Raw genomic sequence first — 112,717 nt, 5'->3', positions numbered from 1 at the left:
CTCGTGGTGGAGGTGCTGCGGTCGGGGACGCTCGCGCAGGGCCCGATGGTCGCCCGCTTCGAGGACGCCTTAGCCCGCGCCGCCGGCACCGCGCACGCGGTCGCCGTGAACAGCGGATCCGCCGCGCTCACCGCCACGCTGCGGGCGCTCGGGCTGGGCCCCGGCGACGAGGTGATCACCTCGCCGTTCACCTTCGTCGCGACGCTCAACGCGATCCTGGCGACGGGCGCGACGGTCCGGTTCGCCGACATCACCCGCGAGGACTTCGCCGTCGACCCGGACGCGGTCGCGGCCGAGATCACCCCGGACACCCGGGCGATCCTCCCGGTGCACCTCTACGGCCAGACCGCCGACCTGGGCAAGCTCGCCCCGCTCGCCGAGGAGCACGAGCTGTACCTGGTGGAGGACGCCGCGCAGGCGGTCGGGGCGACCTTCGCCGGACGGCCGGCCGGATCGTTCGGCGTGGGCTGTTTCTCGTTGTACGCCACCAAGAACGTGACCACCGGCGAGGGCGGCGTCATCACCACCGACGACGCCGAGCTGGCCGACCGCCTGCGCGTGCTGCGCAACCAGGGCATGCGGACGCGCTACTCCTACGAGGTGCCCGGGCACAACTACCGGATGTCCGAGCTGCACGCCGCCGTCGGCATCCCGCAACTGGACAAACTGGACGAACTGATCGCGGCCCGGCGGCGCAACGCGCGGCAGCTGTCCGTCGGCCTCGCCGGGACGCCCGGGCTGGCGGTGCCCGCCGAGCTGCCCGGCCGTGAGCACGTGTGGCACCAGTACAGCGTGCTGATCGGCCCGCACGCGATGCTCGCCCGCGACGAGCTGGTCGCCGAGTTGGCCGCGCGCGGCATCGGGACCGGCGTGTACTACCCGAAGCTGGTCTTCGACCACGACTGCTTCCGGGAGCACCCGCAGATCCCGGCGGTGTCCCGGCAGGACTTCCCGGTGGCGCTGAAGGTCACCGAGGAAGTCCTGTCGCTGCCCGTGCACCCCGGGCTGTCCGAGGCCGACGTGGACACCATCGTGCGCGAGGTGCGAGAGGCGCTCGGCGCGTGAGATACCGCGTCGCGCTGGTCGGCACCGGCAACATGGGGTCGCTGCACGCGCGTGTGCTGTCCCGCCACGACCGCGTCGACCTGGTCCGGGTGGTCGAGCCGCGCGCCGCGGCCGGGCCGACCGGCGCCGAGCGGTACGGCACCGCCTGGACCCCCGAGCTGGGTTCGCTGTCCGATGTGGACGCCGTGGTGCTGGCGTCGGCCACCGAGACGCACCACGAGCTGGCGCTGGAGATCCTGGGCCAGGGCAAGCCGCTGCTGGTGGAGAAGCCGGTCGCGAACAGCCTCGCCGCGACCGAGGAGGTCATCGCGCTGTCGGTCGCCAGGGGCGTGCCGCTGATGTGCGGGTTCGTCGAGCGGTTCAACCCCGCCGTGCTGACCGCGCGGGCGCTGGCGACCCGGCCGGTGCACCTGATGGCCCGCAGGCACGGGCCGTACGCGCCGCGCGTCCGCACCGGGGTGGCGTGGGACCTGCTCGTGCACGACGTCGACATCGCCATCCAGTTCTTCGGCGCGGAACCGGAGCGGATCACGTCCGGCACCGGGTACTTCCACCCCGAGTCCGCCGACGGCGCGGAGGACGCGGTGGAAGCGGTGTTGTCCTTCCCGGCCGGGTTGGCGACGGTGTCCGCGTCCCGCGTCGGGCAACGGAAGGTGCGGTCGCTGGTGATTTCCGAACTCGACCGGCTCATCGAACTCGACCTGCTGCGCCGGGACGTCACCCTGTACCGGCACGTGTCGCACGACGCGGTCACCCCGGACGGGCTCGGCTACCGGCAGCAGGCCGTGATCGAGATCCCCGAGCTGGTCTCGGCCGCGGAACCGCTGGCCGCGCAGCTGGACCACTTCCTGGCCCTGCTCGACGGCCGGGTGGACGTGGACGCCGAACGCGCCTCGATCCGGCCCGCGCACCGCGTGGTCGCGACGGTGCTGGAGCAAGCTTCAGCCCCGGACAGCCGGCTCCTCCACAGTGGACAGCAGTAGCAGGCCGAGCACCGGCAGCGCGATCAGCGGCAGGAGCGCGGTCCGCAGCGACGTGGCGTCCGCCAGGCTGCCCAGGACCGGGCTGGCGAGCCCGCCGACGCTGACCGTGAGGCCGAGCGTGATGCCGCTCGCGGTGCCCATCCGGCTCGGCAGGTAGTCCTGGCCCAGCGTGACGTGCAGCGAGAACGGCACGTACAGCCCGGCGGACGTGCCCGCGACGAACAGGTACAGCAGCGGCCCCGGCACGAGCACCACCCCGGCCACCGACAACGTGGTGAGCGCGTAGGACCACCGCACGACGGGGATCCGGCCGAAGCACGCGGCCAGTCGCCCGCCGGCCACCGTGCCGATCGCGCCGCCGACGTAGAGCACGAACAACGCGACCGTGCCCGCCAGGCTGCCGCCGCCGGTGCGTTGCTGCGCGTACAGCGAGACGAACGTGCTCAGTCCGATGAAGACGATCGAGCGGCACACGATGGCGCCGGACAGCTTCGCGAAGGACGCCCAGTCGTTCCGGCCGGTCCCCTCGCGCGCCTGCGCCGTGGTACCGGAGATCCGGCGGAGGGCGGCCGCGCACAACACGGCTCCCGCGGCCGCGGGCAGGGCCAGCAGCGGCGACCACGCCAGCCCACTCGTCGCCACGACGGCCGCGACGAGCAGGGGCGCGGTCGCGAAGCCGACGTTGCCGCCGAGGGAGAACCAGCCCATCGCGGTGTGGCTGCCCCGGCTCGCGATCCGGGCCACGCGGGCGGCTTCCGGGTGGTAGGCGGCGACCCCGATCCCGGAAACGGCCACGGCCGCCACGGTGAGCGCGTAGGAACCGCCGACCCCGGCGAACGCGAGGCCGAGCCCGCTGGTGAGGGCGCTGACCGGAAGCAGCCACGGCATGGACCAGCGGTCGGCGAGCGCGCCGAACAGCGGTTGCACGACCGAGGACAGCAGGGACGCGGCCAGCACGATGCCGGAGACGGCGGCGTAGGTGTAGGCGCGCTCGGCGACGAAGAACGGCACGAGCGCGGCCACCGCGCCCTGGTAGACGTCGACGCACGCGTGCCCGACCGCGAGCAGGGGGATCGTTCGCACCGGCCCATGGTCGCGGCGGCGAGGGCTGGCGCGCTTCCGTTAATCTGCCAGATGATGCCGCAAACCCGCCACCTACCGCACGCGCCCACCCGGACCCAGGTCCTGGCGGCGGGCGAGCGCATCGACGCGCACCGCCACGACGACCACCAGATCGTCTACGCGCGCTCCGGCGTCCTCGCGGTCACCACGGACGCGGGCACCTGGTTCGCGCCCGGCACGCGGGCGATCTGGGTGCCGGCCGGCCGCGTCCACGCCCACCTCGCCACCGGCCGCACCGATCTGCACCTGCTCGGCCTGCCCGCGGACACCAACCCGCTCGGCCTGGACGAGCCGGCGGTCCTCACCGTGAACCCGCTGCTGCGCGAGCTGATCCTGGCCGCCACCCGCTCCCCCGGCGACGGTTCCGCTGAGGGCCGGCGGCTGCGGGCGGTGCTGCTGGACCAGCTGCGGGCGGCACCGCGGGAGCCGGCCCAGCTGCCGACGCCGTCGGACCCGCGGCTGGTGGCGGTGTGCGAGCTGCTGCACGCCGACTGCGCGGACCAGCGCACGCTGGCGCAGCTCGGCGCCGCCACCGGCGCGAGCGAACGCACCCTCAGCCGCCTGTTCGCCGGCGAGCTGGGCATGTCGTTCACCAGGTGGCGCACCCAGCTGCGGCTCTACCACGCACTACGCCTGCTGGCCGAGGACGTCCCGGTGACGACGGTCGCGCACCGTTGCGGCTGGTCGTCGGCGAGCGCGTTCATCGACGTGTTCCGCCGCGCCTACGGCCACACGCCGGGGCGCACCGCCGCTGACGCCTCAGTCGATGCAGAACTCGTTGCCCTCGACGTCCAGCATCGGGATGCACGACTCGTTGAACTCGTCGGCGAGCAGCACCTGCACGCAGGTCGCGCCGAGCGCTTCCAGCCGCTCGCGCTCGGCCTGGAGCGCGGCGAGGCGCTCCTCGCCCACCAGGCCCGTGCCGACGCGCACGTCGAGGTGCACCCGGTTCTTGACGACCTTGCCTTCGGGAACGCGCTGGAAGAACAGCCGCGGCCCCACCCCGGTGGGGTCGACGCAGGCGAACGCCGCGCCCTGGCGGTCCGGCGGCAGGGAGCGATCGAACTCCTCCCAGGAGGCGAACCCCTTCGGCGGCGGCGGGATGACGTAACCCAGCACCTCACACCAGAAGCGGGCGACGCGCTCGGGCTCCGCGCAGTCGAAGGTGACCTGGAACTGTTTGACCGACGCCATGCGCTCACCCTAGCCGCGGCTCACTCGACCGGGCGATACCCCTCCCGCGCGGCCCGCACCCGGGCGGCTTCCGCCTCGATGAACTCCTCGTCGTAGCGCTGGAAGATCCGCGCCGGGTTGCCGGCCACCAGGCAGCGGTCCGGGACGTCCTTGGCGACCAGCGACATCGGTTGCACCGTGACGAAATCGCCGATCGTGACGCCCGGCATGACCACCACCATGCTGCCGATGAAGCAGCCCTTGCCGATCCGCACCGGTTTGCGTTCGATCAGGTCGCTGCCCGGCCGGTTGTCCAGCATCATGTTCGCCAGCCAGCTGGAGTGCGTGAACACCAGCGTGCCCACCCCGATGCTGGTGTGCTCGCCGATCGTCAGGCCACCGCTGGCGTCCAGCGCCGCGCCCTCGCCGATCCAGCAGTGTTCGCCGATCTCCAGCCGCTCCGGGTCGATGATCTTCGCGCGCTCCCGGATGCGCGTGGTGTCCGGCAGGCCGAACAGGCGGGCGCGTTCGGAGTCGTTCAGGTACTGCCCGACGACCTCGGTCAGGATCCGCGGCCGCAACCGGTTGCTGCGCTCGTCGTCGAAGAACATCACCGGCCCGCCATCTTCGCCAGCACCCGCAGGTGCTCGGCCGCGACCACGTCGAGCGCGAAGTTGTTGCGCACCAGCGCCTGCTGCCGGGCGGCCAGTGCCCGGCGCTTGCCCGGCTTGTCCAGCAGCTCGATCACGTTCGCCGCGACCGCCTCGGCGTCGTCGGGTTCGACGAGCAGGACGTTCCACCCGTTGCGCAGTTCGACGCCCGGGTAGTTGTCCTCGCCGACGGACGCGATCGTCGCGGTGCCGGCCGCCATCGCCTCCAGCGACGCCGTGCCGCAGCCGCCGTTGAGGTCGTGCGCCACGAGGTCCGCCGCCGCCAGGTAGGACGGCACGTCGTCTTTGGGCACCGCGCCGGTGACCACGAACGCGTCCGCGACGCCGAGTTCCCTGGCGCGCTTGAGGAACGCGTCGTGGTAGACCCGGCCGACCACCAGCACCCTGACGTCCGGGTGCCGCGCCAGGATCGCCGGCATCGCCTCGACCAGCGGCAGCCGGTTCCGCAGCGGGATGACGTGCCCGAGCGACACGATCAGCGGCCCGTCGACGCCGTGCTCGGCGCGGATGTCCTTCCGTGGCGCGGAATCCAGGTGCTCGGTGTCCACGGGGATCGGGAAGAACTCCGGATCGGTCACGCCGTACCGCCGCGCGCAGTAGTCCAGGCCCAGCTTGTCCAGGATGACGAACCGCGGCGCGATCCGGTTCAGGTTCGGCCGCACGAGTGCGGCGTCCAGCAGCCGGAACAGCCGGTCGTACCGGCGCCGTTCGCTGACCAGGAGCGTGTGGATGGTCAGCAGCGACGGCAGCCCCCGCCGCCGCGCGTACCGCCCGGCCAGCCAGGTGAGGTCGAAGAACTGGCCGTGCAGGTGCAGCGCGTCCGGACGGAACTCGTCCAGCAGGCGCCGCAACCGCCGCCGGGTCCGCAGGTGCGGTGTCACGAAGCTGAGGTCGAAGTCGATCGACCACCCGAGCCGCGGCATCCGCACCGCGGGCAGCCGCACGACGCGGTAGCCGTCACGCTCCTCGGTCTCCGGCGCGTCGGCGTAGGCCGCGGTGATCGCCAGCACCTCGTGCCCCTCGGCCGCGTACCGCTGGGCCAGCGACGCCGCCATGTGCGCGCTGCCGCCGACCCGGGGCGGGAAGAAGTTGTTGACCACGGCGATCCGCAGCGGCCGGTGCGCGCCCGGCCCGGCGACGGGCGCGCTCACCGGTAGCTCTCGACGAGGTCGCGCATGCCCTGCTCGACGGAGATCTCCGGCGTCCAGCCGAGCACCTCGCGGGCGCGGGTGATGTCCGCGGCCCGGCGCGAGACCAGCACGTCGCGGGGGTTGAACTCGGGCTCGACGTCCACCCCGACGGCGTCGATGAGGATCTTCGCCAGCGCCGCGATCGAGGTGTCGATGCCGGTGCCGATGTTGACCGGCAGGTTCGCCGTCACCGACTCCAGCGCCAGCACCACGGCCCGCGCGAGGTCGCTGACGTGCACGAAGTCCATCGACTGCGCGCCCCGGCCGTCGATCACCGGCGGCTTGCCCGCCCGCAGCCGCTGGATGAAGTGGTTGATCACCGACGTGTAGTACGCCTCGATCCGCTGCCCCGGCCCGTAGACGTTGAAGAACCGCAACGCGATCCAGGACAAGCCCTTCTGCCGCTGGTAGAACCGCAGCAGGTCCTCCCCCGCGCGCTTGCTGATGCAGTACGGCGTGAGCGGGTCGAGCCGGTCGTCCTCGTGCATCGGCAGCTTCTCCGGCTCGCCGTACACCGAGGCCGACGACGCGAACACGACCCGGTCCACGCCCTCGTCCGCGGCGGCGGCGAACACGTTGTGGTTGCCGGTCATGTTGATGTCGATCGACTCGTGCGGGTCGGCGATGGACTTGTTGATCGACACCGTGGCGAAGTGGATGACGTGCGTGCACCCGCGCATCGCCTCGCGCACCGCGCCGCCGTAGCGGACGTCGGCCTCGACCAGTTCGACGCCGCCACCCGCCACGAACCCGGACACGCGGTCGCGGTCGCCGCGGGTCATGTTGTCGAAGATCCGCACCTCGTAGCCGCGCTCGCGCAGCAGCGGGACGGTGTGCGCGGCGATGAACCCGGCACCCCCGGTGAGCAGGACTCGCACTACAGCTCTCCTACGACTTCTCGGACGGATTCGATGACCCGCGCGACCTGCTCGTCGGTCAGATCGGCGTGCATGGGGAGAGCCAGGTGGCGGCGGAACAACTCCGCCGACACCGGGCACGGCTCCTGCGGCCCGTACACCGGCTGCAGGTGCGAGGCGTAGGTGCCGAACGTGCACTGGATGCCGCGGGCGCGCAGCTTCGCAATGGCTTCGTCGCGGCCGCGGTCGAGCCGCAGCAGGTACGCCTGCCACGGGTGCTCGCGGCCGGGCAGTTCCGCCGGCGTGGAGACGCCGGGCAGGCCGGCGAAGGCGTCCGAGTACCGCTTGGCGACCGCGCGCCGCGCCGCCAGCAGTCGCGGCAACCGGTCCAGCTGCACACGCAGGATCGCGGCCTGGACGTCGGAGAGCCGGAAGTTCCAGCCCAGCTCGTCGAACTCCGGCACCGCGAGCGCCCCTTCGCGGGAGAGTGCGGGCGCGATGCCGTAGGTGTGCAGCTTGCGGGCGTGCTCGATCAGGTCCGCGCGGTCGGAGACCAGCGCGCCGCCCTCACCGGCGGTGATGCCCTTGCGGCCGTGGAAGGAGAACGCGGTCAGGTCGGCCAGGCTGCCCGCCGGGCGGCCGCGGTGGGTGGCGCCTGCCGCGCAGGCGGCGTCGGCGAACAGCCACAGCCCGTGCCGGTCGGCGATCGCCCGGTACTCGTCGTACTCGCCGGGCTGGCCGGCCACGTCCACCGGGATGATCCCGACCGTGCGGTGCGTGACGAGGGCTTCGACGGCGGCGGGGTCGGCCGCGAACGAGTCGGGCCGGACGTCGGCGAACACCGGGGTCGCGCCCGCCTGCACGACGGCGTGGCCGGTGGCCGGGAAGGTGTAGTCGCCGACGATCACCTCGTCGCCGGGCCGGACGCCGAGCACGCGCAGCCCGAGGAACAGGGCGGCGCCGCAGCTGCTGGTCGCCAGGGCGTGGGCGGTGCCGGTGGCGGCGGCGAGGCGCTCCTCGAACCGGCGGCAGGCGGGGCCGGCGCCGGCGAGCCAGCCCGACGCGAACACCTCGGCCACCGCGGCGAGCTCCTCCTCGCCGACCGTGGGACGGCCGAGCGGAACGGGTTCGGGCATCGGGCTCCTTCTCGTCGAGCGCGCAGTCTAAGCACGAGGCCCGTCACTCGATCGGGCGAACGCCCTGGTTGACGGCGTATACGCTGGGCGCGTGGTGAACCGGGTTGTCGTCGTCGGCGGCGGAATCATCGGCCTCGCGACCGCGTGGGAGCTGACCCGCCGCGGGTCCGCGGTGACCGTGCTGGAGAAGGAAGACCGGTGGGCCGCCCACCAGACCGGGCACAACTCCAACGTCGTGCACGCCGGGTTGTACTACCGGCCGGGCTCGGCGAAGGCGCGGATGTCCGTGGCGGGCAACCGGTCCATTGTGGAATTCGCCCGGGAGCACGGGGTGCCGGTCGAGGTGTGCGGCAAGCTCGTGGTGGCGACCAGCGACGCCGAACTGCCCGCGCTGGGCGTGCTCGCGCAGCGGGCCGAGGCCAACGGCGTGCCGGCGAAGCTGATCAGCGCGGCGGAGGCGCGCGAGTACGAGCCCGAGGTCTCCTGCGTGCGGGCGCTGCGGGTGGAGTCGACGGCGATCATCGACTTCCCGCGGGTGTGCACCGCGCTGGTCCGGCTGCTCACCGAGCACGGCGCCGACCTGCGGCTGGGCACGGCGGCCCGCGGCATCCGGCCGGGTTCGGCGGCGAACGTGGAGGTCGCCACCGGGGACGAGGTGCTGCGCGCGGACGCGCTGGTCAATTGCGCGGGCCTGCAGTCCGACCGGGTCGCGGAGCTGGCCGGGCTGCGCCCGAGCGCGCGGATCGTCCCGTTCCGCGGCGAGTACTACGAGCTGACGCCGCAGCGGCGGCACCTGGTGCGCGGGCTGATCTACCCGGTGCCCGACCCCGCGCTGCCGTTCCTGGGCGTGCACCTGACGCGGATGCTCGACGGCAGCGTGCACGCCGGGCCGAACGCGGTGCTGGCGCTGCGGCGGGAGGGCTACCGGTGGCGCGACGTGTCGCCGTCGGACCTCGCCGACGTGGCCCGTTTCCCCGGCTCGTGGCGGCTGGCGCGGAAGTGGGCGTACCCGACCGGGCTGGAGGAGGTGCGGCGGTCGCTGTCGAAGCGCCGGTTCGCGGCCAGCCTCGCGCGGCTGGTCCCGGCGGTCGGCCCGGACGACATCGTCCGCCACGGCTCCGGCGTGCGGGCCCAGGCGCTGCGCCCGGACGGCTCACTGGTGGACGACTTCCTCATCGAGACCGCGCCGCACCAGGTGCACGTGCTGAACGCCCCGTCCCCGGCGGCGACGAGCGCACTGGAGATCGCGAAGTACGTGGCCGACCAGGTCGGTTGAGCAGCCCCTGCCAGGATGATCGGATGACCGACAGACCTGGCGCCACGCGGCGCACCAGAGGCATCCCGTGGTGGGTGTTCGTCCTCTCGCTCGTGCTCGCCGCCGGCGCCGGCGTCGGGATCGGCGCGCTCCTGTGGGCGGGCGACTCGCCCGCGGACCGGATGGCCAAGGAGGCGCACGACCGCTGCGTCCACGAGATCACCGTGAACTTCACCGGGCGGAACCCGGACCCGGCGATGACGGCGGCCGCGGACCGGCTGCGCGGCGACGCCCGGTTCGCGAGCGTCCGCACCCGGACCCAGCAGGAGACGTGGGCGGAGTTCCAGCGGACCTTCGCCGACCGGCCGGACCTGCTGGACAAGGCCCGGCCGGAGGCGCTGCCCGCGTCCCTGATCCTGATGACGCGCGCGGACACCACCGCCGAGCAGGTGGCCCCGGCGGTTCGGCAGCAGTTCCCGGACGCCGAGGTCCTGGCGACCGGCTCCTGCGCGCCCTAGCGCTGCGGCAGGTGCTTGGCGACCACCGGCGCCGCGCGCTCGGCCACCACGCAGGACTTGGTCTCGTCGCCCAGGTTCTGGCCCGTGATCACCACGAACTCCGTCTCGCCGAGCTTCACGGCCAGGTTGCACAGCCAGTCGCCCATGATCGAGGAGTAGTGCTGCCAGGTGATGCCGCCCAGCTGCTTCTCGCCGACCGGCTGCGCGGCGAAGTACTCCTCCATCGTCTGGTCGGTGCCGTAGTAGGCCTGCAGCGAGTCGTCGAGGCCCGCGTCCGGGTCCAGCGACCGCCAGTCGCAGCCCGGCGGCACCCGTTGCCTGGGCTGCGCGGGGATCGGGGTGCCCGGACCGAGCCCCAGCTCGGCGGCCTCGTCGGTGGTCAGCAGCGTGCACGGGTCGGTCGAGCTGGCCGGCGCCACCGTGATCCGCCCGGGAGCCGGCTGCGGTGTCCCGCTGACCGTGGTCGTGCACGCACCGGCCAGGCCGGCCGCGGCCACCACCGCGGCGATCCGCCACCTCACTGAAAGCCTCCCCTGCGCAGGTTTAACCGCTCGGTAACTCGCGGCGTCATCGGTTTTCCCACGCCGAACCTAGCCTGGCCACCGCTGCCGGGAGAGGGGAACGCCGCGATGACAGCCGATCCGTTCGAGATCACCCTGCCGGTCCAGACCGGGATCGGTGTGGTCGCGCCGTTCGACTTCGCCCTCGACCGCGAGCTGTGGCGCTGGGTGCCCGACCACGCGTGCCTGCACACCACGCGCCTGCCCTACCTGCCCGAGCCGGTGACCGTGCAGCTCGCCGAGGCGCTGGCCAACCCGCACGGCGTCCGCCGCGCCACCACCGACCTGCTCGTCCCGGAACCCGAGGTCGTCGCCTACTCGTGCACGTCCGGCAGCTTCGTCGGTGGCGCCGCGGGTGAGGCCGCGCTGGTCGCAGCGATGCTCGACGCCGGCGCGCCGCGCGCGATCACCACCTCCGGCGCGATGGTGAGCGCGCTGGAGACGCTGGGCGCGCGCCGGGTCGCCGTCGTCACGCCCTACGTGGACGCGGTGACGGACCGGCTGGTGTCGTTCCTCGCCGAGTACGGGATCACCACCACCGCGAGCGTCGGGCTCGGCATGCTCGGCGAGATCTGGAAGACGACCTACACCCACGTGCTCGCCGCGGTCGCCGAACTGGACACCACCGGCGCCGACGCGTTGTTCGTGAGCTGCACGAACGTGCCCACCTACGACGTGATCGAGCCGCTGCGGCAGCGCCTGGGCATCCCCGTGCTGACCGCGAACCAGGTGACCATGTGGTCGGCTCTGCGTGCCGCCGGCGTGCCCGTCGGGTGGGACCTGGGGGCGCCGGCCCGGCTGCCGACCGGGTAGGGCGAAACCCGCTGGTCGGGCTCGTTACGCTGGAGCGCATCCGTACCGGCTCGTACCTGGAGTACTGATGCACGACCCCCGCCAGCTGCTCGACCCCGAGGTGGACGCGGCCGCCAAGCTGCGCCGCCGCGGGTATGTGCTCGACACCGACCACCTGGGCAAGCTGGTGAGCAGGCGGTCCTCCGTCATCAGCGAGGGCGACCAGGCGCGGGCCGAGTCGAAGAAGGCCGCGGCCGAGGTCGGCGCCGCCGCCAAGCGCGGTGAGGACGTCACCGAGCTGCGCGAGCGCGCCCGCGAGCTGAAGAACCGGATCACCCGGCTCGAGGAGGAGCAGCGGGAGGTCGAGGCGGAGCTGCACGAGTTCCTGCTCGGCATCCCGAACATCCCGCTCGACGAGATCCCGGACGGCGCGACCGAGGAATTCGCCGAAGAGGTGCGCCGCGTCGGCACGCCACCGGAGTTCGACTTCGCGCCGCTGGACCACGTGGACCTCGGCGAGCGCGCCGGCATCCTCGACCTGGGCCGCGCGACCAAGCTGTCCGGCCCGCGGTTCGCGGTGTTCAAGGGCGCCGGATCGCGTCTGCAGCGCGCGCTGGCGCAGTTCTTCCTCGACGTGCACACCGGCGAGCACGGCTACACCGAGTTCAGCCTGCCCGCGCTGGTCACCCGGCAGACGATGACCGGCACCGGTCAGCTGCCGAAGTTCGAGGAGGACCTGTTCCGCACCGGCGTGGCCGACCGGGAGCTGTTCCTCATCCCGACCGCCGAGGTGCCGCTGGTCAACCTGCACGCGGGCGAGATCCTGCAGCTGGAGGACCTGCCGCTGCGCTACACCGCGCACACCCCGTGCTTCCGCTCGGAGGCCGGCTCGTACGGCAAGGACACCCGCGGGCTGATCCGGCAGCACGAGTTCTCGAAGGTCGAGCTGGTGCAGTTCGTCGAGGAGGAGCGTTCGCGCGAGGCGCTGGACGAGATCCTGTCGCACGCCGAGGCGCCGCTGCGGAAGCTCGGCCTGCCGTACCGGGTGATCAAGCTCGCGGCCGGGGACACCGGGTTCTCCGCGCAGATCACCTTCGACGTCGAGGTGTGGCTGCCCAGCCAGGGCACCTACCGGGAGATTTCGAGCGCGTCGGACACCGGCACGTTCCAGGCCCGGCGGGCGAACATCCGCGGCAAGGGCAAGGACGGCAAGCGGGCGCAGATCGCGACGCTGAACGCGTCCGGGCTGCCGATCGGGCGGACGCTGGTGGCGGTGGTGGAGAACAACCAGCAGGCCGACGGCTCGATCCGGATCCCCGAGGCGCTGGTGCCCTACACCGGGTTCGCGGTCATCAACCCGGACGGCAGCACGGCCTAGAGCAGCCGCGCCGTCTCGTCGCGGAGGCGGCGGGCCAGGTCGAGGGCGACCAGCGGAGGAACTCGGCCTGGCCGCGCGATCGGTCACCCCGGCGGGGCATCGGGCCCTCGCGGCCGGAACCGCCGCCGGGAACGAAATCCTGTCCAGGATCCGCGGTCGCCTCGATCCGGATGACCTGTCCACACTGGACGCTCTACTGCAGGTCGTCGAAGTGGCGGCCACCGACGTGCGGGGGACCCTCACGTGAGTGATCCCCGATGGTGTCAGTTTCGCACCCCCACCGAGCCGTCTACACCCATGACGGCTCGACAACGGGGAAGGAGCAAGCCATGACTGGCACCATGCGACCGGAAGAGCTCATGGAAAACGCGGTGGTGGACTCGCACGGCCGCAAGATCGGGAAGGTCGGCACGGTCTACGTCGCCGACGACACGCAGGAACCGGAGTGGGTCACTGTCCGCACCGGGATGTTCGGGCACAAGGAGAGCTTCGTGCCGCTCCAGGGCGCCACGATGGACCGGGACGGCCTGCACGTGCGCGTCACCAAGGAAAAGGTGTCCGAGGCGCCGCAGACCGACGGTGACCGGCACCTGTCCGAACAGGAATCCGCCGAGCTGTACCGCTTCTACGACATGCCGGCGCCGCGCGGCAGCCAGGAGAACCGCGGCGGCCGCACCCGGCCGCAGCCGGGCAAGCGCGGCACGGCGGGTGAGTCGATGACCCGCTCGGAGGAGCGGCTCAACGTCGGCACCGAGCGCGTCGAGACCGGCCGGGTCCGGCTGCGCAAGTACACCGTCACCGAGGAGCAGCAGGTCAAGGTGCCGGTGACGCACGAGGAGGTCCGGCTGGAACGCGAGCCGATCACCGACGGCGACCGCACCGGCGCGCGCATCGCCGACGAGGAGCAGGAGATCACCCTGCACGAGGAGCGGCCGAAGGTCGAGAAGGAGACCGTGCCGGTGGAGAAGGTGCGGCTGGCCAAGGAAACCGTGCGTGACGAGGAGACCGTGTCCGGCCAGGTGCGCAAGGAGCGCATCGAGATGGAGGACGACACCAAGCGGCGCAAGAACCGCTGACCCGGGCTGGGTTCCCCGGTGCCGCGCATCCCGTGCGCGGCACCGGGGCTTCCGCTACGGGAACGCGCGCGAGCCGAGCTGTTCACCGGGGTTGACCTCGCGGCGCTGAACCCCGTGCCGGTCAGCCCCGCACGAACCGGGCGATGATGCGGCCCAGCTCCTCGCCCTGGTCCTCCTGCAGGAAGTGGCCCGCGTTCTCCAGCGTCCGGTGGTCCTGACCGGCCGCGCCCTTCAGCTCGCGTTGCAGGACCGCGGCCGCCGGGCCGGTGATGGGGTCGCTGTCCCCGAACGCGCACAGGACCGGGGTGTCCAGTTCGGACAGCACGGACCAGGCGCGGCGGTTCGCCTCGCTCGCCGGGTCGTCCGGTGTGGTCGGGACCAGTCCGGGCATCGCCCGCGGGCCGGCCTTGTACATCTCGTTGGGGAAGGGCGCGTCGTAGGCGGCGCGTTCCGCGTCGCTCAGCTTGGTGCGGCAGCCGGACTGCACGAACCGGCCGATGTCGAGCACCGGCGCCTTCTGCACGGCGTTGCGGAAGGCGAGCCACTCGTCCGGCATCGCCTGGTCGCCGGTCGGCAGGAGCGTGTTGGCCGCGACCACGCGCGCGAACCGGTCCGGGTTCTCGGCGACGACCCGCAGCCCGATCAGGCCGCCCCAGTCCTGGCCGACCAGCGTGACGTTCCGCAGGTCGAGGGCGTCGAACGCGAACGAGCGGATCCACTCGACGTGCCGCGCGTAGGTGTGGTCGGCGACGTCGACCGGTTTGTCGGAGCGGCCGAAGCCGATCAGGTCGGGCGCGATCGCCCTGATCCCGGCCTCGGCCAGGATCGGCAGCACCTTGCGGTAGAGGAACGACCAGCTCGGCTCGCCGTGCAGGAGCAGCACGACGGGACCGTCGAACGGGCCGGCCTCCACGTAGGAGATCCGGACGATGCCGTCCTGCTCGTTCTCCAGGTCGCAGTACAGCGGTGGGTAGTCGAAGTCGGGGAGGTCGGTGAACCGGTCTTCGGGAGTCCTCAGCAGGCGCACACCACCCACCCTAGGGGCTTCGCGTCAGCTGATCGAGACCGCGACGACGAGACCCAGCGCCAGGTGCGCGGCCGCGACCACGATGCTGGCCGGCGCGAACACCTCGCTCTGGATGGTCCCCTTCACGTCGATCCGGGTCGACCACTCCAGCAGCCGCACCGCCAGGACCTGCACCACGATCCCGAGCAGGCCGTAGACCAGCGAGGTGATCAGGCCCTCGGTGAGGTCGCTGGCCGAGTTGAAGATCGCGATCACCACGATGAACGCCATCGACAGCATCCCGGACGCCGTGACGATCACCGCGTTCGGCAGGCCGCGGCGCACCAGGTCGGACAGCTTGCCGGGGGTCGTCCAGTCGATCGCGTAGAACCCGACCAGCATCAGCAGCAGCCCGATGACGCCGTACAGCAGGATCGCACCGATCCCGCGCACGAGATCGGAACCGAACGTCTCGGCCAGCGCGAGGGTGTGGGTCACGGGGTCTCCCAGTCAGATGGTGTGGCAGTCAGATGGTGTGGATGCTCGGGTGGTTTATCACGATTGCGGGATGCGGTGTGGGACGAACGCGGCACCGTCGTCGGTGACCAGGCCGGCCGTCTCCCGGATGCCCAGGCCGGCCGAGGTGTCGCCGACCACCCACGCGCCCAGCGCCGGGCGGAACCCGTCGAACTCGGGCAGCGGGTCGAACGCCTGGTAGACGTAGCCCTCGGCGCCGTAGACGCCGCCGGTCTCGGTCTCGTAGCCGGGCGCCACGATCTGCACGTTCGCGCCCTCGCGGCCCAGCTTGGGCTTGCGCACGTACTCGGTGAGGATGCCGGGCTGGTCGACGAACGCGGGCAGCAGGTTCGGGTGACCCGGGTAGTTCTCCCACAGGATCGCCAGCAGCGTCTTGTTGGAGAGCAGCATCTTCCACAGCGGCTCGATCCACAGGGTCCGCGGCAGCGACTCGGCGGCGAAGCGGCCGAACTCCTCGTCCACCACCCACTCCCACGGGTACAGCTTGACCACGGTGTTCATCGGCGCCTCTTCGAGGTCGACGAACCGCTTGAGCACCGGGTCCCAGCCGATCTCCTCGATCGCCAGCCCGACGGTGTCCAGGCCGGCCTCGGCCGCGGTCTCCTGCAGGTAGGAGGTGGTGATGTGGTCCTCGCCGGTGGGGTCGGCGCTGGACCAGGTGAAGTACAGCTCGTTGCTGGGCAGCTGGCCGCGGATCTCCTGCCAGCGCTCGACGAGCCGCTCGTGCACCGAGTTCCACTGGTCGTCGTCCGGGAAGACCTCGGTCTTCCAGTGCCACTGCAGCACCGACGCCTCCAGCAGGGACGTCGGCGTGTCGGCGTTGTACTCCAGCAGCTTCGCCGGGCCGCGGCCGTCGTAGCGCAGGTCGAAGCGGCCGTAGACGTGCGGGTCGCGGCGCTTCCACGACTCCGCGATGTGCGGCCACACCCACTCCGGGATGCCGAACTCGCGGTAGCGCTCGGTCAGCACGACGTTGTCGACGGCTTCCAGGCACATCGAGTGCAGCAGCTCGACGTCGGCTTCCAGGCTGAGCACCTCGTCCATCTCCAGGACGTAGTGCACCGACTCGTCCCAGTACGGCCGGTCCAGCCCGGAGCCGTAGCGGGCCGGGGTGCCGAACACGAGCCCCTGTTCTTCGACGATGCGCTGCCAGTCCCGCCGCGGCTCGGCGGTCCCCCTCCGCACCCTAGGACCCCCCGCTCTTGCCGTCGCCGCCGCTGCTCTTGCTGCTGATGCCGAAGCCGCCGCGCTGCACGGTCTTGCCCGACTGGGTCTTGACCGTGGTGTTGCCGGACGGCGCCGTGTAGGTGCCGCCGCGCACGGGCTGGCCGACCGTGCCGGAGCCGCCGTAGTTGTAGCGGTACTGGCTGTACCCACCGCCGGGCAGCGGGATGAACCAGAACCCGCCGACCGGGTTGTAGTACCCGCCGTGGGTGCGGATGTAGTCGTCGTCGCAGTACTCGTCGGGCTGGACCGTGCCGTTGCCGTCGGTGCAGACCGCGCTCACCTCGTCACTGGTGCCCGCGATGTACCAGGTCGCGACGACGGCGACCAGGCCGACGGTGACGCCGCTGCCGATCAGCACCTTGCGGCGGGTGGCGGCCTTCTGCTCCGCCTGGGCGCGCGCCTGTTCGGCGGCGGCCTCCTGGCGGGCCTGTTCCTCCAGCGCCTGCCGCCGGGCGCGTTGCTCGGCCAGCGTCGGCTCGCGCCGTTTGGCCGACGACGGGTCCTGGAACCGCATCGAGCCACGCGGTGGCTGTTCTTCCGGGGGCCGCTGGCCGCCCGCACCGTCTTCTGTCATCGCGCTCACCCTAACCACCCGAGGGGTGTCTCGTCCTGCGGACGCAGGCATTATGGGACGCGATGCTCGGAGATGGAGTGGAAAAGACCACGCTGCGCACCCGCTTGGTGATGGCGGGTGTGTTTCTGGGCGCCATCCTGGCGTTGTCGCTGAGCGTCGCGTTCTCGTGGGGAGGCGCCGTCAGCGGCGGCGGCGAGGTCGAGGAGTCCCCCGAGGCGAAGGCCGCGTTCGCCGCGCCGCCCGGCAGCTGCGTCACCTGGACGATGCCGGACGTGTCGGACATCCACATCGTGCCGTGCACCCAGCCGCACCTGTACGAGGTGACCGGCGTGGTGAACATCGGCGACAAGTACCCGCCGAACGCGCCGGCGCCGACCGTCGACCAGTGGCGGGACATCGCGCTGGAGCGCTGCACCGCGGGTGTGGAGACCTACCTGAACGAGGAGCTGGACCCGTTCGGCCGGTTCACGGTCAGCGCGCTGCGGCCGGGCAACGACGAATGGGCGGACGGTGACCGCGAGATGCGCTGCGTGCTGCAGTGGGCCGCGCCCGGCGGCAAGCTGGAGCCGATCGTCGGCAACGCGGCCGGCCAGTCGCAGTCGGCGGTGTGGGAACCGGGCACGTGCCTCGCGCTGGTGGACAAGACGGTCGGCAACCCGATCGACTGCGCGCAGCCGCACTCCTACGAGATCGTCGCCACGCTGGACCTGAAGACGAAGTTCCCGAACGGCTACCCGTCGCAGAACGACCAGAAGATCTGGCTGGACACCGAGTGCAACAAGGCGGTCCAGGACTACGCGGGCCAGGTCGACCTCGCCGCGCAGAAGCTGATCCTCACCTGGGACATCCGGGAGCAGGAGAGCTGGGACGCCGGGTCGACCCTGGTGAACTGCAAGGTCGGCGCCAAGCTGGCGGACAACAGCGGCCTCGCGCCGGTCACGGGCAGCATCCGCAAGGCGGCCCCGCCCGCCGCGCCCCCGTCGAGCCCGGGCAGGTAGCCGCGTGCCGGTGGAGATGTCGAAGGCCCGGTTCGAGGAACTGGTCGCCGACGCGCTGGACGAGGTGCCGGAGGAACTGGCCGGCGCGATGGACAACGTGGTCGTGCTGGTGGAGGACCACAACGACGAGGCGCCGGACATCCTCGGCCTCTACCACGGCGTGGCGCTGACCGAGCGGACCAGCGACTACGGCGGCGTGCTGCCCGACCGGATCTCGATCTACCGGACGCCGATCCTGGCCATGTGCGACTCGGAGGAACAGGTGGTGGAGGAGGTGCTGATCACGGTGGTGCACGAAATCGCACACCACTTCGGCATCGACGACAGCCGCCTGCACGAACTCGGCTGGGGCTAACGCCCCCTCGGCAGAGGTGACCCAACAGGGTGGGCCTCGCTCGCGTTCTCCCCGTCGCATGGCTGCCACCGAGCGCCGAAAACAGGCCCTGTCCAGGGCGCGCAGCGTTCACTTCACCCTGGACAGGGCCTGTTTTCGGTGCTTCCCTGCGGCCGGGCCACGGGGAGAACGCGAGCCCAGGCCCACCCGCACCCAGCGCAACAGGCAAAACCAAGCCGACACCCCCGGCGACCCGGCCCCTCCTCCCCAGAGCTTGCCCGCCGGCGAGGCTCTTTTTCTTTCACCCTCCGGTAAGCACCCCCCAGATCAGCTCGACTGATCGCCACCCTCCGTGGCAGCATTCGGAAGCACAGGGCAATCGAAGCGCCACCGAGGGTGATCATGAAGGACAGATGCCGGACCGACGGCTGAGCTGGCTCCTGGCGGCCAACGCGGTGGGCAACCTCGCCGACGGGATCGGCAAGGTCGCCTTTCCGCTGCTGGCCGCGACCCTCACGCGCGACCCCGTGCAGATCGGCGCGTTGTCCGCGACCCAGTTCCTGCCGTGGCTGCTCTTCGGCGTGTTCGCGGGCACCCTCGCCGACCGCGTGGACCGCAAGCGCGCCGTGCTGCTCGCCAACGTCGCGCGTGCGGTGGTCGTCGGGCTGACCGCTCTGCTCGTGCACACCGGGTCGCTGTCGATCTGGCTCGTCTACGTCGCCGCGTTGCTGCTGGGCGCGGCCGAGACCGTGGCGGAGAGCGCCGGCAACGCGATGATCCCGGCGCTGGCCCGGCCGGACCAGCTGGAGAGCGCGAACAGCAAGTTCCAGGCCGCCGAGATCCTCGGCCAGACCTTCCTGGGCGGCCCCGTCGGCAGCCTCACCTTCGCGGTGTTCGCCGCGTTCCCGTTCCTGCTGAACTCCGCCGGTTTCGCGATCGCCGCGGCGCTGCTCATCGGCCTGGCCGGCAGTTACCGGCCGAAGGCGCCGGCGGAACCGACCCGGCTGCGCACCGACCTGGTCGACGGGTTCAAGTGGCTGATCCACCACCCGCTGCTGTGCCGGCTGGTGATCATCGCCGGCCTGATCAGCTTCACCAGCGAGCTGGCCCAGGCCCAGCTCGTCCTGTACGCGCTGGAGGATCTCGGGCTGAGCGAGGCCGCGTTCGGGCTGTTCACGTTCGTCGGCGGCATCGGCGGGCTGATCGGTGCCGCGGTCGCGCCACGGCTCGTGCGGCGCGCCGGGCGGCGGCCGGTGCTGGTGGCCGGCATCTTCACCGCCGGCGTCGGGTTCGGCGCGATGGGCCTGGTCTCCCAGCCGGTCGCCTCCGCGGCCCTGTTCGGCCTGTTCGCGGCGGCCGTCGTGGCGGTGAACGTGGTGCTGGCGACCGCCCGCCACACCCTGGTGCCCAGCGAGCTGCTCGGCCGGGTCCTCGGCGTGTGGCGGACGGTCGTGTGGGGCGCGATCCCGCTAGGCGCGTTGGCCGGCGGCGCGCTGACGCACCTGCTGGGCAGCGCGAGCGCCACCTTCGCGGTGTCCGGCGGCGCCCAGATCGTGCTGGCCGCCCTCGCCGCGCTGATGCTGTGGCGGTTTTCGATGGACCACGAGCCGGTCAGCTCTTCCTGAGCAGGAACCGCTGCACCTTGCCGCTCGGGGTCTTCGGCAGCTCGTCCACGAAGTGCACCTGACGCGGGTAGGCGTGCGCGGCGAACTTCGTCTTCACCAGCTGCTGCAGCTCCGCCACCAGCGCCTCGCCCGGCTCGGCACCCGGCCGGAGCACGACGAACGCCGCCAGCACCTCGCCGCGCAGCTCGTCCGGCAGGCCGACCACCGCCGCTTCGGCGACGGCGTCGTGCTGCAGCAGCACGCTCTCCACCTCGAACGGCCCGATCCGGTACCCGGCCATGAGGATGACGTCGTCGTCCCGCGAGGCGAAGGTGAAGTAGCCGTCCGGGGACTTCGTGGCGACGTCGCCGGTCAGGTACCAGCGGCCGTCGGCGGAGAACCGCTCCGCCGTGCGGTCCGGCGCGTCGCGGTAGCCGGTGAACCACATCAGCGGGCTGCCCGCCAGGTCGACGGCCACCCGCCCCTGCTCGCCGGGCGGCGCGACCTCGTCGGCGTCGGGGCGCAGCACCTCGGCCAGCGAGCCGGGCAGCGCGCGGCCCATCGACCCGGGCCGCAGCTCGCCCCGGATGTCCGGGTGCCATCCGTTCGCGATCACCATGCCCAGCTCGGTCTGGCCGTAGTGGTCCAGGATCGGCACCCCGAACACCTTTTCGGCCCATTCGATGACGTCCGGGTTGAGCGGCTCGCCCGCCGACGAGCAGTGCCGCAGCCGCAACCCGTCCGGCACCGGCACGTCCGCGTTGCGCAGCGCCCGGTAGACCGTCGGGCCCGCGGTGAAGTTCGTGACGCCGAACCGCTCCAGCACCGCATAGGTCAGCTCCGGGGAGAACCCGGCGTGCAGCAACAGGCTGCGCTGCCCGAGCGCGAGCGGGCCGATGACGGCGTAGTAGAGCCCGTAGGCCCAGCCCGGGTCGGCGGCGTTCCAGAACACGTCCTCGGGCCGGTGGTCCAGGCCGTACTCCTGGTACATGCGGAACGCGGCGATCGCCCGCGCCGGGATCGGCACGCCCTTCGGCGCACCGGTCGTGCCGGACGTGTACAGCTCGACGATCGTCCCGTCGCCGCCCACGGCCACCGGCTCCGGCTGCGGTTCAGCGCGCAGCAGGTCCGCGAAGGCCAGGTCGTCGCCGCTCGCCTCACCGGTGACGATCACCCGCCGCTCACCGGGGACCTGGTCGAGCTTGGCGCGCTGCGACGGGTCGGCGACGACCACCTTCACGCCGCCGACGCGGGTTTCGATCGCGGGCGGCGCGAACGCGGTGAACAGCGGCACCTGCACCGCGCCGAGCCGCCAGATCCCGAGCACGGCGACGACGAACTCGGCCGACTTCGCCATCAGCGTCGCCACCCGGTCGCCGCGGCCGACACCCAGCCCGGCCAGCGCCGCGGCGAAGCGCGCGGAGGCGTCCCGCAGCTCGCCGAACGTGACGTCGCGGCTGGTCAGGTCGGGTTCGATGACCGTGCAGGCCACGTCGCCGGCCGGGTGGTCGTCACACAGCAGCCGCGCCACGCAGGCATCCGGGCGGTCGTAAGGGGACGTCGGTGTCATGGTCCCGATGGTCGTCGCCGCGCCCGGCGCGTGCCACCCCCGGATGGGGATCGCTCCGCATCTGGTGCCCGGTGCCCGTTCGGTGCTGGAATGTCCTATGCGGATCAGCGATGCCGAAGAGCCGCTGGCGGCCCGGCGCCGCCTGGTGCTGGCGGGTGTCGCCGGGTTCGTGGTCGGGGCGGGCATGATCGGCGTGCTGTGGGCGTCCACCACGGCGGTGAGCGGCCCGACCGCGGACGCGAAGGCCGCGTGCGCCGCGCTGTCCAGGGCCCAGCCGCTGCCGGAGGGCCGCGTGGGCCGGGGCACGCTCGAACCGGGCGTGCTGCAGCACATCATGGCGGCCGACGCGCTCGCGTCCGCGGCCGCGGAGGTCAGCTCGACCTACGACGACCTCGCCGACCACATCGACGGCGTCCGGCGGATGGCGCTGAGCCTCAACTTCGCCGACCCGAACGGCCGGCGGCACCTGGCGCAGGCCCGCGAAATCTGCGACACGATCTAGCTACTCGCCGCCACTGCCCTTCTGGATGGTCCGGACGGTGAGCTGGTCGCCGGGGATCTTGTCGCTCGCGCAGCCCGTGGTGGGCAGCTCGACGAACATCGACGCCGTCTCCTGCGGCGGGTAGATCCGCAGGCCGCGCACCGGCTGCGGCTGGCAGGTCACCGTGTCGTAGTTCTGCACGTTGACGAACCCGATCTCGGCGTAGGCGGTGTCGCCCTTGTTCAGCGTGAACGCGCCGCCCTTCTCGCCCTGCCGGACCGCCGCGGGGCCCACCTGGTGCCCGTCCTCCCCGGCGACGTACGAGACGCCCGGGAAGCCCTGGATCACGCACGGGTGGTCACTCACATTGGTGAAGATCAGCGGCCGGTAGACGGTGCCGGCGCCGGCGTCGCCGTGCCCGAGGGTCAGCTTGAGGTCGCTGGACTTGCACAGCGTCTCGCCGGTCTTGGTGCTGGTCGCCGCGTCCGGTTCGGCCGTCGTGGCGGACGTGGACGGGCTGCTCGAGGTGGTGGTCTCGGACGTCGTCGGCGCGGCCGGCTCGGGCTGCGCGTTCTCCGTTCCCGCGGTCCCGCAGCCGGCCAGCGCGGCCGCCAGCGCCGCCGTCGCCACACCCAGTCCGATGCGCGGTGAACTGATTCGAACCACGATCTTTCCCCTCCCTGTGCCGATCGGAGCACTACCCGGGAGACGTGTGGTCCACACGCCTGGTTGCGCCGCGTCACGCGATTTTCCGACCATCCGCCGCAACATGCGGTGAAACTACAACAAGGCGCCCTCGACGACCGGTCGAAACGTCCCCTACATGGGCAAACCGACCCAGTTCAGGCACTGCCAGCCACCGTCGGCGGCGGCCTCCAGCTCGATGATGCCGGTGTTCGGGATCAGGCCCTGATCGGCCAGCTCGGACCGCACATTCGGGGCCAGCCACTCGGCGCCGAGCCGGATCAGCCCGCCGTGCGAGACCAGCACCACGACACCGTCCGATCGGGTGAAGTCGTGACGCTGCGCGAGACCGGCGATCGCACCGGCGAACCGGTCCCGGGCCTGCTCCCCGGTCTCCCCACCGGGCATCGGGACGTGCAGCTCGCCGCGGGTCCAGTGGCTCACCACGGTCAGGTACTGCTCGATGGCCGCCCGGTCGCTGCGGCCCTCCAGGTCGCCGACCACGATCTCGTGCACGCCCTCGACCCGCTCCACCGCCATCCCCAGCGCCTGCGCGAGCGGGACGGCCGTCTGCTGCGCACGGGTGGCGTGCGAGGCGTAGACGCCCTCCACCGGCTCGGTCGCGAGCTTCTCGGCCAGCTGCCGCGCCTGCTCGTGGCCCAGCTCGGTGAGCGGCGGGCCGGGCAGCGCGGTGTCCAGCTTCTTGGCGACGTTGGCCGCGGTCTGCCCGTGCCGCACCAGGTACAGCTTCATGCCTGCTCCCCTCTCTGCACCGCGGCGACCCAGCCGGCGGCGTCGGTGAAATCCTCGTTGCGGGCGGCCGGTTCGACGGTGGCCCGCACGCCGTCGGCGCGGGCGAACGAGCCGAGGAACCGGACGTCGCGGCAGCGGCGGCGCAGCGCGGCGAGCGCGTCGGCGATGCGCGGCTCGGCCACGTGGCCCTCGAAGTCGATGAAGAACCGGTACTCGCCGAAGTTCTGCTTGTTCGGCCGGGCGTCCAGGCGGGTCAGGTTGATGCCGCGGGTCGCGAGTTCGGTGAGCAGCTCGGCGAGCGCGCCGGTGCGGTTGGCGGCCGCGGCGACCAGCGACGTGCGGTCGGCGCCCGTCGGCTCCGGCAGCACCACCGGGGGCCGGCGCATCAGCAGGAACCGCGTGCGGGCGTCCCGGACGTCGGCCACCTCGGTCGCCAGCACCTTGAGCGGGTAGTGCTCGACGGCGACCGGCGCGGTCACGGCGGCGTCGAACTCCCCGGCCTGCACGGCGACCGCGGCCGCCGCGGTCGATCCGGCCGCCACCGCGCGGGCGCCGGGCAGGTTGTCGGCCAGCCACTGGCGCACCTGCGCGAGCGCGTGCGGATGGCTCGCCACGGTACGGATTTCGCCGACGTCGTCGCGCGTGAGGACGCTGAAGTGCACTGGTAGCAAGGCTTCCGCGACACCGATCAGCGGCTCGCCGACGGCGAGGCTGTCCAGCGTCGCGGGAACCGCGCCCTCGACGGAGTTTTCCACCGGCACGCACGCCGCGTCCGCCTCGCCCCGGCGCACCGCGTCGAGCGCGTGCGGGATCGTGTCGGCGGGGACGAGTTCGTCCTCCGCCGTGGTGAACGTGCGGGCGGCCTGCTCGGTGAACGTCCCGACCGGCCCGAAATATGCGATCCGTGACACGCCGACAGGCTACGCACCGCGCCCGCTGCTGGTCTGTTCAGGCGTTCGAGTGCGCCGCCTGGTTACGTGGGGTCGCGTTTTTTGGCATGGTGTAGGGGTGACTGCCGAATCGGGCACCCAACCCACCGGCAAGCGAACGGAGGACCAGGTCGCTCCCGCAACTCCCGCCCTGGTGCTGTGTGCCGTCGACGAACCACTCGCCAGCGCGTGGCGATCCGTTGTGGACACCATGACCGGCTCGGTGCGCGTGCACCGGGGTTCGGTGCTGGACGTGGTCGCCGACGCCGTGGTCAGCCCGGCGAACTCGTTCGGCTGGATGCGCGGCGGGATCGACGCCGTCTACGCGCGCGCGTTCCCGAACGTCGAGCAGAACGTCCGCAGCACGATCCTCGCCTACCACGGCGGTGAACTGCCGGTGGGCAGCGCGGTCGTGGTGCCGACCGGCGAACCCGCGCCGGCGTGGCTGATCAGCGCGCCGACGATGCGGGAACCCGGCGAGCGGCTGCCCGCCGACACGGTCCACCCGTACCTCGCGGCGCGGGCGGTGTTCCTGCAGTGGCGCGACGGGGTGCTCGAACAGGGCGTGGCGGTGCGCGCGGTCGTCGAGACCATCGCGATGCCCGGTCTGGGCACCGGCGTCGGGGGCGTGAGCCCGGAGACGTGCGCCCGCCAGGTGGCGGCGGCCTGGGACGAGGTCTTCCGGCGGAACTAGCACTCCGGCCCTGGTCACGGGCGGTTCCGGGCGCGCGTGTAGAAGGTCACAGCGCATTTACTCGCCGTAAGACCTACCGTTGAAGCTGCGTTACGGAGATGTCGACGCCAGCCCAGCCCACCGACGGGCAAGGAGTGTGGGAATGCCACGGGTACGTGAGCTCAGCCCGTACGTCGAGCTCCACCGGGAGCAGTGGCGGGAGCTGCGTCGCAGCACACCGTTGCCGCTGACTGCCGAGGAGCTGCACGGCCTGCGGGGGCTCGGCGAACAAATCGATCTCACCGAGGTCGCCGAGGTCTACCTGCCGCTGTCCCGCCTGATCAACCTGCAGGTCGCGGCGCGTCAACGCCTGTACGAGGCCACCACGACCTTCCTCGGCGAGGACTGCCGGGGCACCAAGGTGCCGTTCGTGATCGGCATCGCCGGCAGCGTCGCGGTCGGCAAGTCGACCACCGCGCGCATCCTGCGCACCCTGCTCGCCCGCTGGCCGGACCACCCGCGCGTGGACCTGGTGACCACGGACGGCTTCCTGTACCCGAAGGCCGAGCTGGTGCGCCGCGGCATCATGCACCGCAAGGGCTTCCCGGAGAGCTACGACCGCCGCGCGCTGCTGCGGTTCGTCTCCGACGTCAAGTCCGGCGCCGAGTCGGTCAGCGCGCCGGTGTACTCGCACCTGGCCTACGACATCCTGCCCGGCGAGGAGCAGGTGGTGAACCGGCCGGACATCCTCATCATCGAGGGCCTCAACGTGCTGCAGCCCGGCTCGCGGCTGACGGTGTCGGACCTGTTCGACTTCTCCATCTACGTCGACGCGCACATCGAGGACATCGAGCGCTGGTACGTCGAGCGGTTCCTCAAGCTGCGCAGCACGGCGTTCGCGGACCCGGCCTCGCACTTCCACCACTTCGCGACGCTGGACGACGTGGAGGCCCGCGCCGAGGCGCGGCACCTGTGGCGCACGATCAACGAGCCGAACCTGGTGGAGAACATCCTGCCGACCCGCCCCCGCGCGACGCTGGTGCTGCGGAAGGACCCGGACCACAGCATCAACCGGGTCCGCCTGCGCAAGCTGTAGGCACGCCCTCGGCCGAATGGCTGACCCCGCTCGCCGAGCGGTAACCGGTTGGCCGATACCGCGGGCACCCGGCAAAGCTCACCCTGGAGGGCAGGAAATGCGCCCTGACCAGGGAGGAGGCACGCCGATGTTCGCGATCATCTTCACGTGGATCGGTGCCGTGCTCGGTATCGCGGTGCTGCTGGTGATGGCCTTCGGTGCGTTCGTCCTCGATTTCGAAGACGCTCTCGCCGACCGCCGCCGCAAGCGCCGCCTGGACCCGGTGGCAGCGGAGGGCCCGACCGCGGTGCCCTAGTCCGCCGAGCCGGCGTCCAGCTCGTCGAGCGCGGCCACGTAGTCGTCGAGGTCGAACTCCAGGTTGCCGTCCTCGTCGGCGGTGAGGTGCTCCTCCAGGACCGCGGTCAGCTCGGCCAGCACCTCGTCGCGTTCCAGGCCGGACTCGGTCAGGCGCTGGGCGGCGATCCACGTCTCGGCGGGCTCGCCGTCCCACAGCTGGTCGACGACCGTGGTCAGCGCGACCGCCCGCAGCTCCGACTCCTCGTCGTCGAACTCGGCGGCGAACTCGCTCAGCACCAGCATCCGGCGCTGCTCGGGGTCGGACGGGTCCAGCTCGACCTCGTCGTCCTCGGTCTCCACGGTCAGCGACGGCAGCGCGAACTGACGGCGTTCCAGCAGGTCCTGCACGTCCTCCGGGGTCAGGTCCTCGGAACCGGTCAGGTAGGCGTCCAATGCGGACTCCTCCTCCGGGTCGCGGTCGTCCAGCCGGTCCTCGACCGTCTCGACCAGGGCGGTCAGCGTGTCCTCGGGCAGGCCCTGGCGCTCGCCGAACACCCGCGCCCACACCGGCAGCAGCGCGGCCATCGCCGCGTCCTGCTCGTCGGTCAGCTCGATCTGCCCGTCGTCCACGAAGTCCACAAAGGACTCCAGCTTGGCCGGGCCGACGCGCAGCGGGCGCCGCGAGTCGTGCTCCAAGCCGAACTCGATCAGGCGCAGCGCGACCACCCGGGCGTCCTCGGTGTCGCCGACCTCGTCCCCGGCCGCGGCGAAGAACGAGTCGATGACCTCGGCCTGCTCCTCCACCGTCAGCGGCTCCGGCTCCCCGGCCTCGGCCGGCTCCGGCAGCGTCCGCAGGCGGGCCAGCGCGAGCGCGCGGAACCGGACGAAGTCCTCGCCCACCTCGGGCTCGGCCTGCCACTCGGTGCCGGCGAACGCGTCCGCGATCACCTCGTGGGCCTGCTCGGGGCCGATTTCCGCGGACTCGCCCACCGTGCGCAGCTCGGCCAGCACGTCCTGCGGCGACTCGACGATCGCGGCGTCGGTGACCCAGCCGCCGAAGCTGCCGTAGTTGATCGAGACGACCAGGCCGTGGTCGCCGAACGACACCAGCACCGAGCTCTCGTCGCCGTAGACGTCGGTGGCGCGCCAGCACTGGCCGGGCGTGACCTGGTTCAGCCGTGCCGCCCAGGCCGGTTCGGGCAGCCCGAACTTCTCCAGCGCCAGGCCCGCGGCCTCCCGCTGGTCCTCGTCGGTGGCCAGGACGCGCAGCGCGGCCAGCGGCGCCACCAGGCGCTCCGGCTCGGCGGTGTCGGCGGCGAGGTCGATCAGGCCGGCCGCGAGGTCGTCGTCGGCCTCCCACCACTCGCCGAGGATCTCCGAGGTGACCAGCTCGACGCGGGTCGGATCGGCGTCGTTCCCCAGTTCGGCGAAGGCGTTCAGAACCTCGTCGAAGGCGGTCTCCGGCTGCGGCACCTCGGTCATGGCGCACATAGTCGCACCAGCGGCACCCCGGCTCACGCGCGGGACCGGCGTCTCAGTCCGTGGGCAGCGCGATCCGGGCGTTCCGGATTTCGGTGATCAACCGGACCTTGCGCTTGTGCCGTCCGACCAGCTCGGCGAGGTAGGGCGCGAAGTCCGCCGGGCGGCCGACGGTGCGGTAGAGCGCGCGCAGGCGGCGCAGGGCACGGGCGGCCTCGCGGTAGTGCTCGACGGTCCGGCCGCCGATCAGCGACTCGACGTGCTCGCGGTGGACCGCCAGCAGCCCGGCCGCCTCCTCCTGACGCCCGGCCGCCACCAGTGCCTCGATCAACGCCTCCGCGTGCTCCGGCGTCGGCTCGCGGTCGAACTCCGCGCGGCGCAGGCTCAGCACGTCGTCGGCCAGCTCGGCGGCCGCCGGGTCCTGCTTGAGCGCCCGCGCCGCGTAGGTGATCGCCTCGCTCGTGCGGCCGGCGGCGCGCAGGACACGGACGATGCGCAGGCTCGCCTCCATCCGCGGCAGCTGCGTCGACAGGATCGCGACCAGCCCGTCGACGTCGCCGGAGATCTCCACGAGCTGCTCGTGCAAGCGCTCGGCGACCGGCCGCTTGGCCCGGTCGGGGCGGGCCCGGTCCACGTGGGACCGCAGCTGGGCCAGCCCGGTCTCGCCGAGCGGGCCGGCGAACTCGGCCAGGTCGATCTCGGCCCGCCCGTCGAAGGCGACCCCGGCCAGCCAGTCGGCCAGCTCGACCGGGTCCGGCGCCCGCGCCGCGCAGGCCCGCGCGTAGAGGCCCAGTGCGCGGCGCAGCTCGGCGCCGTCGCCCTCGTCGCGGCTGATGCGCTCGACGGTGCGCCGGGCCAGCGGGGCGACGTCGGCGCGGGTGCCGGAGTCGAGCAGCCGCTGCACGGTGTCCAGCACCGGGCCGATCTTCGTGTTCTCCGCCGCGGGCTCCGGCGTCCCGGCTCGCAGTTCGAGGGACCGCCGCAGCTCCGGATCGCGTTCGGCCTGGTCGTGGAGCAGCCCGGCCAGCGTCTCGGTGTCGAGGGAGGACAGGTAGGCGCGGAGATCCGTCACCCCGCACATCCTGGCCTACTCGCGTCGCAGCGCGATCGGCGCGGCACCGCCCGTTTCATGATCGGAATCCGCGTCCTCCTCGGCGAGCAGGTCGCGGAACTCCTCGGTGATCTCGTCCAGCTCCTCCAGCAGCCGCTCGATCGCGGCGGGGCGCAGCCCGGACCGCTCGCCGGCCCAGCGGCCCCACGGCGGCAGGACCTCCGGCAGGGTCTCCAGGAACTCCGCCGGGAAGCCTTCGGCGTCCAGCACGTCCTCCAGCAGGAGGTCGAACTTGCCCGGCCCGACCCGCAGCGGGCGGCCGAAGTCGTCGTCGCAGCCGTAGTCCACGAGGAACCGGACGCAATCGGTGAACCAGCGGTCGTCGCGGACGCCGTCGGCCTCGGCGAGGAAGGCGCGCACCAGCTCGTCCCGCTCGGCCTCGGTGAACGTGGGCGGCTCCACCGGCGGATCGGCGGGCGGCATGGCCCGCAGCCGGGCGGCCAGCAAGGCGCGCAGCGGGGTGAGCGGGTCCTCGGCGATCACGTCCGGCAGCAGGGCCGCCGCGCTGTCGTTGACCGCGACCGCGTCTTCGAGGATGCGGCGCGCCCGCGGCAGCGGGATCCGCTCGGTCACCAGGACCTCGCTGGCCTCCTCGCTCGCGCGCATGCTGTCCACCAGGTCGTCCACCTGGTCGGTGAGGTAGACGTCGCCCAGCCCGCCGCCGCTGAGCTCGACCTCGGCGACCAGCCCGTGGACGTGCCCGGACCGGTCCCCGCGCAGGACCAGGGTGGCGCCGTCGCCGAACACGTCGGCCTGCTGCCAGCACTCGGTGACGGTGAGGTCGCCCAGGTCCCACGGCGGTTCGGGCATGGCGGAGAACGTCTCGGCCGCCGCCCCGGCGCGGGTGCGCTGCTCGTCGGTCAGCGCCAGGTGCTGCAGCATCCGCAGCAGCGCGCGGGCGGCCGGGCTCGGCCGGCGCGCGGCGTCATCGATCAGCGGGAGCACGACGTCGCGACCTTCGTCTGAGGGGTGCCACAGGTCGCCGAGGATCGTCGACGCCATCAGCTCGACCTCGATCGGGTCGCGCTCGGCCAGCGCGTCCTCGGCGTCGGCGAGCACGGTCTTGAGCAGCTGGCGGCGCTCGTCGGAGACGCCGGGCTTCTTCTTGGCGGGCTTGCGCTTCCGGCTGACCGGGCTCATGCGCCCATGGTGGCAGCTTTCCGGCCGGACACCACCTTCGGCACGGCGATGCGGGCGTTGCGGACCTCGACGAGGAGGCGGGTCTTGCGCTTGTGGGTCTCGACCAGGCCGGCCAGGTACTCGCCGAACTCCGGCACCCGGTCCGCGCGCTTGTGCAGGGCGCGCAGCTCGCGCAGCCGCTGGGCCGCCTCGCGGTAGCCGGCCGGGTCCTTGAGCTCGATGAGTTCCTCGACGTGCAGGCGGTAGACCGGGATCGCCGCGGCCGGATCGCGGTCGGCGAGCCGGGCCAGCGCCTGGGTGCGCTCGTCGGGCCAGCGGCCGAGTTCCTCGGCGGCGGCGCGCAGGGCGCGGTAGGTGTCCGGGGACGGGTGGCGGCGGAACTCGGCCCGGCGCAGGGCGAGCACGCCCTCGCGCGGGTGCACGACGGTGCGGGCGGCGTGCGCGATGGCCTCACCGTGGCGGCCGGCGGAGCGCAGCAGGCGGACGATGCGCAACGCGGTGGCCGGGGTGGGCGGCTGGGCGGACAGGATCGCCAGTAGCGCGTCGACGTCGCCGGTGACCTCGGCGAGCTGCTCGGTCAGGCGGCGGGTGGCGTCGGTCTGCGGGGTCTTCGTGAGCGCGGCCTTCAGGTGCGCGAGTCCTTCGTCGCCGAGGGCGGGCGCGAAGTCGGCGAGGTTGATCTCGGGCCAGCCGGGCCGGTCGAGCTGGGTGTCCAGGATCCAGTCGGCCAGCTCGCGCGGGTCGGGGCGGTGGACCGCGCAGGCGCGGGCGTACAGGCCGATCGCGCGGCGCAGCTCGGCGCCGGTGGCGTCGCTGTCGGCCATCCGGCGGGCCAGCGGGGTCAGATCGGCCTGGGTGCCCGCGTCGAGGAGTCGTTGCAGCGTGTCCAGGACGGGGCCGACCTTGCCGTGCGCGACCGCCCGCAGCTCCAGCTCGTGTCGTAACCGCGGGTCACGATCGGCCTGTTCGAGGAGGAGTTCGGCCAGCGTCTCCGCATCGAGAGTGCGCAGATAGGCACGCAGATCCGGGGCCGAGGTCATGCGGACAATCCTGCCGCACCCGATGGGAGGAGAACGTCACCCAACAGCGTCGTCTTCCCTGACGCTGCGTGAGCATCAGCAGGGGCTGAGCCACTGGAAGAAGTAACCGGTCTCGGCGCCACGATCGAGGTCGTCCAGAAGGGGGACGGGCGAGATCTCCGGAACGCTGCGCGGGTACGGGCGCCAGCGGCCCGCGTCGGCGAGGTAGTAGAGCGACCACATCTCGTCGAGGCCGTAGCGGAGCTGGGCGAAGGGCCGTTCGGCCGGCCCGTCGCCCACCCATCCGGCCCGCCGCTCGACGAGGGTCACGATGCGCCCGCGCCAGCGGGACATGACCGTGTACTCGTCGCGCTGACCTGCCGGAACCCGCCGCTCACACCAACGATCGATCTGGCGTTGCTGGAGCTCGGGGATCGGCGACATACCCACAGTGATACCGCAACCCGATCGGGTCGTGCGGCACCGGATACTGCGCCCTGTGACGCTCGACGATCTGCAACGGCGGCTGGCCGAGTTCGCCGCCGCCCGGGACTGGCAACGATTCCACACGCCGAAGAACCTGGTGATGGCCCTGTCCGGCGAGGTGGGCGAGCTGACGGCGCTGTTCCAGTGGCTGACGCCGGCGGAGTCGGCTTCGGTGCTCGAGGACCCGGCCACGCGCGCCGCGGTGCTCGACGAGCTGGCCGACGTGACGATCTACCTCGCCCGGCTGGCCTACGTGCTCGGCGTGGACCTCCTGGAAGCCGCCGAGGCGAAGGTGAACCGCAACGAGTCGCGATTCCCGGTACCGGAGTAGTTACGCCGTAGCAGGGCGGAAGGTTGCCCCGCTATGGCACATGGCACTCGCGGTGCACGTCCCACTCCCGGAAAGCGTGAACCTCGGTAGACCGCACTTCGTCATTCGTTCACGACGGCGGGCGGTTCGGGCGCCGGGATGGCTGTCCCGGCCGACGGACGGGAGGTTTTCGATCATGAGAACTCTGCGGTGTGCTGCCGTTCTGGCGGCGGCTCTGGCATCGGCGGTGCTCGCTTCCGGAGCGGCGTCCGCCGCCCCGCAACCACAACGGGCCGCCGTCGACCTCGACGGCGACGGCACGCCGGACCTGGCGACACTCACCACGACGGGCGACTACACGCAGCGGCTGGAGTTCACCGTGCGCGGCGTGACGACAGCCGTCGACCTGCCCGGGGCTCCCGCGCCGATGCGCGTCACCGACATCGACGGCGACGGCAGGCAGGAGGTGGTCGTGCTCGAGACCGCCGGCGCCAACACGCTCTGGTACGGCGTCTGGGACTACGACGGCACCGGCCCGCGCACTCTGTCCACAACGGACGGTGAGAAGCTGTACCTGTACGAGGGCGGCGGCGTCACGACCCGGCTCGGCTACGAATGCGCCGACAACTCCTCCGGCGGCCGGGACCTCATCACGCTGGCCGCGCTGATGGACGACAACACCTCCGCCATGACCTACAGCGGACAGCGGGTGCTCTACGAGATCCACGACGGGACCGCCCGCGAGGTGACCACCTACACCATCACCTCGGCCCCGCAGGACGATCCGGTACTGCGCACCACGCCGGAATCCTGCGTCTGACGGTGGCGACCTGGCGGGCACCGAGCACCCCGGTGCCCGCCTTCCGCTGACCAGGACGGCGTCGCCGGTGGGTGACTTGGTCGCAGAACCTGTGATATCCACGACCGGTGGATCCCATCGTGCAGACCAGGTCCGGGGCCGTCCGCGGCGTGACCGACGGGGTGGTCAGTTCCTTCAAGGGCATTCCGTTCGCCGGACCGTTGACCGGTGCCGCGCGGTTCCAGGCGCCCACCGGGCCCGAGCCGTGGGACGGGACGCGACCCGCGGACCGGTTTTCGGCCTCGCCGCCGCAGGGGTCGCTGTTTCCCGGCATGCCGTCGGCCTGGCAGCCGGGTGAAGGGGACGACTTCCTCAGCGTCAACGTGTGGACCCCGGACGCCGGTGGCAGCGGTCTGCCCGTCATGGTCTGGATCTACGGCGGCGCCTACCTCATCGGCACCGCGCGGCAGCCCGAGTACGACGGCGCCAACCTCGCCCGCGCCGGGGTGGTCGTCGTGACGTTCAACTACCGCGTCGGCCTCGAGGGGTTCGGCTGGCTGCCCGGGGCGCCCGCCAACCGGGCCTTCCTGGACCAGCTCGCGGCGCTGCGCTGGGTCCAGGACAACATCGCGAACTTCGGCGGCGACCCGGACAACGTGACGATCTTCGGCGAGTCCGCCGGTGGCACGTCCGTCGCGGCGCTGACCGCCTCCGACGCCGGGCGCGGCCTCTTCCGGCGGGCCATCGGGCAGAGCATCGCGCAGGGGTTCCTCTCCGAGAACCGCGTGCGGCGCACCACCGAGCGCATCGCGGCGGCCCTCGGCGTCCCGGCCACGCTCGACGGCTTCGCGCAGGTGCCCTCCGAAGCCATCCACGCCGTGCAGATGGTGCCCGGCGAGATCACGCCGTTCGGCCCCATCGTCGACGGTGAGCTGGTCACCGACCTCCCGTGGCGCACCCTGCGCGCCGAGGTCGACCTGGTCGCCGGCTTCAACCACGACGAGTTCACCCTCTTCGTCGCCGGCCAGGACCTCTCCGGCGCCGACCCCGCCGCCACCGCCGACGCCGTGGGCCTGCCCGCCGGCGCGATCGCCGAGTACCGGGCCGCCCACCCCGGCCTGTCGGACGCCGACCTGCACGTCCTGATCCTGTCCGACCGCACCTTCCGCCTGCCGTCGCTGTGGTCCGCGCAGAACCACCCCGGCCGCAGCTGGTGCTACGAGCTGACCTGGCCGTCGCCCGCGTTCGGCGGGATGCTGCGGTCCTGCCACGCGCTCGACGTTCCGCTGACGTTCGGCAACTTCACCGGCCCGCTCGCCGAAATGCTGCTGGGCAACCCGGCCCCGCCGGAAGCGGACACGTTGTCGAAGGAGATCCGCAAGGCGTGGGTCTCCTTCGCCACGACCGGCGACCCGGGCTGGCCGGAGTACGACAAGGACCACCGGCTCACCCGCATCTGGGACGTGCCGGTCTCGGTGACGAGCGACCCGATAGCGAGTTCGCGACGGATCTGGGAGGCGGCGGCGTGAAGCTCCGGGCCCGGCTCAACCGGACCTGGCCGACGCGCTCGAAGCCGCCGGGGCACGAGCCGCCTTCGACAAGCTCTCCTACAGCCGGCAGCGCCGCATCGCGAAGGCGGTCGAAGACCTCTCCGGCTGACTAGGCTCGGGGTATGGCCATCGAGGTGCTGCTCGTCGACGATCACGAGGTCGTGCGGCGCGGCCTGCGGGAAATGCTGAGCGACGAACCGGACATCGAGGTCGTCGCCGAGGCGGGTAGCGCCGACGAGGCCATCGCGGTGGCCATGCACGTCGAGCCGGACGTGGCCGTCGTCGACGTGCGGCTCGGCGACGGTGACGGCGTCGCGCTGTGCCGGGAGTTGCGGGCGCGGCCGAACCCGCCGTACTGCCTGGTCCTCACCGCGTTCGACGACGAGGAGGCCATGGTCGGCGCGATCATGGCCGGCGCCTCCGGCTACCTGCTGAAACAGGTCCGGGGCCAGGACGTGGTCAACGCCGTGCGCGAGGTCGCCGCCGGCCGGTCCCTGCTCGACCCGGTCACCACCGCCCGCGTGCTCGACAAGCTGCGTCACCCCGCCGACGACGAGCTGGCGCGCCTGACCGACCGGGAACGCACGGTGCTGGAGCTGATCGGCGAGGGCCTGTCCAACCGGGAGATCGCCGAGCGCCTGTTCCTCGCCGAGAAGACCGTGAAGAACCACGTCACGTCGGTGCTGTCCAAGCTGGGCATGCAGCGCCGCACGCAGGCGGTGGCGTGGGTGGCGCGGCGCTCGAAGTAGGTCAGGCCAGCTGGTAGCCGCGGCCCGGCCGGACCAGCGCGGCGGCCAGGCCGACGGCCGCGCCGAGCACGGTGTCCACCAGCCGGTCGGCGGTGACGGCCAGCGTGTCGACCGGCGCCGCCATCGAGCCGAGCAGCAGCACCAGGGGCGTCACGAACACCATCGCGAGCGCGTAGTTGCGGATGACCGTCAGCTCCGCGCCGAGCAGCGCGACCACGATCACCGCGAGCTTCACCGGTTGCGGCAGGTCGAGCGTCAGCAACAACGCGGCCACCAGGACACCGACGACCGTGCCCGACACGCGCTGCACGAAGCGGTGCATCGTGTGCTGCAGGTGCGTGGCCTGCAGCACGGCGGCCGCCGCGACGGTCGCCCAGTACGGGTGCCCGAGGCCGAGCGCGTGCGCGAGCAGACCGGTCGCCAGCACCCCGGCGAACACCTTCACCGCACGCGGCCACTCGGGCGAGGACCGGTCCAGCGCGGCCCGCAGCCCCGTGCGCCACGAGGTCGGCCGGTCGTCGTGGTCGAAGAACAGCCACCCGGACACCGCCACGACCCACGCGCCCAGCGCGCCCGCGGCCGCGACCCCGACCTGTGCGGCGACGCCCGGCCAGCTCACCGGGACGGCCGACGTGGTCCCCGCGGCGAAGACGAACATGAGCCCGCCGGGCGGCCCCGACCGGATACCGTCCGTGAACAGTTTCGCGGCCGCCGCGACCAGGGCGACCATGATCGCGACCGGCACCGGGCCCCAGCCGGCCGCCGACGCCGTCCCCCCGAGGCCGACGGCGGCCGTCAGACCTGCGCCGATCACGGCGAGCAGCCGGGCCCTCACCGGATACGGCTCGAAGCGGGCGTGCACCGCGGTCATCCCGCCGAACGCCGCGGCGGGGGCCAGCTCGGTGTGCCCTGCGGTCACAACCGCGACCAGGACTATGTTCGCCCCGGTCATGGCCCGTAACGCGGACACCAGGGCCCGGTCGGCCGGGCGCAGGTGCCACCAGCCGCGCGGCGAGAGCGCGCGGAAGAGGTCGTGGCGGCCGAAATAATTCACGAGTAAAATACTAACGAACGATTTGCGTGCGAAGGAGCTCAGCGGTGAGTGATCTCGTCGACAGAGTGCGGCAGCAGTGGCAGGACGTGCACCCCGGCCTCGACACGTCCGGGATGGCCGTCGTCGGCCGGGTGCTGCGGCTGGCCTCGCTGATCCGCCGCGCGACCGACGACCTCCTGCTGGCCAACGACCTGAACCGCGCCGAGTTCGACGTGCTGTGCGCGTTGCGGCGCAACGAGGTGCTCAGCCCCGGCCAGATCAGCCGCGAGATGCTGTCCTCCGGTGCGGCGATCACCAAGCGGCTGGACCGGCTGGAACGGCTCGGCCTGGTGTCCCGGACGGCGAGCGAACGCGACCGGCGCGTGGTGCAGGTCCGGCTGACCGAGCGCGGCGTGGAGCTGATCGACCGGCTGCTGCCCGAACACCTCGAAGGCGAGAAGGTCGCGCTGGCGAACCTGGCACCGGAGCAGCAGGCGGAGCTGGCCGGGCTGCTGAAGGTGATGCTGGAGACGGTCGAAGGTGTCGGCTGAGGACGCGCCCTCCGCTCAGCGGCGCACCGGACGCGGCCGCTGAGCGTGGAACTCGCGCGCCCGAGCGTGGAACTCGCGCGCCCGAGCGTGGAACTCGCGCGCCCGAGCGTGGGACTCGCGCGTGGGTGTTAGAGCAACACGGCGCCGTAGTCCGGGGCCTTCTTCACCAGTCCGCTGTCCAGGTGGAACTTCCGCGCGGTGTCGTACGAGGTCTGCTGGACGTCCGGGGACACCGGGATCTCGTGCCGCAGGATGGGCAGCAACGCGTCCAGCGCCGCCGGATCCGTCGACTTCAGGTACTGCCCGAGCAGCTCGCGAGCGCCGGCCGGGTCGCCGTGCACGTCGGCCAGCGCCCGTCCCATCGCCCGCTGGAACGCGGCGAACTCGTCCTTCTTGCGGGCCAGCAGCTTCCGGGTGCTGAACACGCAGCCGTGCAACGCTCCCGTCAGGCTCGGCACGTCCCCGGCCGCCGGCGAGATGTGGATGCGCCCGGCGCCGGCCGCCTCCGCCTGCTGCCCGATCGGCTGGAAGAACGCCAGCGCGTCCACCCGGTCCGACTTGAGGGCACCGATCGCGGACGTCGCGGCGCTGCCCAGGTTCACCAGCGTCGCGTCGGTTTCGGCGTTGCGGCCGATGCTGCCGAACAGGTACTTCACCAGCGCCTCGGTGCCGCTGCCCGGCCCGGTGATGCCGATGTTCTTCCCCACCAGCGCGCGGATCTTCTCCTCCAGCGACCCCGCCTCCGGGAACGACGGCGGCACCACGATGTCCACGTAGTACTCGGTCACCAGGCTCGTCACGATCCGCGTGCCGTCGTCGATCTTGGCCAGGTTGAACGCGTCCGTGATGACCCCGGCGCCGAGGTCGATACTGCCCGACTTGAGCGCCGCCGCCACCTTCGCGCCGGTGCCCAGCCGGGGCCGCTCGCCCAGGGTCAGGCCTTCGGCCGCGAAGTAGCCGCGCTTCTCCGCGATGAACAGCGGGAAGAACGCCGCCGAATCGCTGATCTGGCCGACGTTGAGCACGCCGGAGGGTGTGGTCGACTCACGCGTCGCGCACGCCCCCGCCAGCAGCAGCGGGCTCGCGGCAAGCGCTTTCAGAAACGTCCGCCGGTCACCCATCGATCGGCTTCCAGCGGTTGACGCGACGGCCGATCAGCCCGACCAGGACGTTGAGCAGCCCCGCCACGACGCTCAGCACGACCAGCGTGGCGAACACCCCGGCGGTGTCGAACTGCGCCGCCGCGTCGTTGATCAGGTAACCCAGCCCGCGGTTGGACGCGACCAGCTCCCCGATCACCGCCCCGATCAACGCGTACGGGATCGCCACCTTGAGCCCGGTGAGCACCCCGGTCATCGACGCCGGCAGCACGACCTTGCGTGCGATGTCCCGCCGGTTGCCACCCATCAGGCGCACCGCGTCGACCAGCCCGCGGTCGACCTCGCGCACGCCGGCCGCGGTGTTGAGGAACACCAGGAAGAACACCGTCGCCGCGGCGAGCAGCACCTTCATGTGCATCCCGATGCCGAACCACACGATGAACAGCGGCGCGAGCGCGACCTTCGGGATCGAGTACAGCGCCATCATGAACGGGTCGAGCACGCGGTAGAGCAGGTTCAGCGACGCCAGCACGAACCCGGCGATCGCGCCGGTCACCGCGCCGAGCAGGAACCCGTAGACGATCTCCTGCACGGTGATCCAGGTGTTCGTCCACAGCGTCCCGTCGGCGCTCCACTCGCCGAGCCGCCGGACGATGTCGCTGGGCTTGCTGGTGAACGTGCTGTCGATCCAGCGGTCCGCGGCGATCTGCCACAGCACCAGGAACGCGGCCAGCAACGCGACGCGCAGCGCCCACACCGTGGTCGTGGTGCCGTTGCGCTGCCACCAGGTGCGATCCACACTGACCCGCACGGGCCCGGTTGCGGTGAGGGTCATGCGACGGCCTCCTTCAGGGCTCCGGCGAGTTCCCGGTGCAGCGCCACGAACTCCGGATCCACCCGCAGGTCGTCGGCCGAGCGGGGGCGGGCGAGGGTGATCGGGCGGTCGAGCAGGATCGTGCCGAGCGAACCGAGCACGACGACCCGGTCGCCGAGCAGCAGCGCCTCCTCGATGTCGTGCGTCACGAACACGACGGTCTGGCCGCTGCCCTGCCACAGCCGCAGCAGCTCCTCCTGCAGTTCGGTGCGCAGCTGCGCGTCGAGCGCGCCGAACGGCTCGTCCATCAGCAGGGTTTCCGGCGCGCCTGCCAGCATCCGCGCCAGGCTCGCGCGGCGCCGCATGCCGCCGGACAGCTCACGCGGGTAGTGCTTCTCGAACCCGCTCAGGCCGACGCGCCGCACCAGGTCGAGCGCGGTCTCCCGGCGCGTGCGCGCGTCCACTCCCCTGATCTCCAGCGGCATTTCCACGTTGCGCAGCACGTCCCGCCACGGCATCAGCGTGTCGTGCTGGGTCAGGTAGCCGATGCTCGTGTCCGGCCCGGTGAGCCTGCGGTCGTGGTACCGGATCTCGCCGGTGCTCGGTTCGGTCAGCCCGGCGAGCAGGTTGAGCAGCGTGGACTTGCCGCACCCGCTGCGGCCGAGCAGGGTCACGAAGCTGCCCGGCTCGATGTCGAGGCTGAACTCGCGGAGCGCGACCACAGCCGAGTCGTCCTTGACGAACTGCTTGGTGATCGCGTCCGCGGTGAGGCTCATGCGTCCGCCCCCACCAGGCGGCGGCTGTTCACGACGATCATCGTGTGCACCTCGTCCGCGGTGAAGCCGTACTCCAGCAGCCGGTCCGCGGCCAGCGCCAGGCCGTGCTCGACCGGCGGGTTGAACGGCTGCCCCAGGTCGCTGGAGATCACCGAGTGCTCCGGGCCGGTCGCGCGGATGTTGCCGAGCCAGACGTCCCAGCTCACCTTGCCGGTGTAGGGCGTGGTGAAGCAGCGTTCCAGCAGCGCGCCCTTCTCGGCCAGCGCGCGCTGCCGCTCGATGCCGATGCGCTGCGAGGTGAACTCGGGGTGGGTCACGACGATCCGCCGCACCCCCTCCTCGATCGCGGCGTCGATCACCGCGGCCGACTCGTCCTGGTGCAGGTGTCCGGTCGCGAGCGTCATGTCGTGCTTGGCGACCAGGCTGAGCACCTGGCGGGTCTTCTCCAGCACCTTGCCGTCGGCGTCCAGCACGTCCACCGGGTCCGCGGCCATTCCCGCGGCGGCGAGGTCGGCCTGCACCTGCGCCCACATCGGCGGTTTCGCGCCCTCCGGCTCGCGGGCCTGGCACTGCCGCTGGTTGGCGCTGTCCACGGTGGGCAGCCAGACGAACGTGGCGCCGCCGCGGCCGGCGATCTCGACCGCGATCGGGTTCATGCCGCCGACCGAGGCGTTGAGCGTGATCGCGCCGCGGGCGTCGATGCCGGGGCGGGCCCGGTTGACGACCGCGGCGCGCTCGGCCGTGGGCAGGTAGTGGGATTTCAGGACGAAGCCGGCGAGCCCGGCTTCGGCGAAGCGCTCGGCGAGCGTCAGGTCGTCGATCCGCCGTCGCATCACGTCCGGCGCGACGTGGATGTGCACGTCATAGGCGCCGCGGACGAGGTCTCGGGCACGTTGGGTGGGTACCGGGTGGTCTGCCATGCCGCTCCTTTGCGCCATTTTGCTCGCCAAGATTGTTAACAATTGTGGCGACAGGCGTCAAGGGTACGGCTCAGGACTGTTCGGCTTCGCGCAGCGCCTCGATGACGCTGCTCAGGTGCTTCCGGATCGCCGCCGCCGCGGCGGCCGGGTCGTGGGCGCAGATGGCGTCGATGATCGCCAGGTGCTCGGGCAGCGAGACCGACGGCCGGCCGGGGCGCATGGCCAGCCGGAACTGGTGCCGCACGCTCTGCGCCCGCAGCCGCTCCAGCACCTGGCCCGCCGTGTGCTGACCGGAGATCTCCCGCACCCGGCGGTGCAGCTCCTGGTTCAGCCCCGAGTACCCCATCACGTCCCCGGACGCGACGGCCTTGCGCATCGCCTTGCCGAGGGCCTTCAGCTCGCGGATCTCCTCGCCGGTGACGCGCTCGGCGGCCTTCTCCGCACACAGGCTCTCCACCACCATGCGCACCTCGGAGATCTCGATGGCCTCCTCCAGCGACACGGCCCGCACCCGCGCGCCGCGGTTCTGCACCCGTTCGACCAGGCCTTCGTTGGCGAGTTCGAGCAGCGCGATGCGGACGTTGGCGCGGCTCGCGGCGAACTGCGCGGACAGGTCGGCCTCCACCAGCCGCTGGTTGGGCACGAACTCACCCCGGATGATCGCTTCGCGGATGGCGTCCACCACCGGCTTCTCGACTTCGGCCCGCTCTCCCACGCCCGCTCCCCGCGCTCGGTTTGTTGACAATTTTGTCGTGAACATCGTCTACTCGGAATGGTAGTCGGTTGTCGAGGAGGAGCCCGTTATGACCGTTGTCGCCGTTCTCGGTCTCGGGGAGGCGGGCAGTGAGTTCGCCCGCGACCTGCGGGCGGCCGGAGCCGTGGTGCGCGGGTACGACCCGGTGGTGCCGTCGGAGTTCTCCGCCGAAGCCGACGCCGCCGAGGACGCGGACCTGGTGCTCAGCGTCAACAGCTCGGCCGCCGCGGTCGGCGCGCTGCGGGCCGGCCTGCCGAAGGTCAGTGGCGTCTGGGCCGACCTGAACACCGCCTCCCCCGGCAAGAAGCGTGAGCTCGCCGCGATCGCCGCCGACGCCGGGATCGGCTTCGCCGACGTCGCGATCATGGCCCCCGTCCCCGGCCGCGGACTGCGCGTGCCGATGCTCGCCAGCGGTCCGGCGGCGGACGCGGTGTCGAAGCTGCTGGGCGCGCTCGGCGCGTCGGTCGAGGTGCTGCCCGGCGAGGCGGGGGTGGCGGCGGAGCGGAAGCTGCTGCGGAGCGTGTTCTTCAAGGGCATGTCGGCCGCCGTGGTCGAGGCGCTGGAGGCCGCCCGCGCGGCGGGGGTCGAGGACTGGCTGCGCGGGGTGATCGTCGACGAGCTGACGCGCGCCGACGAGTCCACGGTGGAGCGTCTGGTGACCGGCAGCGTCAAGCACGCCAGGCGCCGCACCGACGAGATGGCCGCCGCCGCGGAGATGCTGGGCGAACTGGGGGTCGCGGCCGACGTGGCGGCGGCGTCCCGCGATCAGCTGGCCCGCTTGTCCAGCGGCAGCTCGAACGCCACCAGCGTGCCCAGGCTCGGCGAGGAGTTGAGGTAGAACTTCCCGCCCGCGCGCTGGGCGCGTTCCTCCAGGTGCCGCAGGCCACGGGTCTGCACGTCCTGCGGCACGCCGGCGCCGTTGTCGCGGACGCGCAGCTTCACCCCGTCGGTGTCGCGCACCAGCGTCACCCTGGTCTCGCTCGCCCCGGAGTGCCGGACCACATTGGACAGTGCCTCGCGCAGCGCGGCGCGGATGTGGTCGGCCCGCTCGGCGGGGATGTCGGCCAGCTCGCCGGACAGCTCCAGCGTGGGCGGGAAGCCGAGCAGCTCCCCCGCGATCCGCACCTCGGCGCGCGCCGACTCGGCCAGGTCGGTGGCCGGCGGTTTCTCCGCCGTCGCGGGCTCCGGGGACCGCAGCTCGCGCACGGTGTGCCGGATCTCCTCGATGGTCTGGTCGAGCTGGTCGATGGCCTCGCCGAGCCGGGTCGCGTCGGTCGAGGCGAACCGCTTGCGCATCCGGCGGCGCACCCGGTCCAGCTGCATGCCCGCCGCGTACAACCGCTGCACGATCACGTCGTGCAGCTCGCGGGCGATGCGCTCGCGCTCCTGGTAGAGCGTGATCCGGTGCCGGTCGTTCGCGGCCTCGGCCAGCGCCAGCACGACGCCGACCTGCGCGGCGAACGCGGTCAGCACCTCGACGGTGGCTTCGTCGAACGGCCGCCCGGACCGCTCCCGGTACACCGCGAGCGCGCCCAGCACCCGCCCGCCGGAGCCGAACGGCGCGGCGGCGAACGGGCCGAACCGGCGCAGCTCGGCCGGCACGTACGGGGCCGTGCGCGGATCGGTGGTCATGTCGTCGGCGACCACCGTGACCCCGCCGCGGGCGACCTGCCCGGCCGCGGACTCGGCGGGCAGCACCACGCCGCGCGGGTCCTCGTTGTGCGTGCCGTAGGCGGCTTCGACGGACACCTTGCCGTCGTCCGCGCGGACCATCACCAGGCACAGGTCGGCCCCGGCCAGCTCGGCGGCCTGGTGCACGACCGAGTCCAGGACCGCGTCGGGGTCGCCGCCGGACAGGGCGGCGGTGGTGATCTCCGTGGCCGCGGACAGCGCGCGGGCGGCGAGGGTGGGTTCCATGAGCAGGGTCAAGCGTAGCCGCCTTCCAGGGCCGGCATCCGCACGCTGACACGCCCGTCACGCACGTCGAGGACGAGGTCGGCCTCGGCCGCCTCCTCGGCGTGGTGGGTGACGTGCACGACCGTACGGCCGGCCAGGGCGGTACGCAGGTTGGCCCGCAGCCGGCGGGCCGTCGGCTCGTCGAGGTGCGCGGTCGGCTCGTCGAGCAGGACGAGGTCCGCCCGCGGGGCCGCGACCAGCGCCCGCGCGACCGCGAGCCGTTGCGCCTGACCGCCGGACAGGCCGCTGCCGGCGTCGCCGAGGACGGTGTCCAGCGGCAGGTCCAGGCAGGCCAGGCGCAGGGCTTCGCGCAGCCGGTCGTCGTCGGCGTGCGGGTCGGCCAGGCGCAGGTTCTCCGCGACCGTCGTCGAAACGAGCTGCGGTTCCTGGGGCGCCCAGGCCACCTCGGCGGCGGTGGTCAGGCGTCCGCGCTGGGCGGGCAGGAACCCGAGCAGCGCGGCGAGCAGGGTCGACTTGCCGGCACCCGACGGGCCGACGACGGCGACGTGCGTGCCCGCCGGGATCCGCAGGTCCACGTCCCGCAGCACGGGGGTGGTCCAGCCGAGGTCGGCGTGCTCGAAGGCGATCGGGCCGTGTGCCACGGGCGGCTGCGGCTGCGAGCGCTCGACGTCGGCGATCCGGTCCATCGACGTGCGCAGCGGGTCCCAGTGCTGGGCCACCGGCGGCAGCATCGCGAGGACCTCGGCCAGGGCCAGCGGCACCAGGGCGAGGACGGGCGCGAGCACGGGGTCGATGCCCGAGCCCGCGGCCAGGCCGACCCCGGCGACCGCGGCCGCCCCGGTGACCAGCGTGATCAAGGCGTCGGCCGCGCCCGCCCCGAACGCCTGCCGCCGGGCCTGGTGAGCCAGCCGGTCGTCGGCGCGCGCGAGGTCTTTCCGGCGGCGGCGGTGCGCGCCGAACGCGATCAGCTCGGCGGCGGCGCCGAACAGGCCGAGCACCTGGGCGCTGACCGTCCGGCGCCCCTCGGCGAGCGCGGTGGTCGCCCGGCGCTCCAGCCGCAGCGCGAGCGCGGGCGCGGCGAGGGCGCCGACCAGCACGGCGGCGGCGAGCACGAGCCCGGCCACCGGCAGCAGGATCGTCTGCACGGCGATCGCCCCGGCCAGCACCAGCACCGCGACCAGCGGCGGGGTCACCACGCGCGGCAGCAGGTCGCGAACGGTGTCGACGTCGGCGACCAGCCGCCGCTGCCCCTCGCCGAACCGCAGGCCGAGCGTGCGGGCGGGGCCGAGCCGGACGAGCCCCCGCCACAGGCGGACCCGCAGCTGCCCGGCGATGCGGAACGCGGCGTCGTGCGTGATCAGCCGCTCCAGGTAGCGCAGCACCGCGCGGCCGAGCCCGAAGGCCCGCACCCCGACGACCGCGACGGTCAGCGTCAGGATCGGCGGCTGGAACGACGCCTTGGCGATGAGCCAGCCCGAGGTCGCGGTCAGCGCCACCCCGGCGAGCAACGCGAGCGCCCCGACCGCGGCGCCGCCGACGAACCGGCGGCTCACCACTCCCCGGAGCGGCTGCGGCTCCGCGGCGTCGGCAACCGTGACGTGCGGCGCGGTCGTCGCCGCGTGTGTGGCCGGCAGGTGGGTTTCCCGGTGGTGCGCGGCCAGGAGGACGGCGGTGCCCAGCGGCAGGGTGGACGCGATGGCGGCCTCGACCAGCGCGGCGTTGGCGGCGTCCTGGTGCGCGGTGGGCTCGTCGAGCAGCAGGAGCCACGCGCCGTGCCGGACGCGCAGCAGCGCCCGCGCGACCGCGACCCGCTGGCGCTGTCCGGTGGACAGTTCGTGGACCGGCGCGTCGGCCAGCCCGGCGAGGTTGAGCTCGATGAGCAGCGCATCGACCTCGACCGGGTCGGGCGGCTGGTCCAGCGCGAGGTCCAGCTCGGCCCGGACGGTGCCGCCGGTGAACGCCGGGTTCTGCGGCACCCACGCGATGTCCCGCCGGAAAGCCGACATGTCGACCTCGCTCAGCGGGACACCGTCGATCAGCACCGTCCCGGCGGACGGCCGCACGAAGCCCAGCAGGACGGCGAGCGTCGTCGACTTGCCAGCGCCACTCGGCGAATCGAGCCGGGTCAGCGTGCCGGGGCGCAGCGTGAACGTCTCGCCGTCCGGCGCGAAGCCCCCGCGCCGCGCCACCCGCAGACCCGCGACCCGCACCTCACCCCGGCCGGGAATCGCGGTGCCCTCCGGCGTGACCGGTTCGGCGAGCACGTCGGTGACGCGGCGGACCGCCTCCACCCCGTCCTCGCTGGCGTGGAAGGCCGCGCCGACCGCCCGCAGCGGCTGGTAGCACTCGGGCGCCAGGATCAGCACGCCGAGCCCGATCGCGAGGGACAGGTCACCGCCCACCAGCCGCACGCCGATGACCACGGCGACCAGCGCGACCGACAGCGTCGCCGCCAGCTCCAGCACGAACGCCGAGGAGAACGCGACCTTCAACGTCTTCAGGGTCGCCCGCCGGTGCTTCTCCGACACCCGCCGCACCGCTTCGGCCTGCGCCTCCGCGCGGCGGAACGCGGCCAAAACCGGCAGCGCGCGCACGAGTTCCAGCAGGTGGCCGGACATCCGCTGCAGCGCGTCGGTCGCGGCCGCCGACCGGTCGGCGGTGTACTTGCCGACGAGGATCGCGAACATCGGCAGCAACGGCACGGTCAGCGCGATGATCACCGCGGACGGCCAGTCCGCGAACAGCACGGCCGCCCCCGCGCCGAGCGGCACCACGGCGGCGGTGACCAGCGCGGGCAGGTACTCGGTGAAGTAGGCGTCCAGCGCGTCCAGGCCCTTGGTGGTCACCGCGGTCAGCTCGCCCGGCCCACGGCGCGCGATCCACTCCGGCCCGAGCCGCAGCGCGTGGTCGACGACCTTGGCCCGTAGCTCCTCCTTGGCCCCCGCCGCGGCCCGCGCGGCGACCACCCGCAGCGCCCACGCGATCAGCGCGCGTCCGACGACCACCCCGCCCAGCGCGACCAGCCGGCCGGCGGTGATGTCGTGCCCGGCGACCACCGCGGCACACACCGAGGCGAGCAGGAAGGCCTGCGCTACCAGCGCCGCGGCGTTGCCGAGCGCGAGCAGCCCGGAGAGGGCGAGCGCCCGGCGCGCCGCCGCGGACAACAAGGGCAGCGCGCCGAGCGGACCCTTTCCCGGACGCGTGGTGTCCGCTGTGGACACCGATGCGGGAAGGACGGAGCGTCCGGGAAAGCTCATGGGGTGTGCACCGGCGGGATGTGGGCGGCGCTGATCCGCTTGCGGAACACCCAGTACGTCCAGCCCTGGTAGACCAGCACGGCGGGGGCGCCGAACGCGCCGACCCAGGTGATCACCTCGAGCGTGTACGGGCTGGACGCGGTTTCCGCGACGGTCAGCGAGTTGGCCGGGTCGAGCGTCGAGGGCAGCACGTCCGGGTAGAGCGACCCGAACAGCGTGACCACGGCCGCGGCGATGGCGACGCCCAGCGCGGCGAAGGCCTGCCCGTCCCGGTCGGCCACCAGCTTGCGCCAGGCGACCACCGCGGCCACCACCGCGACGGCAAGCGCCACGAGTGTCCACAGTGCACCCGACCGCCACTGCACGACCGCCAGCAGGGCGAACAGCGGCAGCAACGCGACCGGCAGCGCGCGGACGGCGAACAGCCGCGCCCGCTCCCGCAGGTCACCCGCGGTCTTGAGCGCCAGGAACGCCGCGCCGTGCACCAGCGCGAACCCGACCACCGCGAGCGCGCCGAGCAGCGTGTCCCAGCGGACCGACTCGAACGCGCCGCCGATCCGGTTGCCGTGCTCGTCCAGCGGCAGGCCGAGGACCGTGGTGGTCAGGATGAGGCCGACGCCCAGCGGCGGGATCCACGAGCCGAGCACGATGACGCGGTCCCAGTTGCGGCGCCAGCGTGCCGAGTCCACCTTGCCGCGGTACTCGAACGCCACCCCGCGGCCGATGAGCGCGAGCAGCACCAGCAGCAGCGGCAGGTAGGTGGCCGAGAACAGTGACGCGTACCAGCTGGGGAAGGCCGCGAACATCGCGCCGGCGGCGACGATCAGCCAGACCTCGTTGCCGTCCCACACCGGGCCGATCGTGTTGATCATGACCCGCCGTTCGGTGTTGTCGCGGCCGAGGACCGGCAGCAGCATGCCGACGCCGAAGTCGAAGCCCTCCAGGAACAGGTACCCCAGCCAGAAGGCGACGATGATGCAGAACCAGATCGTTTCCAGGCTCATGGCCGTCCCCTAGTAGGCGAAGGCAAGTTCGTCCTTGCCCTCGTTGTCGGTCTTCTCGGGCGGGATCACACCGTCGATGCCGCCGCGGACGTACTTGCGGATCAAGAACACCTCCACCACGCCGAGCACGGCGTAGAGGCTGGTCAGCGCGATCAGCGAGGTCCACACCTCACCGGTGGAGATCCGCGACACGGCCTGCGCGGTGAACATCCACACACCGTCCACACCGGACGGGTTGGGCACCACGACGAACGGCTGGCGGCCCATCTCGGTGAAGATCCAGCCCGCACTGTTGCCGATGAACGGCGTCGCGATGCTCAGCAGCGCCAGGCGCGGGAACCACTTCGTGTCCGGGATCCGGTTCTTGCGGGTCAGCCACAGTGCCAGCAATCCGGTGCCCGCTGAGATCGCGCCGAAGCCGATCATGATCCGGAAGCCCCAGTAGGTCACCGGGAGGTTCGGCACGTAGTCGATCGGTTTGCCGGCCAGCTCGCCGAGCTGCGGGTCGTCCGGGTAGTTCGTGCCGTAGCGGGCCTGGTACTCGGTCACCAGGTCCTCGACGCCCTTGACCTCGGTGCTGAAGTCGTTGTGCGCGAGGAAGGACAGCAGCGCGGGCACGTTGAACGTCTTGACGTCCTCGCAGTTCTCCGAGGTGACGTCGCCGATCGCGATGATCGAGAAGCTGGCCGGCTGCTCGGTGTGGCAGAGCGCCTCGGCCGAGGCCATCTTCATCGGCTGCTGCTCGAACATCAGCTTGCCCTGGAAGTCGCCGGTGATCGCCAGCACCGCGAACGCGACGATGCCGGTCCAGCCGCCGAGGCGGATCGACGACCGCCACACCGCGCGGTGCTCGTCGTCGGTCTTGCGCTTGCGCCACAGGTGCCAGGCGGCGATGCCGACCAGGAACGCCGCGGCGACGGAGAACGCGCCGGCGATGGTGTGCGGGATCGCGGCGAGCGCGGTGTTGTTGGTGAGCACCGCCCAGATCGAGTTCAGCGTCGGCCTGCCGTCGACGATCTCGGCGCCGACCGGGTGCTGCATCCACGAGTTCGCGGCGAGGATGAAGTACGCGGAGGCGATCGTGGCCAGCGAGAACGCCCAGGCGCAGGCCAGGTGCACCTTCTTCGGCAGCCGGTCCCAGCCGAAGATCCACAGGCCGAGGAACGTCGACTCGACGAAGAAGGCGACCAGGCCCTCCATCGCCAGTGGCGCCCCGAACACGTCACCGACGAAGCGGGAGTAGGCGTTCCAGTTCATCCCGAACTGGAACTCCTGGACGATGCCGGTCACCACGCCCATGGCGAAGTTGACCAGCAGGAGCTTCCCCCAGAACTTGGTCATCTGGTAGTAGCGCTGCTCACCGGTGCGGACCCAGGCGGTCTGCATCCCCGCGACGAGGACCGACAGTCCGATGGTGAGCGGGACCATGAGGAAGTGGTAGACGGTGGTGATCCCGAACTGCCACCGCGCCAGCTGGAGCACGTCCACGTCATTCAGACTGCTCGCTTCCGTGGTCCGGCATCAGGTCCCGCGGTCCTGATCGTGCCGGGACCAAGGTCCCGGTCACCGACACGGCTTTGACAAGCGGGGCGCTCGTTCCGCATCAAGCGCGGTGACCGGCACCACAGGCCTTGCGAACCACTTCACGAATACCTCGACAACAATCCCCGGTCACCCGCCGCCATCGCCGCGCGACGGGCTATCCGACCAGGATTGACGACCGGTTCTTCCCCAGCTCAAGGCAGGTTTCGGTGCGGCGAAGAAAAAACTGCGCCCGAGCCAGAAGTAATTCTGGCGAACCGAAAACCGGCAATTCGCGAAACCGATCTGCTGGCAATTGCCGGAACTCCCCTTTATCGTTGCAGTGAAAGGGGAGTGGAAATCACCGTGAGTACCGCACTGCTGGCGCTGCTGAGCGCGTACGTGCTCGTCCTGGCCGTGGAGCTGCCGGACAAGACGATGATCGCCACCCTCGTGCTGACCACCCGCTTCCGCGCGTGGCCGGTCCTGCTCGGGGTTTCCCTCGCGTTCGCCGTGCAGTCCACGATCGCGGTGCTGTTCGGCCGGGCGCTCACCCTGCTACCGGACGGCCTGGTCGCGGCGGTCGTCGCGGCGTTGTTCGGGCTCGGGGCCTTCCTGCTGTTGCGCGAGGGCTTCTCCGCGGCCGACGAGAGCGGCGAGGACGCGGCGCGCCAAGGGGTGAAGCCGGTGACGTTCCTGCGCTCCGCGGCCACGTCGTTCGGCGTGCTGTTCGCCGCCGAGTGGGGCGACGCGTCCCAGCTGGCGACCGCCGGGCTGACCGCCCGGTACGGCCACCCGCTGATGGTCGGCGCCGGCTCGCTGCTCGCCCTGATCACGGTCGCCTCGGTCGCGGTGTTCATCGGGCACAAGGTGCGCGGCCGCCTCAAGCCGAAGCTGCTGCAGCGCATCGCCGGGTTCGCGTTCGCGGTGTTCGCCCTGCTGGCGGTCGTGCAGGCCTTCGCCTAGGTCGTCAGCGCGATCGTCGCCCGGCGGACCGCGGGCCAGTACGTCCGCCGGGCTCGCGCAACAGCAACGGGCACGTCCGCGGCTACCTGGTGGTGCGCGGCGAACGCATCGCCGCGACCCGATCCGGACCACGAGGCCGAGCACCGGCAGTACGAGGCGGCGGCCGCCGAATACCGCCGCGCGCGTTAACCGCCGCGCAGCGCCTCGGCGACCGCGGCGGCGGCGTCCACCACCTGGGGGCCCACGGTTTCGGCGTTGAGCGGGCCCAGCGCGATCACGCCGACGACCGCCCGCAGGCCCGGCACGCCGCGCACCGGCGCGGCGACGCCCGAGGTCCCGCGCTGGGGTTCGCCGGTGACCGCCGCCCAGCCCCGGCTCCCGCGACGCAGGGTCAGCGCCTTGCCCGCGGCGCCGACACCGATCGGGTGGCGGGCGCCGACCCGGTAGGACACGTGGAAGTCGGTCCACGAGGGCTCGACCGTCACCACCGATTCGACCAGGTCACCCTCGGCGATCGACAGGTGCGCGGTCGCGCCGGCCTTCTCCGCCAGCTCGCGCAGCGCCGGACGCGCGGCTTCCCGCAGCTGCGGGACCACTTGCCCGGCCAGCCGCAGCACGCCGATGCCCAGCCGGACCTTGCTGCCGTCGCGCCACACCAGCCCACGCGCGGCCAGCGGCACCAGCAACCGGTAGACGGCGGCGCGGCTGGCGCCGATCGCGGCGGCCAGCTCGGAGATCGTGGCCGCGTCGCCGTCGGCGTCGGCCACGGCCTGCAGCAACGCCAGGCCGCGGTCGAGGGTCAGCGAGCCTTCGGCGCTCACTACAGCAGGCCGAGCGCCTCGAGGTCGGCGACCGGTGCCTCGAAGCTGTCGCAGGCGTAGGACGCGAAGAGCGCGCGCACGGCCTTCGCGGCCGGTTCGGACAGCGACTTCGCCTCCGCGGCGAGGGCCTCGCCGTCGGTGGAGGCGAGCGCGTCGCGGACGTCACCGCCGGAGAGGCTGCGCGCCACCGCGACGAGCAGGTTGAGGAAGCCGTGGTGGGTGATGTTGTTGTCCGGATCGTCGTGCCGGACCGCGCGGTGCAGGCTGTTGGTCGCCTTGAAGGAGGCGCCGGGCGAGCCGGACAGCACCGCGAGGAAGTCGGCGACCTCGTCGATGCTGGGGAAGTTCTCGCTGGACTGGCCGCCGCAGCGGATCTTGGGCCAGCTGCCGTGCTCGATCACGCGCCGCACGCCGTCGAGCCAGCCCACGCCCCGGCGCGGCTCGACCACGCGGATCACGTCCTCGGGCACGAACTCCGAGACGCGCTCCAGCCACACCTCGTCGACGTCCGAGGGCGCCGGCATTTCGACCATGCGCAGCGACAGCAGCTCGCTGCGGGACTCGACGATCGAGATCGCCTTAGGCACGCCGCCCAGACCGGTGTCGATGATCAGCGACAGCGGCAACGGCTGCTTCGGCTTGATCTTGATCAGCTCGGTGATCAGCTCCGGCAGGCGGGACGCCTGGCACAGGAAGACGCCGAGCAGGCCCGCGTGGTCGCCCTCGCGGCCGGCCAGGTAGTTCCGCAGCGCGTCCGGCATGGTCGCCGTGCCGGGTGGGAAGAGCGCCGAGTCGTCTACGAGCCGTGCGAAGAGGGGCGGAATTCCGCGGGGGCCGGGGGGCGTGAGTTCCACAGCGCTTGACACATGGGACACGCTAGTAGCGTACGGGAACCGGACAACCACGTACGCCCCTCGGACAGTTCACCGCAGGTTCACCAGCCCGAGAACGGGATACCCGGGCAGGCCGGCCACGGCTTTCGTGCCCCGTTCCGGCGTCCCCAGCAGCCACAACCGCTGGGTGTCGCGCACGTTGACCAGCAGGTCGAGCGGCGCCCGCTGGAACAGCACGCGCGCTTCGCCGTCCGCGAGCATCACCCGGCCCTCCGCCTTGCCCGTGCCGCCCGCGGCGTTCGGCGTGATCACGATGTCCAGGGTCGCGTGGAGTTCCTGCCAGGGCCGCTCCTTCACCGCCGTGGACAGCGTCACCGTGCGCACCGGCAGCATCAGGCCGGCGACGGCGTAGAGCACGGCCAGGACGGTCACGAAACCACCCGTGTACGGCAGGTCGAGATAGGCCTGGTTCACCACCAAGAGCCCCGCCGCGAGCAGCAGGAAGAACCCGGCCATCCCCCACGACCGCCGCCGGGTCTCACGCAGGAACGTGGTCACCACCGGGTCCCGCAGTGCCGCCACCATCGGCCGTGGCTGCGCGGGCAGCTCCACCGAGCCCCGCGCCGGCGCGGTGGTGATCCGGCCGAACCGCCCGGTGAACCCGCCGGGCAGGCCGACCAGCACGCGGCCGCGCGGGTCCGGACCGACGAAGTACACGCGCCGCAGGCCGGCCAGCAGGATCCGCTTCGACTCCGGCAGCCGCACGACCAGCCAGCGCGGTTCGGGCCCGGGCAGCGCGACGCTGACCTTCGACCCGGCCACCAGCAACTGTCCCGGACCGGGGGTGAGCACGACCGCCGGGTACGCGAGCAGCCGCCCGCACGGCAGCACCCGGAAGACCAGCAGCCACAGCTGGTACCCGGCGACCGCCGCGAAGAACGCCGCAAGGCCGGCCGACGGCGCGTCGGTGGTCAGGGCCAGCAGCAGCCCGGCGGCCACGACGGTGACGACCGTCGAGCCGATCAGACGACTGCGCTGCTTCTCGACGATCTCGACTTCGAGCGAGTCCGCAGCGGCCGGTTCGCCGGGGCGCGGCTCGTAGGCGAGCACGCGTTGCTGGGTGGGTTCCACACCTCCGAGTCGATCAGGCGACCAGCGGTGTTACCGCTCCACTTCCCTTCGTCGATCACTCAGGTTAGGCTCACCTAAGTAGGAGGTGGCCAGTGACCGAGATCCGACGTCCGCCCGCACCCAGCCCCGCCGAGCGCGCGAAGACCATCGCCGTGCGGAACGGCCCCGGCGCGCTGCTGCCCACCGCGGGCGACCCGACCGGCAGCGATCGCGTGGTGCCCGAGCTCCACCACGTCCACCCCAGCGGCAGCGTCAGCGTCCTGCTGCCGGACGACCACCCACTGCTGGCCCGCACCAGCGCGGCGGACCGCGGCGAGCTGGCCGTGGTGTTCGAACTCGCCGACCACGCGCCGGTCGACCTGCGGGAACCCGTCCGCGGGCTGCTGTGGATCACCGGCTGGCTGCGGCACCTCAGCCCGGAGTCGGCCCGCGCCAGGGCGGTGTCGATCGCCGAGACGCGGCCCGATCCCCGCCTGCTGGACCTCGGCCACGGCCTGAGCCTGCTGCGGCTCACGCCAGCCTCACTCGTCCTAGCCGACGCCGAAGGCACCCACTCGCTGCGGCCGCACATGTTCAACGCCGCCGCGGCGGATCCGTTCGCCGGCTACGAGTCCGGCTGGCTGCGGCACCTGGAAAGCGATCATCCCGACGTCGTCGGCCAGCTCGCCCGGCACATCCCGGAGGAACTGCGCGGCGGCCGGATCCGCCCGCTGGGCCTGGACCAGTTCGGGCTGCGGCTGCGGGTCGAGTCCGGCGACGGCGACCACGACGTGCGCCTGGCCTTCGCCCAGCCGGTGCACAGCCCGGCGCAGCTGAGCATCGAGCTGCGGCGGCTGGTCGGCTGCCCGTTCCTGGCGAAGAACCAGATGCGCGTCCAGCCCTGACGCAGCACACGAACGCAGAACTCGCCTGCACGAACGCAGAACTCGCGTGCACGAGCGTGGGACTCGCGCGCGGGAGGGTGGGACTCGCGCGCGGGAGGGTGGGACTCGCGGGTCAGGCGAGTTCGGGCGGGAAACCGCCGGTCGCGATCGGGCCCCAGCGCTCGATGGTGATGCGGATGAGGGCCTTGTTCTGCTTGACCATCGCCTCGCGGTACTCGTCCCAGTCCGGGTGCTCGCCCGAGATCGACCGGAAGTACTCCACCAGCGGTTCGACCGCCTCGGGCACGTCCAGCACCTCGGCCCGGCCGTCGAACTGCACCCACGGCCCGTTCCACTCGTCGGAGATCACGCACGCCGACACGGCCGGGGTGCGGCGGGCGTTGCGGGTCTTGGCGCGCTGCGGGTAGGTCGCCACGACGAAGCGGCCCTCCGGGTCGATCCCGGCGGTGACCGGGGACAGCTGCGGGGTGCCGTCGGCGCGCGTGGTCATCAGGATCGCGCGGTGCCGCGGCCGGAGGAACTCCAGCAGCTCGGCACGGTCCACGCGGTCCGCGGTAGCAATCTTGGCCATGTCACCAGACGGTAGCGTGCGGACGTGCTCCGCTCCTGGCTCCGCCCCGAACGTCCCGCGCTGCCCGAACCGGTGGACGCCGCGACGGCACGTCGGCTGAAGATCGAGCTGGTCGTCGTCTTCTCGATCACGCTGGGCCTGTCCGGCGCGCGCAGCCTGCTGTCGCTGATCGACTCGCTGCTGCAGCCGGAACCGCTGTCCGACCAGCAGGTCGCGCTGAACGTCCCGCAGCGCGCCGCCGACCTGCTGGACCTGCTCGCCCAGCTGCTGTCCGCGGTGCAGCTCGTCGGCTGGGGCGCGCTCGGCGCGTACCTGCTGTGGCGCGGCGGGATGACGCTGGCCGAGGTGGGCCTGGACCGCGACCGCCCCGGCCGGGACCTGCTGTGGGGCGCCGGGCTGGCCGCGTTGATCGGCGTTCCGGGTCTGGTGCTGTACTTCGTCGGCTGGAAGCTCGGGGTCAACCTCGCGGTCGTCCCGTCCCGGCTGGACGACACCTGGTGGCGCCCGATCGCGCTGACGTTGTCCGCGTTCGGCAACGCCTTCGCCGAGGAAGTGCTGGTCGTCGGCTACCTGCTGACCCGGCTGCGGCAGCTGGCCTGGCGCGAGAACACCGCGCTGGTCGCCGCCGCCGTGCTGCGCGGGTCCTACCACCTCTACCAGGGCTTCGGCGGGTTCGTCGGCAACTTCGTCATGGGCCTGGTGTTCGGCCGCGTGTGGCAGCGGACCAACCGGCTGGTGCCGCTGGTCGTCGCGCACACGCTGCTCGACGTGGTGTCGTTCGTCGGGTACTCGCTGCTGCGCGGACACGTCAGCTGGCTGCCCTGACCATTACGCTCAGCCCGTGACCACCGAAACCCCCAGGGTGGACAGCGAGGTCGGCCCGCTGCGCGCCGTCCTGCTCCACCGGCCGGGCAACGAGCTCACGAGGCTCACCCCGCGCAACAACGACAAACTGCTGTTCGACTCGATCCCGTGGGTCGGCCGCGCCCAGGAGGAACACGACGCGTTCGCCGAGGTCCTGCGCGGCCGCGGCGTCGAGGTGCTCCTGCTGGCCGACGTGCTGCGGGAGGCGCTGGCCGATCCGCGCGCGCACGCCGCGGGGGTGCACGCCGCGGTCGACGACCGGCGCCTGGGCGAGGACCTGGGGGACGCGCTGCGCTCGCACCTGTCCGATGTGGACGCGACGACGCTGGCCGAGGTCCTGATGGCCGGCCTGACGTTCGAGGAGCTGCCCGCCGCCGAGGGCGCGTCGCTGGTCCGCAAGATCCACCACCCGCACGACTTCGCGGTCGACCCGCTGCCGAACCTGCTGTTCACCCGCGACTCGTCGGTGTGGATCGCGGACCGGGTGGCGATCTCGTCGCTGGCGATGCCGGCCCGTCGCCGCGAGACCGCGCTGCTCGACCTCGTCTACGCCTACCACCCGCGGTTCGCCCACGCCTCGCGTGCCTACGGCGCCCATTCGGCGCCGGTCGAGGGCGGCGACGTGCTGCTGCTCGCGCCGGGCGTGCTGGCCGTCGGCATCGGCGAGCGCACCACGGCCGCCGGCGCGGAGTCGCTGGCGCGCTCGCTGTTCGCCGACGACATCGCCCACACCGTGCTCGCGGTGCCGATCGCGCAGGCCCGCGCCACGATGCACCTGGACACCGTCTGCACGATGGTCGCGCCGGACGCCGTGGTGATGTACCCGCTGGCCCGCGACGAGCTGGTGGCGTTCACGCTGCGCCCGGACGGCGACGGCTCACTGCGCGTGGACGGCCCGCAGCCGTTCCTGCACGCCGCGGCCGAGGCGATGGGCATCGAGAAGCTGCGCGTGATCGACACCGGCCTCGACCCGGTGACCGCGGAACGCGAGCAGTGGGACGACGGCAACAACACGCTGGCGCTGGCGCCCGGCGTGGTGGTGGGCTACGAGCGCAACGTGGAGACCAACGCGCGACTCGCGGACGCAGGCATCGAGGTGCTGGCCATCGCCGGTTCCGAGCTGGGCTCCGGCCGGGGCGGGCCGCGCTGCATGTCGTGCCCCGTCGTCCGCGACCCGATCGTGAATTAGGAAAGGCTAAGCTGAATTAGCACGCCCTAAATAAGCACTTCCTAATCTCGGTAAGCCTACCCAAACGAAAGGGGAATCACCAGGTCCGAATGGTTAACGATCAGCGAAATGGCCTATTCTTGAGTCATGGCGATGCTGAAGAAAGAACCGCGCTCCAAGTTCTACGAGCTCCTGCAGCAGCAGGTGCAGAACGAGTTCCACGCTTCCCAGCAGTACGTGGCGCTGGCGGTCTGGTTCGACAACGCGGACCTGCCCCAGCTGGCCAGGCACTTCTACCGCCAGGCGGTGGAGGAGCGCAACCACGCGCTGGCGATCGTGCAGTACCTGATCGACACCGACCACCACGTGGACATCCCGCCCACCGGCCCGGTCCGCAACGACTTCGCCGAGCCCCTCGAGCTGGTCGAGCTGGCGCTGGAGCAGGAGAAGGAGGTCACGGCCGACTTCCGCACCCTGATGAAGGCCGCCCGCGCCGAGGACGACTACCAGGGCGAGCAGTTCCTCCAGTGGTTCCTCAAGGAGCAGGTCGAGGAGGTGTCGCAGATGTCCACGCTGGTCAACGTGGTCAAGCGCGCCAACGGCAACATGTTCGAGGTGGAGACCTGGCTGGCCCGCGAGTCCGTCGGCGACGACGGCGCGCCGGAGATGCCGCCGGTCGCCGGTGGCGCCCTGTAGGACCGCCATACCGCGGAGCGCGCCTGCCTGTTGACGGCACGGAGCCCGGGCTTCGGCCCGGGCTCCGTCGTGTCAGCACCCGGGCGCGGCGCCCAGTTCCCAGCTCACCACGGTGTCGGTGGAATCGACGTAGAACGTGTAGTTCGCGCCCGATCCGGTGGCGGCGCGGTAATTGCCCGCACCGGCCGTCAGATCAGGATAGGCATTCCTCAGTTCCGCGACCGTGGATCCGATGCCGACGTTTTCCGGAGTGCGTGCACCGGTCGCGGCGAAGACCACCACACCGTCGGCCGGCGAAATGGTGACCGTGGCGATGTTCGCCATGCCCTCGATGAGCCGGTAGCCGATGCATTCGGTGGGCGCGGTGTCCGCGTCGGCGAGCATTCCGGTGGCCTTGGCCTCGTCGAAGCTCATCCCGAGCCGCAGTTGCCGGTACCCGGTGGGGCCGAGGACGGCGGTGGTGGCCGGCTCGGGACGGGCGCTGGCGCCGCTGCTGCTCGGCGGCGCGGGCCGGGAGGTGCCGCTCGGCGGCGGCGCGGGAGTGGCGGTGGTCGTCGACGTCGGCGGAGCCGGCGGCACGGGCAGTTCGGGGAACGACGGCGGCACCACGACCGGCCCGGGCCCGTCCGTGGTGGTCGCCGGGGCGCTGGTGGTGGGGCGGGCGGCCTGGTGCACGCCGGGGTCCTGGCGTTCGGCCACGAGCCCCAGGGTCACCAGCAGGACGGCGGTGAGGACGCCCCCGGAGGCGGCCACGGCGGTGCGCTGCCGACGACGACGGCGGGCGCCGCGCACGATGGTGCTCTCGGCTCCCGGCGCGGGCGTGATCGCCAGCCGGTCGTCGTCGAAGAGCCGCCGCAGCTCGTCGCCGAGCTCGTCGTCGGGGTTCACCAGTCGTCCCTCCCTCCGGTGATCGTGCCGATCTTGGTCCGCAGCGTCGCGATCGCCTTGCTGGCCTGGCTCTTCACCGTGCCCGTGCTGACACCCAGCGAGGAGGCGATCTCGGCCTCGGACAGGCCCTCGTAGTAGCGGAGCACGATGACCGCGCGCTGGCGCGGCGGCAGCTCGCGCAGGGCCTGCCACAGCGGCTCGTGCTCGAACGGGTCCACCGGTGCGGCGGCGCGCTGCTCGGGCACGTCGGCGACCAGGCTCTCCCGCTTGAGGCGCCGCCAGCGGCTGATGTGCGCGTTCGCCATCGCGCGGCGGACGTAGGCGAGCGGATCGGCCGTCTTGCGTTGCACGTGGGTCCAGCGGGAGCCGACCTTCTCCAGCACGGTCTGCACCAGGTCGGCGGCGTCGTGTGGATTGCCGGTGAGCGCGTGGCCGTACCGGAGCAGCCCGGGCAAGCTGGCCTGCACGAACTCGCCGAAGTCCGCCAGCTCGTCGCTCACCGCTGACCCCCTCCCCGCCGCGCGGCCGCCTCCCCAGGCAATGGCCATCGCGGCCGAGGTCACCGTATCGCCTCCCTCGATCGAGCGTCTTGCCCCTTCGCCCACTCCACGCATGACGGCCCCCTCCGGTTGTCCGGCGCTCTCCGGGGGACGTCTCAGCGGGGGTCGCGTTGCGCGAGGCTCGCGGGCAGCTCGAAGGTGCCGTCCGGGCTCGGCGGGAAGGGGTGCACGGCCACCACGGCCTCGGCGCGGATCGGGCCGTACACGTGCGGGAAGAGGATGCCGTCCGGATGCGGAGGGTCGCCGGCCTCCCAGCGCAGCGGGACGTCCAGGCGCGCCGGGTCGATTTCCAGCAGCACCAGGTCCGTGCGCCCGGCGTAGAGCGCGTTCGCCGGGATCGCCACCGTGCCCGGGTCGGAACAGTGGATGAACCCGACGGTGTCGAGGGACGGCGCGCGGTAGTCCGCGCCCGTCCACTCGCCGGCCGCGCAGAGGTGCAGGATCACTAGCGGAGCGTCAGCTGCCGTCCGACCAGGCCGTCGCGGGCCCGGCGCTCGGCGGCGGTCAGCGGCTCGGCGTCCACCGACTTCAGCGCCTCGTCCAGGCGGGCGCCCAGCTGCCGGTCCGGCTCGACCCACTCGCGGGCGTGGGCCTCCGGGTCCAGGTCCCAGACCGGAACCAGCAGGCCGTGCGCGCGGAACGACCCGGCGTAGCGGGAACCCTCGCCGAGCGACAGCTCACCTGCCGCGGACAGCCGCGCAAGCGCTTGCATCAGGCGACCCTCCGGCTCGCGGCGGACCCAGCGCAGGTGCGCCTTCTCCCCGGCGAGCACCCAGTACGAGCCGGTGCCCAGCCGCTCGGTCGGCATGATCGCCTCGTTGGCCCGCTCCAGCGACACCTTGACCTCGCCGCTGGGATCGGTGTCCTCGGGCAGCCACCAGTCGAAGTTCGGGTGCAGGGTGACGTCCAGCTCGGCGTCGGCCACCAGCAGGTCCTGCAGGCGCTCGCCCTCCTGCGGCGGGCTGGTGGTGTCGGGCACCGGCAGCACGTCGCCCGGCTCGGCCGTCAGCGCCCACCGGATCGCGCGGCCCAGGTCGCGGCTCACGTCGCTGGACCGGGTCTGCACCTGGAGCCCGACGAACACCTCGCCGTCGGTGCGCACGAACGCGGCGGCGGCCATCGGCAGCACGGTCGCCAGCGTGATCTTCCGGTCCCCGGCGTCCACAAGGGACAGCGGCGCGGTGGCCGACGGCACGAACTCGCGCAGCGCGATCAGCTCCGGCTCGGCGGCCAGCCCCTCGAACGGCTGCCCCACGAACACGTCGCGGATCTTCGGTGCCTTGTCCTTCTTCGGACCCCGCTTGCGCGCGCCCTTGCCCATCTCGCCTCCTCGACTACAGGCCGCAGACGCTACCGAACCGGGCACGGCCCGCCGGATCGGGGGATTAGGCTCGGGTCGTGTTCGATCCCCGTGACCCCGCCTTCCTCGCCGACCCCTACCCGGAGTTCGCCCGCCTGCGCGCGCAGGCGCCGGTGCACCGGCACGACGGGCTGGGCCTGGCGATCGCGGTGTCCCACGCGGCCGCGTCGGCGGTACTGCGGCACCGCGGGCTGGGCCGGATCTGGACCGACGCGAGCCCGGCCGAGCAGTTCGTGTCGTTCAACCTGCTGCACCGCAACTCGCTGCTGGAGAACGAACCGCCGGTGCACACGCGGCTGCGGCGGTCGATCTCGTCGGCGTTCGGGCGCGGGCACGTGGAGCGGCTGCGGCCGACGGTGATGAAGCTGGCGGACGACCTGGTGGCGAAGCTCGCCGCGGCCGGCTCGGGTGACCTGCTGGAGGCGCTCGCGCAGCCGCTGCCGGTCGCGGTGATCTCCGAGCTGCTCGACGTGCCCGAGGCCGACCGGCCGCGGCTGGTGCCGTGGTCGAACGCGATCGTGAAGATGTACGAGTACGGGCTGCCCGAGGAGGGCCGGGTGGCGGCCGAGCGCGCGGCGACCGAGTTCGTCGAGTTCCTGCGGGAGCTGGCCGAACGGCGCCGCCGGGAGCCGGGCGAGGACCTGATCACGGACCTGCTGCACGGGGAAGAGGCCGCGCCGCGAAGCGGCTCCGTTGAGGGTGGCGGTGGGCGACGGGTGGGACTCACCGAGGACGAGGTGGTCGCGACGGCGGTGCTGCTGCTGATGGCCGGCCACGAGGCGACGGTCAACGTGATCGGCAACGGCGTGTGGGCCCTGCTGCGGCACCCGGACCAGTGGAAACGCCTGGTCGACGACCCGGACCTGATGCCGACCGCGGTGGAGGAGCTGATCCGCTTCGACTCGCCGCTGCAGCTGTTCGAACGCACCGCGACCGAGGACGTGGAGATCGCCGGATTCCGGGTCGCGAAGGGCGAGAAGATCGCCGCGCTGCTCGGCGCGGCCGCGCGCGACCCGGAGGTGTTCGCCGATCCGGACACGCTCGACGTCGGCCGCACCGAGGGCACGCACCTGGGCTTCGGCGCCGGGATCCACTACTGCATCGGCGCGCCGCTGGCCCGGATCGAGATCGCCGCCGCGCTGTCGGCCCTGACCCGCCGCCTCCCCGGCCTGCGCCTGGCGGGCGACCCGGAGCGGCGGCCGGAGTTCGTGATCCGCGGGCTGAAGAACCTGCCGGTGACGTTCTAGCGGGCCGCGCCGGTGGGGCGGGCCGTGCGCAGCTCCGGCGCCGGCGCGCCCCTCACGGAGCGCACCTGCAGCGGGCGCAGCCGGTCGGCGCGGACCGGGGCCAGCAGCGTCGTCAGGCGGTAGACCAGCACCGCGGTCAGCCCGGCCAGCACGGCGGCCGAGGTGTTCAGCAGCCCGGTCAGCAGCACGCCGTCCGCCATCGCCTGGACGCCGTCCTTGAGACGCCACACGATGACCAGCACCATCAGCACCTCGTTGACCACCCAGGCCGCCCACCAGGCCAGCACCAGCCGCGACGGGCGGGGGCGGCGCGCCGGGGCGCGGCCCAGCACCAGGTGCTCCAGCTCGGCGAGGATGGAGCCGGCCATCACCAGGTTCACGCCCGGCACCAGGACCCCGGCCACGACCTCCCGCGTCGAGCGGGCCGGTTCCTGTCCGGCGGCCTCGGCGGCGGCGCCGCGGGCGATCAGCAGCCACCACAGCGTCGCCGCGATGGCGATGAGCCCGAACACCACGGTGAGCAACGACGCGATGATCTCCAGCGCGTCGGAGAACGCCACGGTCGTCGCGTGCAGGGCCGTCGTGCGGCTGGCCACCAGCAGCGCGTAGCGCCAGAACTCGGCGCCCGCCGCGACGGCCGCGAGCCCGGCGAGGAACCACAGGATCGTGACCGCGTTGCGGTGCAGCACCCGCACGCGCTCGACCGGGCTGGGGTACCCGGACGGCGTGCCGGGCACCGCCGTCGGCACCCGCCAGGCCAGGTGCGGGAAGCCCCAGCGCGGCGGCACGTGGTAGGACGGCGGACCGTCGTAGCGCTCGGCGGCGCGGGCCGGGCGGGGACGGATCGCACCCGGCGGAGGGTTCGCCACCCAGCGGACCCGCGGTCGCGCTCGGTAGGGCCTCGGGGTCGGGTGCATGGGACCTACAGGACCTCGGGTGGACCGTCGTGCTCGCCGACGACCGGGCGGCCCTCGGTCGCCCAGGACTTCATGCCGCCGGCCACGTTGATCGCGTCCCAGCCGCTCGCGTTGAGCCAGGCCGCGGCCCGCGCGGAGCGGCCGCCGGTGCGGCACACCACGTAGAGCGGCCGGTCGTCGGGCAGCTGGGCCAGTTCGTCGGTGCGCGCCGGCAGCTCGCCGAGCGGGATGTGGACCGCGCCCGGGGCGTGTCCGGCGTCCCACTCGTCCTGCTCGCGGACGTCCAGCAACACCAGCCCGTCCGTGGGGAGCTCGGAGACGGACGCGGTCGGGATGTCACCTGGTTGCACGTTCACATACTGACACGCGCACCCATCAACTGCACGTGAGCCAGCAAAAGGGGCCACCTCCCGGCATCGGAGGTGGCCCCTTCTCGGGTTGCGCCCGGGTCAGTGCGCGGTCGCCTTCTCCGAGCCTGCGCCGGTCAGCGACCGGACCTCCATCTCGGCGTACTTCTTCTCGTCGTGCTCCTTCGACAGGATCGTGCCGAGGAAGCCGAGCAGGAACGACACCGGGATGGACACCAGGCCCGGGTTCTCCAGCGGGAACCAGTGGAAGTCCACGCCCTTGATCATCGGCTTCGGCCCGCCGGACACCGCCGGCGAGAAGACGATCAGGACGACGGTGACGAGCAGGCCGCCGTACATGCTCCACAGCGCGCCCTGGGTGTTGAACCGCTTCCAGAACAGCGAATACAGCAGGGTCGGCAGGTTCGCCGAGGCCGCCACCGCGAAGGCCAGCGCGACCAGGAAGGCCACGTTCTGGTTCTTGGCGAGGATGCCGCCGACGATGGCCAGCGCGCCGATCACGACCGCGGTGATGCGGGCGACGCGCACCTCGGCCGCCTTGCTGTCCACCTGACCCTTCTTGATCACGTTGGCGTAGACGTCGTGCGCGAACGACGCCGACGCGGTGATCGTCAGGCCGGCCACCACCGCGAGGATCGTCGCGAATGCGACCGCGGCGATGAACCCGAGCAGGATCGGCCCGCCCAGTTCGAGCGCGAGCAGCGGCGCGGCCGAGTTGGTCGTGCCCGGCGCCGAGTTGATCGTCTGCGGCCCCACCAGCGCACCGGCGCCGTAGCCCAGCACCAGGGTGAACAGGTAGAAGATGCCGATCAGGACGATCGCCCAGACGACCGACTTCCGCGCGTCCTTCGCGGTGGGCACCGTGTAGAAGCGCATCAGCACGTGCGGCAGGCCCGCGGTGCCCAGCACCAGCGCGATGCCCAGCGACAGGAAGTCCAGCTTGCTGGTGTCGGTCTTGCCGTACTGCTTGCCCGGGTTGAGCAGCGCGTCACCGTTCGCGCCGCCGCGTTCGACGGCGCCCTGCAGCAGGTTCGAGAGGTTGAAGCCGAACTTGGACAGCACCCACAGCGTCATCGCCAGCGCGCCGAGGATCAGCAGCACGGCCTTGATGATCTGCACCCAGGTGGTGCCCTTCATGCCGCCGATCAGCACGTAGACGATCATCAGGATGCCGACGATCGCGATGACCGCGTTCTGGCCCCAGTCGCTCCGGATGCCGAGCAGCAGGTTGACCAGGCCGCCGGCGCCGGCCATCTGCGCGAGCAGGTAGAAGAACGACACCGCGAGCGTGGACACCGCGGCCGCCGCGCGGATCGGCCGCTGCCGCATCCGGAACGCGACCACGTCGCCGAGGGTGAACTTGCCGGTGTTGCGCAGCAGCTCGGCGACCAGCAGCAGCGCGACCAGCCACGCGACGAGGAACCCGATGGAGTAGAGGAACCCGTCGTAGCCGTTGACCGCGATCGCGCCGGCGATGCCCAGGAACGACGCCGCGGACAGGTAGTCGCCCGAGATCGCGATGCCGTTCTGCGGGCCGGTGAACGAGCGGCCGGCGGCGTAGTAGTCGGAGGCGGTCTTCGTGTTGCGGCTGGCGCGGAACACGATGACGAGGGTGATCGCGACGAAGATCGCGAAGATGATGATGTTCAGCGTCGGGTTGCTGCCCTCGACGCCCTGCGCGAGGTTCGTCACTGCGCGCCTCCTTCGATCTCACCACGGAGCTTGTCGGCGATCGGGTCGAGCTTGCGGTTGGCGTAGCGCACGTAGAGCCCGGTGATGAGGAACGTCGACACGAACTGCAGCAGGCCGATGAGCAGGCCGACGTTGAAGTTGCCGATCAGCTTCGTGGACATGAAGCCGTGGGCGTAGTCGGCGAGCAGGACGTAGACGAGGTACCAGACGAGGAAGAGGACGGTCATCGGGAAGACGAAGGCCCGCAACCTCTTGCGGAGCTCGGCGAACTCGGGGCTCGCCTGCACCTTCTGCCAGTTGTCACCCGGACCCGTCTCGTCGACGAGGTCCTGGTCGCTGGTGCTCACGGGACAACCTCCCTTTCCATGGTCGCTACCTCTTCCGGTCGTGTGACGCGGGTAGATCTTGCCGTGAAACGTGAGAGTTGTTGTTAATCCTTTTGAGTGAATGATCTTACTGAGAGTTGACGATCTTACGCCGGTTTGACGTAGGAATGTCCATTTGCCGAATCACCAAACGGCCAAGATGGGATGAGAAGTCAACGGACGGTAAACGAAACCGCTAAGCGAGTGAAACTCTTCCGGGTCAGAGGTGAGGTCACGCAGCGTCCGGGGGCGCCGCTGCCCGGCACCACCGACGCGACACGCCGCGCCCGCGCTTTCCCGCCATTCGGGCGCGGCCACTCTCGGCCGCGCCCGAATGGCCACGACCCGCCGATGCGAACCACGGCCAGCCCAGGCCCGCACCTTCCCACCGTTCGGGCGCGGCCAGTCCCGGCCGCGCGCCCCGTCAGGCAACCGCCCTCTCGGCGCTCCACTGCCCACATCGCGACGCGAACCACGCTGCACCTTCACCGTTCCGGCGCGGTCCTCCCCGGCCACGCCCACCAGCCGCACTGGCCCACGGCCCGCCGGATGCGAACCGCACCGCGCCCAGGTCCGCACCTTCCCGCCGTTCCGGCGAGGCATGCGCACAGCCGTCCCCCGACCCACGGCCCACCGAGGCAGAACCCACCGCGACCGAGCCCGCACCTCCCGTGCGAACCCCGGCCGCCGTTACTTGCGGTGCCGGCCGCGGCCCATGCGGGAGCGTTCCTCCGCCTGGCCGAACCGCGCCACCGCGCGGTCCCGCATGAAGCCGAGCCGGTCGGGGGCGTGCAGTCGCAGCATCACCGCGTTGACGTCCGCCGGTTTGCCGTTCGGCGTCGCCAGGCTGACCAGGATCGTCACCGCGAACGCGACCGGCACCGTGATCAGCGCGGGCTGGTCGGTGAACCACGGCGCCCAGTCCCCGGTGAAACGGCTGGCCATGTCCACCCCCAGCGCGCCCAGCAGCAGCCCGCCGCCGATGATCATCCCCGCCATCGCGCCCGGCCAGGTCAGTCCGCGCCACCACACGCCGAGCAACAGCAGCGGCGAGAACGTCGACGCGGCCAGCGCGAACGACATCCCCACGCTCAGCGACAGGTCGTTGGGCCGCAGGAACAACGCCAGCGCCAGCGCCACCAGCCCGACCACCCCGGCGGCGATCCGGAAATCCAGCACCCGCCCCTTCGACAGGTCCGTCGACACCACACCCGCCAGGCTCACCAGCAACCCCGACGACGTGGACAGGAATGCCGCGAACGCCCCGGCCAGCACGACCGCGCCGAGCACCTGCCCCACCACCCCCGGCACCATCGCCGACGGCAGCCGCAGCACGGCGGCGTCGGTCTGGCCGGTCACCAGCAGCTCCGGCACGTACATCCGGGACAGCGCCCCGAGGATCGTCGGGAACAGGTAGAACAGCCCGAGCAGCAGCAGGACGTGCACCGTGGTCCGGCGCGCCGCCCGCCCGTCCGGGTTGGTGTAGAAGCGGACCAGCACGTGCGGCAGACCCATGGTGCCGAGGAACGTCGCGAAGATCAGCGAATACGTCTGCAGCAGGTCCCGCAACCCCTCCGACCCCGGATGCAGCCACTCGGAGTTGGTGACCTTCGCGTCGCTCACCGTCGGCACCGGGGTGCCTGCCGCGAACCACACCTGCGTGCCCCGCGGCAGCTCCTGCGTCGAGCCCCGCAGCCAGATCTCGTCGTGCGGGGCCGGTTCGCCGGGATGCCGGATCTGGACCTGCGTCAGCGTGCCGACCTCGAAGGCGACATCGGTGCGAATGTCCACAGTGGTCGCCGACGCGAACACCGGCGGCGCCGGCGAACCGAGCGAACCGGCCGGCCCCGGCTTGCCACCGGCCAGGAACACCGCGCACAGCACGAACGCGGGCACCGCGATCGCGAACAGCTTGAGCCAGTACTGGAACGCCTGCACCACGGTGATCGCGCGCATCCCGCCCGCGATCACGTTGACGCCGACCAGCACGCTCACCGTCACCGCGCCGACCCAGGCCGGCGCGTCCAGCACCGTCGTCAGCGCCAGCCCGGCGCCCTGCAGCTGCGGGACCATGTAGAGGATCCCGATGAACACCACGAAGAACGTGCCGCACCGGCGCAGCGCGACCGACCCGAGCCGCGCCTCCAGGAAGTCCGGCAGCGTGTACGCGCCCGAGCGGCGCAGCGGCGCGGCGACGAACAACATCAGCGCGAGGTACCCGGCGGTGAAACCGATCGGGAACCACAACCCGTCGGCGCCGTCCTTGAGGATGATCCCGGCGATCCCGAGGAACGACGCGGCCGACAGGTACTCACCGGAGATGGCGGCGGCGTTGCGGCGCGAGCGGACCGTGCGGCGCGCGACCAGGAAGTCGTGCGTGGTGTTGGCGAACCGGGACGAGCGGTGACCCAGGTAGAAGGTCAGCGCGGCGACGGTCGCGATGCCGCTCAGCGCCCACGGGTTCAGGTGCACGATCCGGATTGTCCCCTGCGGCGGGACCGGTCCCGACGGCCGGTCACGACTCGATCATGTCCACGAAGTCCCGCTCGTGCCGCTCGGCCAGCCGGTTGTAGGCCAGGCCCGCGAGCAGCAGCAACGGGAACGGCAGCAGCCCCAGCAGCAGCCACGCCAGCGGCACGCCGATCACGCGCAGCGCCGCGAACCCCGGCCACAGGTAGAAGGCCAGCGGCAGCGCGCCGAGCAGCACCAGCACCAGCGTGCTCAACCCGATCGCGGTGCGCAGCTGGTGCTTGACCAGGTCGCGGATCAGCAGCTCACCCCAGCTGGTCTGCTGCTCCAGCTCCAGGCGCGCGCGCAGCGTCGGCGTGGTGCGCCGGGACCGCGGATCGGCCAGCACCACCCGCTGCCGCTTCGGTGGTTTCGCCGGCTCCGGTGGGGCCTCGGGCGGCGGCACGGCTGACACCGGCTCCACCGACGCCGGCTGGTAGTTCTTGCCCAACGTCGGGTCCGGTTCCCGCACCCCGTCGACGCGACGGTGGAAGTCCTCGGTCATCGACCACCCGTGAGTCGGTCCTTGAGCTCACGGGTGTGCCGCCGGGAGACCGGGAGCAGCTTCTCCTCGTTGCCGATCACGACCTGGTAGCCGCCCTGCCCCATGCGCAGTTCGGTGATCAGGTTCAGCGCGACCAGGAACGACCGGTGGATGCGCACGAACCCGGCCTTCTCCCAGCGCTCCTCCAGCTGGGTCAGCGGGATGCGGACCAGGTGGCTGTTGCCGTCCTTGGTGAACAGGCGCGCGTAGTCGCCCTGCGCCTCGACCCAGCGCACCGACGAGCGCGGCACGAGCTTCGTGGTCCCGGCGAGCTCGACCGGGATCACCTCGTCGTCGTCCGGCGCGGCGGGCGCGGCCGCACCCGGACCGGGCGGGGCCACCGTCTTCAGCTTCTCCAGCACCCGCTCGAGCGCCCGGTCCAGCCGGTGCTGGTTGCACGGCTTGAGCAGGTAGTCCACCGCGCCCAGGTCGAACGCGTTGACGGCCTCGTGGGCGTGCCCGGTGACGAACACCAGCACCGGCGCGGGGCTCATCGCCGAGAACACGCGCGCCATCTCCATGCCGGACAGGCCGGGCATCTGGAGATCGGCGAACACCGCGTCGATCGGCGGCAGGCCGCGGTCCTTGCGCTCACGCACCTCCGGATCGTCCGAGGCCAGCACGCGCAGCGCCTCGGAAGCGTCGACCGCGGTGAACACGCGGCCGATGTGGGGGTTGTTCCGCAGGGTGTCGACCAGCAGGTTCAACCCGTGCGGCTCGTCGTCCACGGCCAGGACGAGCAGTCTGGTGTCTTGTTGCGCACTCACAGTGACTCGCATCCTGCCTACTGCACGATGCGATGTCCATACCGCGAATGAATGTTCGACCCGGCCTGCTTGGCGGTGCGGGTAGCGGTGCCAGTTGCGTGCGTGGCCAACTGCAAGGCCTCAAATCCCGTAGCGTGACCACGCTACGCGCTGTGCGACCGCGTCCAGGAGCGCCTGGGCGGCCGCAGGTGCGCCGATCCCCAGCCGGGCCAGCAGCGGCTTCTTCGGCTCGGCGATCGTGATCTCGGCGTCCGGCCAGCGCTGCTCGACGACCTCCCGCAGGTTGCCGATCCCGTCGACCAGGCCCAGCTCGACGGCCTTCGCGCCGAGCCAGACGTCACCGGTGAACAGCTCCTCGGTGTCGGCGAGCCGGTCGCCGCGGCGTTCCTTCACCCAGTCCACGAACATCTCGTGCAGCTGGGAGTGCATCTTCTTCAGCCACTCGACGTCCTCGGGCTTCTCCGGGGCGAACGGGTCGAGCCGCTTCTTGTTCTCGCCCGCGGTGTGCACCCGCCGCTCGATGCCGAAGCGCTCCAGCAGGCCGGTGAACCCGAACCCGCCGCTGATCACGCCGATCGAGCCGACCATCGACGTGCGGTGCGCGTAGATCTCGTCCGCCGCGCAGGCCAGCCAGTAGCCGCCGGAGGCCGCGACGTCCTCGCAGAACGCGATCACCGGCACGCCCGGCTTCTTGGCCGCGAGCTGCCGGATCCGCTCGGCGACCAGGCCGGACTGGGTCGGCGCGCCGCCCGGGGAGTTGATCTGCAGCGCGACCGCCTTGAGCCGGTCGTGGTCGAACGCGCGGGTCAGCGCCGACTCGACGGCCGCGAGGTTGATGGTGCCGCGCGCCAGCGGCGAGGGCGTCGGGGTGATCACCCCGTGCAGCTTGACGACGGCCACCACGTCCTTGCGGTCGCCCCGGTCGCCGATGCGCGAGATCTTGCTGCTCAGCCTGTCCGTCACGCTGGTCATGGCGCCAGGTTACGGACTCCTTCGGATTTGTGCAGACGGCCGTTGCGCGCCGGCTCGGGCGGGGCGTCCGCGTAGTCCGGCAGGTCGGTGCGCACGCCGGGCGCGAACTTCGGCACCCGCAGCGTCACCTTCATCCCGGCACCCGGCGCGGTCTCGACCATCAGCGCGTACTCGTCGCCGAAGAGCTGACGCATGCGGGCGTTGATGTTGCCCAGCCCGACGTGCGCGCCGGTGCGGTGCGAGTTGCGCAGGTCGGCCAGCCGCGCCGGGTCCATGCCGATGCCGTCGTCCTCGACGCTGATCAGCGCCTCGGTGCCGTAGTCGGACGCGGTCACGGTGACCATGCCGCCGGTCGGCTTGTTCGCCAGGCCGTGCTGCACGGCGTTCTCCACGAGCGGCTGGATGATCAGGAACGGCACCACGACCGACAGCACCTCGGGCGCGATCTTCAGGCGCACCTCCAAGCGGCCGCCGAACCGGGCGCGCTCGATGGTCAGGTAGCGGTCGATGTTGCGCAGCTCGTCGGCCAGCGTGGTGAACATGCCGGAGGTGCGGAACGAGTAGCGCGTGAAGTCGGCGAACTCCTGCAGCAGCTCGCGCGCCTCCTCCGGGTCGGTGCGGATCAGCGCGGAGATGGTGTTGAGCGCGTTGTAGATGAAGTGCGGCGAGATCTGCGCACGCAACGCCTTGATCTCGGCCTGCTGCAGCTGGTGCTTGGACTCCTCGAAGCGGGCCAGCTCGAACTGGGTGGTGACGAACTGCGCGACCGCGTCGGCCATCTGGATCAGGCGCTTGCCGGAGCTGCGGCCGACCACGATGAGCGCGGCCTCGACCTCGTCCTCGACCAGCAGCGGCACGATCACCGCGGTCTTCATCTTGCAGGTGCCGCGGTGGTCGCACGGGACGTCGTCGTGCGAGACGACCTCGCGGCGGGCCTTGCGGATCGACAACATCACCGCGTTCGCCAGGTCGAGGTAGTGGTCGTTGGCCTCGCCGTCCCAGGACACCAGCGTGCCCTCGTTGTCGGTGATGCCGACGGCGACGCACTTGAGCAGTTCGAGCAGCTGCGAGGTGATGCGGTCGGCGCTGGCCTGGTCGAAGCCCTCGCGCAGGTCCGGGGTCGCGCGGGACATGTGGTAGACGGCCTCGAGCACCGCGTCCTCGATCGAGCTGCTCGGCTTGCGCGTCCGAGCCAGCACCACGATCAGGACGATCAGCAGCACACCCGCCACGCTCCACGGGATGATTTGCGAGATCGGCAGACCGGGCACGGCGTCAATGCTCTGCGCTCGTGACGCCCGGTGCAAGCTCTTCAGCGCACTTTCTGTGCAGACTTCGCCACCCTGCGGGGTGACACGCTACTTGAGCAGGCGCGACAGGCGACGATCCGCCAGCGGCTTGCCACCCGTCTGGCAGGTGGGGCAGTACTGGAAGGACTTGTCGGCGAACGACACCTCACGCACCGTGTCCCCGCACACCGGGCACGGCAGGCCGGTCCGGGCGTGCACCCGCAGGCCGGACCGCTTCTCGCCCTTGAGGCGGGCCGCGTCCTGGCCCACCGAGCGCTCCACGGCGCTGGTCAGGATCTCGTGCACCGCCGCGGCCAGCCGGTCCAGCGCGTCGTCGGACAGCTTGCCCGCGGTCGCGAACGGGGACAGCCGCGCGGCGTGCAGGATCTCGTCCGAGTAGGCGTTGCCGATCCCGGCGATCACCGACTGGTCCGTCAGCACCCACTTGAGCCGCTCGGTCCGGCCCGCCAGCAGCTCGGCCAGCGAGTCCCGGTGCAGCGACAACGCGTCCGGGCCCAGCCGCGCGATGCTGGGCACCTCCCGCAGGTCCCGGACCACCCACACGGCCAGACCCTTCTTCGTGCCGGCTTCGGTGAGGTCGAAGCCGCGGTCTCCGAAGTGGACCCGCAGCGCGATCGGGCCCTTGCCCGGTTTCGGCGGCGTCGGCGAGAGGTTGTCCGCCCAGCGCAGCCAGCCCGCGCGGGCCAGGTGCACCACCAGGTGCAGGCCGTCGCAGTCCAGGTCGAGGTGCTTGCCGAAGCGGCCGGCCCCGGTCACCTCGCGCCCGTGCAGGTCGGTGTAGGGCGGGTCGAACGTCTTCAGCACGGCCAGCGACGCCACGTCGACGCGGCTGACCAGCCGCCCCACCGCGTGCTCCCGCAGGTGGTAGGCCAGCGCTTCGACCTCGGGCAACTCCGGCATCGCTACTCCATCGGCCGCAGCGGGCCCTCGAAGTCCGGGCCCGCCTCCCGCTGGATGGTCTTCGCGAGCCTGGTCAGCTCACTGCGCACGCGGAACATGCCGGAGATGATCCCGACCCAGCGCTCCGGCGGCGGGTCGCCGGTGACGCCGCCGTCGGTCTCCGCGACGACCGTCCACGGCCGGTTCAGCACCCACCGCAGCGGGAAGAACACCGCGATCAGCAGCAGGCCGTAGATCACCCACGGCGGCACCACCACGGAGTCGGGCAGCCAGGCGACGAGGATGACGGCCAGCAGAACGCACACGGCGAGCATCGCGATGCCCGAGGTGTAGCTGCCGGAGATGTCGCGCTCGAAGTCCTCGGCGGTTGCCGGGCGGCGCCATTCCATCTGCGCCCGGACGACCCACTCGCGGCCGTCGCCTCCCCGCACCACGCGGTTCATGTTCGCTGCCTCCCGCTACGGTCGTACGCCCGCCCAACCGTAGCGTGGTCGCGGGCCGCCGCGCGAGACGCGGACGGAGATCGACTACTTGGATGACCCCTGGCCGGAGGGCTCCCGATCCCGGTCGGACCCCCACAGCCACCACGGGGACGACCACGACGGCGGCCCGTGCGACTCCGCCTGCGTCGGCTTGTCCTTGTCCCGGCCCCAGCCCTTGCCCGGCTTGTCCCGGGTCGGCGAATCGTCGCTCGACAGCGGGGTCCCGTCCGTGGTCGGCAGGTCGTCCCGCGCGCTGCCGGTCGACGACGACCCGGTCGGCTCGACCGCATCCGACCGGCCGCCGACCGCGCCCGTCCCGTCCGCCGTGCCCGGCTGTTGCCGCGCCGGCGGCTCGACGGCCCTCGTCTGCTCGACCGGCGTCTCGGACCGCGGCTGGTCCACGACCGTGTGCGTCACCGGTGCGCCCGGATAGGGCAGCGTGACCTCGTCCGGCGCGATCAGCACCTGCGGCGGCGGGCTCAGCCGCGACTCCGGCTCGGCGATCCGCAACTCGACCCCGCCCTGCTCGGGCAGGCCGATCGGCTGCGACTCGTCGACCATCGCCGGCCCGACCGCGAACCCCACCACACCCGCGGCCGTCGTCGACGCCAGCGCGACGCCGATCTTCAGCTTCGACACCAGCATCGTCTTCACCGTGGTCAGCACCCCGGACGTCGCGCCACCACCCGCCGCGGCGCCCGCGACGGCCGCCGTGGCCGGCACCAGCATCGCCACCGCACCGGCGTGCGCCCGCAGCGACGAACACACGTCCCGCAACTCGGCGTGCATCGCCCGGCACGACGCGCACCCCAGCAGGTGACCGCGGATCCGCCGCGCCTCCGCACCCGTCACACTGCCCGCGGTGTAGCCGCCGAGCTTCTCGATCACCCCGCGGCAGCTGACGTCGGAAATCCGGTTCATCGCCAGGTGCGCCTGCAGGTAGGCCGCACGCAGACCCTGCCGGGCCCGCCGCGCCAGCGCCGCCGTCGCGTTCGCGCTCAACCCGAAGTGCGGCGCCACCACCGCCGGCTGCTCACCCTCCACCTCGGTCTGCCACAACACCGTCCGCCACCGCTCCGGCAGACTCGTGAACGCCGTGGTGATCAGGCTGTGCTCCGCGGTGCGCGCGTGCGCGTCGGCACCCGCCCCCGCGCGGTGGGTCAGCTCGTCATCGGTGACCGGCACATCGCGGCGCGCGCCGTGCCACTCCCACGACACCCGGCGCGCCACCGTCAGCAGGTACGCGCGGATGTGCTCCCTCGGGCCGTTCCCGCGGCGCAACGCCTGCAACACGCGGAAGAACGTCTCGGCCGTGATGTCCTCCGCCTCGGACGAATCGGCGGCCAGGCTCCGGGCCAGCCTGCGGACGGCGGAAGCGTGCAGCTCGAACAGCTCGCGGAACGCGGCATCCTCACCGGAGCGGAGCCTGCTCAACAGAGCCTGCTCGTCCTCCGATGCCGTGCGCTGTTCCGGCACCGCCGCGTCGTCCGTCATGCGGCCAGCCACCTCCTCCCCCGCGGGACTAACCCGTTCGGTTGAATGGAGACACCATACGGAGCGAAACGCTCGCCGTCACCCCTTGTACTCCCGGAGTGACCAGGTTCCCTCCGACAGGGCGACACACACCTCCCGGGCCCAAGATCACCCCAAGATGGCCACCCCGTCAACCCGGCGAACCGCACCCGTATAGACTGTGCGACGTCCCGGTGAACCGGGGCACGCGGACGTAGCGCAGCTGGTAGCGCATCACCTTGCCAAGGTGAGGGTCGCGGGTTCGAATCCCGTCGTCCGCTCGCAGCTGGCAGACCCCTGCTCGCGCTTCGCGGCTCGCCGGGGCTGCTCGCCATTGCATTGGGGGTCGGACCCCCAAACCCCCGCCAGGGAGGGCTTCGCCCCCCTGGACCCCCCACGCGAGCCGCCTGCCTGCTCAGCCACCTGCCGCGTGCTGCGTTTGTTCCCAAAATTCACCTGATGGTGTGGTTGTCAGGTTTCTCGGCGGATCATTCGGCCGGCTCCGGCGGCGACCGTGGTCGCCAGGATCCAGCCCATCGCCGTGAAACCGTTCGAGACCCACTTGTCCAGGTCGTGCATGTACCAGCGGCCCTTGTTGCCGAAATCGACGATCGGCACCAGCAGATCCAGCGTGTAGAGCACCGGGTTCCACTCCAGGCCGGTCTCCTGCTGGTCGACGGCGCAACGCGGACCGCTCACCATGTACCGCACCGGATCGTTCACACACGAGTCCGTGCCCGTGCCGAAGTAGATGCTGCCCGCCGCCAGCAACGCGATCAGCCACGCCAGCGCCCGCACCGGCCGGTACCCGTAACCGACCATCCACCGCTGCAACCAGCTCCACAACCGCACCCCCGGCCCGAGCACCCGATAGCCCTGGGCCAGCGCCTCGTACCGGTACTGCTGCTTCTTGAACAGCGCCGTCGACGCGTGCTCCTCGTTGCCGCTGTTGCGCAGCATCGCGGCGAGCTGGTCGTACGGTCCCGGCCGGTAGCCGGCCATCGCGGTGCGCAGCCGCTCGATGCGGTCCCGCACCGCGGCGTCGTCCTTCATGTCGATCGGGCGCTTGAGCACGTCGTACCGGAAGTCCTCGAGCTCGATGCCGCCCTCGGCCCGCCAGAAGTTCTCGTTGTCCTCCAGCGTCTGGCAGTGCGCGTGCCGCAGCACGATGCTGCCGGTCGCCGGCGCGGCGAAGTTGAGCAGGAACTCGTCCGCGCCCACGTCACTGGCGTCCAGCGCGATCGCGTGCTTGTTGTACGAACCCAGCACCGCGCCGGTGAAGTCGATGCGCCGGCCCGCGGTGGCGCCGTCCATGTTCACGCCACCCTCGGCGTGGAACGGCTGCTCCCCGGCGTTGGTGAGGGTGATGTCGCGGCCGACCCGCACCGTGCGCAGGTCCACCGAGAAGCTGGTCCGGTTGCGCACCGCCGGTTCGGTGACGTCGGTGCCGTAGAGGTAGACGCTGCCGCCGACCTCGATGCCCTGCAGCCGCAGCGTGCCCTCGATGGTCGCCTCGTGCAGGTGGAAGTTGCCGGCCACCGTCATGCGGCGGGCGGACAGCACGTCGCGGTCCGCGTGCCGCAGGTGCACCCGCCCGGCGAGCAGGTTGCCGCGGACCGTCACGTCGGCCATCCGCAGCTGGCCGGACGGGATCTCCAGGCCGGTCGCCTCGAGGTCGCTGCTGATCTGCGAGCCGTCCAGGTGCAGCGCGCGGTCGTAGTACGGCTCGACCGAACCGCGCGGCACGGTGATGCGGGCGCGGGCCAGGCGCAGCGTGCCGCCGATCTTCGCGTTGATCATGCGCAGCGTGCCGACCGCGGACAACCCGTCGGACAGCTCGACGTTGCCGTCCACCTGCCACCGGTCGCCGACCAACGCCGGCCACGGATCGACGTAGGGGTCGCTGGACTTCCACGCCTCCACCACGATCCGGCCCTGCTGCTCACTGACCAGCTCCGCGGCGCGCAGCACGATGTCGCCGTTGACGCGCATGCTGGGCAGGTGCAGCACCCCGTGCGCGGAGAACGGCTGGCGCGTGCTGGCGGCGCCGTAATTGTCCACCTCGCACAGCAGGCTGCCACCGATGTGCGCGCCGTTCCCGTCGAGCGCGAAGCCGTCCGGGTTGCGCAGCTTGGCGCCGGAGAAGTTCACGTTGCCGCCGGTGCGCATGCCGGGGAGGCGGACCTCGCCCTCGGCCTGCATCCGGTAGGCCAGCAGCGCGCCCGCGATGATCAGCCGGTCGGCCTGGATCGCGCGGCCCTGCGGGTAGTCCACCGCGGTGCGGGTCAGGACGACCGACCCTTCGACGACGGCGTCGGTCAGGTTGATGGCGGCGTCCGGCACGCCGCGCTCGCGGGTGTCACCGCGCTGCACGGCGGTTTCGCCGTCGTCGCTGCCCGGCAGGACCTGCACGACGCAGCGGATGAGGCGGACGTCGTTGCGGCTGCGCAGGTTTCGGGCCTTGAGGCCGGGCAGCCAGCAGCGCCGGAAGACCAGCCCGAGGATCTTGGCCTCGCGCACGTCCGGCGGGTACTCGAACCGGCAGTTCTCGAAGCGGAACAGGCAGTCCAGGTCCGCCCCGCGCAGATCCAGCCGGCCGGTGATGTAAGCGTTTTCCACGGCGACGATCGGGGCGTTGCTGGTCTGCTTGCGCCAGCGCAGCAGCCCGCCGCTGCCGGGCTCCAGCAACGGTTTGAGCAGCTCGTCCGCGGCGAGGTGGTAGCGCCGGTCCGGCACCCCGCGGAAGGGATCCAGGGGCGGCAGCTCCCGCTCCACCTGCCCCGGCTGGCCTACCGGCATCCGTGACTCCCCCTCCTTCACCCGCCTGCCCACAGAGCTCCGACGAACAGGCGACGCCGCGGGTTCCCGGGCCGGTGCGCTAGAAGCCTATCGCCACCTGGATGGACGCAGCGGCAACTCCGGCGCCGACCGCGGTCGCCGCTGGGCCCGCTTGCCCGCTCGATCCGGGCGGCTCAGGGTCTGCCAAGGCGGTGCGGCGGGGCCTGGCGCGGAAACGACCGGCAGGAAGGGCGAGCATCCGTGCCTCCTCCCGCGACGATCGCCGCTGGCTTGGGCGATCGTCGCGGACGAGGGGGGTCCCGCGCTACTACTCGTCGATGTGGGTGGGGTTCAGCACGCGCGACAGGAACGTCTGCGTCCGCTCGTGCTGCGGGTCGCCGATCACCTGGGCCGGTGGGCCCTGCTCGACGACCACGCCGCCGTCCATGAACAGCACCGTGTCCGCCACCTCGCGCGCGAACTGCATCTCGTGGGTGACCACGAGCATCGTCATGCCGTCGCGGGCCAGCTGGCGCATCACGGCGAGCACGTCGCCGACCAGTTCCGGGTCCAGGGCGGACGTGGGCTCGTCGAACAGCATCACGTCCGGGTCCATCGACAGCGCCCGCGCGATCGCCACGCGCTGCTGCTGGCCACCGGACAGCTGCGCGGGCAGCGAGCGCTCCTTGCCGGTCAGCCCGACCTTGCGCAGGTTCTCCAGCGCGATCTTCTCGGCCTCGGCCTTGTCCCGCTTGAGGACCTTGCGCTGCGCGATGGTCAGGTTGTCCAGCACCGGCAGGTGGCTGAACAGGTTGAACGACTGGAACACCATGCCGATGCCCCGCCGCGCGCGGTCGATGTCGATGTCCGGGTCGGTGATCTCGAACCCGTTCACCACGACCGTGCCCTCGTTGGGCTCCTCCAGCAGGTTCACGCAGCGCAGCAGCGTCGACTTGCCCGACCCGGACGGCCCGATGATGCAGACGACCTGCCCGCGCCGCACCTCCAGGTCGATGCCCTTGAGCACCGACAGCCTGCCGAACGCCTTGTGCAGCCCGCTCACCTGGACGATCACGTCGCCGGTCACGCCTCGACCTCCAGTCCGCGTTCGCTCTTGCGCCCGGTGCGCCGCTCCAGGTACCGGGACAGGTAGCCCAGCGGGATCGTGATGATCAGGTAGCACAGCCCGGCGAGCAGGATCGGCGTCAGCGACCCGGTCGCGTTCAGGCCCTCGCGGCCGAACTTCGTCAGCTCGTACTCGTCGCGGGCCAGGCCCAGCAAGTAGATCAGCGACGAGTCCTTGGTGAGCAGGATCAGCTCGTTGGTCAGCGGCGGCAGGATGATGCGGAACGCCTGCGGGATGACGATCGAGATCATCGCCCGCGCCTGGGACATGCCCAGCGACCGCGCCGCCTCCCGCTGACCGGCGGGCACCGCCTGGATGCCCGCCCGGATCGTCTCCGCGATGTAGGCGGAGCCGACCAGGCCCAGCGACAGCATGACGGTGGAGTAGATGTCGAACTTCAGCCCGAACGCGAGCGGTGCGCCGAAGCCGAGCGTGATGAACACCAGCAGCGCCGGCACACCGCGGAAGAACTCGATGTAGACGGTCGCGATCCAGCGGTACGGCCCGACCGACGACAGCTTCATCAGCGCCAGCACGAGACCGACGGCCAGCCCGAACGCGAACCCCAGCGCCGTGTAGACGATGGTGTTGACCAGCGCCGTCGTGATGACGCCGGGGAACTGCGCGCGGGCCGCGTCGACGTTGAAGAACGCGCGCTGGATCTCGCCCCAGTCGGCCACGAAGGCCGCGATGAGGATGACGATCACCAGCAGCGCGTACTGCGCGCCCCGGAAGAGCTGGGCGCGTTTACGGCGAGACATCGCCACGGTGGAACTCCTCGCAGAAGTGGCGTCCGGTTACTTGCTTTCCGGCAGCCTGTTGAACCACTTCTGGTAGATGGCGTCGTAGCGACCGTCCGCCTTGGCGGCGGTGATGACCTCGTTGACCTTCGCCAGCAGCGCGCCGTTGCCCTTGCGCACCGCGACGCCGTACTGGTCGCCGGTCTTGAACTCGGCGGTCACCTCGACGTCCGGGTTGGTCTTGAGGAACTCGTAGTGCACCGAGTTGTCGTTGATGCCCGCGTCGATCTGGCCGGTCTTGACGGCGGTCTGCTCCAGGGCGAGGTCCTCGAACTGGACGATCTCGTAGCCGTACTGGGCCTTGTTCGCCTCGGCGTAGTCCTCACCGGTGGTGCCCAGCTGGACGCCGAGCTTCTTGCCGCGCAGCTTCTCCAGGCTGTCGATGCCGGAGCCCTTCTTGACCAGCAGCGCCTGGTTGGCGTCGAAGTAGCCGACCGAGAAGTCCATCACGGCCTGCCGCTCCGGGGTGATCGTCATCGCGGCGGCGGCCACGTCACACTGGCCGGTGTTGAGCGACTCGCCCGACTCGATGCCCTCGAACGGGGTGTCGAAGATCTTCTGCTGCACGCCGAGGTTCTCCGCGACCAGATTCACGAGGTCGACGTCGAACCCGACGGTCTTGTCACCCTCGGTGAACTGGAACGGGGCGTAGGGCAGGTGCGTGCAGGTGGTCAGGAAGCCGGTCTCCTTGAGGCTGATCTCCCCGCCGGCCTGGGTGTCGCCGCCGGTGTTGACCTCCTGCGCGCAGGCCGTGGCGGTCGCCGCGATGGCGAGCGTGGCCGACAGAACAAGCGCATTGCGTAACGATCGACGCGACACGGTTTACTCCTAGTAGGTCATACTTATCGAGTGCACGCATCCTGCCACTTGGAGCTCGTCACGCACAGCATCGAGTGGTTACGGCCGCATTTCGGGTCTACCCGGTAACCAATTGGTAACACACGGGTGACCCTGCGTGGCCTGATCGACGTGCGGGTGGGGAAGAACCGATGGTGGCTTGCGCTTCCTCCTCGACGGGCACCCCGTTCACCAGGAGCCGACCGGGCCACGGTGTCCCGCCGAGGCCGACGACCCGCTTCACGAACAGCAGCGGGCGGTGTTGCGGTAGCGGAGCACCGGCACAGGCCGATCGCGGCCGCGATGACGGTCACGACGGTGGCCGGGCTGCGCGACGGACCCACCCACAGCTTCATCGCGCAGGTGCCGGCCGGCAGCGTGTTCGTCCTCGGGGACTGGCGGAACAACTCCGCCGACTCGCGCATGCACCTCTCCGGACCGAACGGCGGCGCGATCCCGGTGTCCGACGTCCGGGCCAGGGTGGTGGCCGTCAACGGGGAGACCCTCGTGCCCACCAGCGCCTTCGTCGACGCGGGGCTGTCGGGTGGGCGGCTCCCGGCGCCGGACCAGCGGGCGTCGCTGCTGGTGATCGGCGCCGGGGTCACGGTGTTCCTCGGCGGGCTGGTGTGGCTGGTGGTCGTGGTCAGCCGCGGGCGTGGGCGTCCAGCATGTGCGCCACCGCCTCCGTGAGCCGCTGCGCCTGGGCCAGGTGCAGCCACTCGTTCGGGACGTGGGCGTTCGAGTCGGGGCCCAGCGCTCCGGTGACCAGGAACTGCGCCTCCGGGTACTTCTCGCCCAGCAGGCCCATGAACGGGATCGACCCGCCGAGCCCGACGCTGCGCCACGGGGCGCCGAAGACCTCGTCGCTCACCTGCTCCAGAGCGGAAGCGAGCCACGGCGACGCGTCCGGCGCGTTCCAGCCGTCCGCGGCCTCCACTCCGGACAGCTCCACCACCGCGCCGTAGGGCACGTCCGTGGTCAGCGCCTTCTCGATCGCGTTCAGCGCCGCCGCGGAATCGGCCGTCGGCGGGAGGCGGAAGCTCAGCGCCAGCGTCGTGTGGTCGCGCAGGACGTTGCCCGCGTTCGCCGGTTCGGGCAGGCCCGCGGCGCCGATCACCGACAGCGTGGGCCGCCACGACTGGTTCAGCAGCAGCTCCAGCTCGTCGTCGGACACCGGGCGCATCCCGGGCAGCAGCGGGAACGAACCGCTGATCGCGCCCGGCGCCACGCCGACCGTCTCGGCCGCCTCCGCGCGGCGGTTCTCCGGAATCGCCACGTTCAGCTCGGCCAGCTTGATCTCGCCCGTCGCCGAGTCCTCGATGCGGTCCAGCAGCTGCCGCAGCACCCGGAACGAGCTGGGCACCACCCCGCTCGCCAGCCCGGAGTGCGCCGCCGCCTCCAGCACCCGCACCGTCACGTGCACCTGCGCCAGCCCGCGCAGGCTCGTGGTCAGCCACAGCCGCTCGTAGTCGTTGCCGCCGGAGTCCAGGCACACCACGAACGTCACGCGCCCCAGCCGCTCCGACAGGTGCTCCAGGTACACCGGCAGGTCGGGGCTGCCCGACTCCTCGCCGGTCTCCAGCAGGATCACCGAACGCGCGTGCGCGCCGCCGGCCGCGTGTACGGCCTCCAGCGCGGCCGTCGCCGCGTAGCCGGCGTACCCGTCGTCCGCCGAGCCGCGGCCGTACAGCCTGCCGTCGCGCACCACCGGAGTCCACGGGCCCAGCCCCCCGGCCCAGCCGCCGACCGGTGGCTGCTTGTCGAGGTGGCCGTAGAGCAGAACCGTGCCGCGGTCCTCCGCGCCGGGCGTCGCCGGGACGTCGACCAGCAGCACCGGGCTGCGGCCGTCCACCTGCACCACGTCGATCGTCGCGCCGGGCAGCCCGCGCCCGGTGATCCAGTTCTGCACGTGCCGCACCGCGGCGGCGAGGTGCCCGTTGGCGGCCCAGTCGGGGTCGAACGCCTGCGACAGGGCGGGGATCTCCACCAGGCCGCTCAGGCTCGGCAGCACCTCGTCGGACCAGAGGCGCCGGACGGTTTCACGCACGGTCGTTTGCTCCACCCGGGCCATTCTGCCAGCCGCCTTCAGGTCACAGTTCGGCTCCGCATTGGCCGCCACTGGTGACCGCCAGCCACCTTCCGTATTCAATGTGATCTCAATCACCCACATTGCGTACGTTTTGCCCGGTTCGACGAGGAACGGAGGGCACGCCTTGTCACCACCCGTGTTGTCGGTGAACAACCTCGAAGTGGTGTACGACGACGTGGTGCTCGTCCTGCGGGGGCTCAGCCTGGAGGTCCCCGACGGCGCGATCGTCACGTTGCTGGGCGCGAACGGCGCGGGCAAGACGACCCTGCTGCGGGCGATCACCGGCCTGCTCGTGCCGCACCGCGGCAAGATCACCAAGGGCACGGTCCGCTTCCGCGACGAGGACATCACCGGCGCCGACCCGGCCGACGTGGTGCGCAAGGGCATCGCGCAGGTGATGGAGGGCAGGCGGATCTTCGCCGAGATCACCGTCGACGAGAACCTGCGCACCGGCGCCTACACCCGCCGCTCCCGCACCGAGGTCCGCGAGTCCTACGCCCGGGTGATGGACCTGTTCCCCGTGCTCGCCGACCGCCGCCGCTCGATCGCCGGTTACCTCTCCGGCGGCGAGCAGCAGATGCTCGCGATCGGCCGCGCGTTGATGGCCTCGCCGAAGCTCCTGCTGCTCGATGAGCCGTCGCTCGGTCTCGCGCCCAAGCTGGTCGAGCAGGTGCGGGACATCATCGTCGAGATCAACGGCCAGGGCACCAGCGTCCTGCTGGTCGAGCAGAACGCCGTGATGGCGCTGTCGATCGCCGGGTTCGGCTACGTGATGGAGACCGGGAAGGTCGTGAAGGACGGCCCCGCCGCCGACCTCCTCGCCGACGAGGACATCCGCGAGTTCTACCTCGGCGCCGCCCAGCACGAGGAGCGGCGCAGCTTCGCCGAAGTCAAGAGCTACCGGAGGAAGAAGCGATGGAGCGCGTGACCACCAGCGACCCCGCACCCGCCCGGGAGGACGAAGCCGATACCGATCGCCCGATCCTCGAGGTCCGCGACCTGACGCTGCGGTTCGGCGGGGTCACGGCGCTGGACGGCGTCAGCTTCGAGGTCGGCCGCGACGAGTTGTTCGCCGTGATCGGCCCGAACGGCGCCGGCAAGACGTCGATCTTCAACTGCCTCAACGGGGTCTACCGCCCGCAGGAGGGCTCGATCACGCTCGACGGCGAGAAGCTGGTGGGCCGCCACCCCGCCGCGATCGCCGCGATGGGCGTGGCCCGCACCTTCCAGAACCTCGGCCTGTTCGAGCACCTCACGCTCATCGAGAACCTGATGCTCGGCCGCCACCACCTCATGCGCACCGGCTTCGGCACCGGGATGCTCTGGTGGGGCCGGGCCAAGCGCGAGGAGGTCCGGCACCGCGCGGCCGTCGAGGAGATCGTGGAGCTGCTCGAACTCGAGCCGTACCGCCGGATGCCGGCCGGGCTGCTCCCCTACGGCGTGGCGAAACGCGCCGAACTGGGCCGGGCGCTGGCGATGGAGCCGTCGCTGCTGCTGCTCGACGAGCCGGTCGCCGGCATGAACCTGGAGGAGACCGAGGACACCGCGCGCTACCTGGTCGAGGTCCGCCGCGAGCTGGGCCTGGCGATGATCCTCGTCGAGCACGACATGCGCCTGGTCATGGACCTCGCCGACCGGGTGCTCGCGCTGGACTTCGGCGTCGCGATCGCCACCGGCAAACCGTCGGAGATCCAGAACCACCCCGCCGTCATCGAGGCCTACCTGGGCGGTGCGCGATGAGCACGACACTGACCGCTCCCCCGGACGTGCGGACCCTGCCCGCGCGGCTGCTGGAACACGCCCGCACGCTGGGCGACAAGACCGCGATGCGGGAGAAGCACCGGGGCCGCTGGCGCGAGTGGACCTGGGCCGAATATGCCGAGCGCGTCGCCAACGTGGCTGCCGGCCTGCGGGAGCTGGGCGTCGAACCGGGCGACCGGGTCGCCATCCACGCCGAGAACCGGCCGGAGTGGGTCGTCGCCGACCTGGCCGTGCAGGGCATCGGCGCGATCAGCATGGGCGTCTACCCGACCTCGCCGGAGGCCGAGGTCGAGTACCTGCTGTCGCACTCCGGCGCGAAGGTGCTGATCGCCGAGGACGAGGAGCAGCTGGACAAGGCGCTGGCGGTGCGCGGCAGGCTGCCCGAGCTGAGGCACCTGGTCGTGATGGACCCGCGGGGCGTGCGGGTCGAGGCGCTGCCCGACCTGATGACGTTCGAGCAGCTGGAACGCCCGCGGGACAACGCTCTCCGGGACTACGCGGACGCGGTGGCCCGGCTCGATCCGGCGGCGACCGCGATCCTCGTCTACACCTCGGGCACCACCGGACCGCCCAAGGGCGCGATGATCTCGCACGCCAACCTGGTCGCGGCCGGGCGCACGTTCCTCTCCGCGCTCGGCGGCGGCCCGGACGACGAGGTGCTGTCCTACCTCCCGCTGTGCCACATCGCGGAACGGCTGACCTCGGTGATCGACTCGGTGTGGGCCGGGTCGGTGGTCAACTTCGGCGAGGGCGGGCCGTCGTTCCTCAACGACCTGCGCGACGTGCAGCCGACCGTGTTCCTCGGCGTGCCGCGCGTGTGGGAGAAGATGCTGGCCGGCACCGAGATCCGGATGGCCGACGCCTCGCGCCTCAAGCGCGGCCTCTACCGGTTCTGGCTGAAGCAGGGCCGCCGCATCGCGCCGCGCCGGATGGCCGGGCGGCTGTCCGCGGCCGACCGGATCCGCGTGTGGCTGGGCGAGATCCTCGTTTTCCGCGCCCTGCGGGAGAAACTAGGCCTGGTCCGGGTCCACACCGCGCTGTCCGGCGCCGCGCCGATCGCGCCGCAAGTGCTGGAATACCTGTGGGCGATCGGGGTTCCGGTGCGCGAGGGCTACGGGCAGACCGAGAACACCGCGCTCGCGACGCTGACGCCGGAAAGGGACGTGCGGCTCGGCGCGGTCGGCAAACCGCTGGACGGCGTGGAGGTGCGGATCGCCGAGGACGGCGAGATCCTCACCCGCTCGGCCGGGGTCTTCCAGGGCTATTACCGCAATCCGGAGGCCACCGCGGCGGCGGTCGACGCGGACGGCTGGCTGCACACCGGCGACGTCGGCGAGATCGACGACGACGGCTTCCTGCGGATCACCGACCGCAAGAAGGACATCATCATCACCGCGGGCGGCAAGAACATCTCACCGTCGGAGATCGAGAACCGGCTCAAGGTCTCGCCGTTCGTGCGCGAGGCGATCGTGATCGGCGACCGTCGCAAGTACCTGACCGCGTTGATCGGCGTCGAGGCCGAGACGGTCGGCAACTGGGCGACCCGGCGCAACCTCGCGTACACCACGTACGCGGACCTGTCGGCCAAACCCGAGGTGCGGGCGCTGATCCAGCAGGTGGTCGACGAGACCAACCGGGAGTTCTCGCAGGTCGAGCAGATCAAGCGATTCGCGTTGATCGGCAAGGAACTCGACCACACCGACGGTGAGCTGACCGCCACCCAGAAGGTCAAGCGGCGCGCGATCGAGCAGCGCTTCGCCGAGGAGATCGAGGCGATGTACCGGTGACGACATTCCTGCAGAACTGCTTCGCCGGGCTCGCACTCGGATCCACCTACGCCCTGGTCGCGCTCGGCTTCGTGGTCATCTACAAGTCGACCGGCGTCATCAACTTCGCGCAGGGCGGGCTGCTCGCGCTCGGCGCCTACCTCGGCTTCACCTTCGCCAACAACCTCGCGATCGCGTTCGGCGCGGCGATCCTGCTGGCGTGCGCCTCGGCCGCGCTGGTCGGCGCCGGGTTCTCGCGGATCGTGCTGCGGCGCATGGTGGGGCAGCCGCCGTTCGCGGTCATCATGATCACCATCGGCCTGCTGTTCGTGCTCGAACCGCTGATCACCGCGATCTGGGGCTTCGACAACCTCCAGGTCGAAAACCCGTGGAACATCCAAACCCTCGAAGCCGGCGGGATCGTCTTCGGCGTGCGGGACCTGTGGACGATCGGGCTGACCGCGGCGGTGGTCGTCGGGTTCTTCCTGTTCTTCCGCTTCACCTCGCTCGGCCTGGCGATGCGGGCCACCGCGTTCGACCCGGAAGCGGCGCTGGCGCAGGGGATCAGCGCCCGCCGGGTGTACGCGGTGTCCTGGGCCATCGCCTCGGCGCTGGCCGCGCTCGCCGGCATCACCATGGCGGCCGGGCCGGGCGGGCTGTCCCCGTCGATCGGGTTCATCGCGCTCGCGGCGTTCCCGGCGATGATCCTCGGCGGACTCGACTCGCCCGCCGGCGCGGTGCTCGGCGGCATCGTCATCGGGCTGGCCGAGGCGCTCACCCGCGGCTACCAGGACCAGTTGTTCTCCTGGGCCGGCGACAACGTGTCGATCATCGTGCCCTACCTGCTGATGATCGTGATCCTGCTGATCCGGCCGTACGGCCTGCTGGGAACCAAGGACGTCCGGAGGATCTGATGCCCAAACCGCACCGCAACCTCGTCCGCGACTACGCCCAGGACCTGCGCCTGTTCGGCTCGCCGATGTCGAAGTTCGGGCTGGCGCTGATGATCGCGGCCTTCCTGGTGCTGCCCACGGTGGTGCAGGACGACTTCTGGCTGTCCATCCTCATCTACGCCGGCATCACCGCGGTCGGCGCGATCGGCCTGAACCTGCTCACCGGCTACTGCGGCCAGATCTCGCTGGGGCACGCGTTCTTCATCGGCGCGGGCGCCTACGTGACGGCCAAGGTGGGCGGCGACTTCGGCCTGCCGTTCCCGTTGTGGCTGCTCGCGGCCGCTGGGATCGGGGCCCTGCTGGGCGGGCTGATCGGGCCGTTCACGCTGCGGCTGCGCGGGCACTACCTGGCGATCGTCACGCTCGGGCTGGTGTTCGTCGGCGAGCACCTGTGGCGCAACCTCGACGATTTCACCGGCGGCAACTCCGGCACCTCGGTCACCGCCGACGCCGCGATCGGGCCGGTGAACTTCTCCGACCTGTCGATCTTCGGCGAGAGCTACTCGCGCAACCAGGGCTGGTTCTGGCTGGTCTGGGCGCTGGTCGGGCTGGTCGCGCTGCTGGTGAAGAACCTGGTTCGCACCCGTCCCGGCCGCGCGCTGCAGGCGGTGCGCGACCGCGACCAGGCCGCCGAGGTGATCGGCGTGCGGGCGGGCCGGTACAAGATCGGCGCGTTCATGATCTCCAGCGCGATCGCGTCGGTGGCCGGCGCGTTGTTCGGGTCCTACCAGCAGTTCGTCAGCCCGGACGAGTGGAACCTGCTGCTGTCCATCCAGTACATCGCGGTGATCATCGTCGGTGGCCTGGGCACGGTCTTCGGATCGGTGCTCGGGGCGCTGTTCGTCGGCGCGCTGCCCGCGCTGATCGACCGCTACAGCGACGTCATCCCCGGCGTCCAGACGAGCGTGGGCGATTCCGGGTTCATCAGTGTGTTCGCCCTCAACCAGGCCATCTTCGGGTTGCTGATCGTGCTGTTCCTGGTGCTCGAACCACGCGGGCTCGCGGGCATCTGGCTGCGGATCAAGACCTATTTCAAGGCCTGGCCGTTTTCCTACTAGGGAGGTTGTCGAAGTGACTTGCGTGGCGGTGCGGGTGGCGGAACCTGAGGCGGCCCCCGGCTGTGGGATCGCCTCCTCATGACCGCCAGGTCACCACGTCGGCGCTGTCCTCGCCAGGAACCACCTCAGAACCCGCGGCGGTGCAAGCGCACGGCCCACAACAAGCGGCTCCGCCGCTTATCAAACAGAACCCAGTCGAGGAGGCGTCCATGAAGAGAACGCGGATCGCGGCGGTGCTGGCCGCGGCGACACTCGTGCTCGCCGCGTGCGGTGGCGCGGGCGACGACGAAGGCGGTGGTGGCGGGCAGGCCGGCAACCCGGGTGCCACCACCGGGTTCGACGGCACCACGATCAAGCTCGGCGTGCTGTCCCCGCTGTCCGGGCCCGTCGCGGTCATCGGACAGCCGCTGACCTCGGGCAACAAGGTCTGGTTCGACGCGCTCAACGCCCGCGGCGGCATCGCCGGCAAGTACAAGGTCGAGCTGGTCCAGGAGGACACCCAGTACCGGCCGGAAGTCGCGGTGCAGCAGTACAACAAGGTCAAGGGCGACGTCGTCGCGTTCACCCAGCTGCTGGGCACGCCGTCGACGCTGGCCGTGCTGCCGCAGCTGCGCGCGGACAAGATGCTCGCCGCGCCCGCGTCGCTGGACGCGCTGTGGGTGCGTGAGGAGAACCTGCTGCCGGTCGGCGGCCCGTACCAGGTGCAGTCGATCAACGCGATGGACCACTACCTCACCGAGGGTGGCGGCACCAAGGACTCGCGGATCTGCACGATGGTCCAGGACGACGTCTACGGCGAGGCGGGCCAGGCCGGCATCGACTTCGCCGCGAAGCACTACGGCTTCACCGTGGCGAACACGCAGCGCTTCAAGGCGGGCACGGAGAACTACGCCGGGCAGATCGGCGCGCTCGCCGGAGCCGGCTGCCAGATGGTGTTCCTGACCGCGACCCCGACGGACGCGGCCAAGATCTGGGGCACCGCGGCGCAGGCCCGGTTCGCGCCCAGGTGGTACGGGCAGTCGCCGAGTTACACCTCGGCGTTCGCCAAGTCCGCGATCGCGCCGTACCTGCAGCAGTACGTCACGATCGTCGCCGAGGGCACCGAGTGGGGCGACAACTCCGTGCCGGGCATGACCGAGATGGTCAACCGGAAGAACCAGTTCGCGCCGCAGCAGGAGCCGGACTACTACTTCGCGTTCGGCTACAACCAGGCCCGCGCGATGACGGCGGTGCTGGAGAAGGCCGTCGAGCTGGGCGACCTGTCCCGCGACGGCATCCTGAAGGCGTCCAGCGAGCTGGGCACGGTGTCGTTCGACGGGCTCGCCGGCGACTACGAGTACGGCCCGGCCGACACCCGCAACCCGCCGCGGTCGAGCACGCTGTTCAAGGTCGACCCGGCGAAGCCGTTCGGGCTGGCCACCCTCAAGTACAACTTCAGTTCACAGGCGGCACAGCAGTACCAGTTCACGAAGGCCAACCTGTAACCGGGTGGCGTGACGCAGGTCACTGGATCGGCCTACGCGGGTCACCTCCGGAGCGTTCCGCGCGACGGAGGTGGCCCGTCTGTCACTTCCGAGCAGGTGAGCGCGCGGCCGCACGGCAGACTGTCGGTGGGCCGTCCTTCGGGCTTCCGAGCGTTTCCCCAGCTCAGAGCCCGCTTTCCCAGCAACAAATCAGGCGCAGGCCTGCACTCCCGGGGCCGGTTCGTGTCAGGATGTTCCCCGTAAGCCGTCACGGCCGACGGCTGCCGCGCTTCGGACCCGAATCGTCGGTGGCCGGCGGCCAGCCATCAGCGGCCGCCACAAGCGGCCTCGTGGCAGGACACCGAGGAGAACGCGCATGCCGTCCCCCGAACAGTGGACGCACCCGGAGCCCGGCGAAGGACCGGCCGCACAGGCCGCCCAACCATCGCGGGAGCAGGTGATCGCGGGTTTGCGAAACACGGACGCGGGTGGCGCTGAGGTGACTCAGCTGCTCACCCCCGAAGGCGAGCGAATCGCTTCGCCGCAGTTCGACCGCTACATCTCCGACGTCGACCCGGAAGCGCTGCGCGGGCTCTACCGCGACATGGTGCTGGTCCGCCGGGCCGACCGGGAAGCCAACGCCATGCAGCGCCAGGGCCAGCTCGGCATCTGGGTCCCGCTGCTGGGCCAGGAGGCCGCGCAGGTCGGCTCCGGCCGCGCGCTCAAGCCGCAGGACATGGCCTTCCCGAGCTACCGGGAACACGGCGTGGCCTACACCCGCGGTGTCGACTTCAAGGAACTGCTGGGCATCTTCCGGTGCACCGACCACGGCGGCTGGGACTTCCAGGCCCACGGCTTCCACCCGTACACCATCGTGATCGGCAACCAGGTCCTCAACGCCGCCGGCTACGCGATGGGCCAGAAGTTCGAGGGCAAGGTCGGTGACGACGACGGCGAAGCGACCATCGTCTACTTCGGCGACGGCGCCACCTCGCAGGGCGACGTGCACGAGGGCTTCGTGTGGGCCGCGGTGTACGACGCGCCGCTGGTGTTCTTCTGCCAGAACAACCAGTGGGCGATCTCCGAGCCGACCGAGCGCCAGTCCCGGCTCCCGCTGTACCAGCGCGCCCGCGGCTACGGCTTCCCCGGCATCCGCGTCGACGGCAACGACGTGCTGGCCTGCCTCGCGGTGACCCGCTGGGCGCTCGAGGAGTGCCGCCACGGCAACGGCCCGGTGCTGATCGAGGCGTTCACCTACCGGATGGACGCGCACACCACCACCGACGACCCGACCCGCTACCGGCTCTCCGAGGAGCTGGAGGTGTGGAAGCACAAGGACCCGATCGAGCGCGTGCGGGTGCACCTGGCGCGCAACGGGTACGCCGACCAGGAGTGGTTCGACCAGATCCAGTCCGAGGCCGACGCCTTCGCCGCGGACCTGCGCGAGTTCTGCTTCAACATGCCGGAACCGCCGCCGGAACGCGTGTTCGCGAACGTCTACGCCGAACCGTCGCCGGTGCTCGACGCCCAGCGCGACGAGTACCTGTCCTACCTGGCCGGTTTCGTGGAAGCGGGTGAGCGCTGATGGCCGCCCCCGTCAAGTCCCCTGTGGACGGTGCGGTGCCCGCCGTGCAGAAGCTGACCATCGGCAAGGCCCTCAACCTGGGCCTGCGTGCCGCGATGGAGGCCGACGACAAGGTCATCATCCTCGGTGAGGACGTCGGCAAGCTCGGCGGCGTCTTCCGCATCACCGACGGGCTGCAGAAGGACTTCGGCGAGCAGCGCGTGCTGGACACGCCGCTGGCCGAGTCCGGCATCATCGGCACCGCGGTCGGCCTGGCCGTGCGCGGGTTCCGGCCGGTGTGCGAGATCCAGTTCGAGGGGTTCATCTTCCCCGGGTTCGACCAGATCTCCTCGCAGCTGGCCAAGCTGCACTACCGGACCCAGGGCAAGATCAAGGTGCCGGTGGTCGTGCGCGTGCCCTTCGGCGGCGGGATCGGTGCCGTTGAGCACCACTCGGAGTCGCCGGAGTCGCTGTTCGCGCACATCCCCGGGCTGAAGGTCGTGTCGTGCTCCAACCCGACCGACGCGTACTGGATGATCCAGCAGGCCATCGCGTGCGACGACCCGGTGCTGTTCTTCGAGCCGAAGCGGCTCTACCACAACGGGCAGCTGAAGTCCGAAGTGGACACGACGACGCCGGGCGGGCCGCTGTTCGCCTCGCGGGTCGTGCGCGAGGGCACCGACTGCACGCTGGTCGCCTACGGGCCGTCGGTCAAGGTGTGCCTGGACGCCGCTGCCGCGGCGGCCGAGGAAGGGCGGTCGCTGGAGGTCATCGACCTGCGCACGATCTCGCCGCTCGACCTCGCGCCGGTGTTCGAGTCGGTGCGCCGCACCGGACGGCTGGTCGCGGTCACCGAGGCGTCCTCGGAGTCGTCGATCACCTCGGAGATCGCCGCGCGCGTGCAGCAGGAGTGCTTCTACTCGCTGGAAGCGCCGGTGCTGCGGGCCACCGGGTTCGACACGCCGTACCCGCCGTCCAAGCTGGAGGAGCACTTCCTGCCGGACCTGGACCGCGTGCTGCACACCGTCGACCGCGCGATGGGCTGGTGAGGCGGGGTGCCCGAGTACAAGCAGTTCCTGCTCGCCGACACCGCCGAAGGCCTGACCGAAGCCGAGATCCTGAACTGGCGCGTCCAGCCGGGTGACGAGGTCCAGGTCAACCAGATCGTCGTCGAGGTGGAGACCGCGAAGGCCGCCGTCGAGCTGCCGATTCCGTGGGCCGGTGTGGTCACCGAGGTGCTGGCCGAGGCCGGGGACACCGTCGAGGTCGGGGCGCCGCTGCTGACCGTGGACGTGGATCCCGGTGGGTCGTCGGCGGCTCCGGCGCAGGCGGTGAACGGGTCGTCCGCGCCCGCTCCGGCCGCTCCGGCGGAGGAGGAGATGAAGCCGCTGGTCGGCTACGGCTCGAAGACGACCGAGGCCCGGCGACGGCCGCGCAAGGCCGCCGCTCCGGTTCCGGCTCGTTCGGCTACGGCTCAACCGGCTTCTGCTCCGGCTCCGGCCGCGCCCACGGCGGCTCGCGGCGGGTACGTGCCGCTGGCGAAGCCGCCGGTGCGCAAGCTCGCCAAGGACCTCGGTGTCGACTTGTCGACGATCGCCGGGTCCGCCGAGGGCGGGATCATCACGCGTGAGGACGTCGAGCGGGCGGCGCGCCCGGCCGCTCCCGCGCCAACGGCCGGTGAGCGCGAGCGGCGGGTGCCGATCCGGGGCGTCCGCAAGGCGACCGCGGCGGCGATGGTCGAGAGCGCCTTCACCGCGCCGCACGTCACGGAGTTCCTGACGATCGACGTGACGCCGATGATGGAGCTGCGTGAGCGGCTGAAGAAGCACCCGGACTTCGCCGGGGTGAAGCTCACGCCGCTGGCCTTCGCGGCCAAGGCCGTGTGCATGGCGGCGAAGCGGACGCCGGACGTGAACGCGTCGTGGGACGAGGCGGCCGGCGAGATCGTCTACAAGGACTACGTGCACCTGGGCATCGCCGCGGCGACGCCCCGCGGGCTCGTGGTGCCGAAGATCCGGGACGCGGACGCGATGTCGCTGCCGGAGCTGGCGCGGGCGCTGGACGAGCTGACCACGACCGCGCGCGAGGGCAAGACCCCGCCCGCGGACATGGTGAACGGCACGATCACGATCACCAACGTCGGCGTGTTCGGCGTCGACACCGGCACGCCGATCATCAACCCGGGCGAGGCCGCGATCCTGGCCTTCGGCGCGATCAAGGACGCGCCGTGGGTGGTGGACGGGCAGCTCGCGGTGCGGAAGGTGCTGCAGCTGGCGCTGAGCTTCGACCACCGGCTGGTCGACGGGCAGCAGGGCTCGAAGTTCCTGGCCGACGTCGGCGCGCTGCTGGCCGATCCGGCCATGGCGATCACGTACTGAGGGTCGGGGCCGCGTCGTTCGGGCGCGGCCCCGCTCTTTGACCGCTTGACGGAGTGAGCGCTCACTCCGCACACTGGTCGTCATGACCGAAGCTCCCAGACGCCGCGCGCCCGGCATGAGCGCGGAAGACCGTCGCCGCATGATCGTGCGGGCCGTGCTGCCGCTGGTCGTCGAACACGGCGCCGCCGTGACGACCGCGCAGATCGCGCGGGCCGCCGGGATCGGGGAGGGCACGATCTTCCGCGCCTTCACCGACAAGGACGAGCTGATCGACGCGTGTGTCGCCGAGGCGCTCAACCCGGACGGCGTGCTCCAGGCGATCGCCGAGATCCCGCTCGACCAGCCGCTGCCGGACCGGCTCACCGAAGCCGCCGAGGCGCTGTCGGCCCACCTGGAACGGATGGGCGCGCTGATGTCGGCGTTGCACTCCTCCGGCCACCTCAAGCGCGGTGGGCACCGGAAGGGCTCGCGAATGGAGTCCTTCACCGCGATGCGCGAGGCCGTCGCGGAACTGTTCACGCCCGAGGACCGGTTGCGCCTGCCCGCTGAGAAGCTGGCGGCGGTCTTCCTGTCGCTGCTGTTCTCGCGCCGCCGCGACGAGCAACAGGCCGTGCTGACCACGGCGGAGCTGATCGACGTGTTCCTGCACGGGGCGGTGAGCGCGTGATGCACGGGGGCGGGCCGTCGATCGGCCTGCGGCGGCAGATGCGGCGGGCCAGCAGCACGGTCGCGGAGAGCGGCCTGACCGGGCCGGTCGACATCCCGGACCCGGTGCGGGACGAGCCGACGGACCTGCGGTCCCGGCTGGCGCGGCTGCGGCAGTCGGCGAGCGGCACCGTGCGCGGGCTGCCGCGGGTGGTCCGGCTGGCCTGGCAGGCCAGCCCGGTGATCACCATCCTGATCGGACTGTCCACACTGGTCAGCGGGGTGCTGCCGACGGCCACCGCGTACGTGGCGAAGCTGCTGCTGGACGCGGTGGTGGCGGCGGTGCAGGGCCACGGCTCGACGACCCGGATCGTCGAGCTGGCGGTGCTGGAGTTCGGTGTGTTCACCGCGACGGCGATCAGCACCGCGCTGACGAACGCGGCGCAGCAGCTGCTGCAGGAGCGGATGACACTGAGCATCCGGCACCGCGTGATGGACCACGCGAGCAAGCTGGACCTGCAGTTCTTCGAGGACTCGGAGTCCTACGACCAGCTGCGGCAGGCGTCGCAGGAGGCACCGCAGCGTCCGGTGGCGATGCTGACCTCGGCGCTGGGGCTGGTGCGGACGTCGATCACGTTCGCGAGCATGGTGGTGCTGCTGGTGTCGGTGAGCCCGCTGCTGGCGGTCGTCGCGCTGGCCGCGCCGGTGCCGGCGTTCATCTCGCAGTCGAAGTACGGGTCGCGGGCGTTCATGCTGGCGCTGTGGATGTCCCCGATCCGGCGGCGGATGGACTACCTGAACTCGCTGGTCACGACCGACACCTACGCCAAGGAGACCAAGCTGTTCGGGCTCGGGCCGTACCTGGTGGACCGGTTCCGGCGGCTGGGGCAGAACTACTACGCGCGCGAGCGGCGGCTGACCACGCGGCGGAACCTGGTCGGCACGGCGTGGAGTCTCCTGTCCACTTTGGCTGGTTCGGGGATCGCGTTGTACATCGCGCTGGAGGCGGTGGCCGGGCGGTTGTCGATCGGGGACCTGGCGCTGTACACGGCGGCCGCGGCGGCGGTGCAGACGTCGGTGCAGGGGTTGTTCAGCGGGTTCTCCGGGATGTACGAGAACAACCTGTACCTGGACACGCTGTACCAGTTCCTGGGGACCGCGCCGCGGATCACGGCGCCGGCCGCAGCGCGGCCGGTGCCGGAGCCGGTGCGGGGGCACGTGTCGTTCGAGAACGTGTCGTTCAGCTACCCGGGGGCGGCGGAGAAGGCGCTGGACGGGGTGTCGTTCGAGATCCGGCCGGGTGAGACGGTGGCCGTGGTGGGGCGGAACGGGGCCGGGAAGTCGACGTTGATCAAGCTGCTGTGCCGGCTCTACGACCCGACGGAGGGCCGGATCCTGCTGGACGGGGTGGACCTGCGGGAGTTCGACCCGGACGAGTTGCGGGCGCGGATCTCGGCGGTGTTCCAGGACTACGTGACGTACCAGGGGACGGCGGCGGAGAACATCGGGCTGGGGCAGCTGAGCGGCTTGGCCGACCGGCCGCGGATCGAGGAGGCGGCGGAGCGCGCGGGGGTCGCCGGGCGGATTTCCCGGCTGCCGAGGGGTTTCGACAGCCCGCTGGGCCGGTGGTTCGACCAGGGGGTTTCGTTGTCCGGCGGCGAGTGGCAGAAGATCGCGCTGGCGCGGGCCTTCATGCGGGACGCGCCGCTGCTGATCCTGGACGAGCCGACGTCCGCGCTGGACGCCGCGGCGGAGCACGACCTGTTCACGAGGCTACGAGCACTGTCCGAAGGCCGGACGACGCTGTACATCTCGCACCGCTTCTCGACGGTGCGGCAGGCGGAGAAGATCGTGCTGCTCGACCGGGGCCGCCTGGCGGAGGAAGGAACGCACGAGGAGCTGATGTCACAGGGCGGGGACTACGCGGCACTGTTCACCCTGCAGGCGGCGGCATACCTGGAGGAGGCGGCGTAGCCGCTCGTCGCACCGAACCGGTGACAGCCCGTGACACCGACCGATATCGTGCTGCTCGAGCGAGGGGAGGGACTGCATGACTGACGGCGCGAACGACAGCCGGACGGTCGCCGCTCGGATAGCAGGTGTCTTCGGCGGCGAAGACAAGCTGAACCAGATGAACACCGACGCGAAGCGCATGCTGGCGGATGCAGAGGCCGGCCGGTGGGCCGTGGACGAGGAAACCGGCTCCCACCTGCGGCGGGCAGTCGCCAACATGCAAAGTCGGCTCGGTGATGTGACACCACGGATATACCTGCTCAAGCAGGCGCCGAAATTCGGCAACGACGAGTACGCCAGACAGGCCGCTGATCATTTCCTCACTGCAATGTACTCGGACGACCGATCTTTGGTCAGGGTGTTCGAGGCGGCTCAAGAACTGCTGGAAACACTGCGACGAGCCATCGATGTGGCGATCAGTCAGTACGATGCGTCGGAGGAAGCCGCGACCAGAGCTATCAGCGCGTTCAAGGATCAGGAACCCCGGTGAGCATCCACAATCGTCTCGGCCAGGCTCTCGTGAGCGCTGCCTGCCTGGCTTTGTCCGTGACGGCGTGCACGAGCACCGTTGCCGGGACACCATCACCAGCGCCGGCCCCAAGCTCCTCAGCCAACTCCGATGTCTTCGCCGGAATGAACGCTTGCCGGATCTTGGACGACCTCAACGCCGGACAGGGATTCAACCAGGGAGAAAACAAGAGTCCACGCAATCAGTGCGTCGCCCTCAAGCCCGACTTTGCGTCCTACGCCTTGGCGCTGGATTCAGTGCAAGGACTGGGTGAATTCGCCACCACGAACACTGGCGTGGTGAACATCTCGGTCAACGGTCGCAACGCTATGCAGGCGGATGTGTCGGCGAGCGCATGCGCAGTGGCGATCGAGGTCGGAGAACATGCACGCGCCCTGGTGGTGGTGACGATGGTCCGATACAGCGAGAACGCTCAGGCCTGTCCGAATGCCAGAACGCTCGCCGAGAGGGTTGAGCCTCTGCTGCCGAAGGGCTAGGCGGGCGGATCGGACACATCCGCCACCGCCGGGGGCTTGATCGCGCTATCTTCTCGGTGACGTCCACCGCGCGCAAGTTGACCGAGGAGCCCCGGGATGAGTTGGCAGGATGAGCTGCGCCGTTTGGACGCTGAGCTCGCCAACGGGACCATCACCCAGCACCAGCATCGCAAGATGCGGGACGAGCTGCTCGCCGCCGCGTCCGGGAACGTGGCTCCGGCGTCGGTGGCCTCGCCGCGGGGGCGGGTTGATGGGGCGCCCCAGTGGCAGAGTGCGAATCCGGCCGCTCCGGGGTTCGCGCCGCAGCCGGGGCAGGCTCCGTGGCCGCCGCAGGATCCGCACGGTGTGGTGCCGCCGCACTGGGGGCAGGGGCACCCGCCGCAGGGTCAGCCGGGGCAGGCCACGCCGCCCGTAGGCGTGGACGGGCAGCCGCAGAACGGGCAGCCGCAGGGTGGACACAGCCCCGCTGACACCGGGCATGGCCAGGTTCCACCCGGTCCGGCCCAGGGTGGCCAGCCGCAGGCTGGGCAGAGTCCGGCTGATGCCGGGCTGGGCCAGGTACCGGCTGGCCAGGTGCAGCAGCCGGGTGCGGTCCAGGGCCAGCAGCCACAGCCGGGCCAGCCGGAGCAGCGGCAGCAGCCGCAGCCCGGTCAGTCGCAGCAGGGCCAGCAGCCGCAGCCAGGTCAGTCGCAGCCGGGTGAGGAGCCGGGTCAGCAGCCGCAGCTTGGTGCTCTTGCCACCGAAGAGGGGCCCACCCAGAGCATCTCGGCTCAGCTGCTCGCCACCGACAAGCCCACCAGCGCCCCCAGCCCGGCCGACGAGCGGGCCACCGACTCCATGCGCTTCCCCTCCATCGAGGACGCGCCCACCGTCATCACGAACCCCGTGCCGCCGCCCGCGCGGGCCCTGCCCAGCATGGCTCCGCCGCCTCCGCTGCACGCGCCCCGCCAGCAGCCCATGCCCTTCGACCCGGCGCCGCGGCTCCAGGCGCCTCCCAAGCGCAAGCCGACCTGGCTGTTCATCACCCTCGGCGTCGTCGTGGTCATCGCCATGGTCGCGGCCGGCGTGTGGTTCCTGCGCGACCAGAACACCACCGCCACGACCGCCGGGCCGACCACCTCCGCCGCCAGCTCACCGGAGGCCGTCGAGGCTCGGTTGCCGACCCTGCCGGGCACCCCGAGCTCCAACAACGGCACCCTGACCGTCGACCAGGGCATCGACCTCAAGCTGTACTCCCGCGAGGAAGGCCAGCTCTTCAAGGACAACGGCGCCGGCCAGGTCATCTTCCGCGGCTCCGCCCAGGGCCCGCAGGGCTACCTCGTCCTGGTCGTCCCCGCCGGCTCGCCCGCCGCAGCCGCCACCATCACCCGCGGCCTCTACGAGCACTCCCTCAGCGCCGGCCTGCAGACCGTCCCCTCCGGCTCGACCGACGCCAAGGCCGTCACCGGCAGCAACTCGGCCGGGCAGATGAGCGGCACGTGGTACACCTCGGGCAGCTACGCCGTCGCGATCTGGGTCTCCCAGGGCCTCGACGGCGACCCGGCCGCCCTGGCCGAACGCCTCGCCCAGACCAAGACCTCCCTGGCCACGGCCCTCCCGCCGAACTAGGGCACCTGGCCCGGCCGCAGCACGTCACCGCAGCGGCCGGTCACCGCCGCCGCGCGCTCGGTCTCCACCCGCGGCACGGTCACCCGCGCGTACGCGCGCAGGTTCACCAGGTCGTCCCCGTCGAGGGCGTCCAGCCGCACCCAGTCGCCGTTCTTGCCCGTCCGGTCCAGCACCACCGCCGCGTAGTCGACGGCCAGGCGCGCGTCCGACGTCAGCCCCGTCACGTCGCTCCACGGCACGTGCGTGTGGATGAACGTCGGCTTGACCTCGTCGAACAGGTGATCCCGCAGCCCCGCGAAATCGCCCGTCGACACCAGGTCGGCGATGCGCGCGTCGGCCAGCCCGACCGAATCCACCACCCGCAACCGGCTGGTCAGCGCGGTCCCGCCGATGTCCGGCAGCAGCACCGACCCCGCCCGCAGGCCGATCGTGTCCGCGTACCCGTTGAACAGCCGCCCGTACCGCTCCGCGATCTGGCACAGCGGCACCACCGGCCCGTTCGCGAACCCGCGACCCGAATCGGCCAGCGCGGGCGCGCTCGGCACCGCCGCCGCCACCAGCACGACCGCCAGCACCGCCCGCCACCGCACCGACAGCGCCCGCATCACCTCGACCGCCGACAGCGCCGCGACCGGCGCCGCCATCGTCCACAAGGGAGTCGCGAACCGGAACTCGCCGCCCGGCTCCGGGTTGAGCACGCAGTACGCGGCCAGCGCCAGCACCAGCGGCACCAGCCACGCCACCAGCGGCCGCCGCAGCGCCGGGACCAGCCAAAACGCCAGCGCCACGGTCGCCAGCCCGGCCAGCACCACGGGCCAGCCGAGGTACTCCACCGGCTCCACCACACGCCCGGCGTCCGACCACGACGGCGGCTGCTGGTTCTTCGCCACCGCCGTGTTCGGCACCCACCGCCCGAACTCCGCGTGCCGCCACAGCAAGTAGCCGCCGTACGGGACGGCGAACGCCAGCACCGAGATGAGAACCGGCACCAGCCGCCGCGCGAAGACCAGCGCCACCACCGGGTACACCACCACGAAGATCGCGCCGTCCGGCCTGGTCAGCGCCGCCAGCACGGCCAGCAGCCCGGCGCACAACCCGATCCGCACCTCGGGCACCCGCCCCTCCGCCACCGCCCGGAACAGCAGCGCCGCGAGCCACGCCACCGCCAGCGCGTACAGCGGGTTCTCCAGCCCGGACAGCGACCAGATCACGAACGACGGGATCGCGGCCAGCAACCCGCCGGCGAACAACGTCACCAGCCACGCCCATCGCGTGACGCGTTTCACCGCGAAGTGGCACGCCGCGAGCACGCCCGCGCAACACGCCAATCCGAGCGCCTTCGGGAACAGCACGTAGTCGGGCACCCCGAAGATCGCGCCCGTGTCGAACAGGCGCAACACCTTGCCCAGCATCAACAGGACGAGCCAGGCCGGGTTGGAAAACCCCTCGACCGGCTCCGCGCCGGGCTGGAGCACCGGCCCCGCGCCGTCGACCAGGTCACGCGCGTACGCGAACGTGATCGCCGCGTCGTCGTTGATCCAGTTCCCGTACGACCACCCGTGCAGCCCGATGAGCGCGGTACCCCCGGCGACCGCGGCCACGGCAGGCCAGCGTGCCGCCATTTCGCCCCCTCCTCGATCCACAGCCTCCCCGGACAAGGTCACGAAACGACCCTCACCGGCGATGAGCAGGGTAGGCGTGCACAATGTGCGTCGTCACCGTAGCGCTATCCGGCGGACGCGTTCCGCCTCGTCCAGAGCAGATTAGGGGGCTACCGGGTGTCCTGGCAGGAGGAGTTGCGCAAGCTGGACGAAGAGCTTGCCTCGGGACGTCTCTCCGCGGACGACTACCGCGTCCGCCGCGACCAGGTGCTCTCGTCCGCGGTGTCCTACAGCGAAAGCACGCCGCAACCGCCGCAGCCCCCGCAGCCGACGCCCCCGCAGCCGCCGCCCCAGCAGGACAACTCCGCCGACTCGACGCAGGTGATCGCGCCGATCAGCCCGCCGCAGGGCACGCCACAGCCGCCCCAGCAGCAGAACTTCTCCGCCGAGCCGACGCAGGCCGTCTCGCCGAACTGGCAGGCCCGGCCGCCGGCCGACCCGGAGCGCACCCAGTACGTGGCCAACCCGCCCGCGCCGCAGTCGCCGCCCGCGGGCTTCCCCGCCTCCCCGCCGGGGGGTTTCCCGCACTCCGGTCCGCAGCCGGTGCAGCAGCCGTGGAACGCGCCCGAGTCCGACGTGAGCCCGCCGTGGGGCGGCTCCGACTTCCCGCCGATCAGCCCGGTCGCGCAGGGCCCGGAGGCGTTCGACGACAAGCCGTCCAAGGGCAAGGGCAAGGCCGTCTGGATCTCGGTCGCGGTCGTCGTGGTGCTGGTCGCCGCGGGTCTGACGATCTTCCTGACCACCTCCGGCGGTGACGACGACCAGGCCGGCCCGACGACCACGCAGGCGCCGCCCACGTCGAGCGTCGCGAGCAACTCGCCCAACCAGGCGCTGCTGGACAAGATCCCGCCGACCGAGGGCACCGCCGACGGCCAGAGCGGTCTGCTGCCGGTCACCAGGCTGGTCGACCTGGGCATCATGGACTCCGGTGAGGCGGCGCTGCTGAGCGGCCGCTCGGTGGAGGAGGTCGCCTGGCGCGGTTCGCAGCGCCAGCCGGACGCCAGCGGCCCCGGCAACGAGAAGATCTCGGTGACGGTCATCCCGCTGGACAGCTCGGCCACCGCGACCGCGCTCGCCGGCCAGCTGCGCCAGTACTACGTCCGCAACGGCCTGGTGCTGATCAACGACCAGCTGCCGAACATCCCGCCGCAGGTGGTGTTCCACAAGCTGGTCGCCTCGCCGATCGTGTACCGGGGCACCTGGGTGTCGGGCAACAACCTGATCCGCGTCAACGTGACCCAGGGCGACCTGGCCGACGAGGCCGCCCTGTCGGGCGCCTACCAGCGGACCGTCCGCTCGATGCTGCTGCCCTATCCGGCGGGTTGATCGTGAGCGACCTGGTCGCCGAGATCATCCGCCACGCCGCCGATCACACCGCGCTGTCCGACGAGCTGCACTTCGCGGCGCTGGCTCCGGCCGAGCGGGACCAGCTCGACCACGGCCGGGCGAACGTGTTGCGGGCGCTCCGGTTGCCGCCGGACGCGCACGTGCTGGAGGTGGGCGCGGGGCACGGCGCGGTGACGCGATACCTCGGTGAGCGGGTGGCGCGGGTCGACGCGGTCGAGCCGGACCACGCGGACGTCGTGCGGGCCCGGACCGCCGATCTGCCCGGGGTGCGGGTGCTCGACGCGGTTCCCGGCGACCGGTACGACCTGGTCGTCGCGGCCGGCGTCGAGCACGCCGACCGGCTCAAGCCCGGCGGCGTGCTGTGCCTGGCCGTGCCGAACCGGCTGGGCGTCAGCCGGCCTGGTGGGCAGTCGCGCCGCCACTGGGAGCGGCAGCTGACCGAGGCCGGACTGACCGTCCACAAGGTCCTCGGCTGCCTGCCCGACCACCGGATCACGCGTGCCGTGATCACCGCCGAGCTGCTGGAGCACCACCCGCGGCTGGCGGTCGAGCTGGCCGGCCGGGACGAGCGCTGGGCCGAACTGGTCGAGGGCGGGCTCGGACTGGACACCGTGGACGGTCTGCTGTTCCTCGCCTCGGCCGGGGAACCCGCCGTGGACCTGTGGCCGGAAGACGTGCTCGCCACCTACTTCAACACCGACCGCGCGGCCCGCTGGTGCACCCGGGCGGACGTGGTCGGCGGCGAGATCCACCGCACTCCCCTGCTGCCGCAGGAACCCGGCCCGGTCGCCGTGCGCGAGTGGACGGACGTCGTGGTGGACGCCCCGGCCCTGCCCGAGGTGCTGATCGAGCAGCCGTGGCGCGCCGCGGAACTGCTGACCGCGTGGGCGGAGCTGGTGCGGGCGGACCCATCGTGGGACCTGATCCCGGCCAACGTGCTGGTGACCGACCCGCCGCGGGCGATCGACCTGGAGTGGGTGCGCGCCGGGACCGCCGCCGAGCAGGTGATCGACCGCGGCCTGCTGCTGCTCGCCGACGAGCTGGCCCGGGCGGGCTGGACCGGCGCCGCGCCCGGCACGACGGTGCGGGACCTGGCCGCGTGGCTCGGTGTCCTGCTCGACCGGCCGACCGCGTTCGTCGACCTGGCCGCCGAGCGCGAGGCGGAGTTCCAGGCGATCCGCCGCTGCGGCATCACCGCGGGACCTGGTCTGGACCACGAACGGGACGCGATGCGCCTGGCCTGGCGCCGCCGTCTCGCCGAAGAAACCGGACGGCACCCCGCCGGACCGACCGAGCTGGACGCGCGGGTCGCCCACACGATGGCGCGCGTCGACCGGATCATCGCGCCCGGCGACTCGATGTTCCGCGGCAACACCGAGCACTACTTCGCGGTGGCGGGGCAGGCGTTGCGGGCGTGCCTGCACGGCCTGGAGGCCGCCGGGCGGCCGGCGCCGCGGCGGGTGCTCGACTTCGGCTGCGGCTACGGCCGGGTGCTGCGCACGTTCCGCGCCGCCTTCCCGGACGCCGAACTGATCGCCTCGGACATCGAAGCCGACGGCGTCGAGCACTGCGTGCGGTTCTTCGGCGCGATCGGGCTCCCCGCGTCGGTGCGCATCGAAGAGATCCCGCAGGTCAGCGACATCGACCTGATCTGGTCCGGCTCGGTGCTGACCCACCTGGACATCGCGGCGTGGGACGCGCTGCTCGGCTACTTCGAGCGCGCGCTCGCGCCGGGCGGGGTCGCGGTGGTGACCACGCACGGCCGCCGCGTCGCGTGGCGCATGGCCAACGGCGGCGAGTACGGCCTGACCGCGCGGGACCACGCCCGGGTGCTGGCGGACTACCGTGACCACGGGTTCGGCTACGCGGACTACCCCGGACAGCCCGGGTACGGCATCTCGCTGAGCACGCCGGAGTGGGTGGCCGGGCACGTCCTCACCCCGCGCTTACGCCTGGCCGGGTATGTCGAGGCGGGCTGGGACGGTCACCAGGACGTGCTGATCCTGGTCAAGGACGCCGAAGAGACGTTGAAGGCGGGACGATGAACACAGCGGCCGGGTTGGTGCGGCCGGGACGGCCGGTGGGGCACCTGTTCGAGCTGCGCGGCTGGGTCACCGCGGGCGAGACCGTGACCGTCCACATCGGAGCGTCCGAGGCGGAGGTGCGGCGGCACGACACCGGCACCGAGCCGCCGGGCACGACCGGCCTGCTGATCCGCACGCCGGATCCGGTGCCGACCGGGCGGCACGAGGTCGTGGTGCGGGCCGCGAACGGGGACGCGCTGACCAGCGCCGTCGTCGAGGTCGGCCGCTTCGGTGACGAGGAACCGTTGCGGCTGTACGAGATCGACACCCCGAAGCACGGCGACAACCCGCAGGGCGATGTGGTGTTCGTGCGCGGCTGGGTGCTGCTCGATTCGCGGGCGCCGTCGCTGGTCGAGGTCCTCGTCGACGGCGGCGAGCCGATCCGCGCGCGCACCCGCCTGCCGCGGCCGGACGTGGCCGACCACCTGCCGGACTTCCCGGACGCCGGGGTCAGCGGGTTCGAGGCGCGGGTGCCGATCGACCTGCCCGCCGGGGAGGACCGCGCGCTGTCGGTGCGGGTGCGCGTCCGCGGCGAGCTGTCCGGCGAGTGGACCTCCGAGGCGCGCGAGGTCGTGCTGTCCAACCCCGCCGCGGAGGATTCCGACGTCAAGCTGGCCGCCCACCTCGCGGAACGCACGCGCGCGGCGCTGACCCGCCCGCGCGGCGCCACCGATCCGCGGCACGTGCTGGTCTTCACGCACAGCCTCGCGGTCGGCGGCGGGCAGTTGTGGTTGCAGGAGCTGCTGGACCGGCTCGCGACCCGGCACGGCTGGCGCATCACGGTGATCACGCAACTGGACGGCGAGCTGCGCGCCGACTGCGAGGCGCACGGCATCGACGTGCACCTGACCTCGCCGTACCGGGTGCACGACGTCGCCTCCTACGAAGGGCACATCGCCGAGCTGGCCCAGTTCGCGCGCGGCACCGACGCCTCGGTCGCGCTGGTCAACACGCTGGGCGCGTTCCCCGGCGCGGACGCGGCGATCCGGGCCGGGCTGCCGACCGCGTGGGTGCTGCACGAAAGCTTCGACCTGAACGACTTCTCCTACCAGAACTGGGGTCCGGCCGGTCTGCTGCCGCCGGTGCGCGATCGGTGGGTGAGCACGCTGCGCGAGGCGGACCGGTTGCTGTTCGTCGCCGACGCCACGCGCGAGATGTTCCTGCCGTTCTCCAGCCCGGCGCGCTGCCGCACGATCCGCTACGGCACGCCGATGGTCACGTACGGCGGTCAGGTGTCCGAACGCGACCGTCGCGCCGCGCGGCGGAAACTCGGCATCCCCGAGGACACCACGCTGCTGCTCAACGTCGGCGTGCTGGAGCCGCGCAAGGGCCAGGGCCTGCTGATCAGCGCGATGGACCGGGTCCGGCGCGCGCACCCGGGGATCCGGTTGAGCATCGTCGGCCACCACCCGTCGCCGTACGGGCTGGCGCTGGCCGAGTTCACCGAGCGGGCCGGCCTGACCGACTGGGTCGACCTGGTGCCGATCCAGCGCGACCCGGCGCCGTGGTTCGAGGCCGCGGACATGTTCGTGAACAGCTCCGACGTGGAGTCGCTGCCGCGCTCGATCCTGGAGGCCGTGTGCTGCGGCCTGCCGGTCGTGGCCAGCGACGTGTTCGGCGCGCGCGAGATGATCACCGACGGGCACAGCGGCTGGCTGTTCGAGCCCAACGACGCGGACGCGCTCACCGTCGCGCTGCTGCGCGCCCTGGACACCCCGGCGGACCGGCGGCGCGCGATCGCCGCGGCCGCCTACGAGAAGCTGCACGGCTGGCTGGACCCGGCGGGCTACGCCGCCGAGTACGCCGACGTGCTCACCGAGCTGGTGAAGGAGCGGGGATGACCGACGAGCTACCGGGTGCGGTGCGAGCCGAGCTGACCCGGCTGCGGGCCGAGCGGGTCGCGTTCACCGAGGAGCGCGAACGGTTGCGCACCGAGCTGCGCGAGTCCGAGCTGCAGATCCGCGAGCTGGCCCGGCACCGCGACGAGCTGGTGAAGCAGGTCGAGAAGCTCTCCGGCGACACCGAACGCGCCGAGCAGGCCGACGCGCTGGCGCGGGACGTCCTGGTCGCCCGCGCCGAACGCGATTCGCTGCGCGCCGAGCTGGCCGAGACCCGCGCCGAGCGGGACCGGCTGCGGCTGCGGCTGCTCGACGCCGAGCTGCAGCTCTCCGGCGCGGCCCCGGCGGAGGCGCCGGTCGCCGAGAGCGGCACGCTCGCCGCCGAGCAGCGGGTCGCCGAACTGGCGCGGGAACTGGACGCGACGCGGGCGACGGTGAGCTGGCGGGTCACCGCGCCGCTGCGGGCCGTGCGGCGGCGGACTTCATGACCGTCCAGCTCTGCTTCGTGTCCGCGACCGGCGGCTCCGGGTTCATGGCCGAGCTGCTGGAGGTCGTCGCCGACGCGGTGCGCCGCGCCGGGTTCCGCGCGACCACGGCGACCGGCCGCTACCCGGACGCGGACGCCGACACGGTCTACGTCGTGGTGCCGCACGAGTACTTCGTGGTGACCCCGGAGGCCGACCAGCCGACCGAGGAGCAGCGGCGCCGCACGATCGCGTTCTGCGTCGAGCACCCGGGCACGGCGACGTTCGAGCGCAGCGCGTCACTGGTGCCGACCCTGGCCGGTGCGGTGGACATCAACCACGACTCGACCGCCGAGCTGCGCCGCCGCGGCATCCCGGTCGAGCACTTCCAGCTGGGCTACTCGCCGCTGTGGGACGCGTGGGGCGGCGACCCGGACAGCGCCCGCGAGACCGACGTGACCTACCTCGGCACCGCCGAGCGGCGCCGGTCGAAGCTGCTCGCCTCCTACGCTTCGGACCTGGCGGACCTGCGGGTCCGGCTGCTCACCCCGCCGCACGAGCCGATGGGCCCGCGCCGGGTCGACTTCCTGCCCGGCGAGGCGAAGTTCCAGCACCTGGCGAACTCGCGGTTCCTGCTCAACCTGCACCGCGAGCGGTCCCGCGCGCTGGAATGGGTGCGGGTGCTGGAGGCGCTGTGCAACGGCTGCGTGGTGCTGACCGAGCCGTCCACGGACCTCGCGCCGCTGGTGCCCGGCACGCACCTGGTCGTCACGCGGGCGGAGTCGCTGGGCGCGGCCGCCGCCGCGCTGGCCGCGGACCCGCAGCGGGAACGCGACCTGCGTCAGGCTGGGTACGAGTTCGTGCGCACCGCGCTGGACCCGCTGGCGTCCGCGAAGACGCTGGTCGAGCTGGCCGAGCGGGTGCTGACCGCCTCGCCCGGCGTGCCCGCGAGCGCGCCGCTCGCCGAGACCGGCGGCATCGACGAGCCGCGGCCGTTGGCGATCGACACCCCGTCGTGGGACGTGCGGTTCGCCGGCACCCGGTCGCTCGGCGCCCCCGCCGAGAACCCGCCCCTGGCCACCCGGATGGGGCAGCAGACCGCGGACGCGCGCCGTACGTCCGGGGCGGAATGGCTGCCCTCGGTGGTGCCGACGGTGTTCCCGGACGCCGATCGGGCGGATGTCGACGTGCTGCTGGTCCGTCGTCCGGGTGAACCCGATCCGGACCCGCTGGTGCGCGACCTGCTCGCCGGCACCGTGCTCCCGCGGCGGATCCTGGTCGGCGAGGACGGCGTCGCGCCGCGGCCCGCTCCGCGCCCGGCCGACCTGTTGCGCCACGAGCTGCCGCTGGGCCGCGGCTACACGCGCAACCAGCTGCTGGAACGCTCGTCCGCGCCGTGGCTGCTGGTGCTCGACGGCGGGATGCGGGCCACGCGCCGGCTGCTGGAACGGCTGGTCGCCGCGTCCGACGGGGTGGACGTCGTGCACTGCCCGGTCGCCGACCCGATCGAGGGCCTGGTGGGCGCGCTGCCGCCGGAGGAGCGCCGGCTGGCCGAGCTGCCCTACCTCGGCAGCGGGTACCTGGTGCGGCGCGAGCTGCTCGACTCGTTCGGCGGCTGGACCGAGGATCCGCTGGCCGACGGGCTGGAGGACCACGTCTTCTGGCGGCGGCTGGCCACCCGCGGCGTGCCGACCGCGCTGGTCCAGCAGGTCCTGCTGAGCCGGCTGCGGCCCGATCCGGCGCCCCGCCCGGTGGACCTCGACCCGCACCGCGTCTGGTCGCTGACGCGCATCCTCGCAGGTGAACCCATCGGGTGAGATCCGCGTGTCACGCAACCTCCTCCCACTCTCGCGCGCCTACTGAGCAGAGCATCAAGGGCGGGAAGGAGGCCCGGGATGTGGGTGCAGATCGGCCTCGTCGGCCTGCTCGGCGTGGTGTTCCTGGTGCGGCTGGTGGCGGTGCTGCGTCACCGTGAGCCGCGCGGGGTGACCAAGCCGGACTCGTAGGCGAGCACCACGAGCTGGGCGCGGTCACGCGCGCCGAGTTTCGTCAGGATGCGGCTGACGTGCGTGCGCGCGGTGGCCGGGGAAATCACCAGCTGCGCGGCGATCTCGTCGTTGGACAGGCCGCCGGCGACCAGGGCCAGCACCTCGCGTTCGCGGTCGGTGACCTGGCGGACGGCGGCGGTGTCGATGCGCCGGTTCTCCGGGCGGCCGACGAACTCGCTGATCAGGCGCCGGGTGACGGTCGGGGCGAGCAGCGCCTCGCCGGAGGCGACCACCCGCAGCGCGCGGAGCAGTTCGACCGGATCGGTGTCCTTGAGCAGGAACCCGCTCGCGCCGGCGCGCAGCGCCTGGAAGACGTACTCGTCGACGTCGAAGGTGGTCAGGACCAGGACCTTCACCGCGGCGAGGTCGGGATCGCCGGTGATCTCGCGGGTCGCGGTGAGCCCGTCCACGCCGGGCATGCGGATGTCCATGACGACCACGTCCGGCCGGTGTTCCCGGGCGAGCGCAAGCGCTTGCGCACCGTCCGCGGCCTCGCCGCAGACCTCGAACCCGTCCTCGGTCTCCAGCAGCACGCGGAACCCGGCGCGCACCAGCGCCTGGTCGTCGGCGAGCATGACCCGGATCACGTCTCCTCCAGGGGTAGTTCCGCGCGGACCTCGAAGCCGCCGTCGACCACGCGGGCCTCGGCTCTGCCGCCGAGGGTGGCGGCGCGTTCCTGCATGCCCCGCAGGCCGTTGCCGATCGCGGGAGTCTCGGCGCCGCGGCCGTCGTCGCGCACCACGAGGGAGAACCGGCCGTCGTGGCGGGCGAAGCGGATGTCGACGGTACGGGGCTGGTTGGCGTGCCGGACCACGTTGGTCAGCGACTCCTGCAGGATCCGGTAGGCCGCGCCGTCGACCGGGGCGGGCAGGTCGCCGGGCGAGCCGTGGACGCGGACGGTGAGGCCGGTCGCGCGGGTGTGGTCGAGCAGCTCGTCGAGTTGCCGCAGGCTGGGCGCGGGGCCGAGGCCCTGGCCAGACCGCAGGACGGTGACCGTGGCGCGCAGCTCGGCGAGCGCGGCGGCGCTGGCCTCCTTGATCGCCCGCAGCGCGGCGACGGCCTGGTCCGGCCGCCGGTCCGCGACGTGCACCGCGACGCCGGCCTGGACGTTGATCATGGCCAGGCTGTGCGCGACGACGTCGTGCACCTCGCGCGCGATGCGCAGCCGCTCCTGCTCGGCCAGCCGGGACTGCCGCTCGGCGGCCTCCTGCTCGGTCGCGCGCTTGGCCGCGACCCGGTTGCGCACGGCGGTCCCGATGCCGACGACGGCGACGAGCCACACGACGAACAACCCGGCGCGGGCGTCGAGCACGAGTTCGCCGCCGCGGACGAGGTAGACGACCAGCCCGGCCACGATGACGACCGCCCCGGCGACCCCCGCGACGAGCGGGCCCCGGACGCGGGTGAGCACGAAGAGCGCGATGGTCGGCACCACGACGGCGGGCCCGCCCGGGTGGCCCGTGCTGTAGTAGGCCCAGGTCAGCGCGGCGGTGACGAGGAAGACCGGCAACGGATACCGCCGCACCACGACCAGCGGCAGCGCGGCGCCGGTGAGCCACAGGTAGCCGGGCAGGTCGAGCGGATGCCCCTGGGACCGGCCGGCCACGGTGGTCGCCCCGAGGACGAACGCCAGCGGGACGAGGGTGAGCACCACGTCCACGAGGGCCGGCCACCGGCGCGGATCACGCACGCCCCCGAAGCTACGGCAGATGACAGCACAGCGCGTCCGTCGAAAAGCGGCTCTTGGATTACGACTCGGGCGGTACACGGCCGGTCAGGGCAGGCGCGGCAGCGGCACGGGCCCGGTCAGGGCAGGCGTGGCAGCACCGCGCGCCACGCGTCCAGCTCGCGCCGCACCTCCTCGCTCCGCACGCGGTGGGCGATCGCCACGGCGGGTGCGACCACGTTGCGCACCCGGCGCAGGCTGCGCATCCTGTCGAGGTCCTCGGCGCGCAACGACCACTCGACCGTCAGGACCGATCGCCCCCGGTCTTTTCCCACACCGGCGGCCCCACCCGGACCTGGATCTGCCGGTTGCGGTCCCGGTGGTCGGCGATCGTGCCGTGGATCGGTTCGCCCACCGCGGGCCACTTCGAATGGTCGAACACGTCGTTGCCGCCCGGCCGGTAGCTGATGGCGTCGATCAACGCGGGCACGTTCCCGGGCAGGGACACGACCATGCCGAACGGCAGGTGTTGTTCGACCACGGCCTCCACCGCCGAGCCGATCGGGAAGCGTTCCTTCGCAGCCGCCCACTCCGCGTCGTTCATCATCGATGCCACTTTCTCGGGTACTGGTTGAGTTCTTCCACTCGAGACGCGGGGATCTCGACCTCGGTCAGCGGCCCACCCTGGTACGGCTGTTCGTACCGGGCGAACCGATCCGCGTACTCCGACGCCGGGATCCGGATCTCGATGACGCCTTCACCGTAGTGACCGGCGTAGGTGTCGGCGAGTTCCCGGTCCCGGGCAAAGAAGGCGCCCGCCGCCCACGGCCCGGTCCCGCCGTAGTCGTCCGCGTTGTAGCCGTGGTCGTACTGCTGCTGCCCCAGACCTCGTTGCGGTGCCTTGTAGAGCGGTACGTACTCCTCGTCGGCGCCATCCGGTCCATCCGGGCCGCAGCCGTCCGCCGCGGTGAGCCCGAGCGGGTCCACCCAGCTGGTCGGGTTCGGCACGTACGCCTGCGGGTTGAACCCGCCCTCGAGCCCCAGCGGATCGTTGCTCGCGTACCGACCGGATTCCGGGTCGTAGTAGCGGTGGACGTTGTAGTGCAGGCCGGTTTCGTCGTCGTGGTACTGACCGGCGAACCGCAGCGGTGTCGCGGCCCGGTTCCGCAGCCGGGACAACGCCGCGCCCCACAGCGTCCGGTGGCCTTGCCACGCGAGGCCACCGTGCGGATCGACGAGCTCGGTCGGTGTTCCCACCAGGTCCGTGACGATCGAGTAGAAGGCGCGGTCGACCCACTGCCGCGCGCCGTCCACGCCGAACTCCCGCTCGATCTGCGCGAGGGGCCGCCGCCCGCCCGGGTCGTGCTCCCACGAGATCGCGGTGGCATCGCTGCCGATCTGTTCGATGAGGACGGTGCCGTCCCAGAAGAAGTCGGTTCGTTCGGCGACCGTGGTGCCGTCCGCGGCCAGCCGCAGTTTCGCGATCCGGCGGCCGAGCGCGTCGTAGAGGTAGCGCCACCGCGTGCCGTCCGGCGTGACCACGGCGACCAGCCGGTCGTCGGAATCCCAGGTGTAGTGCCACGTGTCGGGTTTCGCGGACAGGCGCTTCTTCTGCCGGAACGTCACCCGCCCCTGCCGGTCGTACCCGTACCGCACGCGACCGGCCGAGAGGACGAGCGAACCCTGGTACTCGCGTGGGCCCTGGTCCTCGGCGCCCGCCCAGCCGGCGGCCCGGATGTTGCCCGCGGGGTCGTAGGCGTAGCGCTCGCTGCCGGCAGTGCCGGTGACCTGCTCCACGCGGCCGTTCGCGTCGAGTTCGAACTGCCGCACACCCGCGATGTCGTCCTCGACCGCGCGGACGAACCCGTCCGGGCGGTAGTGGTACCGGCGCTGGTACAGGTTCCGCATCGCCCCCTGGGAGCGGTCCGTCACGCTCGCCACGGTCTGCGAGCTCAGGCGGTGTGCCGGAGTCCAGGTCTGCGCGAGCGTGGTCCCGCTGTCCAGCAGCCGCTCCACCTCACGACCGGCAGCGTCGAAACCGAACGAAAACGTCCGCCCACCCGTGCGGAGCGAGACCGGACGATGGGTCGTCCCGTAGTCCCAGAAACTCTCCACACCCGAGGGCGTCCGGCGGTAGGTCCGACGCCCGGCAGCGTCGTAGGCGAACACCGTGGAGCGGCCGTTGATCGTCTCCGCGAGCACCCGGCCGGCCGGATCCCGCTCGAAACGGACGTCCGCGTGCTCGTTGCGGGCCCGGATCAACCGCCCCGCCGGGTCGTACTCGAACGTCGCGACCCCGTCGCGGGACCGCCGCTCGACGATGTTGCCCAACGCGTCCCGCACGAACAGCGTGGTCTCACCCGCGCCGTTCGTGCGCGCCACGAGCTGGCCCGCCGCGTCCCGCTCGTACCGGATCGTGCGGCCGTTGTAGTCGGTCTCGGCGACGAGCCGCCCCGCCTGGTCGTACTCGTAGGTCCACTCCGCGCCCAGCGGGTTGCGGACCGCGCGGAGCCGCATTTCGCTGTCGTAGCGGAATTCGAACCGGGAACCGTCCGGCCCGGTCTGGGCGGCGAACCGGTCGAAGTGGGTCGTCTCGACACGCGTCACGTTGCCGTTCGCATCGATCCGATCGACCTCGTTGCCCTCGCCGTCGTAGGACCACCGCTCGGTGGCGCCGTCGGGATGCGTACGGGACAACAGCTTGCCCTCGACCGTCCAGCGGAGGTGCGTCTCGCCGCCCACCGGGTCCAGCACGACGGACACCCGCCCGAACTGGTCACGCTGGTATCGCGTGACACCGCCATCCGGCTCGGTGACCGCGGTGAGCAGTCCCGCGGCGTCGGTCGCCCGGCGCACCACGTTGCCGAAGTGGTCGGTGATCGTGGCCAGGTGCCCCGATTCGTCGTACCCGTACCTGGTGATGGCGCCCGTCGGATCGACGACGACGGTGCGGTTGCCCGACTCGTCGTACTCGTAGCGCCAGACGGACCCGTCCGGATCGACGGCGGTCGCGGGCAGGCCCTGCTCGTTGTACTCGATGAGCGCCTGGGTGCCATCCGGACGGGTGACCGCGGCGAGGTTGCCGAGTTCGTCGTAGCGGTAACGCGTGGTCCGGCCCAGCGGGTCGGTGTGGGCGAGAAGCCGGTGGTAGCGGTCCCACTCGAACCGGGTCTCGTTGCCCAGCGGGTCGATCTCACGGATGAGCTGGTTGAACTCGTTGAAGTGGTACCGGCTGACCTCGCCCAGCGAGTTCGTCTCGGTCGTCACCCGGTTGTCGGTGTCGTAGTCGAGGGTGCCGGCGAGCGCGTCGCCGGAGCCCTCGGTCCGGACGCACCGCCCCCGGTGGTCGTAGGTGTAGGCGTACCACTCACCGTTGCGGTCGTCCCACCGCGTGATCCGCCCGGCGTGGTCGTAGGCGAACCGCAGCGGACGGCCGGACGAGTTGACGACCTCGGTGAGGTGGCCGTCGTCGTAGGCGTACCGCACGAGCGGAATCCCGTCCGTCCGCGGATCGTGCAGCCGGAGTTCGGCCACCCGCCCCTCGGACACCAGGACGTCGACCTGGTAACCACCGGAGTGCCGGACCGCGCGCAGCACACCCGAGGGATCGCGGTCGAACTCGATCCGGTCGGACCGGTCCTCGATGGCGCTCAGTTCGGCGGTGCCGGCGCGGGCGGGGGCGAACCGGAGAACCCGGCCCGTCTGCGGCTGCCTGATCGTGTATCCACCGTCGGTGGTGCGCGACAACGGCCATCGCGCGCCGGCGGCCGCGTAGACCTCGCCGTCGGCCGGCGGTTCCGGGTACACGAGGATCACGCCGTCCGGCCCCGCGTAGCACACACCGTGCTCGTCGAACTCCAGACGCTGGTCCAGTGTGGACGCCCAGGACGGGCCGAACAGACGCCCGGACCGATAGGACGAGACGTGGACGCGTTCCAGGACCAGCGGCAGTACGCCGGGGAGGTGCACGTCCTTCTGGACGAGGTACATCTCGCCCGTCGCCATGTCGATCGGCTCACGCCGGCCGCAACGACCGACCGGCTCCTGGGAACGCAGGTCGGGATCCGCGGCGTCCTGGCGGAGCGGAGTTCCCGAGCCGTCACCGGGACGGGTGGTGCCTGGGGTGCCGTCCGCGCCGTCGGGGCTGTTGGGAGCGTCCGGGCTGGTCGGGCTGTCCAGGTCCGGCGTGTCGACCTTCCCACCACCGCCGGACGCGGCCGAAGGAGTGGTGCCATCACCGCCGCCGAGTTTGCGGCCGATCTTGCTCAGCTTCTGGATGATCTCATCCAGCTTGCCGATGACCCGGCTGATCCGCGGCGACACGTTCCCGATCGTCTTGACCAGCTTCCGGATGAAATCCGCAATCCGAGTCACCGCCGACGAAATCGCCGCCGTCGCCTGCGCCGCGATCAACGGCGTCGCAAACCCCAACGTGCACGCCGCCTCCAACGCCCACGTGATCAGCTTCCCCACCAGCTCGGCCACGATGTCGCGCACCATCTCGCGCACGAAACCCACCACCGTGCCCATGATCATCACACCGGTGGAGATCCCATCCGCCAACGCCGCCGCACCCGCCAGCGCCTCCGCCTGCACCGCCCCCGACCGGCGATAGGTATCCGCCCCCTGAC

Annotated in this window: 108 protein-coding genes, 1 tRNA gene and 1 pseudogene (1 of these 110 cut by a window edge); 49 read left to right on the top strand and 61 right to left on the bottom strand. The window is 71.8% G+C overall.

The window, feature by feature from the left end:
• Both D0D15_RS01560 and D0D15_RS01555 read left to right on the top strand, forming a co-directional pair.
• Positions 1–1,065 carry the 3' portion of a DegT/DnrJ/EryC1/StrS family aminotransferase gene (locus D0D15_RS01560; protein WP_094003539.1) on the top strand. 42 nt of this gene lie to the left of the window's left edge, so 1,065 of the gene's 1,107 nt are visible here — the last part of the coding sequence; its start codon lies beyond the left edge, outside the window; the stop codon is at positions 1,063–1,065.
• Positions 1,062–2,048 (top strand): Gfo/Idh/MocA family protein, encoded by a 987-nt coding sequence (locus D0D15_RS01555; protein ID WP_115944173.1) that lies wholly within the window; start codon positions 1,062–1,064, stop codon positions 2,046–2,048. Before D0D15_RS01560 ends, D0D15_RS01555 begins: the two co-directional genes overlap by 4 nt.
• Here D0D15_RS01555 and D0D15_RS01550 read toward each other — a convergent pair.
• Positions 2,007–3,131, bottom strand: coding sequence for an MFS transporter (locus D0D15_RS01550; protein ID WP_094003537.1), 1,125 nt, complete (start codon positions 3,129–3,131; stop codon positions 2,007–2,009). The genes D0D15_RS01555 and D0D15_RS01550 overlap by 42 nt on opposite strands.
• Positions 3,132–3,137: 6 nt before the next feature.
• Here D0D15_RS01550 and D0D15_RS01545 point away from each other — a divergent pair.
• Positions 3,138–3,905, top strand: a pseudogene (locus D0D15_RS01545) (AraC family transcriptional regulator); the annotation flags it as partial.
• A 24-nt stretch (positions 3,906–3,929) separates the two neighbouring features.
• Here the strand turns inward: D0D15_RS01545 and D0D15_RS01540 are convergent.
• Genes D0D15_RS01540 through D0D15_RS01520 form a run of 5 tightly spaced genes read right to left on the bottom strand, consistent with a single transcriptional unit; the run spans position 3,930 to position 8,197 of the window.
• Positions 3,930–4,364, bottom strand: coding sequence for a VOC family protein (locus tag D0D15_RS01540; RefSeq protein WP_094003570.1), 435 nt, complete (start codon positions 4,362–4,364; stop codon positions 3,930–3,932).
• A gap of 20 nt (positions 4,365–4,384) precedes the next feature.
• Positions 4,385–4,954: an acyltransferase gene (locus D0D15_RS01535; protein WP_094003569.1), complete on the bottom strand. Its 570-nt coding sequence runs from the start codon at positions 4,952–4,954 to the stop codon at positions 4,385–4,387.
• Positions 4,954–6,165, bottom strand: a complete 1,212-nt coding sequence (locus tag D0D15_RS01530; RefSeq protein WP_233157052.1) for a glycosyltransferase family 4 protein — start codon at positions 6,163–6,165, stop codon at positions 4,954–4,956. Before D0D15_RS01530 ends, D0D15_RS01535 begins: the two co-directional genes overlap by 1 nt.
• Positions 6,162–7,082: an NAD-dependent epimerase/dehydratase family protein gene (locus D0D15_RS01525; protein WP_094003536.1), complete on the bottom strand. Its 921-nt coding sequence runs from the start codon at positions 7,080–7,082 to the stop codon at positions 6,162–6,164. The genes D0D15_RS01530 and D0D15_RS01525 overlap by 4 nt, the downstream gene beginning before the upstream one ends.
• Positions 7,082–8,197, bottom strand: coding sequence for a DegT/DnrJ/EryC1/StrS family aminotransferase (locus tag D0D15_RS01520; RefSeq protein ID WP_094003535.1), 1,116 nt, complete (start codon positions 8,195–8,197; stop codon positions 7,082–7,084). The genes D0D15_RS01525 and D0D15_RS01520 overlap by 1 nt, the downstream gene beginning before the upstream one ends.
• A 64-nt stretch (positions 8,198–8,261) precedes the next feature.
• Between D0D15_RS01520 and lhgO the strand changes: the two genes are divergently transcribed.
• Together lhgO and D0D15_RS01510 are read left to right on the top strand one after the other, a co-directional pair.
• On the top strand, positions 8,262–9,473 hold the full coding sequence (gene lhgO, locus D0D15_RS01515) for an L-2-hydroxyglutarate oxidase (protein ID WP_338024591.1): 1,212 nt from the start codon (positions 8,262–8,264) through the stop codon (positions 9,471–9,473).
• A gap of 23 nt (positions 9,474–9,496) precedes the next feature.
• On the top strand, positions 9,497–9,970 hold the full coding sequence (locus D0D15_RS01510) for a permease-like cell division protein FtsX (RefSeq protein WP_094003534.1): 474 nt from the start codon (positions 9,497–9,499) through the stop codon (positions 9,968–9,970).
• Here the strand turns inward: D0D15_RS01510 and D0D15_RS01505 are convergent.
• Positions 9,967–10,491, bottom strand: a complete 525-nt coding sequence (locus tag D0D15_RS01505; protein ID WP_094003533.1) for a DUF3558 family protein — start codon at positions 10,489–10,491, stop codon at positions 9,967–9,969. The genes D0D15_RS01510 and D0D15_RS01505 overlap by 4 nt on opposite strands.
• A gap of 108 nt (positions 10,492–10,599) precedes the next feature.
• On the opposite strand from D0D15_RS01505, the gene D0D15_RS01500 reads away from it, so the two are divergent.
• The 3 genes from D0D15_RS01500 to D0D15_RS01490 all read left to right on the top strand — a co-directional run bounded on the left by D0D15_RS01500 (position 10,600) and on the right by D0D15_RS01490 (position 13,776).
• Positions 10,600–11,343 (top strand): maleate cis-trans isomerase family protein, encoded by a 744-nt coding sequence (locus tag D0D15_RS01500; RefSeq protein WP_094003532.1) that lies wholly within the window; start codon positions 10,600–10,602, stop codon positions 11,341–11,343.
• A gap of 67 nt (positions 11,344–11,410) precedes the next feature.
• Positions 11,411–12,700: a serine--tRNA ligase gene (gene serS / locus D0D15_RS01495; RefSeq protein WP_094003531.1), complete on the top strand. Its 1,290-nt coding sequence runs from the start codon at positions 11,411–11,413 to the stop codon at positions 12,698–12,700.
• A gap of 329 nt (positions 12,701–13,029) precedes the next feature.
• On the top strand, positions 13,030–13,776 hold the full coding sequence (locus tag D0D15_RS01490) for a DUF2382 domain-containing protein (protein ID WP_094003530.1): 747 nt from the start codon (positions 13,030–13,032) through the stop codon (positions 13,774–13,776).
• A gap of 121 nt (positions 13,777–13,897) precedes the next feature.
• Here D0D15_RS01490 and D0D15_RS01485 read toward each other — a convergent pair whose 3' ends face one another.
• The 4 genes from D0D15_RS01485 to D0D15_RS01470 are packed head-to-tail and all read right to left on the bottom strand — an operon-like array spanning position 13,898 to position 17,120.
• A complete protein-coding gene (locus tag D0D15_RS01485; RefSeq protein ID WP_094003529.1) occupies positions 13,898–14,803 on the bottom strand; it encodes a haloalkane dehalogenase in 906 nt (301 codons plus the stop codon).
• A 24-nt stretch (positions 14,804–14,827) separates the two neighbouring features.
• Positions 14,828–15,280 (bottom strand): DUF350 domain-containing protein, encoded by a 453-nt coding sequence (locus D0D15_RS01480; protein ID WP_094003528.1) that lies wholly within the window; start codon positions 15,278–15,280, stop codon positions 14,828–14,830.
• 57 nt (positions 15,281–15,337) lie between these two features.
• The gene (locus D0D15_RS01475) at positions 15,338–16,504 is read right to left on the bottom strand and encodes a glutathionylspermidine synthase family protein (protein ID WP_094003527.1); all 1,167 of its coding nucleotides are present in this window, start codon (positions 16,502–16,504) and stop codon (positions 15,338–15,340) included.
• Position 16,505: 1 nt separating this feature from the next.
• A complete protein-coding gene (locus D0D15_RS01470) occupies positions 16,506–17,120 on the bottom strand; it encodes a hypothetical protein (RefSeq protein ID WP_233157051.1) in 615 nt (204 codons plus the stop codon).
• A 62-nt stretch (positions 17,121–17,182) separates the two neighbouring features.
• On the opposite strand from D0D15_RS01470, the gene D0D15_RS01465 reads away from it, so the two are divergent.
• The 3 genes from D0D15_RS01465 (at position 17,183) to D0D15_RS01455 (ending at position 20,077) form a co-directional block, all read left to right on the top strand.
• A complete protein-coding gene (locus tag D0D15_RS01465) occupies positions 17,183–18,118 on the top strand; it encodes a septum formation family protein (RefSeq protein ID WP_233157050.1) in 936 nt (311 codons plus the stop codon).
• Between the two features lie 4 nt (positions 18,119–18,122).
• Positions 18,123–18,473 (top strand): metallopeptidase family protein, encoded by a 351-nt coding sequence (locus D0D15_RS01460; protein WP_020416417.1) that lies wholly within the window; start codon positions 18,123–18,125, stop codon positions 18,471–18,473.
• A 392-nt stretch (positions 18,474–18,865) separates the two neighbouring features.
• The gene (locus tag D0D15_RS01455) at positions 18,866–20,077 is read left to right on the top strand and encodes an MFS transporter (RefSeq protein ID WP_094003524.1); all 1,212 of its coding nucleotides are present in this window, start codon (positions 18,866–18,868) and stop codon (positions 20,075–20,077) included.
• Here D0D15_RS01455 and D0D15_RS01450 read toward each other — a convergent pair.
• Positions 20,064–21,626 (bottom strand): AMP-binding protein, encoded by a 1,563-nt coding sequence (locus tag D0D15_RS01450; RefSeq protein WP_115944172.1) that lies wholly within the window; start codon positions 21,624–21,626, stop codon positions 20,064–20,066. The two genes, D0D15_RS01455 and D0D15_RS01450, sit on opposite strands and share 14 nt — an antisense overlap.
• Here D0D15_RS01450 and D0D15_RS01445 point away from each other — a divergent pair.
• Entirely contained in the window at positions 21,625–22,128 is a 504-nt protein-coding gene (locus D0D15_RS01445; protein WP_233157048.1) for a hypothetical protein, read from the top strand. The genes D0D15_RS01450 and D0D15_RS01445 overlap by 2 nt on opposite strands.
• Here the strand turns inward: D0D15_RS01445 and D0D15_RS01440 are convergent, their stop codons facing one another.
• The 3 genes from D0D15_RS01440 to pheA form a co-directional block, all read right to left on the bottom strand.
• Complete coding sequence (locus D0D15_RS01440) at positions 22,129–22,773, bottom strand: DUF4232 domain-containing protein (RefSeq protein WP_233157046.1); 645 nt, start codon at positions 22,771–22,773, stop codon at positions 22,129–22,131. It abuts the gene before it with no gap.
• Between the two features lie 153 nt (positions 22,774–22,926).
• Complete coding sequence (locus D0D15_RS01435; RefSeq protein WP_094003520.1) at positions 22,927–23,544, bottom strand: histidine phosphatase family protein; 618 nt, start codon at positions 23,542–23,544, stop codon at positions 22,927–22,929.
• Complete coding sequence (gene pheA, locus D0D15_RS01430) at positions 23,541–24,455, bottom strand: prephenate dehydratase (protein ID WP_094003519.1); 915 nt, start codon at positions 24,453–24,455, stop codon at positions 23,541–23,543. The genes D0D15_RS01435 and pheA overlap by 4 nt, the downstream gene beginning before the upstream one ends.
• A gap of 97 nt (positions 24,456–24,552) precedes the next feature.
• On the opposite strand from pheA, the gene D0D15_RS01425 reads away from it, so the two are divergent.
• From D0D15_RS01425 to D0D15_RS36195, 3 genes are all read left to right on the top strand, one after another.
• Positions 24,553–25,167 carry a macro domain-containing protein gene (locus D0D15_RS01425; RefSeq protein WP_094003518.1) on the top strand — a complete coding sequence of 205 codons (615 nt, stop codon included), beginning with the start codon at positions 24,553–24,555 and terminating at the stop codon, positions 25,165–25,167.
• 142 nt (positions 25,168–25,309) lie between these two features.
• On the top strand, positions 25,310–26,242 hold the full coding sequence (gene coaA, locus D0D15_RS01420) for a type I pantothenate kinase (protein WP_094003517.1): 933 nt from the start codon (positions 25,310–25,312) through the stop codon (positions 26,240–26,242).
• A gap of 127 nt (positions 26,243–26,369) precedes the next feature.
• Positions 26,370–26,537 carry a hypothetical protein gene (locus tag D0D15_RS36195; protein WP_167481435.1) on the top strand — a complete coding sequence of 56 codons (168 nt, stop codon included), beginning with the start codon at positions 26,370–26,372 and terminating at the stop codon, positions 26,535–26,537.
• On the opposite strand, the gene D0D15_RS01415 is transcribed toward D0D15_RS36195, so the two are convergent.
• From D0D15_RS01415 to D0D15_RS01395, 5 genes are all read right to left on the bottom strand, one after another.
• Complete coding sequence (locus D0D15_RS01415) at positions 26,534–28,000, bottom strand: hypothetical protein (protein ID WP_094003516.1); 1,467 nt, start codon at positions 27,998–28,000, stop codon at positions 26,534–26,536. The genes D0D15_RS36195 and D0D15_RS01415 overlap by 4 nt on opposite strands.
• A gap of 52 nt (positions 28,001–28,052) precedes the next feature.
• Entirely contained in the window at positions 28,053–29,078 is a 1,026-nt protein-coding gene (locus D0D15_RS01410) for a hypothetical protein (protein ID WP_115944171.1), read from the bottom strand.
• A 6-nt stretch (positions 29,079–29,084) separates the two neighbouring features.
• Positions 29,085–30,248 carry a hypothetical protein gene (locus D0D15_RS01405; RefSeq protein ID WP_094003514.1) on the bottom strand — a complete coding sequence of 388 codons (1,164 nt, stop codon included), beginning with the start codon at positions 30,246–30,248 and terminating at the stop codon, positions 29,085–29,087.
• Positions 30,245–31,288: a hypothetical protein gene (locus tag D0D15_RS01400; protein ID WP_094003513.1), complete on the bottom strand. Its 1,044-nt coding sequence runs from the start codon at positions 31,286–31,288 to the stop codon at positions 30,245–30,247. The genes D0D15_RS01405 and D0D15_RS01400 overlap by 4 nt, the downstream gene beginning before the upstream one ends.
• A 75-nt stretch (positions 31,289–31,363) precedes the next feature.
• Complete coding sequence (locus D0D15_RS01395; RefSeq protein ID WP_094003512.1) at positions 31,364–31,711, bottom strand: DUF3024 domain-containing protein; 348 nt, start codon at positions 31,709–31,711, stop codon at positions 31,364–31,366.
• Positions 31,712–31,766: 55 nt separating this feature from the next.
• Here D0D15_RS01395 and D0D15_RS01390 point away from each other — a divergent pair, with 55 nt between their 5' ends.
• From D0D15_RS01390 to D0D15_RS01375, 4 genes are all read left to right on the top strand, one after another.
• On the top strand, positions 31,767–32,084 hold the full coding sequence (locus tag D0D15_RS01390) for a nucleotide pyrophosphohydrolase (RefSeq protein WP_094003511.1): 318 nt from the start codon (positions 31,767–31,769) through the stop codon (positions 32,082–32,084).
• A 175-nt stretch (positions 32,085–32,259) separates the two neighbouring features.
• Positions 32,260–32,883, top strand: coding sequence for a hypothetical protein (locus tag D0D15_RS01385; RefSeq protein ID WP_143266136.1), 624 nt, complete (start codon positions 32,260–32,262; stop codon positions 32,881–32,883).
• 107 nt (positions 32,884–32,990) lie between these two features.
• On the top strand, positions 32,991–34,391 hold the full coding sequence (locus D0D15_RS01380; protein ID WP_198958115.1) for a carboxylesterase/lipase family protein: 1,401 nt from the start codon (positions 32,991–32,993) through the stop codon (positions 34,389–34,391).
• Positions 34,392–34,534: 143 nt separating this feature from the next.
• A complete protein-coding gene (locus D0D15_RS01375; protein ID WP_094003508.1) occupies positions 34,535–35,161 on the top strand; it encodes a response regulator in 627 nt (208 codons plus the stop codon).
• A gap of 1 nt (position 35,162) precedes the next feature.
• Here the strand turns inward: D0D15_RS01375 and D0D15_RS01370 are convergent, their stop codons facing one another.
• Complete coding sequence (locus tag D0D15_RS01370; RefSeq protein WP_094003507.1) at positions 35,163–36,215, bottom strand: FUSC family protein; 1,053 nt, start codon at positions 36,213–36,215, stop codon at positions 35,163–35,165.
• Between the two features lie 44 nt (positions 36,216–36,259).
• Here D0D15_RS01370 and D0D15_RS01365 point away from each other — a divergent pair, with 44 nt between their 5' ends.
• On the top strand, positions 36,260–36,745 hold the full coding sequence (locus D0D15_RS01365; protein ID WP_233157045.1) for a MarR family winged helix-turn-helix transcriptional regulator: 486 nt from the start codon (positions 36,260–36,262) through the stop codon (positions 36,743–36,745).
• A gap of 128 nt (positions 36,746–36,873) precedes the next feature.
• On the opposite strand, the gene D0D15_RS01360 is transcribed toward D0D15_RS01365, so the two are convergent.
• From D0D15_RS01360 to D0D15_RS01340, 5 genes are all read right to left on the bottom strand, one after another.
• Positions 36,874–37,866 carry an ABC transporter substrate-binding protein gene (locus D0D15_RS01360; protein ID WP_094003505.1) on the bottom strand — a complete coding sequence of 331 codons (993 nt, stop codon included), beginning with the start codon at positions 37,864–37,866 and terminating at the stop codon, positions 36,874–36,876.
• Positions 37,859–38,680, bottom strand: a complete 822-nt coding sequence (locus tag D0D15_RS01355; RefSeq protein WP_094003504.1) for an ABC transporter permease — start codon at positions 38,678–38,680, stop codon at positions 37,859–37,861. The genes D0D15_RS01360 and D0D15_RS01355 overlap by 8 nt, the downstream gene beginning before the upstream one ends.
• Positions 38,677–39,435 (bottom strand): ABC transporter ATP-binding protein, encoded by a 759-nt coding sequence (locus D0D15_RS01350; RefSeq protein ID WP_094003503.1) that lies wholly within the window; start codon positions 39,433–39,435, stop codon positions 38,677–38,679. The genes D0D15_RS01355 and D0D15_RS01350 overlap by 4 nt, the downstream gene beginning before the upstream one ends.
• Positions 39,432–40,355 carry a DUF6282 family protein gene (locus tag D0D15_RS01345; protein WP_094003502.1) on the bottom strand — a complete coding sequence of 308 codons (924 nt, stop codon included), beginning with the start codon at positions 40,353–40,355 and terminating at the stop codon, positions 39,432–39,434. The genes D0D15_RS01350 and D0D15_RS01345 overlap by 4 nt, the downstream gene beginning before the upstream one ends.
• 70 nt (positions 40,356–40,425) lie before the next feature.
• A complete protein-coding gene (locus D0D15_RS01340) occupies positions 40,426–41,070 on the bottom strand; it encodes a GntR family transcriptional regulator (RefSeq protein ID WP_094003501.1) in 645 nt (214 codons plus the stop codon).
• An 88-nt stretch (positions 41,071–41,158) separates the two neighbouring features.
• Between D0D15_RS01340 and D0D15_RS01335 the strand changes: the two genes are divergently transcribed.
• Positions 41,159–41,947: a DUF1932 domain-containing protein gene (locus D0D15_RS01335; protein WP_094003500.1), complete on the top strand. Its 789-nt coding sequence runs from the start codon at positions 41,159–41,161 to the stop codon at positions 41,945–41,947.
• On the opposite strand, the gene D0D15_RS01330 is transcribed toward D0D15_RS01335, so the two are convergent.
• From D0D15_RS01330 to D0D15_RS01315, 4 genes are read right to left on the bottom strand one after another with little or no spacing between them, the layout of a single operon-like run.
• A complete protein-coding gene (locus D0D15_RS01330; RefSeq protein WP_094003499.1) occupies positions 41,875–43,026 on the bottom strand; it encodes a GAF domain-containing sensor histidine kinase in 1,152 nt (383 codons plus the stop codon). The two genes, D0D15_RS01335 and D0D15_RS01330, sit on opposite strands and share 73 nt — an antisense overlap.
• Before the next feature lie 8 nt (positions 43,027–43,034).
• Positions 43,035–46,283, bottom strand: a complete 3,249-nt coding sequence (gene cydD / locus D0D15_RS01325; RefSeq protein ID WP_094003498.1) for a thiol reductant ABC exporter subunit CydD — start codon at positions 46,281–46,283, stop codon at positions 43,035–43,037.
• The gene (cydB, locus tag D0D15_RS01320; RefSeq protein ID WP_115944170.1) at positions 46,280–47,287 is read right to left on the bottom strand and encodes a cytochrome d ubiquinol oxidase subunit II; all 1,008 of its coding nucleotides are present in this window, start codon (positions 47,285–47,287) and stop codon (positions 46,280–46,282) included. The genes cydD and cydB overlap by 4 nt, the downstream gene beginning before the upstream one ends.
• A gap of 9 nt (positions 47,288–47,296) precedes the next feature.
• Complete coding sequence (locus D0D15_RS01315; RefSeq protein WP_094003496.1) at positions 47,297–48,775, bottom strand: cytochrome ubiquinol oxidase subunit I; 1,479 nt, start codon at positions 48,773–48,775, stop codon at positions 47,297–47,299.
• A gap of 411 nt (positions 48,776–49,186) precedes the next feature.
• Here D0D15_RS01315 and D0D15_RS01310 point away from each other — a divergent pair, with 411 nt between their 5' ends.
• Positions 49,187–49,774, top strand: a complete 588-nt coding sequence (locus D0D15_RS01310) for a TMEM165/GDT1 family protein (RefSeq protein ID WP_094003566.1) — start codon at positions 49,187–49,189, stop codon at positions 49,772–49,774.
• Positions 49,775–49,959: 185 nt separating this feature from the next.
• Here D0D15_RS01310 and D0D15_RS01305 read toward each other — a convergent pair whose 3' ends face one another.
• The 3 genes from D0D15_RS01305 to D0D15_RS01295 form a co-directional block, all read right to left on the bottom strand.
• The gene (locus tag D0D15_RS01305) at positions 49,960–50,595 is read right to left on the bottom strand and encodes a helix-turn-helix domain-containing protein (protein WP_094003495.1); all 636 of its coding nucleotides are present in this window, start codon (positions 50,593–50,595) and stop codon (positions 49,960–49,962) included.
• The gene (locus tag D0D15_RS01300) at positions 50,595–51,449 is read right to left on the bottom strand and encodes a hypothetical protein (RefSeq protein WP_275897104.1); all 855 of its coding nucleotides are present in this window, start codon (positions 51,447–51,449) and stop codon (positions 50,595–50,597) included. The genes D0D15_RS01305 and D0D15_RS01300 overlap by 1 nt, the downstream gene beginning before the upstream one ends.
• A gap of 69 nt (positions 51,450–51,518) precedes the next feature.
• On the bottom strand, positions 51,519–52,559 hold the full coding sequence (locus tag D0D15_RS01295) for a hypothetical protein (protein WP_115944169.1): 1,041 nt from the start codon (positions 52,557–52,559) through the stop codon (positions 51,519–51,521).
• 92 nt (positions 52,560–52,651) lie between these two features.
• Here D0D15_RS01295 and D0D15_RS01290 point away from each other — a divergent pair, with 92 nt between their 5' ends.
• Positions 52,652–53,443, top strand: a complete 792-nt coding sequence (locus D0D15_RS01290) for a DUF2470 domain-containing protein (protein ID WP_094003492.1) — start codon at positions 52,652–52,654, stop codon at positions 53,441–53,443.
• A 112-nt stretch (positions 53,444–53,555) separates the two neighbouring features.
• On the opposite strand, the gene D0D15_RS01285 is transcribed toward D0D15_RS01290, so the two are convergent.
• The gene (locus D0D15_RS01285) at positions 53,556–54,014 is read right to left on the bottom strand and encodes a PPOX class F420-dependent oxidoreductase (protein ID WP_094003491.1); all 459 of its coding nucleotides are present in this window, start codon (positions 54,012–54,014) and stop codon (positions 53,556–53,558) included.
• A gap of 60 nt (positions 54,015–54,074) precedes the next feature.
• Between D0D15_RS01285 and D0D15_RS01280 the strand changes: the two genes are divergently transcribed.
• The 3 genes from D0D15_RS01280 (at position 54,075) to D0D15_RS01270 (ending at position 56,742) form a co-directional block, all read left to right on the top strand.
• Entirely contained in the window at positions 54,075–54,839 is a 765-nt protein-coding gene (locus tag D0D15_RS01280; RefSeq protein ID WP_094003565.1) for a CPBP family intramembrane glutamic endopeptidase, read from the top strand.
• 37 nt (positions 54,840–54,876) lie between these two features.
• The gene (locus tag D0D15_RS01275; RefSeq protein WP_162830484.1) at positions 54,877–56,067 is read left to right on the top strand and encodes an arginine deiminase; all 1,191 of its coding nucleotides are present in this window, start codon (positions 54,877–54,879) and stop codon (positions 56,065–56,067) included.
• Between the two features lie 126 nt (positions 56,068–56,193).
• Positions 56,194–56,742, top strand: a complete 549-nt coding sequence (locus D0D15_RS01270; RefSeq protein WP_094003489.1) for a ferritin — start codon at positions 56,194–56,196, stop codon at positions 56,740–56,742.
• Positions 56,743–56,814: 72 nt separating this feature from the next.
• On the opposite strand, the gene D0D15_RS01265 is transcribed toward D0D15_RS01270, so the two are convergent.
• The 4 genes from D0D15_RS01265 to D0D15_RS01250 all read right to left on the bottom strand — a co-directional run bounded on the left by D0D15_RS01265 (position 56,815) and on the right by D0D15_RS01250 (position 59,511).
• Positions 56,815–57,630: a hypothetical protein gene (locus D0D15_RS01265; protein WP_094003488.1), complete on the bottom strand. Its 816-nt coding sequence runs from the start codon at positions 57,628–57,630 to the stop codon at positions 56,815–56,817.
• On the bottom strand, positions 57,627–58,178 hold the full coding sequence (locus tag D0D15_RS01260; protein WP_369806747.1) for a SigE family RNA polymerase sigma factor: 552 nt from the start codon (positions 58,176–58,178) through the stop codon (positions 57,627–57,629). Before D0D15_RS01260 ends, D0D15_RS01265 begins: the two co-directional genes overlap by 4 nt.
• A 107-nt stretch (positions 58,179–58,285) precedes the next feature.
• Complete coding sequence (locus D0D15_RS01255; RefSeq protein WP_094003486.1) at positions 58,286–58,636, bottom strand: DUF952 domain-containing protein; 351 nt, start codon at positions 58,634–58,636, stop codon at positions 58,286–58,288.
• Positions 58,636–59,511, bottom strand: coding sequence for a DUF5926 family protein (locus D0D15_RS01250; protein WP_115944168.1), 876 nt, complete (start codon positions 59,509–59,511; stop codon positions 58,636–58,638). Before D0D15_RS01250 ends, D0D15_RS01255 begins: the two co-directional genes overlap by 1 nt.
• A gap of 77 nt (positions 59,512–59,588) precedes the next feature.
• Here D0D15_RS01250 and D0D15_RS01245 point away from each other — a divergent pair, with 77 nt between their 5' ends.
• Positions 59,589–60,797 (top strand): cytochrome P450, encoded by a 1,209-nt coding sequence (locus D0D15_RS01245; RefSeq protein WP_094003484.1) that lies wholly within the window; start codon positions 59,589–59,591, stop codon positions 60,795–60,797.
• On the opposite strand, the gene D0D15_RS01240 is transcribed toward D0D15_RS01245, so the two are convergent.
• The 12 genes from D0D15_RS01240 to D0D15_RS01185 form a co-directional block, all read right to left on the bottom strand.
• Positions 60,794–61,666: a DUF4328 domain-containing protein gene (locus tag D0D15_RS01240; RefSeq protein ID WP_094003483.1), complete on the bottom strand. Its 873-nt coding sequence runs from the start codon at positions 61,664–61,666 to the stop codon at positions 60,794–60,796. The genes D0D15_RS01245 and D0D15_RS01240 overlap by 4 nt on opposite strands.
• Before the next feature lie 53 nt (positions 61,667–61,719).
• A complete protein-coding gene (locus D0D15_RS01235) occupies positions 61,720–62,070 on the bottom strand; it encodes a rhodanese-like domain-containing protein (RefSeq protein WP_094003482.1) in 351 nt (116 codons plus the stop codon).
• 93 nt (positions 62,071–62,163) lie between these two features.
• Positions 62,164–63,774 carry a solute symporter family protein gene (locus tag D0D15_RS01230; RefSeq protein WP_094003481.1) on the bottom strand — a complete coding sequence of 537 codons (1,611 nt, stop codon included), beginning with the start codon at positions 63,772–63,774 and terminating at the stop codon, positions 62,164–62,166.
• Positions 63,771–64,121 carry a DUF485 domain-containing protein gene (locus D0D15_RS01225; RefSeq protein ID WP_094003480.1) on the bottom strand — a complete coding sequence of 117 codons (351 nt, stop codon included), beginning with the start codon at positions 64,119–64,121 and terminating at the stop codon, positions 63,771–63,773. Before D0D15_RS01225 ends, D0D15_RS01230 begins: the two co-directional genes overlap by 4 nt.
• Positions 64,122–64,829: 708 nt before the next feature.
• Positions 64,830–66,611: a sodium/solute symporter gene (locus D0D15_RS01220; protein ID WP_115944167.1), complete on the bottom strand. Its 1,782-nt coding sequence runs from the start codon at positions 66,609–66,611 to the stop codon at positions 64,830–64,832.
• Positions 66,612–66,654: 43 nt separating this feature from the next.
• Entirely contained in the window at positions 66,655–67,152 is a 498-nt protein-coding gene (locus D0D15_RS01215) for a hypothetical protein (protein WP_094003478.1), read from the bottom strand.
• Positions 67,149–67,970, bottom strand: coding sequence for a LytR/AlgR family response regulator transcription factor (locus D0D15_RS01210; RefSeq protein WP_115944166.1), 822 nt, complete (start codon positions 67,968–67,970; stop codon positions 67,149–67,151). Before D0D15_RS01210 ends, D0D15_RS01215 begins: the two co-directional genes overlap by 4 nt.
• A 108-nt stretch (positions 67,971–68,078) precedes the next feature.
• Positions 68,079–68,930, bottom strand: a complete 852-nt coding sequence (locus D0D15_RS01205) for a S49 family peptidase (RefSeq protein ID WP_094003476.1) — start codon at positions 68,928–68,930, stop codon at positions 68,079–68,081.
• Positions 68,927–70,210: a sensor histidine kinase gene (locus D0D15_RS01200; protein WP_094003564.1), complete on the bottom strand. Its 1,284-nt coding sequence runs from the start codon at positions 70,208–70,210 to the stop codon at positions 68,927–68,929. The genes D0D15_RS01205 and D0D15_RS01200 overlap by 4 nt, the downstream gene beginning before the upstream one ends.
• 78 nt (positions 70,211–70,288) lie before the next feature.
• On the bottom strand, positions 70,289–71,140 hold the full coding sequence (locus tag D0D15_RS01195; protein WP_094003475.1) for an Fpg/Nei family DNA glycosylase: 852 nt from the start codon (positions 71,138–71,140) through the stop codon (positions 70,289–70,291).
• A gap of 2 nt (positions 71,141–71,142) precedes the next feature.
• On the bottom strand, positions 71,143–71,583 hold the full coding sequence (locus D0D15_RS01190) for a DUF983 domain-containing protein (RefSeq protein ID WP_094003474.1): 441 nt from the start codon (positions 71,581–71,583) through the stop codon (positions 71,143–71,145).
• Between the two features lie 84 nt (positions 71,584–71,667).
• Positions 71,668–73,116: a sigma-70 family RNA polymerase sigma factor gene (locus D0D15_RS01185; RefSeq protein WP_094003473.1), complete on the bottom strand. Its 1,449-nt coding sequence runs from the start codon at positions 73,114–73,116 to the stop codon at positions 71,668–71,670.
• 226 nt (positions 73,117–73,342) lie between these two features.
• On the opposite strand from D0D15_RS01185, the gene D0D15_RS01180 reads away from it, so the two are divergent.
• Positions 73,343–73,415, top strand: a tRNA-Gly gene (locus tag D0D15_RS01180).
• A 190-nt stretch (positions 73,416–73,605) separates the two neighbouring features.
• Here the strand turns inward: D0D15_RS01180 and D0D15_RS01175 are convergent.
• The 4 genes from D0D15_RS01175 to D0D15_RS01160 all read right to left on the bottom strand — a co-directional run bounded on the left by D0D15_RS01175 (position 73,606) and on the right by D0D15_RS01160 (position 78,657).
• Positions 73,606–75,933, bottom strand: a complete 2,328-nt coding sequence (locus tag D0D15_RS01175; RefSeq protein ID WP_233157044.1) for a translocation/assembly module TamB domain-containing protein — start codon at positions 75,931–75,933, stop codon at positions 73,606–73,608.
• A 307-nt stretch (positions 75,934–76,240) separates the two neighbouring features.
• Complete coding sequence (locus D0D15_RS01170; RefSeq protein ID WP_094003472.1) at positions 76,241–76,999, bottom strand: amino acid ABC transporter ATP-binding protein; 759 nt, start codon at positions 76,997–76,999, stop codon at positions 76,241–76,243.
• Positions 76,996–77,805 (bottom strand): amino acid ABC transporter permease, encoded by an 810-nt coding sequence (locus D0D15_RS01165; protein WP_094003471.1) that lies wholly within the window; start codon positions 77,803–77,805, stop codon positions 76,996–76,998. Before D0D15_RS01165 ends, D0D15_RS01170 begins: the two co-directional genes overlap by 4 nt.
• Before the next feature lie 30 nt (positions 77,806–77,835).
• Positions 77,836–78,657 (bottom strand): basic amino acid ABC transporter substrate-binding protein, encoded by an 822-nt coding sequence (locus D0D15_RS01160; RefSeq protein ID WP_094003470.1) that lies wholly within the window; start codon positions 78,655–78,657, stop codon positions 77,836–77,838.
• 321 nt (positions 78,658–78,978) lie between these two features.
• Here D0D15_RS01160 and D0D15_RS01155 point away from each other — a divergent pair, with 321 nt between their 5' ends.
• Positions 78,979–79,365 carry a S26 family signal peptidase gene (locus tag D0D15_RS01155; RefSeq protein ID WP_094003469.1) on the top strand — a complete coding sequence of 129 codons (387 nt, stop codon included), beginning with the start codon at positions 78,979–78,981 and terminating at the stop codon, positions 79,363–79,365.
• On the opposite strand, the gene D0D15_RS01150 is transcribed toward D0D15_RS01155, so the two are convergent.
• The gene (locus D0D15_RS01150) at positions 79,319–80,746 is read right to left on the bottom strand and encodes a M20/M25/M40 family metallo-hydrolase (protein ID WP_115944165.1); all 1,428 of its coding nucleotides are present in this window, start codon (positions 80,744–80,746) and stop codon (positions 79,319–79,321) included. The two genes, D0D15_RS01155 and D0D15_RS01150, sit on opposite strands and share 47 nt — an antisense overlap.
• 154 nt (positions 80,747–80,900) lie before the next feature.
• Between D0D15_RS01150 and D0D15_RS01145 the strand changes: the two genes are divergently transcribed.
• The 14 genes from D0D15_RS01145 (at position 80,901) to D0D15_RS01075 (ending at position 96,978) form a co-directional block, all read left to right on the top strand.
• A complete protein-coding gene (locus D0D15_RS01145) occupies positions 80,901–81,692 on the top strand; it encodes an ABC transporter ATP-binding protein (protein ID WP_094003467.1) in 792 nt (263 codons plus the stop codon).
• Positions 81,680–82,504, top strand: a complete 825-nt coding sequence (locus D0D15_RS01140; protein ID WP_094003466.1) for an ABC transporter ATP-binding protein — start codon at positions 81,680–81,682, stop codon at positions 82,502–82,504. The genes D0D15_RS01145 and D0D15_RS01140 overlap by 13 nt, the downstream gene beginning before the upstream one ends.
• A complete protein-coding gene (locus D0D15_RS01135) occupies positions 82,501–84,312 on the top strand; it encodes an AMP-dependent synthetase/ligase (protein ID WP_094003465.1) in 1,812 nt (603 codons plus the stop codon). The genes D0D15_RS01140 and D0D15_RS01135 overlap by 4 nt, the downstream gene beginning before the upstream one ends.
• Positions 84,309–85,205 carry a branched-chain amino acid ABC transporter permease gene (locus D0D15_RS01130; RefSeq protein WP_115944164.1) on the top strand — a complete coding sequence of 299 codons (897 nt, stop codon included), beginning with the start codon at positions 84,309–84,311 and terminating at the stop codon, positions 85,203–85,205. Before D0D15_RS01135 ends, D0D15_RS01130 begins: the two co-directional genes overlap by 4 nt.
• A complete protein-coding gene (locus tag D0D15_RS01125) occupies positions 85,205–86,302 on the top strand; it encodes a branched-chain amino acid ABC transporter permease (RefSeq protein WP_094003463.1) in 1,098 nt (365 codons plus the stop codon). The genes D0D15_RS01130 and D0D15_RS01125 overlap by 1 nt, the downstream gene beginning before the upstream one ends.
• Before the next feature lie 209 nt (positions 86,303–86,511).
• A complete protein-coding gene (locus D0D15_RS01120) occupies positions 86,512–87,786 on the top strand; it encodes an ABC transporter substrate-binding protein (RefSeq protein ID WP_094003462.1) in 1,275 nt (424 codons plus the stop codon).
• 355 nt (positions 87,787–88,141) lie between these two features.
• Positions 88,142–89,350 (top strand): pyruvate dehydrogenase (acetyl-transferring) E1 component subunit alpha, encoded by a 1,209-nt coding sequence (gene pdhA / locus D0D15_RS01115; protein ID WP_094003461.1) that lies wholly within the window; start codon positions 88,142–88,144, stop codon positions 89,348–89,350.
• Positions 89,350–90,378 carry an alpha-ketoacid dehydrogenase subunit beta gene (locus D0D15_RS01110; RefSeq protein ID WP_094003460.1) on the top strand — a complete coding sequence of 343 codons (1,029 nt, stop codon included), beginning with the start codon at positions 89,350–89,352 and terminating at the stop codon, positions 90,376–90,378. Before pdhA ends, D0D15_RS01110 begins: the two co-directional genes overlap by 1 nt.
• Before the next feature lie 6 nt (positions 90,379–90,384).
• Positions 90,385–91,707 carry a dihydrolipoamide acetyltransferase family protein gene (locus tag D0D15_RS01105; protein ID WP_094003459.1) on the top strand — a complete coding sequence of 441 codons (1,323 nt, stop codon included), beginning with the start codon at positions 90,385–90,387 and terminating at the stop codon, positions 91,705–91,707.
• Between the two features lie 115 nt (positions 91,708–91,822).
• Complete coding sequence (locus D0D15_RS01100; RefSeq protein WP_094003458.1) at positions 91,823–92,374, top strand: TetR/AcrR family transcriptional regulator; 552 nt, start codon at positions 91,823–91,825, stop codon at positions 92,372–92,374.
• Positions 92,374–94,326 carry an ABC transporter ATP-binding protein gene (locus D0D15_RS01095; protein WP_094003562.1) on the top strand — a complete coding sequence of 651 codons (1,953 nt, stop codon included), beginning with the start codon at positions 92,374–92,376 and terminating at the stop codon, positions 94,324–94,326. The genes D0D15_RS01100 and D0D15_RS01095 overlap by 1 nt, the downstream gene beginning before the upstream one ends.
• Before the next feature lie 76 nt (positions 94,327–94,402).
• Positions 94,403–94,855: a Dyp-type peroxidase gene (locus tag D0D15_RS01090; protein ID WP_094003457.1), complete on the top strand. Its 453-nt coding sequence runs from the start codon at positions 94,403–94,405 to the stop codon at positions 94,853–94,855.
• On the top strand, positions 94,852–95,370 hold the full coding sequence (locus D0D15_RS01085; protein WP_094003456.1) for a DUF3558 domain-containing protein: 519 nt from the start codon (positions 94,852–94,854) through the stop codon (positions 95,368–95,370). The genes D0D15_RS01090 and D0D15_RS01085 overlap by 4 nt, the downstream gene beginning before the upstream one ends.
• A gap of 573 nt (positions 95,371–95,943) precedes the next feature.
• Complete coding sequence (locus D0D15_RS01075; protein ID WP_143266135.1) at positions 95,944–96,978, top strand: hypothetical protein; 1,035 nt, start codon at positions 95,944–95,946, stop codon at positions 96,976–96,978.
• Here D0D15_RS01075 and D0D15_RS01070 read toward each other — a convergent pair.
• On the bottom strand, positions 96,975–98,600 hold the full coding sequence (locus D0D15_RS01070) for a hypothetical protein (protein ID WP_115944162.1): 1,626 nt from the start codon (positions 98,598–98,600) through the stop codon (positions 96,975–96,977). The genes D0D15_RS01075 and D0D15_RS01070 overlap by 4 nt on opposite strands.
• A 174-nt stretch (positions 98,601–98,774) precedes the next feature.
• Here D0D15_RS01070 and D0D15_RS01065 point away from each other — a divergent pair, with 174 nt between their 5' ends.
• The 5 genes from D0D15_RS01065 to D0D15_RS01045 are packed head-to-tail and all read left to right on the top strand — an operon-like array spanning position 98,775 to position 106,189.
• Positions 98,775–99,965 carry a hypothetical protein gene (locus tag D0D15_RS01065; RefSeq protein WP_094003453.1) on the top strand — a complete coding sequence of 397 codons (1,191 nt, stop codon included), beginning with the start codon at positions 98,775–98,777 and terminating at the stop codon, positions 99,963–99,965.
• 2 nt (positions 99,966–99,967) lie between these two features.
• Complete coding sequence (locus D0D15_RS01060) at positions 99,968–102,031, top strand: class I SAM-dependent methyltransferase (protein ID WP_115944161.1); 2,064 nt, start codon at positions 99,968–99,970, stop codon at positions 102,029–102,031.
• Positions 102,028–103,911: a glycosyltransferase family 4 protein gene (locus D0D15_RS01055; RefSeq protein ID WP_094003451.1), complete on the top strand. Its 1,884-nt coding sequence runs from the start codon at positions 102,028–102,030 to the stop codon at positions 103,909–103,911. The genes D0D15_RS01060 and D0D15_RS01055 overlap by 4 nt, the downstream gene beginning before the upstream one ends.
• A complete protein-coding gene (locus D0D15_RS01050) occupies positions 103,908–104,396 on the top strand; it encodes a hypothetical protein (protein WP_115944160.1) in 489 nt (162 codons plus the stop codon). The genes D0D15_RS01055 and D0D15_RS01050 overlap by 4 nt, the downstream gene beginning before the upstream one ends.
• The gene (locus D0D15_RS01045) at positions 104,393–106,189 is read left to right on the top strand and encodes a glycosyltransferase family protein (RefSeq protein WP_094003449.1); all 1,797 of its coding nucleotides are present in this window, start codon (positions 104,393–104,395) and stop codon (positions 106,187–106,189) included. The genes D0D15_RS01050 and D0D15_RS01045 overlap by 4 nt, the downstream gene beginning before the upstream one ends.
• A gap of 149 nt (positions 106,190–106,338) precedes the next feature.
• Here D0D15_RS01045 and D0D15_RS01040 read toward each other — a convergent pair whose 3' ends face one another.
• The 5 genes from D0D15_RS01040 to D0D15_RS01025 form a co-directional block, all read right to left on the bottom strand.
• A complete protein-coding gene (locus D0D15_RS01040) occupies positions 106,339–107,007 on the bottom strand; it encodes a response regulator (RefSeq protein WP_094003448.1) in 669 nt (222 codons plus the stop codon).
• Complete coding sequence (locus D0D15_RS01035) at positions 107,004–108,080, bottom strand: sensor histidine kinase (protein ID WP_115944184.1); 1,077 nt, start codon at positions 108,078–108,080, stop codon at positions 107,004–107,006. Before D0D15_RS01035 ends, D0D15_RS01040 begins: the two co-directional genes overlap by 4 nt.
• Positions 108,081–108,226: 146 nt before the next feature.
• Positions 108,227–108,352: a hypothetical protein gene (locus D0D15_RS37495; protein ID WP_255407830.1), complete on the bottom strand. Its 126-nt coding sequence runs from the start codon at positions 108,350–108,352 to the stop codon at positions 108,227–108,229.
• Between the two features lie 38 nt (positions 108,353–108,390).
• On the bottom strand, positions 108,391–108,693 hold the full coding sequence (locus tag D0D15_RS01030; protein ID WP_094003446.1) for an RNA-binding protein: 303 nt from the start codon (positions 108,691–108,693) through the stop codon (positions 108,391–108,393).
• Positions 108,690–112,409: an RHS repeat-associated core domain-containing protein gene (locus tag D0D15_RS01025; protein WP_244214924.1), complete on the bottom strand. Its 3,720-nt coding sequence runs from the start codon at positions 112,407–112,409 to the stop codon at positions 108,690–108,692. The genes D0D15_RS01030 and D0D15_RS01025 overlap by 4 nt, the downstream gene beginning before the upstream one ends.
• Here D0D15_RS01025 and D0D15_RS36795 point away from each other — a divergent pair.
• Entirely contained in the window at positions 112,384–112,701 is a 318-nt protein-coding gene (locus D0D15_RS36795; protein WP_244214923.1) for a hypothetical protein, read from the top strand. The two genes, D0D15_RS01025 and D0D15_RS36795, sit on opposite strands and share 26 nt — an antisense overlap.
• Positions 112,702–112,717 lie beyond the last annotated feature (16 nt).

The organism is Amycolatopsis thermalba (assembly GCF_003385215.1).
In the GTDB taxonomy this organism is placed as follows: domain Bacteria; phylum Actinomycetota; class Actinomycetes; order Mycobacteriales; family Pseudonocardiaceae; genus Amycolatopsis_E; species Amycolatopsis_E thermalba.
Note: the sequence above shows the minus strand (reverse complement) of the source record. Positions and strands in the feature narration are given on the sequence as shown.

Excerpts from the sequence above, each read along its gene's own strand:
- D0D15_RS01140 (WP_094003466.1), top strand. The coding sequence starts at position 81,680 with ATGGAGCGCGTGACCACCAGCGACCCCGCACCCGCCCGGGAGGACGAA.
- D0D15_RS01450 (WP_115944172.1), bottom strand. The coding sequence starts at position 21,626 with ATGACACCGACGTCCCCTTACGACCGCCCGGATGCCTGCGTGGCGCGG.
- D0D15_RS01155 (WP_094003469.1), top strand. The coding sequence starts at position 78,979 with ATGACGGTCACGACGGTGGCCGGGCTGCGCGACGGACCCACCCACAGC.
- D0D15_RS01360 (WP_094003505.1), bottom strand. The coding sequence starts at position 37,866 with ATGGGTGACCGGCGGACGTTTCTGAAAGCGCTTGCCGCGAGCCCGCTG.
- D0D15_RS01470 (WP_233157051.1), bottom strand. The coding sequence starts at position 17,120 with ATGACAGAAGACGGTGCGGGCGGCCAGCGGCCCCCGGAAGAACAGCCA.
- D0D15_RS01135 (WP_094003465.1), top strand. The coding sequence starts at position 82,501 with ATGAGCACGACACTGACCGCTCCCCCGGACGTGCGGACCCTGCCCGCG.
- D0D15_RS01395 (WP_094003512.1), bottom strand. The coding sequence starts at position 31,711 with ATGTCGCCGATCCCCGAGCTCCAGCAACGCCAGATCGATCGTTGGTGT.
- D0D15_RS01125 (WP_094003463.1), top strand. The coding sequence starts at position 85,205 with ATGCCCAAACCGCACCGCAACCTCGTCCGCGACTACGCCCAGGACCTG.
- D0D15_RS01410 (WP_115944171.1), bottom strand. The coding sequence starts at position 29,078 with ATGTGCGGGGTGACGGATCTCCGCGCCTACCTGTCCTCCCTCGACACC.
- D0D15_RS01195 (WP_094003475.1), bottom strand. The coding sequence starts at position 71,140 with ATGCCGGAGTTGCCCGAGGTCGAAGCGCTGGCCTACCACCTGCGGGAG.
- D0D15_RS01270 (WP_094003489.1), top strand. The coding sequence starts at position 56,194 with ATGGCGATGCTGAAGAAAGAACCGCGCTCCAAGTTCTACGAGCTCCTG.
- D0D15_RS01385 (WP_143266136.1), top strand. The coding sequence starts at position 32,260 with ATGAGAACTCTGCGGTGTGCTGCCGTTCTGGCGGCGGCTCTGGCATCG.
- D0D15_RS01335 (WP_094003500.1), top strand. The coding sequence starts at position 41,159 with ATGACCGTTGTCGCCGTTCTCGGTCTCGGGGAGGCGGGCAGTGAGTTC.
- D0D15_RS01375 (WP_094003508.1), top strand. The coding sequence starts at position 34,535 with ATGGCCATCGAGGTGCTGCTCGTCGACGATCACGAGGTCGTGCGGCGC.
- D0D15_RS01250 (WP_115944168.1), bottom strand. The coding sequence starts at position 59,511 with ATGGGCAAGGGCGCGCGCAAGCGGGGTCCGAAGAAGGACAAGGCACCG.
- coaA (WP_094003517.1), top strand. The coding sequence starts at position 25,310 with ATGCCACGGGTACGTGAGCTCAGCCCGTACGTCGAGCTCCACCGGGAG.
- D0D15_RS01215 (WP_094003478.1), bottom strand. The coding sequence starts at position 67,152 with ATGACCGAGGACTTCCACCGTCGCGTCGACGGGGTGCGGGAACCGGAC.
- D0D15_RS01535 (WP_094003569.1), bottom strand. The coding sequence starts at position 4,954 with ATGTTCTTCGACGACGAGCGCAGCAACCGGTTGCGGCCGCGGATCCTG.
- cydB (WP_115944170.1), bottom strand. The coding sequence starts at position 47,287 with ATGAGCCTGGAAACGATCTGGTTCTGCATCATCGTCGCCTTCTGGCTG.
- D0D15_RS01465 (WP_233157050.1), top strand. The coding sequence starts at position 17,183 with ATGCTCGGAGATGGAGTGGAAAAGACCACGCTGCGCACCCGCTTGGTG.
- D0D15_RS36195 (WP_167481435.1), top strand. The coding sequence starts at position 26,370 with ATGTTCGCGATCATCTTCACGTGGATCGGTGCCGTGCTCGGTATCGCG.
- D0D15_RS36795 (WP_244214923.1), top strand. The coding sequence starts at position 112,384 with ATGACCCGGCTGATCCGCGGCGACACGTTCCCGATCGTCTTGACCAGC.
- D0D15_RS01205 (WP_094003476.1), bottom strand. The coding sequence starts at position 68,930 with ATGACCAGCGTGACGGACAGGCTGAGCAGCAAGATCTCGCGCATCGGC.
- D0D15_RS01455 (WP_094003524.1), top strand. The coding sequence starts at position 18,866 with ATGCCGGACCGACGGCTGAGCTGGCTCCTGGCGGCCAACGCGGTGGGC.
- D0D15_RS37495 (WP_255407830.1), bottom strand. The coding sequence starts at position 108,352 with ATGCGCAGCCTGCGCCGGGTGCGCAACGTGGTCGCACCCGCCGTGGCG.
- D0D15_RS01400 (WP_094003513.1), bottom strand. The coding sequence starts at position 31,288 with ATGACCTCGGCCCCGGATCTGCGTGCCTATCTGCGCACTCTCGATGCG.
- D0D15_RS01050 (WP_115944160.1), top strand. The coding sequence starts at position 103,908 with ATGACCGACGAGCTACCGGGTGCGGTGCGAGCCGAGCTGACCCGGCTG.
- D0D15_RS01090 (WP_094003457.1), top strand. The coding sequence starts at position 94,403 with ATGACTGACGGCGCGAACGACAGCCGGACGGTCGCCGCTCGGATAGCA.
- D0D15_RS01490 (WP_094003530.1), top strand. The coding sequence starts at position 13,030 with ATGACTGGCACCATGCGACCGGAAGAGCTCATGGAAAACGCGGTGGTG.
- D0D15_RS01330 (WP_094003499.1), bottom strand. The coding sequence starts at position 43,026 with ATGGAACCCACCCTCGCCGCCCGCGCGCTGTCCGCGGCCACGGAGATC.
- D0D15_RS01285 (WP_094003491.1), bottom strand. The coding sequence starts at position 54,014 with ATGGCCAAGATTGCTACCGCGGACCGCGTGGACCGTGCCGAGCTGCTG.
- D0D15_RS01520 (WP_094003535.1), bottom strand. The coding sequence starts at position 8,197 with ATGCCCGAACCCGTTCCGCTCGGCCGTCCCACGGTCGGCGAGGAGGAG.
- D0D15_RS01120 (WP_094003462.1), top strand. The coding sequence starts at position 86,512 with ATGAAGAGAACGCGGATCGCGGCGGTGCTGGCCGCGGCGACACTCGTG.
- D0D15_RS01350 (WP_094003503.1), bottom strand. The coding sequence starts at position 39,435 with ATGAGCCTCACCGCGGACGCGATCACCAAGCAGTTCGTCAAGGACGAC.
- D0D15_RS01445 (WP_233157048.1), top strand. The coding sequence starts at position 21,625 with ATGGTCCCGATGGTCGTCGCCGCGCCCGGCGCGTGCCACCCCCGGATG.
- D0D15_RS01355 (WP_094003504.1), bottom strand. The coding sequence starts at position 38,680 with ATGACCCTCACCGCAACCGGGCCCGTGCGGGTCAGTGTGGATCGCACC.
- serS (WP_094003531.1), top strand. The coding sequence starts at position 11,411 with ATGCACGACCCCCGCCAGCTGCTCGACCCCGAGGTGGACGCGGCCGCC.
- pdhA (WP_094003461.1), top strand. The coding sequence starts at position 88,142 with ATGCCGTCCCCCGAACAGTGGACGCACCCGGAGCCCGGCGAAGGACCG.
- D0D15_RS01110 (WP_094003460.1), top strand. The coding sequence starts at position 89,350 with ATGGCCGCCCCCGTCAAGTCCCCTGTGGACGGTGCGGTGCCCGCCGTG.
- D0D15_RS01150 (WP_115944165.1), bottom strand. The coding sequence starts at position 80,746 with ATGGCCCGGGTGGAGCAAACGACCGTGCGTGAAACCGTCCGGCGCCTC.
- D0D15_RS01070 (WP_115944162.1), bottom strand. The coding sequence starts at position 98,600 with ATGGCGGCACGCTGGCCTGCCGTGGCCGCGGTCGCCGGGGGTACCGCG.
- D0D15_RS01175 (WP_233157044.1), bottom strand. The coding sequence starts at position 75,933 with ATGCCGGTAGGCCAGCCGGGGCAGGTGGAGCGGGAGCTGCCGCCCCTG.
- D0D15_RS01345 (WP_094003502.1), bottom strand. The coding sequence starts at position 40,355 with ATGGCAGACCACCCGGTACCCACCCAACGTGCCCGAGACCTCGTCCGC.
- D0D15_RS01540 (WP_094003570.1), bottom strand. The coding sequence starts at position 4,364 with ATGGCGTCGGTCAAACAGTTCCAGGTCACCTTCGACTGCGCGGAGCCC.
- cydD (WP_094003498.1), bottom strand. The coding sequence starts at position 46,283 with ATGAGCTTTCCCGGACGCTCCGTCCTTCCCGCATCGGTGTCCACAGCG.
- D0D15_RS01095 (WP_094003562.1), top strand. The coding sequence starts at position 92,374 with ATGCACGGGGGCGGGCCGTCGATCGGCCTGCGGCGGCAGATGCGGCGG.
- D0D15_RS01190 (WP_094003474.1), bottom strand. The coding sequence starts at position 71,583 with ATGAACCGCGTGGTGCGGGGAGGCGACGGCCGCGAGTGGGTCGTCCGG.
- D0D15_RS01045 (WP_094003449.1), top strand. The coding sequence starts at position 104,393 with ATGACCGTCCAGCTCTGCTTCGTGTCCGCGACCGGCGGCTCCGGGTTC.
- D0D15_RS01405 (WP_094003514.1), bottom strand. The coding sequence starts at position 30,248 with ATGAGCCCGGTCAGCCGGAAGCGCAAGCCCGCCAAGAAGAAGCCCGGC.
- D0D15_RS01055 (WP_094003451.1), top strand. The coding sequence starts at position 102,028 with ATGAACACAGCGGCCGGGTTGGTGCGGCCGGGACGGCCGGTGGGGCAC.
- D0D15_RS01185 (WP_094003473.1), bottom strand. The coding sequence starts at position 73,116 with ATGACGGACGACGCGGCGGTGCCGGAACAGCGCACGGCATCGGAGGAC.
- D0D15_RS01260 (WP_369806747.1), bottom strand. The coding sequence starts at position 58,178 with ATGGCCATTGCCTGGGGAGGCGGCCGCGCGGCGGGGAGGGGGTCAGCG.
- D0D15_RS01415 (WP_094003516.1), bottom strand. The coding sequence starts at position 28,000 with ATGACCGAGGTGCCGCAGCCGGAGACCGCCTTCGACGAGGTTCTGAAC.
- D0D15_RS01100 (WP_094003458.1), top strand. The coding sequence starts at position 91,823 with ATGAGCGCGGAAGACCGTCGCCGCATGATCGTGCGGGCCGTGCTGCCG.
- D0D15_RS01500 (WP_094003532.1), top strand. The coding sequence starts at position 10,600 with ATGACAGCCGATCCGTTCGAGATCACCCTGCCGGTCCAGACCGGGATC.
- D0D15_RS01210 (WP_115944166.1), bottom strand. The coding sequence starts at position 67,970 with ATGCGAGTCACTGTGAGTGCGCAACAAGACACCAGACTGCTCGTCCTG.
- D0D15_RS01435 (WP_094003520.1), bottom strand. The coding sequence starts at position 23,544 with ATGAAGCTGTACCTGGTGCGGCACGGGCAGACCGCGGCCAACGTCGCC.
- D0D15_RS01030 (WP_094003446.1), bottom strand. The coding sequence starts at position 108,693 with ATGATGAACGACGCGGAGTGGGCGGCTGCGAAGGAACGCTTCCCGATC.
- D0D15_RS01510 (WP_094003534.1), top strand. The coding sequence starts at position 9,497 with ATGACCGACAGACCTGGCGCCACGCGGCGCACCAGAGGCATCCCGTGG.